Genomic DNA, 111,082 nt, shown 5'->3' on the forward strand with positions numbered 1-111,082 from the left:
CAGAGGCTCGATGATCCGCCATTCCGCCTCACTCAGATCGAACCGCGACATGCCAAGCTCCCGTCCAGCAGGGAACTTGAATCAGATCCCAGCCCGTCGCGTCCAGCAGTTTGGGTTCAGGACCTAGCGCGGATCGCGGGCGGCTGGCAACGGCCGGAAGCGCGAATCCGCTCGACAGACAACGCGCCGGAGCCGTCGCCGCGGGCACAGCCGGGCGGAAACGGCTCTAGGGCCGCGGCATCAGCCCGCTGACGCCGCTCGCCTGCTCGAGCGTGGCGAGCGCGAGCAGCGCCGCCTGGCGCGCCTGGTTCGCCGCCACTCGCGTCGCGTTCCGCGTGCGCAGCGCGTCCAGCACCTCGATCAGCGAGCGCCCGCCGGCGAGGTAGGCGCGCTCGGCGATGGCGTAGGCCTCCTCGGCCCGGCGCAGCGCGCCGCTGTCGTAGAGCGCGCGCAGCGCGCGCGCCTGCTCCCAGGCCGCCCAGGCGGTCGCGACGTCCGCGCGCGCGGCGAGCAGTGCGGCGCGCGCCTGCGCCTCGGCCTGCGCCTGCTGCGCGGCGGCGACGCCGATGTTCCCCTCGACGATGCGGGCGGTGAAGATCGGGATGGAGACGGACAGGCCGAGCTGGTCGCTCGCCGTCGCCATGCCGGTCAGGTCCTGCGGCAGGCGGCTGCGGGTGAGGCTGCCGTTGAGCGTGACGTCCCGCGCCCGCCCCGCCTCGGCGAGCGCGCGGTTCGCCGCCGCGGCCGCGGCGCTGCGCAGCGCCATGACGACATCGGGCCGGCGCTCCGCCGCCTCCGCAAGCTGCTCGCGCGTCACGCCCGCCTCGGCGCTCACGTCGAGCCGGCCGCGCGGCACGATCGCCACCGGCGCGAGCGTGCCGGCGCGCGGCGCCCGCACGGGAACGGCCGGCGGCACGCCGGGCGCCGCCGCCGCGTCCTCGGCGAGCAGCGCCGCAAGCGCCGCTGCGGCGGCGGCGTAGTTCTGGGCCGCCGCGGCGGCCTCGGCCTCGAAGGCCGGCCGGCTCGCCTGGAAGCGGACCAGGTCGCCCTCCGGGATCTGGCCCGCCTGCACCTGCCGGCGCAGCAGCGCCTCGGTGCGGTCGAGCGAGGCGCGGTTCGACAGCGCCACGTCCAGGTTCGCGCGCGCCAGCAGCGCGTTCAGGAACGCCTGGCGCAACTGGAACACTTGGCCGCGCACGGTCTCGAGCACCTGCGCCTCGGCGACGCCGATCTGCTCGTCGGCGAAGCGGGTGCGCAGCTCGCGCTTGCCGCCGCGCTCGACGACGACGGAGAGGCCAAGGGTGATGTTGTTCGTGGGGGAGACGAGCCGCCAGCCGGAGAACCGGCCGCCGAACTCGCTCACCTGGCCGGCCGTGTTGCCGACGCTGACCTGCGGCGGCGGCGGGCTGGCGGCGACGAGACGCTGCGCGCGCGCCGCGTCCACGCCGCGGCGCGCGGCGACGAGGGCGAGGTTGCGCTCGACCAGGAGGCGCTCGGCCTCGTCGAGTGTCACCTCGCGCGGACGGGCGGCAGGCGCGGGAAGCGTCGCCGGTGCCGCCGCTCCCGGCGCGGCCGCTCCCGCCGGCTGCCCGGCGGCCGGTCCGGCGACGGAAAGCATCGCCGCAGCCACGCACAGTGCCCTGCGCGGCGCCGCCGCCACGGCGCGCCGCGCCGACAGGGCGGCGCTCACGCCGGGACCCCCGACGGCCGGCTTCCGGCTGCGGCATCGTCCTCCTCCGCCGCCTCGTTCGCCGCGCGCGGGCGGGAGAGCAGGTCCACCAGCGCCGGCAGCACCAGCAGGATGAACATCGGCACCAGCCCGATGCCGCCGACCACGACGATGGCGAGCGGCTTCTGCACGTCCGCGCCGATGCCCGAGGCCATCGCCATCGGCAGCAGGCCGCAGAACGAGGCGAAGCAGGTCATCATCACGGGGCGCAGCCGGTCCATGCCGGCGCGCCGCAGGGCATCGCTCCAGCCCAGGCTCTCCTGCTCGCGCAACTGGGCGAAGTAGGACAGGAAGATGATCGCCTCCATCACCGTGATGCCGAACAGGGCGAGGAATCCGATCGCCGCCGGCACGCTGAAGTGCAGCTCCGCCGCCCAGAGCGCGAGGATGCCCCCGACGAGCGACAGCGGCAGCATGCCGAGCACGATCAGGGTCTCGCGCAACCGCCCGAAGGAGACGTAGAGCAGCACGGCGATCAGCCCGAGCGCCACCGGCACGATCCGCGTCAGCCGCCGGATCGCGTCCTGGAGGTTGCGGAACTCGCCCACCCATTCGAGGCGGTAGCCCGGCGGCAGATCCACGTGCGCCGCCACGCGCTGCTGCGCCTCGCCCACCGCCCCGGCGGGGTCGCGGCCGCGGATCGAGAAGCGGACCGGGATGTAGCGCGACGCCTCCTCCCGGTAGATGTAGGAGGGGCCGGTGACGAGCCGCACCTCGGCCACGTCGCGCAGCACCGCGCCGTCCGGGCCGCCGACCGGCATGCGCTCGATGGCCTCGATGCTGCTGCGGTAGTCGGCGGCGAGGCGCACGATGATCGGGAAGTTGCGGTCGGCGCCCGCCTCGTAGACCCGGCCCGCCTCCTGCCCGCCGATCGCGGCGGCGATCTGGGTGGTGACGTCGGAGACGGTCAGCCCGTAGCGCGCGGCGCGGGCGCGGTCCACGCGGATGGCGAGCGTCGGCTGGCCGAGGCTCTGCAGAACGGCGAGGTCCTCCACCCCGCGCACCTGCGCGACCTGGCGGCGCACCTGCTCGGCGATCCGGGTCAGCACGTCGAGGTCGGGGCCGATCACCTTCACCGCGTTGGCGCCCTTCACGCCGGAGGCGGCCTCCTGGACGTTGTCCGAGATCGTCTGCGAGAAGCTGAAGTCCACGCCGAAGAACTCGCGGCGCAGGCGGGCCTGCATCGCGGCGATCAGCCCGTCCTTGTCGCGCGCGGTGCGCCATTCCGCCTGCGGCCGCAGCGGGACGAAGAACTCGGCATTGAAGAACCCCGCGCTGTCGGTGCCGTCGTCCGGGCGCCCGTGCTGGCTCGTGACGGTGATGACCTCCGGGAACTCCATCACCGTGCGGCGGATGCGGTTGACCACCGGGTTGCTCTCCTCGAGGGAGATGGTGGCCGGCATGGTGGCGCGCAGCCAGATGCTCCCCTCCTCGAGCGTCGGCAGGAACTCCGCGCCGAGCCGGGTGAAGACGGTGAAGGCGACGGCCAGCAGGCTGCCGGCGATGCCGAGGACGACCCCGCGGTGGCGCATGCCGAACGCGTAGGCGTGGCGGTAGCCGAAGCGCAGCGCGCGCACGAGGAAGGTGTCGCGCTCGCGCGTGTTCTCGCCGAAGAGGGTCGCGGCGAGGGCGGGGGTGACGGTGAAGGTGGCGATCAGCGCGCCGACGATGGCGTAGGCGTAGGTCTTGGACATCGGGCCGAAGATCCGCCCCTCGATGCCGCCCAGGGTGAACAGCGGGATGAAGGCGGCGATGATGATCAGCGCCGAGAAGAAGATCGCCTTGTCCACCTCGCTCGCCGCGCGCAGCACGATGCGCAGCACCCCGCCCGGCCCCTCCTCGGCGTGCGCGTGCGGGTAGTGGCGGGCGCGGTGGCGGTGCTCGTGCAGGTGGCGGAAGATGTTCTCGACCATGATCACGGTCGCGTCCACCAGCAGGCCGAAGTCGAGGGCGCCGAGCGAGAGCAGGTTGGCGCTCTCGCCGCGCGCCAGCATCAGCAGGATGGCGAAGAAGAAGGCGAAGGGGATGGTCGCGGCGATCACCACCGCGCCGCGCAGGTCGCCGAGGAACAGGTACTGGATCACCAGGATCAGCAGCACCCCCTCGATGATGTTGTGCACCACCGTCCGGGTCGTGACCTTGACCAGGTCCTCGCGGTCGTAGAGCGGGACGATCCGCACCCCGGGCGGCAGCACGCCGCCGGCGTTGATCCGCTCCACCTCCCGCTGCACGCCGCGGATGGTGGGGATGGTCTGCTCGCCGCGGCGCATCAGCACCACGCCGAGCACCACGTCGTCGTCGGTCTCGTGCCCGGCGATGCCGAGGCGCGGCAGGTGGCCCACCTCGACCCGCGCCACGTCGGAGACCAGCACCGGGACACCCTCGCGCGAGCCGATGACGGTGTTGCGGATGTCGTCGAGGTCGCGGATCAGCCCGATTCCCTGCACCACGACCGATTGCGGGCCGACGTTCAGCGTCCCGGCGCCGACATTGGTGCTGGCGTTGCGCACCGCCTCCACCACGCGCGAGATCGGCAGGCCGTAGGCGGCCAGGCGCCGGAGGTCCACCTGCACCGTGTAGGCCTTCGTCGTGCCGCCGAAGGTCGTCACGTCGATCACCCCCGGCACGCGCTTGAACCGCCGGTCCAGCACCCAGTCGTTGAGCGTCTTGAGGTCGGTCAGCGAGAAGCCCGGCGGCCCGACCAGGCGGTAGCGCATGATCTCGCCGATCGGCGAGGAGGGCGAGATGCCGGGCTGCACCCCGTCCGGCAGGCCGGAGAGCTGGCCGAGCCGGTTCAGCACCTGCTGCAGCGCCTCCTGGTAGGTGTAGGCGAAGGTGAACTGCACCCGCACGTCCGAGAGGCCGAAGAGGCTCGTCGAGCGCACCGTCGTCACGTTCGGCAGTCCGGCCATCGCCACCTCGATGGGGATGGTGATGTAGCGCTCGATCTCCTCCGCGCTCTGGCCCGGGTTCTGGGTGATGACGACGACGGTGGGCGGCACCGGGTCCGGGTAGGCCTCGATGTTGAGCTGGCGGAATCCGACGAAGCCCGCGAGCAGGAACAGGCCGAACAGCAGCAGCACGAGCGGCCGCCGTGTCAGGGCGAGGGCGACGATGTGGCGCATGGCGGAGCGGGCCCGGGATCTCGGAGCGCTTCAGCGGGGGCCTCGGCCGGCCGTCGCGACGGGGCCGGACGGCCCCTTCTCAGTCCACCTGCGCGGCGCGGTCGATGAACAGGGCGCCGCCGGTCACGATGCGCTCGCCCGCGGCGAGGCCCTCCGTCACCTCCCACAGGGAGCCGGAGCGCATGCCGAGGACGACGGGCCGGTAGGCGAAGCTCTGCCCGTCGGGCAGCGCGACCCAGACGCCGGTCTCGGCCCCGCGGTGGATCACCGCGCCCGCGGGCACGGCGGGGCTCTCGCGCGGCTCGCCGAGGACGATGCGGAAGCTCGCGAACATCTCCGGCTTGAGCAGCCCGTCGGGATCCCGCACCTCCGCCCGCACGGCGAGGCGGCGCGTGTTCGGGTCGATCGCCGCCCCGACGGAGGTGATGCGGGCGGAGAAGCGCCGGTCGGGCAGCGCGTTGACCGTCACCTCCACCTCCTGGCCGACGCGCACCAGCGGCGCGTCCATCTCGCGCACGGCGGCGACGAGCCACATGGTCGAGAGGTCGGCGATGACGTAGGCGGGGTCGCCGGCGCCGCCGGTCAGCCACTGCCCCGGCCCGATCCGGCGCTGCACCACGGTGCCGCCGATCGGCGCCGTGACCGCCACGACCGCGTCCACCCGCCGCGTCGCCTCGACCGCGGCGACCTGCTCCGGCGAGCGGCCGAGCACGCGCATCCGGTCGCGCGCCGCGGCGAGCGCCGTCTCCGCCACGCGCAGATCGGCCGCGGCGTTGGCGGCGTCGGCCTGGGCCTGCTCCCAGTCGCGCCGGGCGGCGGCGCGGGCCTGGAACAGCTCGCGCTGGCGCTGCTCGTTGCGGCGGGCGAGGTCGAGCGTGGTGCGCGCCTTGGCCACCGCGTCCACCGCGGCCAGCAGGTCGTTGGAGGCCTGCACCAGGTCGGTGGTCTCGATCTCGAACAGCGGCGTGCCCGCCGCGACGGTCTGGCCGATCGCGGCGAGGAGCCGCACGACCCGGCCGGAATACGGCGAGAAGACCGGGGTGGACCGGTCCTCGTTGTAGGCGATGCGTCCTTCCGCGACGCGCTCGTCGCGGAAGTCGTGCAGCGCGACCGGCGCGATGCGCAGGCTGCGGACCTCGCTCTCGCTCAGCCGGAACGCGCCCGGCTGCCCGCCCGGCGGCGGCTGGGGCGTGGCCGTCGCCGTCTGGGTCGGCCGGGACACCGCCCGGTCCTGCCACCCGAGATAGCCGACCGCCGCCGCGCCGGTCGCCAGGACCAGGGCAGCGAGGACCACGATCCAGCCGCGGGAGCGAAAGCGGCGACGCCGGTCCGGGAGCGCCGGGGAGGCCGGGGCCGCCGGCGGAACGACGCTTCCCTCGCCGGTCAGGGGGGTGCAGGCGGTGGCCTCGGCCGGCGCGGGCTGCGGAGACTCGATCAACGTCATGCAAACATCCGGTACGGACACGCAACCGCCCGCCCGGGCGCCCTGTGGGGGAGGGCCCGGCCGGGCAAGCCGTCACTCGGCGCCGTTCCTGCCCTGCCCCGCCTTACATCGCGCTTACATCGGCCTTTCGCTCCCGGTTAAACTTCGTTTATCTCGCTGCGGCGTCCGGGCGGGGGCGGCGGGCAATGTCAGGGCGAAGACCGCCCCGCCGCCTTCATTGTCCCGGATCTCCACCGCGCCGCCGTGCAGGGCCGCGATCTCGGACACGATCGAGAGGCCGATCCCGGCCCCGCCCCGGCGGCCGCGGTCGGCGCGCCAGAACCGCGCGAAGACCAGGGCGCGCTGGGCCTCCGGGATGCCCGGGCCGCGGTCGGCCACCTCGACCGTGGGAGGCGAGGCGCGCAGCCGCAGCTCCACCGCCGTGCCGGGAGGGGTGTGGGTGAGCGCATTCTCGAGCAGATTCCGCACCGCGCGGCCAAGCGCATCCGGATCGCCGCGCACCCAGACCGGACCGGGCTCGCCGCCCAGCGTGATCGAGCGCCCTGCCGCCGCCGCGGCCGGCGCCAGCGCCTGCGCCGTGGTAGCGCAGACCTGCGCGAGGTCGAACAGCCGGTCGGGCAGGCGCGGCGCGGCCTCGGCCGCCTCGAGGAGCTGCGCCACCAGCCGCGCCAGGCCGTCGAGATCGCGCCGCAGCCGCTCGGCAACGGCCCGGTCCTCCAGCAGGTCCACCTCGGTGGTCAGGATCGCCAGCGGCGTGCGCAGCTCGTGCGCCACGTCCTGGCTGAACCGGCGCTGCCGCGCGAAGGCCTCGTCCAGCCGGTCGAGCGCGGCGTTCACCGCCCGGATCAGCGGCCGCACTTCGGTCGGGATCCCGCGCTCGCCGATCCTGCGCGCCTCGCCCGGGCGGATCGCGGCGGCCTCCGCCGCCGCCCGACGCAGGGGGCGCAGCAGCAGCAGGGCGATGCCGAGGTTGGCGAGGAACAGCAGCGCCGCGCCTGCCACCAGCAGCGAGACCAATGGCCAGAAGACGGCCCGCGGCACGTCGTCGAGCACGGCGAAGACGCTCGTCATGTCCTGCGCCACCTGGAGCACCAGCGGCCCGTCGGGGGTCTGCACCGTGCGCGACAGGCCCCAGAGGTGGAGACCGCCGCCGTCCTGGACATCGAAGCTGGCCTCCTCCCGTCCCAGCAGGTCGTGCCGCGGCAGACCCGGCTGCGCGTGGACCGAGGCGACGAGCACCTCGCCCGCGGGGGTCAGGACGACGTAGCGGAAGCTGCTGCGCAGGCCGGCAAGCTGCGCCGCCGGCCCCGGCTGGGCCGGGGCGAGGCCGGCGAGGGCGCGGACCCCATCGGCGCGGAGCCGCTCGGTGAGCGGTTCGGCCATGGCCTGCAGGGTCACCTCGTGAATCGAGTGCACGGTGCCGACCAGCTCGCGATTCAGGAGCCAAGCGCCGAGCAGGATCGCCGCCGCGGCGATCGCCGCGAAGGTCGCGGTGAGCCGCCCGAGGAGAGAGCGTGGCGAGAGCCGCATGGCGCGCCTCCATACACGATGCGGCGAGGAACGTCCCGCGGCGCGCCCTCCTGCCCCACGGCACGCCGCGGGGCGCCCCCCCTGCGCATCCGTCCCGCCAGGCTCTATATGGCCTGACAGAGCCCGCGTCGCCCGCGGGTTCGGGCCCCGGCGCGGTGCAGGGCGGCGCCCTGCCGGGCTCGGGGCACGACTGGCAATCCTGGAAGATCCGATGCGCGCGCTGCTGGTCGAAGACAACGACCGCCTGGCCGGCCTCCTCGTCACCGGGCTGCGCCGGGCGGGATGGACGGCCGACGTGGTGGACAGCCTCGACGCCGCGATCGCCGCCTGCCGGACGCACCAGTTCGATGCGGTGCTGCTCGACCGCGGCCTGCCCGATGGCGACGGGCTCGACATGCTGCGCGCGCTGCGCGACGCGGCGCCGCCCCCGGCCATCCTGGTGCTGACCGCGCGCGGCGGACTGCCCGAGCGGGTCGAGGGGTTGAACCGCGGCGCCGATGACTATCTGGTCAAGCCGGTCGCATTGGAGGAACTGGTCGCCCGGCTGAACGCCGCGGTGCGGCGGATGCGGGGCGGCCGCCGTGGCCCGATCCTCGTCGGCCGGCTGGAATACGATCCGATCTCGCGCGCGGTGACGATCGGCGGCGTTCCCTTCGACCCGCCGCCGCGCGAGCGCCTGCTGCTCGAACACCTGTTGCAGGCCATGCCGCGCCCGCTGGGCAAGGAGGCGCTCGAGGAGCGGCTCGACAGCTTCGAGCGCGGCATCGGCAGCAACGCGGTCGAAGTCTATGTCCACCGCCTGCGCCGGCGGATGGAGGACATGCGGGCCGGGGTCTCGATCGAGACCGTGCGTGGCGTCGGCTACCGGCTGCGGGCGGTGGACTGACCGCCCCTCCGGCCGGCGGATGATGCCGGCACGGCGGGGACGGGCGATCGCCGCACGGCCATCCGGCGCCGCCGCCGGCGGGCACGCCGTCGGCGGATTGCGGCCTGGGGGCGACGGCCCTCCCGGTGCGTTGCGACCCGGTGCGGCAAAGGCGAGGATGCCCGCAATGCGGAAGCCATTCCACCAGGCGCGTGGACCAGCGGCGGACGATTCGGCGACGATCCGCGCCGCCCTCCGCGGCGTTCCGCCCGAGTGGATCCACCCGCCGGACCTCGACGCCGCGCGCGCCGCGCAGCGCGCCATGGCCGAGCGCGTCATCGCCGAGGACGCGCACGGCCCGGTCGCGCGCCTCGGCGGCGCCGACACCAGCGCCGAGCGCTTCGATCCCGAAGGGCGCGTCCACGCCGCGCTCGTCACGCTCGACGCCGCCACCCTCGCGCCGCTGGCCGAGGCCGGGGCGACCGGCATCGCCGCCTTCCCCTACATTCCCGGCTTCCTCGGCTTCCGCGAGGTGCCGACCCTGCTTGCCGCCTGGGCGCGGCTCGACCCCAGGCCCGATCTGGTGATGGTGGACGGGCACGGCGTGGCGCATCCGCGCGGCCTCGGCATCGCCTCGCATTTCGGCGTGCTGCTGGACGTGCCGACCATCGGCGTGGCGAAGTCCGTGCTGGTCGGCGCGCCGGAGGAGGAAGTCGGACCCGCGCCCGGCGCGCGGGCGAACCTGGTCTGGCGCGGCCGCGTCATCGGGGTGGCGCTGCGGACGCGGGCACGGGCCAGGCCGGTCTATGTCTCGGTCGGGCACCGCGTCTCGCTCGAGGGCGCGGTCGCCTGGGTGCTGCGCGCCTGCGCGGGGCGCGGCTATCGCCTGCCGGAGCCGACGCGGCTCGCGCACCGCGCCGCGAACCGGGTGCGGCGCGGCGAGCGGCCGGGCTGAGGGGCCGGCGCGCGGCAGGCACCGGCCGCCACCCGGGACGGGGGCGCGGCGACGCTGGCGCGAGACCGCCGCGCCGCGCTATCCAGCCTCCCATGCACCGGCTCTGGCTCGCCTTCGGCGCCCTGTTCGGCCTCGCCGCCGTCGCCCTCTCCGCCTGGGCGGCGCACGGGCTGGCGCAGCGGATCGGCGCGGCGCGGCTCGCCGCGGTGCAGAACGCGCTGACGATCCAGGGCTGGCACGCCCTGGCGCTGCTCGCCACCGGGCTGCTCGCCGAGGGGCGCGGCGGCGCGGTGAACCTTGCCGGCGCCGCGTTCGTGCTCGGCGTGCTGGTGTTCTGCGGCGCGGTCTACGGCGGGGCGTTCGGCGTGGCCGGCGTCGCGCGCTTCGCCCCCTATGGCGGCGCGATGCTGATGGCGGGGTGGGTGCTGCTCCTGGCCGCCGTCGTCCGGCGCTGACCCGCCGCGGCGGCTGCATGGGGAAGGCGCTGCCGGAGGGCATCGCCAGCGCCTGGCTGGCCGCCGAGGGGTTCGAGGCCGAGCTGGCCGAGGAGCTGGCGCGCACGGGGCGGCGCATCGCCGCCTGGCACGGCCGCCTCGCCCTCTCGCCCGATCCGCCCGGTGCGGCCGCCTGGGCGCTCGACGTGTGGACCGCGCCCCGGCTGGTCCCGGCGCCCTCGATCAAGGCCGCCGCGGCGGCGCTGCGCGCGCTGCAGCGCAACTGGTCGCTCTATTCCGCCGCGCACCATCGCCGCGCGGCGCTGATCGCGGCGGCGCTGCCGCCGGTGAAGGCGCGCCCGCTCGTGTTCCCGGAACCCGCCCCCACGGCGCCGCTCGGCGCCTTCACCCTGCTCGCGCCCGACCTGATGCTGGCCTCGCCGGCCAAGACCAGCCCCTTCGTCAACGGCGCGGTGCGCTTCGTCGAGGACCGCACCGGCCCGCCCTCGCGCGCCTATCTCAAGCTGTGGGAGGCGCTGACGCGGCTCGGGCGCCGGCCCTTGCCGGGCGAGACCTGCCTCGACCTCGGCGCGGCGCCGGGCGGGTGGAGCTGGGCGCTGGCGAAGCTCGGCGCGCGGGTGGTGGCGGTGGACAAGGCGCCGCTCGACCCGGCCGTGGCGGCGCTGCCGGAGGTGACGGTGCGGGCGGAGAGCGCCTTCGCGCTCGATCCGCGGCGCGAGCCGCCGGTGGACTGGCTGTTCAGCGACGTGGTCTGCTACCCGGCGCGGCTGCTCGCCCTGGTGCGGCGCTGGATCGCGGCGGGCAAGGCGCGGCACCTGGTCTGCACGGTGAAGTTCCAGGGACCGACGGACCACGCCATCGCCGCGGAATTCGCGGCCATCCCCGGCGCGGTGCTGTTCCACGGCGCGCACAACCGGCACGAGCTGACCTTCGCGCGCCTCGCCCCGGCCTGAGGAGGCTGGACGCGCCGGCGGCGGGCCGCGATACCATCCGCCCCTCTCCCCTCAGCCCCAGGACGCCCCCGATGCGCGCCGTCTTCGTGGATGCCACCCCCTCGCTCGGCGACGTGATGGAGCGGCTGCGCCGGCCCGACGACATCCCGGTCGCGATCCACCGCGACCCCGACATCCGGCCGGAGGATCTGCCCGCCCTGCTCGCCGGCGCCGAGATCGCGATCGACGACCACACCCAATTCCCGACCGGGATCGTGCGGCGGATGCCGGATCTCCGGCACATCGTCTTCCTCGGCACCGGCGCGCGCAGCTACATGAACCCGGAGGAGCTCGCCGCGCTCGGCGTGCAGGTGCACACCGTCAAGGGCTACGGCGACACCGCGGTGGCCGAGATGGCCTTCGCGCTGATGTGGGCCGCGGCGCGCGGCCTTGGCGAGATGCACCGCGCGGTCGTCGCCGGCGGCTGGCCGCGGCCGGAGGGACGGCAGCTCACCGGCAAGACCGCCGGGCTGATCGGGCTCGGCGGGATCGGGACGGAGATGGCGCGGCTCTGCGCCGGGATCGGCATGCGGGTGCTGGCCTGGAACCGCACGCCGAAGGCGCCGCCGCCGGGCGTGGCGATGACCGACCTCGACACGCTGCTCGGCGAGAGCGACGTCGTCTCGCTGCACCTGCTGCTCAACGACGAGACGCGCGGCTTCCTCTCGCGCGCGCGGATCGCGCGCATGCGGCCCGGGGCGATCCTGGTCAACACCGCGCGCGGCGCGCTGGTGGACGAGGCGGCGCTGGTCGAGGCGCTGGCCTCCGGGCGGCTCGGCGCCGCCGGGCTCGACGTGTTCGCGGAGGAGCCGCTGCCGCCCGGCCACCCGCTGACGCGCCTGCCGAACGTGGTGCTGGCGAGTCATGCCGCCTTCCGCACGCCGGAGGCGACGGACAACCTGATCGGCGCCGCGCTCGACCACTGCCGCCGCATCGCGCGGGAGGCGGCGGCGCGCTGAGGCGCCGCGGCCGGCCCGGCCGGGCGGCGATCCGCCTCGCGCCCGCCCCGGCCGCCTTGCGCGACACGCGTCGGTTGCGCTAGGGCGGGTCCGATGCATGCCCCCGCGCCGGCCGACGACCGGCCGCTCCCCGAGATCCCCACCGCCGAAATGGCGGAGGCGGCGCGCCAGTTGCGCCGCGCCTCCGTGCTCGTGGTCGGGGACGCGATGCTCGATCGCTACGTCTACGGCACGGTCGGCCGGGTCTCGCCCGAGGCGCCCGTGCCGGTGCTGACGGTGGAGCGCGAGGTGGCGATGCCGGGCGGCGCCGGCAACGTGGTGCGCAACCTCACCGCGCTCGGCGGGGCGGTCGCCTTCGTCTCGGTGGTGGGGGACGACCAGGCGGGGGCGGACCTCACCGGACTGATCGGCGGCCAGCCGGGGGTCGAGCCCTGGCTGCTGGTGCAGGGCGGGCGGGCGACGACCACCAAGACCCGCTTCATCGCCAACGGCCAGCACCTGCTCCGCACCGATCACGAGGTCGTCGGCCCGGTGCATCCGCGCCTCGCGGAGCGGCTGGTGCGCATCGCCTCCGACGCGGTGGCGGCGACGGCGGTGATGGCGCTCTCGGACTACGGCAAGGGGGTGCTGGCGGGGGACACGCCCCGCCAATTGATCGCCGCGGCGCGCGCCGCCGGCCGCAAGGTCGTGGTGGATCCGAAGGGGCGGGACTACGCCCGCTACGCCGGCGCCGACCTGATCACGCCGAACCGCGCCGAGCTGCGCGACGCCACCGGCATGCCGGTGGACAGCGAGGCCGCGATCGTCGCCGCCGCCGAGGCGCTGCGCGCCGCGCACGGCTTCGGCGCCGTCCTCGTCACGCGGAGCGAGGACGGGATGACGCTGCTGGACGAGGACGGCACGGTGCGCCACCTCCCGGCCGAGGCGGCGGAGGTGCACGACGTCTCCGGCGCCGGCGACACGGTGCTGGCGGTGGTCTCGGCCGGGCTCGCGGTCGGCCTGCCGCTGCCGGTGGCGGCGCGGCTCGCCAACATCGCCGCGGGCATCGTGGTCGGCAAGGTCGGCACCGCCGTGGCGCGCGAGGAGGAGATCCTGGAGGCGCTCTCCGCCGAGCGCGGGGCGCTGCGCAAGGTCGTCTCCCGTGCCGCCGCCGCCGAGCAGGTGGAGCGCTGGCGCCGGCGCGGCTGGCGCATCGGCTTCACCAACGGCTGCTTCGACCTGCTGCACCCGGGCCACGTGCACCTGCTGGAGCAGGCGCGGAGCTGGTGCGACCGGCTGGTGGTCGGCCTCAATTCCGACGCCAGCGTGAAGCGGCTGAAGGGCCCGGCGCGGCCGATCCAGGGCGAGGCGGCGCGCGCGGCGGTGCTCGCCTCGCTCGCCAGCGTCGACCTGGTGACGGTGTTCGACGAGGACACGCCGCTCGAGCTGATCCGCCAGCTGCGCCCGGACGTGCTGGTCAAGGGTGCGGACTACACGCTCGACCAGGTGGTGGGCGGGGACCTGGTGCAGGAATACGGCGGGCAGGTGAAGCTCGCCGAGCTGCTCCCGGGCCAGAGCACGACGGCGACGGTGGCGCGGATCCGGGGGTAGCGCGCCGGCATGCCCGGCATCCGCGTCAGCGACGCGATCGTCCTCGACGAATCGGAGGTGGAGGAGAGCTTCCTGCGCGCCTCCGGCCCCGGCGGGCAGAACGTGAACAAGCTGGAGACGGCGGTGCAGCTCCGCTTCGACGCGGCGCGCTCGCCCTCGCTGCCGGAGGCGGTGCGCGAGCGGCTGGCGCGGCTCGCCGGGCGGCGGATGACGCGCGAGGGCGTGCTGGTCATCACCGCGCGGCGCCACCGCACGCAGGAACGCAACCGCGCCGAGGCACTGGAGCGGCTGGCCGCGCTGATCCGGCAGGCGGCGGAGCCGCCGCCCCCGCCGCGCCGCCCGACCCGGCCGAGCCGCGCGGCGCGGCGGCGGCGGCTGGAGGCCAAGGCCCGGCGCGGCGCGCTCAAGCGGCTGCGCGCCGGCCGCGCGGCGGAGGAATAGGGCACCCGCCCCCTTCCCGCGCCGCCGCTTCGTGGCACACTCGCGCCGATCCGCGGGAGGGCCGGAAGCGTGAGCAGCAGCAACTACACCGTCGCCGACCTGGTGGCCGAGTTCCTGCACGCCTGCGGCGTGACCACCGCCTTCGGCATCGTCTCGGTGCACAACATCCCCATGCTCGACGCGATCGGCCGGCGCAACGCGATCCGCTTCGTCGCCCCGCGCGGCGAGATGGGCGGCGGGCACATGGCGGACGCCTACGCGCGCGTCTCGGGCGGACTCGGCGTGCTGATCACCTCGACCGGCCCGGGCGCGGCGAACGCGGTGCCGGCGCTGGTCGAGGCGCGCTTCGCCGGCTCGCCGCTGCTGCACATCACCGGCCAGACGCCGACCCGCTTCCTCGACCGCGACACGGGCTCGGTGCACGACGTGCCGGGGCAGACGGCGATGCTCGCGAGCGTCTGCAAGGCGGCCTACCGGGTGCGGGCGGCGGGGGAGGCCTTCGGCATCCTGACGCGCGCGGCGGCCGAGGCGCTCACCTCCCCGGCCGGGCCGGTGAGCGTCGAGATCCCGATCGACCTGCAGCGCGCCCCGATCGGGCGGCCGGCCGGGCTCGACCGCCTGAAGCTGCCGATCCCTGCGCCGCTGGCGCCGGACGAGGCGGCGCTGGACGAGGCAGCGGCGATCTTCGCCAAGGCGAAGCGGCCGATGGTCTGGCTCGGCAATGGCGCGAGGCACGCGCGGGCGCAGGCGATGATGCTGCTCGAGCTCGGCTTCGGCGCGGTGAATTCCTGGAACGGGCGCGGCATCGTGCCCGAGGACCACCCGATGACCTTCGGCGGGTTGAACGGCAACGGCGCGCCGCGCATCCAGGAATTCTACCAGACCGTGGACGCGATGCTGGTCGTCGGCTCGCGCCTGCGCGCGCACGAGACGGCGGAGCTGTCGGTGAAGCTGCCGCGGACGCTGGTGCACGCCGACATCGACCCCCGCGCCAACGGCCGCACCTACCCGAGCGCGCTGTTCGTGCACGGCGACGCGGCGCTGGTGATGGAGGGGCTGGCGCGGCGGCTGATGGGGCGCCTGGCGCCGGACCCGGCCTTCGCCGCGGAGTTCCGGGAGACGAAGCGGCGCGCGGTGGCGGAATACTGCGCGGGCCTCGGTCCCTATGCCGACTTCCCCTGGCAGCTGCGCCGGGCGATGCCGCGCGATGCGGTCTTCGTGCGCGACGTGACGATCAGCCACACCACCTGGGGCAATCGCATCTTCCCGGTGCTCGGCCCGCGCGATTCGGTGCATCCGGTGGGCGCCGCGATCGGGCCCGGCCTGCCGTTCGGCATCGGCGCCGCGCTCGCCGCGGCGCCGGAGGGGCGCAAGACGGTGGTGATGACGGGCGACGGCGGCTTCGCGGTGAACCTGGCGGAGCTGTGGACGGCGGCGCAGGAGCGGGCGGAGCTGGTCATCATCGTGATGAACGACCGCGGCTACGGGATCATCAAGGTGATCCAGAACGCGATGGCGGACGGGCGGCACTTCGCCGCCGACCCGGAGCTGCCGCGGCTCGAGCCGCTCGCCGCGCTGGCGGGGATGCCCTTCTTCCGCGTCGCCGAGGCCGCCGCCTTCGGCGCGACCGTGGCGCAGGCGCTCGCCGTCCGCGGCCCCGCCCTGGTCGAGGTGGACATGCAGGCGATCGGCGAGATCCCGCCCTATCCGCCCTACAGCACCATGGGCCTCTACGCGCGGGCCGCCAGGGGCGGCTGAGCGGGCGGACCGTGTTGCCGGTTTGCGGCCGGCCGGTTAGGGTCCGAAGCGAGGGAACGTACAGCGGCGCGCCGCGCCGAGGGAGGAGCCGGGGATGAAGCTCGGGACGGCGATCGCGGAGATCCTGAAGCGCGAGGGCGTGGAATGGATCGCCGGCTACCCGGTGAACCACATGCTGGAGCACGCGGCGGCGGCCGACATCCGCCCGGTCGTCGTGCGCCAGGAGCGCGTCGGCCTGCACATGGCCGACGCGCAGTCGCGCGTGACCTCCGGCCGCAAGCCCGGCGTGTTCGTGATGCAGCACGGCCCGGGCGCGGAGAACGCCATGGGCGGCGTGGCGCAGTGCTTCGCCGAGAGCGTGCCGGTGCTGGTGGTGCCGATGGGCTATCCGCGCCGCCTCGCGCACATCGAGCCGAACTTCAACTCCGTCGCCTCGATGCGGAGCTTCACCAAGTCGGCCGAGCCGATCACGCTGGCGGCCGAGGTGCCGAACATCCTGCGCCGCGCCTTCGCGCGGATGCGCAACGGCCGCGGCGGGCCGTGCCTGGTCGAGATCCCGAACGACATGTGGAACGAGGAGGTGCCGGAGCCGCTCGACTACCGGCCGGTGCCGCTGGCCCGTTACGCGCCGGACCCGCAGGACGTGGCGCGCGCCGCGGCGATGCTCGCCGCGGCGAAGCGGCCGGTGATCTACGCCGGCACCGGCGTGCACTGGGCGCGGGCCTGGCCGCAGCTTCGCGCGCTGGCGGAGCTGCTGGCCGCGCCGGTGACGACGAGCCTCGGCGGCAAGTCGAGCTTCCCGGAGGACCATCCGCTCGCGCTCGGCTCGGGCGGGCTCGCGGTGCCGGCGCCGGTGCCGCACTTCCTCAAGAACGCCGACCTGATCCTCGGCGTCGGCTGCAGCTTCACCACCACCAACTTCGGCATCGCCATGCCGGCGGGGAAGCGGATCATCCAGGCGACGCTCGACCCCAACCATCTCGGCAAGGACATCCCGATCGAGCTCGGCCTGGTGGGCGATGCGGCGCTGACGCTCGATATGCTGCTCGCCGAGCTGAAGGGGCGGATCAGGGAGAGGCGCGATCCCTCCAAGGTGGCGGCGGAGATCCAGGCGGTGCGCGAGCCCTGGCTCGCGGCGTGGCGGGCGAAGCGCGATTCCGATTCGGTGCCGCTCAATCCCTACCGGGTGCTGCGCGACCTGTGGAACACGGTCGACGTGGACAACACCATCATCACCCACGACGCCGGCTCGCCGCGCGACCAGCTCTCGCCCTTCTGGGTCAGCCGCACCCCGCTCTCCTACCTCGGATGGGGCAAGACGACGCAGCTCGGCTACGGGCTGGGGCTGGCGATGGGCGCGAAGCTCGCGGCGCCGGAGAAGCTCTGCATCAACGTCTGGGGCGACGCGGCGATCGGCTTCACGGGGATGGACTTCGAGACGGCGGTGCGCGAGCGCATCCCGATCATGTCCGTCCTCCTCAACAACTTCTCCATGGCGATCGAGCTGAAGGTGATGCCGATCAGCACCGAGAAGTACCGCGCGACCGACATCACCGGCGACTACGCGGCGATGGCGCGCGCCTTCGGCGGCTACGGCGAGCGAGTCGAGCGGCCGGAGGACATCGTGCCGGCGATCCGGCGCGGCATCCGCAAGACGCAGGAGGGCGTGCCGGTGCTGCTCGAGTTCATCACCTCGAAGGAGACGGAAGTCGCCCGGCCGGTCTGGTGAGGAGCGAAGGCGGTGGCGAGCGTCTCGATCCGTAACGTCCGCAAGAGCTTCGGCAGCACGGAGGTGCTGCACGGCGTGAGCGTGGAGATCGCGGACGGCGAGTTCGTGGTCCTGGTGGGTCCCTCGGGCTGCGGCAAGTCCACGCTGCTGCGCATGATCGCGGGGCTCGAGAACATCACCTCGGGCGAGATCGCGATCGGCGGGCGGGTCGTGAACAACGTCCCGCCCAAGGACCGCGACATCGCGATGGTATTCCAGAACTACGCGCTCTACCCGCACATGACGGTGCGGGACAACATGGCCTTCTCGCTGTCGCTCGCCAAGGCGCCGAAGCAGGTGATCGAGGCCGAGGTCGGCCGCGCGGCCCGCATCCTGGGGCTCGAGGGGCTGCTGCACCGCTATCCGCGCCAGCTCTCCGGCGGGCAGCGCCAGCGCGTGGCGATGGGGCGCGCGATCGTGCGCAACCCGCAGGTGTTCCTGTTCGACGAGCCGCTGTCCAACCTCGACGCCAAGCTGCGCGTGCAGATGCGCGCCGAGATCCGCGAGCTGCAGATGCGGCTCAACACCACCACCGTCTATGTCACGCACGACCAGATCGAGGCCATGACCATGGCCGACAAGATCGTGGTGATGAACAGCGGCCATGTGGAGCAGATCGGCCCGCCGCTCGAGCTGTACGACCGGCCGGCGAACCTGTTCGTCGCCGGCTTCATCGGCTCGCCGGCGATGAACATGATCGAGGGACGGGTCGAGGACGGCGCCTTCCGCTCGGCGGACGGCACGGCCTGGCCCCTGCCGCCGGCGAACGGCCAGGGCGGCGCGGCGCCCGCCGGGCCGATCATCTACGGCGTGCGGCCCGAGCACGTCCGCCTCGCCCCCGGCGAGGGCATCCCCGCCACCGTGCAGGTGGTCGAGCCCACCGGCTCGGAGACGCAGGTGCTGCTCCGCGTCGGCGGCGCCTCGCTCGTCGGCGCTTTCCGCGAGCGGATCGCCGCCCGGCCGGGCGAGGTACTGCCGGTGCTGCCGGACCCCGCGCTCGTGCACCTGTTCGACCGGGAGACCGGCCGGCGGCTCTAGACCATCACCCGCTAGGGAGGAACAAGCACATGGCCAACCGCTACACGAGGCGCGAGGCGATCGGCCTCGGCGCCGGCGCGCTCGCGGCGGCATTCGCGGGCGAGAGCCTCGCCCAGGCGATCCCGCGCCAGGACGTCCCGGCGCCGCGGCTGCCGATCGAGAGCGGCGCGCAGCTCCGCGTCATCCGCCCGGCGCGCTTCGTCGAGCCGGACGAGGTGATCTTCCGCGAGAACGCGCAGAAGTTCAGCCAGCAGTTCAACGTTCCGGTGCGGATCGACTTCGTCGGCTGGGAGGACATCCGCCCCCAGACCGCGGTGATGGCGAACACCGGCACCGGCGCCGACGTCGTGCTCGGCTGGGGCGACGACCCGCACATCTACGCCGACAAGCTGATCGAGCTGTCGGACGTCGCGGAATACCTCGGCCGCCGCTACGGCGGGTGGATGTTCCTGTCCGAGAAGTACGGCAAGCGCCACGGCACCAACAACTGGATCGGCATCCCCTTCGGCGGCACCACCGGCCCCATCGTCTATCGCATCTCGGCGGTGCGCGAGGCCGGGTTCCAGTCCATCCCCGACGACCTCGGCGAATTCCTGCGGCTGTGCCAGGCGCTCAAGCGCCTCAACAAGCCGGCCGGCTTCGCGCTCGGCAACGCGGTGGGCGACGGCAACGGCTTCGCCAACTGGATGACATGGGCGCACGGCGCCTATCTGGTGGACGAGGACGGCAAGGTCGCGATCAACAGCCGCGAGACGATCGAGGCGCTGCGCTACGTGAAGGAGCTCTACCAGACCTTCGTCCCGGGCACGCTCTCCTGGCTCGACCCGGCCAACAACCGGGCCTACGCGGCGCAGGAGTGCTGGCTGACGGCGAACGGTATCTCCCTCTACTACGCACTCAAGAACGATCCGAACACGCGCGCCATCGCCGAGGACACCGACCACGCGCCGCTGCCGCGCGGCCGCGTCAGCCAGCCGCCGCAATCGGCCACCATCCTCAACGCGATGGTGTTCCGCCACACGCGCTTCCCCAACGCCGCCAAGGCTTTCATCCAGTTCATGCTGGAGGCGGAGCAGTACGACCGCTGGCTGACCGGCTGCCTCGGCTACTGGTCGCACCCGCTCAGGGCCTACAGCCGGAGCGCGGTGTGGGACTCCGACCCCAAGCTCGGCCCCTACCGCGACGGCATGAACCATCCGTTCTGGAGCGGCTACAAGGGACCGATCACGGCGGCCTCGGGCACCGTGAACTCGGAGTACATCATGGTGCAGATGTACGCCTCGGTGGCCTCCGGCCAAGCAACACCGGAACAGGCGGCGCGGGAGGCCGAGCGCCGCGCCCGCCGCATCTACCGCTGAGCGTGCGGGGCGAGGCGCGCGCGGCGCGTCTCGCCCCGGCCGGGAGGATGGGATGTCCGTCACCGCCGCGCCGAGCTGGAGCCACACCCGCCCGCAGCCGGGCTGGCTCGCGCGCCTGTTCGACTGGAAGCCGTTCCTGATCGTCGTCTGCCTGCTGCCCGCGGTCGGGCTGCTGACGGTGTTCCTGACCTACCCCCTCGGCCTCGGCGTCTGGCTCGCCTTCACCGACACCAAGATCGGCCGCAGCGGGCGCTGGGTCGGGCTCGAGAACTTCGCGTACCTGATGGAGGACCCGACCTTCTGGTCGGCGGTGTTCTACAGCGTCTTCTACACCGCCGTCGCGACGGTCGGGAAGTTCGCCCTCGGGCTATGGCTGGCGCTGCTGCTCAACAACCACCTGCCGTTCAAGAGCCTGATCCGCGCCATCATCCTGATGCCCTGGATCGTGCCGACCGTGCTCTCGGCGATCGCCTTCTGGTGGATCTACGATCCCCAGTTCTCGATCATCTCCTACGTCTTCGTGGACGTGCTCGGCCTGCGCGAGCGCTACTTCGACTTCCTCGGCTCCACCTGGCCGGCGCGGTTCTCGCTGATCGCGGCCAACATCTGGCGCGGCATCCCGTTCGTGGCGATCTGCCTGCTAGCCGGGCTGCAGACCATCTCGCCCTCGCTCTACGAGGCGGCGCTGCTCGACGGCGCCACCCCCTGGCAGCGCTTCACGCGCATCACCGTGCCGCTGCTGATGCCGATCCTCGCCATCGTGATGACCTTCTCGATCATCTTCACCTTCACCGACTTCCAGCTCGTCTACGCCATCACCCGCGGCGGCCCCGTCAACTCGACGCACCTCATGGCCACCCTCGCCTTCCAGCGCGGCATCGCCGGGCAGGAGCTGGCGGAGGGCGCGGCGATCGCGGTCTCGATGATCCCCTTCCTCGTCTTCGCGACGCTGTTCAGCTACTTCGCGCTGGCGCGGCGCAAGTGGCAGCAGGGAGAGAGCAATGACTGACGCCCTCGCCGCCGCCTCGGGCGCGGACAGCGCCCGCGCCCCCACCGCCGACAAGCCGGAACTGCTGAGCTGGGACAGCCGGGCGCGGCGCGTGGTGGTGCTCTACCTGCCGCTCGCGGTTTTCGTCTTCGTCCTGCTCTTCCCCTTCTACTGGATGGCGGTGACGGCGTTCAAGCCGAACGCGGAGCTCTACGACTACAAGACCTACAACCCGTTCTGGATCCACTCGCCGACGCTCGACCACGTCCGCAAGCTGCTGTTCGAGACGGCCTATCCGCGCTGGCTGCTGACGACGATGACGGTGGCGGTCTGCGCCACGTTCCTCTCGCTGTTCGCCAGCGTGCTCGCCGCCTACGCGGTGCAGCGGCTGCGCTTCCGCGGCAGCACCTATGTCGGGCTCGCCATCTATCTCGCCTATCTCGTGCCGCCCTCGATCCTGTTCATCCCGCTGGCGACGATGGTGCACCAGCTCGGCCTGTTCGACAGCCCGCTGGCGCTGATCCTGACCTACCCCACCTTCCTCGTCCCGTTCTGCACCTGGCTGCTGATCGGCTACTTCAAGTCCATCCCCTACGAGCTCGAGGAGTGCGCGCTGATCGACGGCGCGACGCGGCTGCAGATCCTGCGCCGCATCACGCTGCCGCTCGCCGTGCCCGGCCTGATCTCGGCCGGCATCTTCTCCTTCACCCTGTCCTGGAACGAGTTCATCTACGCCCTCGCCTTCATCCAGAGCAGCGAGAACAAGACCGTTCCGGTCTCGATCCTGACCGAGCTGGTCTCGGGCGACGTGTACCAGTGGGGGGCGCTGATGGCGGGCTCGCTGCTGGGGTCGCTGCCGGTGGCGATCTTCTACTCCTTCTTCGTGGACTACTACGTCTCCTCCCTGACCGGCGCGGTGAAGGAGTGAGGACATGCGCATCGAGCGCTTCGAGGTCCTGCGCTGCGACGCCGGCTGGCGCACCTTCTCCTTCCTCAAGATGGCGAGCGCCGACGGCGTGATCGGCTGGTCGGAGTTCAACGAGAGCTTCGGCAGCCCCGGCCTCGGCCGCGTCATCGAGGAACTGGCTTCCGCCGTCGTCGGCATGGACCCGCGCGCCTCGGAGCTGGTCGTCGCCCGCCTGCACGTGCTGACGCGCCAGTCGCGCGGCGGCCTGATCCAGCAGGCGATCGCGGCGATCGAGAACGCGGTGCTCGACATCCGCGCCAAGGCGGCCGGAGTGCCGGTCTGTGCCCTGTTCGGCGGCCCGATCCGCACGCGCATCCCGCTCTACTGGTCGCACTTCGGCACCTACCGCGTCGGCGGGCGGCGCGGGGTCGAGCTGCCGCGCATCCGCACGCTCGACGAGCTTGCGCGGCACGCGGCGGAGGTGCGCTCGCTCGGCTTCCGCGCGCTCAAGACCAACATCCTGCGCATCGGCCCGGACGGCGCGCTCGGCCATTTCGCGCCCGGCTTCGGCCGCAGCCCGGGCTGGCCGGAGCTCAACTGGGACAACGCGCTGCTCGCCGAGCTGCGCGCCCAGCTCGCCGCGATCCGCGAGGCGGCGGGGCCGGAGATGGGCATCCACCTCGACCTCAACTTCCACTTCCGGACCGAGGGCTTCCTCCGCATGGCCGACGCGGTCGCGCCCTTCGGTCTGACGTGGCTCGAGATCGACACCCACGACCCGGGCGCGCTGGCCGACATCCGCCGCCGCGCCCCCTGCCCCATCGCCTCCTGCGAGACGCTGCACGGCCGCCGCGACTTCCGCCCCTATTTCGAGGCGCGCGCCGTGGACGTGCCGATCGTCGACGTGATCTGGAACGGCCTCGGCGAGAGCGTGAAGATCGCGGCGATGGCCGACGCATACGAGCTGAATTGCGCGCCGCACAATTTCTACGGGCATCTCTCCTCGGCGATCTCCGCGCATTTCTGCGCGGCGATCCCGAACTTCCGCGTGATGGAGATCGACGTGGATTCCGTCGCCTGGCGCGACGAGCTCGTCCTCGCGCCGCCGGTGATCGAGAACGGGGAGCTGGTGCTGCCCGCCGCGCCCGGCTGGGGCGTCGAGCCCGACGAGGCGGCGATCCGCGCGCGGCCGCCCGCGGGTTGACCCTCTCCCGCGCCACGGTCCGAGGCGCAGAGACGGCCTTGGCAGCAAGGTAGGGACACGGCGCATGCAGAGTGCGATCCCGGACGAGCCATCGCCACCGGACCGCGAGGGGGTTCGAGGCTTCCGCCTGCTGGGCCTGGTCCTGCTGCTGGCCGGTCTGGCATTGCACTGGCGCCTCGCGACCGGACCGACCGGCGTGGCCAGCGACGGTCGCCTGCGCGACACCGACGCCTATGTGCGCACGCTGCGCATCGAGGAGCTGCGGCGCACCGGCGACTGGTACGCGTCGGAGATCCCGCAGCTCAACGCACCCTACGGGCTGTCGCTGCACTGGACGCGGCCGCTCGACGTCCTGATCCTCGGCCCCGCCCTGGCGGCGGAACGCCTGGCCGGCGCCGATCCCCGCCGCGCCATCTTCTGGTCGGGGGCGCTCTCCGCGCCGGCGCTGCACCTCGCCGCAGCGTTCGCCGCCGCCTGGGCTGCCGCCGCGCTCTGGCCCGGAAGCGCCGCCTGGGTGGCCGCGCTCATGGTGCTGTCGTCCCCGCCGCTGCTGTTCGGCTACGGCAGGGCGGGGTTCACGGACCATCATATGCTGATCCTGCTCGCCGGCCTGCTGGGCCTCGGTGCCGCGCTGCGTGCGGCGCTGGCCCCGCGGGATCGGGCGCGCGCCGCGATCGGCGCCGGCCTTGCATTCGCGCTCGGCGTCTGGGTCTCTCCCGAGGCGCTGCTGGTCGCGGGGCCGGTGCTCGCGGCCTTCGGCATCGCCTGGCTGCTCGCCGCCGACGGCGCGCCTTTCGCCAGGCAGGGCCTGCGCATGGCGGGGGCGATGCTGGTCGGCCTCGCCGTCGCCGTGATCAGCGAGCACCCGCCTGCGCGCTGGCTCGCGGGCGAGTACGATAAGGTTTCCGTGCAGCACGTGCTGATGGCGACGCTCGCGGCGACGGCCTTCGGCGTCGCCGTGCGTCTCGGCATGCTGCATCGCACGTGGCGTCTGGCGGCCGGACTGGGTCTCGGGGGGGCAAGCCTGGCGATCCTGCTCGCGCTCTACCCCGGCGCGCTTTCCGCCTCCGTCTCGGAGGCCGATGCGGTCTTCGTGGCGCTGCTCCCGGCCATCAACGAGATGATGCCGCTGGCGCCGACGCGCGAGGGCGGGCTGCATGACCTCCTTTTCTGGGCCGGCGGCGCGGTTGCCGCGCTGCTCGTCCTGCCGGCGGTCCTGGCGCTCTGGGCGCGGGACGAGCGGCGCTGGCCCGCCGGGGCCGTGCTCGCCCTGCCTTTCGTCGCGACCTGTGCCGCGGCCCTGATGCATCGGCGCTTCGCGGTGGACCTCGCCGCGACCTCGTCCGTCGCCGGCGCCGGCCTGGTCTGGTTCGCCGAGCGTTGCCGCGGGCCCGTGCGGCGCCGCATTGCGGGTTGGCTCGCGATCGCGCTGGCCGTCGGTACGCCCTACCTCGCGCTTGCCCTGCCCCGCCCGCCGCAGGGAGATGCCGCGGGGCTGCACGGCAGCGCTTCCGCCGCGCTCGCGCGCTGGCTCGCAACCGAAGGGCCGGCGGGCGGCGCGCCCATCCCGGACGCGAACGGTCCGATCATCCTCACCGACGACCTGAGCATCACGCCGAAACTCGCCTACCGCACGCCATACCGCTACGTCGGCGCCCCCTACCATCGCGGCGGCGCGGCGGTCGCGGATACGATCGCCATGTTCGGCGCGCAGGACGAGGCGGCGGCGCGGGCGGTGCTCGATCGGCGCGGCATCGCCTACATCCTCGTCTCGCTGCCGACGCGCCCGGACAGCATCCTCGGACCGCTGCATCCGGAGAGCCTCGGAGCGCGGCTGCGCCGCCCCGGCGCCGCCGATGCGCCCGCCTGGCTGCGCCCGCTCGCGCTGCCCCCCGAGCTCGAGGGGACCTACCGCCTGTTCGCGGTGCTGCGGTGACGAGCCGCGCCGGGGCCGGCTTCAGCGCGCCGGCGCCCCGCCCATCAGGCGCAGATGCGCCTCGATCTCCGGCAGCGGACAGGGCGAATCGGGCGGAACCAGGGCGCGCCACGCCTCCACGCCGGGCAGGCGGCCCGGGTTGCGGCGGACGAGCTCGGTCTTGACGAACGGGCAGCCGGCCGGGCCGTACAGCACGCGCCAGAGGTGATGGGCCGGGTTGAGCGGCCGCGCGAGCAGCCGGGCGCGCAGCGCGGCCACGGCCTCGGCCTCCGGGAGGGCCGCGTACCGTTCGAGCGACGGCAGCGCCTCGATCAGGTAGGCGCGTTCCGCAGGGTCGGACAAGGCGCGCTCCAGCAACGCGGCATAGGAATAGACCGCCGCGACGCGATGCCCTCGCTGCCGCATCGCGCGCGCGAGACGCAACTCGCCGCGCTGGACTACGAGCCATTTCGACACGCTCAGGCGCAGTGCCGCGAGAAAGGCGGCGACGTCGGCGACAAGCGCGCGCCCGCGCGCCAGCACGAACCACGACTGCAGGTGCGGCCCGCCCTGGACGCTCTCCAGCAGCCCGAACAGTCCCGGCCCGGCCGTTCGCATCGCGGCCAGGACGGGATCGAGCGGCCGGATCGGTCCCAGAACGCTGTCGTTGACCAGAAGCAGTTCCTCGGCCTGCGGCCAGCGGGCCAGCGCCAGCGGCGCGACGTCCTTCCACGCGCCGAAGTCGAGACCGAAATTGCGCCGGTGCACCGCCAGCGCCACGCGCGCCCGCGCGGCCTGCCAGTCGCACTCGACGACGGCCGGCGCGTTGGAGATGAAGACGGTCTCGAAGCCCAGCCGGTCGTAGGTCTCGAGCTGACGCCGCACCATGGACGAAACGCGGCCATCTGGGCTGAAGTGCACGAACAGCGCCACCGACCGCCGCGCCGGATCGCTCCTCTCCCCCGCCTCGACGCGCAGCAACGCTTCCGGCCGGGAGCGCAGACGCATCACCGGATCGCGCACCGCCGCCCGCGCCACCTCGCCCAGGCGCTCCGCGACCCGCACCGCCAACCGCCCCGCCTTCTTCGCCAACTGCGGTCCCTGGTGCAGGCGCGGAAGGTCCGGTAGGCCGTGCAGGCAGCGCCGGAGCCCCGGCTCGGCTTCGGCAAGGTCGGTAAGGATCGGTTCCGCCATCGGGGAAACGGCGCCCCATCCGCCGGTCACGGTCCGGCGCACTGCCAGGGCTTCGTCCGCCGCGGAGGCCAGGCCAGGGTGCGCATGCTGTCTGCAAGGGAGAGATTGGGGTTCCAGAAAGGATCGTTGTCGAGCGCGGGCCCCCAGCGTCGGCGCATGTAGTCCGCCTCGCGGCGGAAGCGCCGCGCGTTCTCCCCCTCGAGGTCGAGCCCCCGCGAAGCCGATTCCCAATGGCGGAGGACGGCGAACGGCGTCCAGAGGTTGCGGTAGCCGCGCTCGCGGATCCGCAGGCAGAGGTCCACGTCGTTGAAGGCGACCGGCAGGTTCTCCTCGTCGAGGCCGCCCGCCTCCAGGAACACGCCGCGGCGCACCGCGAGGCAGGCGGCGGTCACGGCGGAAACGCTGCGGACGAGGGCAAGCTGCCCGAAGGGCCCCGGCGCGTCGCCCGCGGCGCCCACGAAATGGTGGCCCGCGACGCCCGAGGGCGTTTCGACTCCAAGCAGGAAGACGCCGCCGTGCTGCACACAGCCGTTCGGATAGAGCAGCTTGCAGCCCACCGCGCCGATCTCCGGCCGCACCGCGTGGGAGACCATCTCGCGCAGCCACCCCGGATCGATGACCTCGGTGTCGTTGTTGAGCAGCAGCAGCACCTCGCCGCGCGCCTCGGCGACGGCGCGGTTGTTCAGCCGCGCGTAGTTGAATGGCCCCGGCATCGGCAGGACCCGCACGCGCGGGTCGCGCGCCAGCGTGGCGAACAGCGTGTGCGTTGCTGCCTCCTCGCTGCCGTTGTCGGCGATCAGCACCTCGATCGGGCCGTAGTCGGTCCGGTGCAGCAGGCCTTCGAGACAGCGGCCGAGCAGATCCGCGCGGTCGCGCGTCGGAACGATGGCGGACACGAGGGGCGGCGGGTCCGGCAGCGGCCAGACCACACGCAGATACGCCGGAGCGAGCGGCGCCGACGTGACCTCGGCCCGCACGCCGCGCGCGGCGAGGCGCTCCGCAACCGCGCGGCGCGCGGCGTCCACGCAACGGGCCAAGTTCGCCTCGGAGAAGGAGGCGGGACCGGCGGCCCGGCGCCAGTGGTAAAGCACAGCCGGGATGTGGCGGACCCGCCTCGCCCCGCAGGCGGCGACGGCGCGCAGAACGAGGTCGTGGTCCTGGCTGCCCTCGAACCCCTCGCGCAGCCCGCCGATCGCCACCAGGAGGTCGCGCCGTAACACCGACAGATGATTGACGAAGTTCTGCCCAAGCAGCAGATCCGGGTCGAAGTCCGGCTTGAAGTAGGGACCGTTCCGCCGCCCCCTCGCGTCCACCTTGTCCTCGTCGCTGTAGATCAGCGCGGCGTCGGGGTGGGTGTTGATCGCGACGGCGACCTCGTAGAGCGCGCGCTCGGCGAGCAGGTCGTCGTGGTCCATCAGCGCCACCCACTCGCCGGTCGCCAGCGCGAGCGCGGTGTTGGTGGCGGCGGGGATGTGGCCGTTGGTCTCGCGACGGACCCAGCGGATCCGCGGGTCCGCGCGGGCCGCCTCCTCCAGCACGCGGGCGACGTGCGGCGAGGGCGAGGCGTCGTCGGCGACGCAGAGCTCCCAGTGCGGGTAGAGCTGCGCCCGGACCGAGGCGATCGCCTCGCGCAGGAACCGCTCCGGCGTCTCGAAGGCCGGCATCACCACGGAGATCAGCGGCCGGTGTGGCAGGCGCGCGACGTGCGCGCGGATCGCCGCGCGGTCGGCGTCCGAGAGCGTGTCGTGCTCGCGGATCCACTGCCGGTAGTCCGCGCCGATGCTGCGGGGCTGCAGCCAGGGCCAGAGCGGCCGCGCCAGGGGCAGGAGGCGGCGCTTGAGCCAGGGCCGACGGCGGACGAAGCCGCGCGCGGCGTTGACCACGTACCCGTGCAGGTCCCGGAGCGCATCGGCCGTTGCCATCGCCCGCGCCCTCAGTCCGCGCCGTAGAGCGCGCGCACGACCCGCGCCAGTCCCTCGCGCCAGTGCGGCAGCCGGACGCCGAAGACGCGCGCGAGCTTCGCGCAGTCCAGCCGGCCGTCCGCGGGCCGTGTCGCCCTGGTCGGGTACTCCACGGTGGCGATCGGCACCACCCGGGGGCGCGGCCCGCCGAAGGGTGCGGCCGCTTCGAAGATCGCCTCGGCGAAGCCGTGCCAGGTGGTCTCGCCCGCGCCGGCGGCGTGGAACACGCCGCGGTATTCGGGGCGCCAGCCGGTCTCGCGCAGGCGCGCGAGCACGGCCGCGATCGCCTCCGCGAGGTCGGGCGCGGCGGTCGGACAGCCGCGCTGGTCGGCGACCACGCGCAGCTCCGCGCGCCCCGCGCCGGCCGCGAGCATGGTGCGCACGAAATTCCGGCCCAGCGGCGCATGCACCCAGGCGGTGCGCAGCACGGTCACGCGCTCCGCCCGCGAGAGCGCCGCCCACTCCCCGGCGAGCTTGGTGCGGCCATAGGCGGACAGCGGGTTCGGCGCATCCTCCTCCGTGTAGGGCGCGCCCTTGCGCCCGTCGAAGACGTAGTCGGTGGAGAGGTGGATCAGCGGCACGCCCGCGCGCGCGCAGAGCGCGGCAAGGCGCGCGGGCCCGAGCGCGTTGGCGCAGAAGGCCTCCGCTTCCGCCTCCTCGGCGGCGTCCACGGCGGTCCAGGCGGCGCAGTTCACCACCGCCTCCGGCCGCGCCGCGGCGAAGGCGGCGGCGATGCTCTCCGGTTGCGCCAGCTCGAACTCCGGCTGGCCGACGAGGACCGGCTCGAAGCCGCGCGCCGGCAGCGCCGTCGCGAGCCCGGTGGCGACCTGGCCGCCGCGGCCGGTGACGAGGATCCGCCGCATCGCTCAGCCCGGATAGGTGAAGTACCGCGGCAGCTCGGCGAGCCGCGGTGCGGCGCGGTCCTTCTCCGACAGGATCGCCGCCTCCGCGCTCACCGGCCATGCGATGCCGAGGGCGGGGTCGTTCCACAGCAGGCCCGCATCCGCGGCACGGTCGTAGTAGGCATCCACCTTGTAGATCACCTCGGTGTCGGGCTCGAGGGTGCAGAAGCCGTGGGCGAAGCCGCGCGGGATCCAGATCTGACGCCAGTTCTCGGCGCTCAGCACCACCGCGACGTGGCGACCGAAGGTCGGCGAGCCGTGGCGGAGGTCCACCGCGACGTCGAGCACCGCGCCGCGCACCACGCGCACCAGCTTGCCCTGCGCCGCGGGCGGGATCTGGAAGTGCAGCCCGCGCACCACCCCGACCTGGCGCGAAAGGCTGTGGTTGTCCTGCACGAATTCCACGTCGAGCCCGAATTCCGCCAGCGCCTGCCGGCTGTACACCTCCGAGAAGAAGCCGCGCGCGTCGGCGTGGCGGCGCGGCTCGATCAGCAGCAGGTCGGGGATGGCGAGGCGCTCGACCTTCACGCGTGCCGTCCCTCGGCGAGGTCGAGGAGATAGGCGCCGTAGGCGGTCTTGCCGAGCGCGGCGGCGCGGACGCGCAGCGCGGCGGCGTCTATGAAGCCCATGCGGAAGGCGATCTCCTCCGGGCAGCCGACCTGCAGCCCCTGCCGCTCCTGCACGGTCTGCACGAACAGCGCCGCCTGCAGCAGCGAGGCCGGCGTGCCGGCGTCGAGCCAGGCGCAGCCGCGGCCGAGCCGCTCGGCGCGCAACGCGCCGAGCTCCAGGTAGACCCTGTTGAGGTCGGTGATCTCCAGCTCCCCGCGCGCCGAGGGCTGCAGCGCACACGCGAGCGCGGTGACGCGGCGGTCGTAGAAATAGAGGCCGATCACCGCCCAGTCGGACTTCGGATGGCGCGGCTTCTCCTCGAGCGAGAGCACGCGCCCGGCGGCGTCGAACTCGGCGACGCCGTAGCGCTCCGGGTCGGCGACGCGGTAGGCGAAGATCGTCGCCTCGCCCGCCGCGGCGCGCGCCGCAGCGGCGCGCAACTGGTCCGAGAGGCCGTGGCCGTAGATGATGTTGTCGCCGAGCGCCAGCGCGCAGGGCTCGCCCGCGATCCACTCTGCGCCGATGTGGAAGGCCTGGGCGATGCCCTCCGGCCGCGGCTGCTCGGCGTAGCTGAGGCGGATGCCGAACTGCGCGCCGTCGCCGAGCAGGCGGCGGAACTGCGGGAGGTCCTGCGGGGTGGAGATCACCAGGATGTCGCGGATGCCGGCCAGCATCAGCGTTCCCAGCGGGTAATAGACCATCGGCTTGTCGTAGACCGGCAGGAGCTGCTTGCTCGCGGCGAGCGTCATCGGGTGCAGGCGGGTGCCGGCGCCGCCGGCGAGCAGGATGCCCTTCATGCCGCGGTCGTCCCCAGGCGCTCCCCGGCGTAGCGGCGCTCGCGGATCGGCCGCCACCACGCCTCGTTGTCGAGGTACCAGCGCAGCGTCTCCTCGAGGCCGGTCTCGAAGTCCCGCCGCGCCTTCCAGCCCAGCGCCCGCTCCGCCGCGGAGGGGTCCATGGCGTAGCGGAAGTCGTGGCCGGGACGGTCCTTCACGAAGGTGATCAGCCGCTCGCGCGGGCCGGCCGGGTCCGGGCGCAGCCGGTCGAGCGTGGCGCAGATCGCCTTCACCACCTGCAGGTTGGTCCGCTCCTGCCGCGGGCCGAGGCAGTAGGTCTCGCCCGGGCGGCCGCGCGCGAGCGCCAGCACCAGTGCCTCCGCGTGATCCTCGACATGGATCCAGTCGCGGATGTTGGAGCCGTCGCCATAGACCGGGAGCGGCTTGCCCTCCAGCGCGTTGAGCGCGACCAGCGGGATCAGCTTCTCCGGGAACTGCCACGGCCCGTAGTTGTTGGTCGTGTTGGTGACGAGGGCGGGCAGGCCGTAGGTGTGATGCCAGGCCCGCACCAGATGGTCGGACGCCGCCTTCGAGGCCGAGTAGGGGCTGCGCGGGTCGTAGCGCGTGGTCTCGCGGAAGGGCGGGGCGTCGGCGCTCTCGAGCGAGCCGAACACCTCGTCGGTGGAGACGTGGTGGAAGCGGAACGCCGCCTTCCGCGCCGCGTCCAGCGACAGCCAGTGCTCCCGCGCCGCCTCGAGCAGGACCAGCGTGCCGACGACGTTGGTGCGGATAAACTCCGCCGGCCCGTCGATCGAGCGGTCCACGTGGCTCTCGGCGGCGAGGTGCATCACCGCGTCGGGGCGGTGCTGCGCGAACACCGCGCGCATCGCCGCGGCATCGCAGATGTCGGCGCGGACGTGCACGTGGCGCCGGTCGCGCAGCCAGGGGCCGAGCGCCTCGGGGCTCGCCGCGTAGGTGAGCTTGTCCACGTTGACGACGACGGCATCGGTCGTCGCCAGCAGGTGGCGCACGACGGCGGAGCCGATGAAACCCATGCCGCCGGTGACCAGGATGACCAACGACGCTGTTCTCCGTTCCCCTGCAACGCCGGTCCTGGCCGGGGAGGCCGGCGCCGGCCCGCCCCCCGCAACCGTCAGGCGGTCCTAGCCGCCGCCACCGCCCGTCGCAAGCGCCTCGTCCCGCCCCTTACCAACCGTTGATCCGTTCCCACACGGCAACCACCTCCTCGCCGCCCTCGACCAGGTGGTAGCGGTCGTATGCGGCGGCAGTGAGGCAGGCGTGGTTCGGCGCGATGCGCACCCGCGCCCCGACCGGCAGCCGCGCGAAGGGCAGCGGCCCGGATTCGCCGCGCACCTCGCCGTGCTCCTGGTGCGTGCGCGCGACGATGGCGTCGCCGAAGCTGCGGCGGCCGAGGCGGTCGAGCATCAGGCCGAAGCCGTAGTCGCGCGGCGCCGCCTGGGTGCTGCGGTCCTTCGAGAGCGCGAGCGCCCCGGCATCGAGCAGAACGGCGTTGCGCTCCGGCTTGCGCCCGATCACCGAGGCGAGGACGGTGAGCGCGATGTCCTCGGGCCCGTGGGTGCCGATCTGCATCTGGAACAGGTCGCCGAACATGTACACGCCCGCGCGCACCTCGGTCACGCCGGCGAGCGAACGCGCGTGCAGCGCGGTCGGCGTGGAGCCGAGCGAGACGATCTCGACGCGATGCCCCGCCGCGCGCAGGCGTTCGGCGGCCAGCACCACGCCGGCGCGCTCGGTCTCGGCGATCGCCTCCATCTCGCCGGGCGAGCGGCCGGCGTAGGAGTGCCCGGCATGGGCCAGCACGCCCGCAAGCCGCGGCCCGAGCCGGGCGGCGATGGCGACCAGCGCCTCCGACTCCGGCGCCACGCCGCCGCGTCCCTCGCCCACATCCACCTCGATCAGCGCGCGCACCGGGCCGGGATGGGCGGCGATGGCGGCGGCGGCGTCCGCATCGTCGGTGATGACCTTCACATCCGCCCCGGCGGCGTTCAGCGCCGCCACCGCGTCGAGTTTCGCCGGCGCGATGCCGACGGCGTAGATCTGGTCGCGCCAGCCCCCGGCCGCGAAGCAGCGCGCCTCGGCGAGCGTCGAGACGGTGATCGGGCCGCCCCCCGGCGCGGCCAGGGCGGCGACTTCCCGGCTCTTCGCGGTCTTGAGGTGCGGGCGCAGCGCGACCCCCGGATGACGCGCGATCGCCGCCGCCATCCGCGCCAGATTGCGCACGAGGATGACGCGGTCGAGGATCAGGGAGGGGGTGGGCAGGTCGTCGAGCGTCGTCATCGCGGGCTTCCCGTGCGGGCGGGCGGGGTCCAGGCGGTCTCGGGGTCGAGCGGCAGCACGGGGCGCGGCAGGCGCTTCCAGTCGAAGCGGGTGAGGATCGGGCTGGTCAGGCCGGGGCAGTCCACCTCGACCACCTGCTCGTGCCGGAAGAACTCGTCGAAGCCGCCGCGGAAATGGCCGCGCGACTTCACCACCACCGCGCGCGCGGCGCCGATGTCGAGGCCGAGATGCTCGAAGAACACCGGATCGGCGCATTGCGCGCGGCGCGAGACGACGACGACCGTGATGCCGCCGATCTGCAGCGCCGCGGTCGGGCCGAGGTCAACCGCCGTGTTGGCGTAGATGCCACGCCGCCCCGTCACCTGGCCGTCGGAGAGTGCGCGCACCTCCGCCTCCGCCGCGAAGGGCCGGCTGAACGGGTCGTCCGCGGCGAGCGTGCCCTGCGGGCGGTTGAACCGCGCCGTGAAGCGCGCGCCGCGGCCGAGGCGGTGCGCCTCCGCGGCGAGCAGCGGGTCGTGGATGATGCCGACCAGGCAGTCGCGCACGTCCGCCTTGTGGAACGCCTCCAGGATGTACATCGTGTTCCCGCGCGCGCCGCCGCCGGGATTGTCGGCGACATCGGCGAAGGCGAGCGGCACCGGGCTTTCCTTCGCCAGTCGCACCGCCTCCGCAAGCGGCGTGAGATGCGCCACGAAACGGTGCCGGCGCTCCCAGGCGGCGAGGGCCAGCTCGTCCGCCAGTGCCTCCGCCGCCTCCGCCTCGGTCGCGGTGACGATGATCGCCATGCCGTTGAAGGGGGTGTCGCCATAGGCGAAGCCGCCCATGACCGAGACGTTGAGGATGCGCGGATCGCCCGCCTGCCGCTCCTGGCCGAGGTTGATGACCTCGGCGTAGGGTCCCTGCGCGGTCAGCATGCTGACCGTCGGCGCCACGATCGGCAGGCGGCGGAAGGCGCGGTGCGTGCGCAGGCCGCGCATCAGGCGGCGCAGGTGCCGCGCGCTCTCGGCGCCGCGCTCGAACAGATCGAGATGCGGGTTGGTGCGGTAGCCGACGAAGACGTCGCACAGCGCCACCATCCGCTCGGAGACGTTGGCGTGCAGGTCGTAGCTGCACACCACCGGCACCTCCGGCCCGAGGATGTCGCGGATCAGCGCCTGCAGCGTGCCCTCGGGGTCGTCGTCGTCCTCGGTGAGGCCGGCGCCGTGCAGAACGCAGTAGACGCCGTCCACCTCCCCGCGCAGCGCCTCCAGGCCGCGGCGCCAGATCGCCATCATCCCGGCGAAGACGGAACCGCGCACCGGGCCGTTCGGCTCGGCCATGGCGAGCAGGATCGGGCGCGGCCGCCACGGCCCGGCGGCGTCCATGGCGGCGACGAAGCCCGGCATCTCGGCGAGCATGCGCGGCGCGGCCGCGCGGGCGTCGGCGAGCATCGCCTCGCCCTCGAACCAGCGGTGCGCGAAGTCCTCGCTCTCCGCCGGCGGGGCGAAGCGGTTGCACTCGATCGAGAAGCCGAGCAGCGCGACGCGCGGACCGTTCACAGCGACACCCCCATCAGCTCGGCGATGCGCGGCGTGGCCTTGAGGCCCGAGCCCGTCAGCACCACCACCGTCGTCTCCTCGGCGCGGATCGTCCCGCTCGCCAGCAGCTTCGCGAACGCCGCCGCGGCCTGCGCCGAGGTCGGCTCGACATAGACGCCGCCGCGCGCCAGGTCGAGCGTCGCCGCGCCGATCTCCGCCTCGCCCAGCATCACCGCGCCGCCGCCGGTCTCGCGCAGCACCTGGAGCACCTCCGGCAGCCGGATCGGGCGGGCGATCGCCGTCCCCTCGGCGATCGTCGGCGCCGGCGCCGCCGCCGGCGCCCCGAGGAACGCGCGCGCGATCGGCGCGCAATTCTCCGGCTGCGCGGCGAAGATGCGCGGCGGACGGGCGATCTCGCCGGCGCGGCGCAGCTCCTCGAAGCCGATGCCGCAGCCGAGCACGTTCGAGCCCGCGCCGCAGGGGACGATCACGTTGTCCGGCGCACGGAAGCCGAGGTCCTCCCACAGCTCGTAGGCCAGCGTCTTGGTGCCGTGCAGGAAGAACGGATGCCAGTTGTGGCTGGCGTAGAAGATGCGCTCCGCCTGGCGCAGCGCCTCCTCCGCGCAGTCCTGGCGGCTGCCGGAGACCAGCTCGATCGCGGCGCCGCTCGCGCGCGCCTGCACGGTCTTGGCCGGGGAGGTGCCGGCCGGCACCAGGATCTTCGCCCGCATCCCCCCGGCCGCCGCGTAGGCCGCGACGGCGGCGCCCCCGTTGCCGGAGGAATCCTCCAGCACCTCCCTCACCCCCTGCGCGCGCAGCAGCGAGAGCATCACGCTGGCGCCGCGGTCCTTGAAGCTGCCGGTCGGCATGAACCACTCGCACTTCAGCAGCGCGGTGGCGCCGGCGATGCGGCGGGGGACCAGCGGCGTGCAGCCCTCGCCCAGGCTGATCGGGTCCTCCGGCGCGAAGGGCAGCGCCGCGGCGTAGCGCCAGAGCGAGCGCCGCTCGCGCCGGATCGCGTCGCGCCTCAGGCCGGGCAGCGGCGTCAGCAGCAGCGGCGCCCGGTCGTCGCCGCACCAGCGCGGCGGTTCGAGCGGCCAGGTGCGGCCGGTGCGGGGATCGAGATAGGCGACAGGCTGGGTCATGGCGCCGGCAAGGTCGCTTGCCGCGCCCGCCCCGGCAAGTCCATGCTTCCCCGCCATGACCGAATCCGAAACCGCCGTCGCCCGGCTCGCCGCGGACCTGGTCCGAATCGACAGCCGCTCCTTCGTCTCCAACCTCCCCGTCGCCGAGCGGATCGAGGCCGAACTCGCCGGCTTCGAGATCGAGCGGCTCGACTACACCGACACCCGCGGCGTGAGGAAGCGCGCCCTCGTCGCCCATCGCGGCCCGGCCGGGGGCTACGCCCTCTCGGGCCACATGGACACCGTGCCGGACACCGGCTGGCAGGAGGACCCCTTCTCCGCCCGCATCGACGAGCAGGGCTTCCTGCACGGCCTCGGCAGCGCCGACATGAAGGGCCAGGTCGCCGCCGCCATCCTCGCCGCCAGGGCGGCCGACAAGGACACCCCCGTCACCCTGCTGCTGACCACCGACGAGGAGACCACCAAGCAGGGCGCGCGCCTGATCGCGCAGTCCTCCGCCCTCGCCCGCTCCCTCGGCCTCCTCGGCATCGTCGTCGCCGAGCCGACCCGGCTCGCCCCGGTGCGCGGCCACCGCTCGCACGTCAACTTCATCGTCGAGGCCGAGGGGGTGCAGGCCCATTCCGCCCTCGGCACGGGGGTGAACGCCAACTGGCAGCTCATCCCCTTCCTCACCGAGATGCGCGCCCTCCACGAGCGCCTGCGCAGCGACCCCGCCCTGCAGGATCCCGCCTACGATCCGCCCTTCTCCGACTTCAACCTGGTCCTCGACAACCACGGCACGGCGCTGAACGTCACGGTCGCCCGGGCCACCGCCGCCATCAAGTACCGCTACAGCCGCTCGGTGGACCCGGCGCCGGTCGTCGAGGCGGTGCGCGCGGCGGCCGCCCGCGCCGGCTTGCGCCTCTCCGAGCAGCGCGAGGGCCCGCCGCCCGAGCTGCCCGAGGACCATCCGCTGGTCCGGCTCGCGGTCCAGCTCACCAACCAGCGCGCCCGCACCGTCCCCTACGGCACGGACGCCTGCGAGCTGCAGGCGATCGCCCCCTGCGTCGTGCTCGGCCCGGAATCCTCGGACACCATCCACACGCCGCACGAGCGCGCGCGCATCGCCGATCTCGCCGCCGCGGTGCCGCTGTTCGGCCGGCTGCTCGCGGCGGGACGAGGCTGAGGGCCGGGGCCGGCCGCCTCAGCCGCTCCCCTCGCCCAGCAGGGCGTCGATCGCCCGCGCCAGCGCCACGTCCCGCTCCGACAGCCCGCCCGCGTCGTGGGTCGTCAGCGTGATCTCCACGCGGTTCCACACATTCGACCATTCGGGGTGGTGGTCGTGCCGCTCCGCCAGCAGGGCGACCCGGGCCATGAAGCCGAAGGCCTCGGAGAAGTCGCGGAAGCGGAAGGCGCGGCGGATGGCGTCGCGGTCCGCGAGCATCGCCCAGCCCGGCAGGACCCCGGGCAGGGCGGCGCGGGCGGCGGGATCGAGCGGGGCGATCGGCATGACGCGTTCCTCCTCCTCCTCGCGGACGGCTTGACGGAACGGCCGGCGCGGCGTCCGCTGGCGCCGTCATGCGCCATGGCACGCCCCCCACCGCCGAGGACATCGTGGAGATGGCGGAGCGCGCCCTCTCCGCCATCCCCGAGCCGCTGCGCCGGATGGTGCACGGCACCGCGATCGTGGTCGAGGAGGCCCCGGACGACGAGACCCTCGCCGAGATGGGCCTCGACAGCCCCTGGGAGCTCACCGGCCTCTACCGCGGCGTGCCGCTGACGCAGAAGAGCGTCTCCGACGTGCCGCACGCCCCGGACACGATCGTGCTCTACCGCGAGCCGATCCTGCTCGAGTGGATCGAGACCGGGGAGGACCTGTTCCGGCTGGTGCGCAACGTCCTGATCCACGAGATCGGCCACCACTTCGGCCTCTCGGACGAGGACATCGAGCGGCTCGAGCGCGAGGGATAGGGCGCGCCGCCGCCGGGGGCGGCGCGCTCCGGACGGGCCTGCGGCACGGCCGACGCGCCCCTGCGGCGGCGTGGGAGCGGCGGCGCGGCCATGGTCCCGGCGTTCGTGCCCCCTCTTCCCGACCCTTCCCCTCGCCCTCGGCGCGCCGATGGCCGGCCGGTCCGGGGCTGGCGGCCGCGCCTTGGCCACGGCCGGAATTGCCGCCACGCCGGGGGTGGTCCGCCTGATCCGGTTCCGCATCTCGCCCCTGGATCTCGCCCCTGGCCGGCGTGAGCGGCGGCGCCGGGCGCGGCGCGGGGGGCAGCTGCGGCCTATTGCCCGGCCCCACCCCGGAACGGCGTCCGGCCTTGCGGTCGCGGATCGCGCCCGGCCGGCGGCGACGACCGAACGGTGGGGAGTGACCGCGGGCGGCCTGCCCGGCGCTGCCGCTCCGGCCTTGAGCCGGGGCGCGGAGGCGGCTAAGGCACCCCGCTCCCGGCCCTGCGCGCGATCGTGATCGCCCGCCGGCCGCCGGGCCGCCCCTCTGCTGCCACCGGAAGGTCGCCCGCGCATGTTCTCCCGCCTGTTCGGCTTCCTTTCCGCCGACATGGCCATCGACCTCGGCACGGCGAACACGCTGGTCTACGTCAAGGGCCGCGGCATCGTGCTGAACGAGCCCTCGGTCGTCGCCATCGCCGACCTGCGCGGCCGCAAGCAGGTGCTCGCGGTCGGCAACGAGGCCAAGCACATGCTCGGCCGCACCCCCGGCAACATCGCCGCCATCCGCCCGCTGCGCGACGGCGTCATCGCCGACTTCGAGGTGGCGGAGGAGATGATCAAGCACTTCATCCGCAAGGTGCACAACCGGCGCAGCTTCGCCTCGCCGCTGATCATCGTCTGCGTCCCCTCGGGCTCCACCGCGGTGGAGCGCCGCGCCATCCAGGAGAGCGCCGAGAGCGCCGGGGCGCGCAAGGTGCTGCTGATCGAGGAGCCGATGGCCGCCGCGATCGGCGCCGGCCTCCCCGTGACCGAGCCCTCCGGCAGCATGGTCGTGGACATCGGCGGCGGCACCACCGAGGTCGCGGTGATCTCGCTCGGCGGGATCGTCTATGCGCGCAGCGTGCGCGTCGGCGGCGACAAGATGGACGAGGCGATCATCAGCTACATCCGCCGCCACCACAACCTGCTGATCGGCGAGAGCACGGCGGAGCGGATCAAGATGGAGATCGCCTCGGCCGCCCCGCCCGAGGACGGCGGCGAGGGCGCGCTCACCGAGGTGAAGGGCCGCGACCTGATGAACGGCGTGCCGCGCGAGGTCCTGGTCAGCCAGCGCCAGATCGCCGAGAGCCTTGCCGAGCCGGTCAGCCACATCGTCGAGGCGGTGAAGGTGGCGCTGGAGAACACCCCGCCCGAGCTCGCCGCGGACATCGTGGACAAGGGCATCGTGCTGACCGGGGGCGGGGCGCTGCTCAACCGGCTCGACCAGGTGCTGCGCGACGCGACCGGCCTGCCGGTGACGGTCGCGGAGCAGCCCCTCTCCTGCGTGGCGCTCGGCACCGGCCGGGCGCTCGAGGAGATGAAGCGGCTGCGGCACGTGCTAACGTCCATGTACTGAGGATCGGCGAGGCTGGGTCCGGCCGGCGGCGAGCTGCCGGCCGGCGAAGGGGGGACCGGACCGAACCGTGTTGCGTCTCAGCATCCCGCTGCGGCAGGCACTGGCCCGGCTGTCCCTGCCGGTTCTGGTCGCCATGGCCTTCGGGACCATGCTGCTCGGCAAGGCAGACACGCTGCTGGCCGAGCGGGCGCGGGTCGCGCTGGCCGACGTCCTGGCCCCACTCTGGGCGGCGCTGGCCGAGCCGCTGCGCGCGGCGCGGAACGCCGTGGAGGAGGCCCGGGCGCTGCTCGCGCTGCGCGAGGAGAACGCCCGGCTGCGCGAGGAGAACGAGCGCCTGCGCCGCTGGCACGCCGCGGCGCTCGCCCTCGAGGCCGAGAACGCCCTGCTGCGCCGCCAGCTCGACGTCATCCCGGAGCCCGCGCCGCGCTTCGTCACCGCGCGCGCGGTGGCCGACGGCGGCGGCGTCTATGCCCGGGCCGTGCTGGTCGCCACGCGGCCCGGCCACGCCATCCGCAAGGGCCAGGTGGCGCTCGACGACCGCGGCCTCGTCGGCCGGGTGACCGAGGTCGGGGCGCGGTCGGCCCGCGTGCTGCTCGTCACCGACATCAACAGCCGCATCCCGGTGGCCCTGGAGGGCAGCCGGGCGCGGGCGCTGATGATCGGCACCAACGGCCCGCGGCCGCGCCTCGCCTACTGGCCGCAGGGGACCCCGCCGGCGGAGGGCGAGCGGGTCGTCACCAACGGCGAGGGCAACCTGTTCCCCGGCGGCCTGCCGGTCGGCGTGGTCCGCTGGTCCGGCGCCGGCGTGCCCGAGGTCGAGCTGTTCGCCCGGCTCGACCGGCTGGACTTCGTGCGGCTGTTCGACCTCGGCCCCGAGGGCATCCTGCCGCCCGAGGCCGTGGCCCGTCCGGGTGCGGTGCGCCTCGGGGCGGCGCGGCGATGACCCGGTCCGGCCCTCCCGGCGGCGTCGCGCCGGCGCGCCCCGCGCCGCCGGGACGGAAGGAGCCGCCCCCCGGGCTGCTGCACCGGCTCGACGCCCTGGGCCGCGCCACCCTGCCCGGCGCGGCGACGGCGCTGCTGATGGTCCTGGCCGCCGCGCCGGCCGGGCCGCCGGGCGCGGTGGCGGCGGTCTGCCTGCCCGCGGTGTTCTTCTGGTCGGTGTTCCGTCCGGCGGTCATGCCCGCCCCCCTGGTGTTCGTCCTGGGTCTGCTGCAGGACCTGCTCGGCCTCGCGCCGCTCGGCGCCGGCGTGCTCACGCTGCTGCTCGCGCACGGCGCGGCGGTGCGCTGGCGGCGGGCGATCGCGCGGCAGGGCTTCGTGGTCGTGTGGACGCTCTACGGCGCGGTCGCGGCCGCGGCGATGGCGCTCGGCTGGATGCTGCAGCTCCTGCTGACGCTGCGCCTGCCGCCGGTCGTGCCGGCCTGGCACCTGTTCCTGCTCTCCACCGGGCTCTACCCCCTGCTCGCCTGGCCGATGGCCCGGCTCCACCAGGCGATGAGCCGGGCGGAGGCGGCCGCATGAGCGGCTCCCTCCGCGCCCCCGGGCTGCGCTGGCGCCGCGCCCTGCCCGGGCACGGCCTGGGGGGCGCCCTCGGCACCAGCGTCCGGCGCGAGGAGGAACGCCGCCGCGGCGTCTTCACCCGCCGCGCCCTGGCCCTTGGCGCCTTGCAGCTCGGCGCCTTCGGCTTCCTCGGCCACCGGCTCTGGCGGCTGCAGGTCGAGCAGGGCGAGCGCTACGCGACGCTCGCCGAGGAGAACCGCATCAGCGTGCGGCTGATCGCGCCGCCGCGGGGCCGGGTGCTGGACCGCGCGGGCCGCATCGTCGCCGGCAACCGGCTGAACTGGCGCGCCCTGCTGGTCGCCGAGCAGGCCGCCGACGTCGCCGCCACCCTCGACACCTTCTCGCGCATCGTCCCGCTCGCCGAGCACGAGCGCGCCCGCATCGAGCGCGAACTGCGCCGCCGCCGCCGCTTCGTCCCCGTGGTGGTGCGCGAATTCCTCGACTGGGAGGAGATGGCGCGGATCGAGCTCAACGCGCCCGACCTGCCCGGCATCAGCGTGGACGTGGGCACCACCCGGATCTATCCGGAGGGCGAGCACCTCGCCCACGTCGTCGGCTACGTCGCGCCGCCGAGCGAGGCCGACATCGGCGACGACCCGCTGCTCGAGCTGCCCGGCATCCGCGTCGGCCGCGCCGGCATCGAGCGCCACCACGACCGGGTCCTGCGCGGCCAGGCCGGCACGGTGCAGCTCGAGGTCAACGCGGTCGGCCGCGTCATCCGCGAGCTCGACCGGCGCGAGGGCGCCCCCGGCCAGGACGTGCAGATCACGATCGACGCCGAGCTGCAGAAGGCGATCCGGGCGAGGATCGAGGAGGGCACCACCGCCGTCCTGCTGGACGCGCGCAACGGGGAGGTGCTGGCGATGGCGACCAAGCCCTCCTTCGACCCCAACCTGTTCAACGCCGGCGTGCCGGCGGCGCTGTGGCGGCGGTGGACCGCCGCGCGCTCGACGCCGCTGATCAACAAGGCGACGAACGGCCTCTACGCGCCGGGCTCGACCTTCAAGATGGCCGTCGCGCTCGCCGCGCTCGAGGCCCGGGTCTGCACGCCCGGCGAGCGCGTGCACTGCCCGGGCCACATGGACCTCGGCAACACGCGCTTCCACTGCCACAAGCGCGGCGGCCACGGCGGCGTGGACCTGCGCGCGGCGCTCAAGTACTCCTGCGACGTCTATTTCTACGAGATGGCGCGGCGCCTCGGCATCGACCGCATCGCGGCGATGGCGCGGCGCCTCGGCCTCGGCGTGGACCTCGAGATCGAGCTGCCGGGCGCGCGCCGCGGCCTGGTGCCGACCCGGGCCTGGCGCGAGGCGCAGGGCAAGCCCTGGTCGCCGGGCGACACGGTGGTGCACGGCATCGGCCAGGGCTTCTACCAGCTCACGCCCCTCGCGCTCGCGACCTACACGGCGCGCCTCGCCACCGGGCGCGCGGTGCAGCCGCACCTGACGCGCGCGATCGGCGGCCGGCCGGTGCGCGGGTCGCGGCCCGAGGACTGGCCGGCGCTCGGCATCAGCGAGCGCGACCTGCGCCTGGTGCGGGAGGCCATGTGGGCGGTGGTGAACGAGGAGGGCGGCACGGCGCGCCTTTCCCGCCTGCCGTCCTGGGTCGGCGCGCAGATGGCGGGCAAGACCGGCACGACGCAGGTGCGGCGGGTGACGCGCGAGCAGCGCGAGCGCGGCTTCAACGTCAACCAGGTGCCGCGGGAGTGGCGGCCGCACGCCCTGTTCGTCGCCTTCGCGCCGCACGACGATCCGCTCTTCGCGGTCTCGGTCGTGGTCGAGCACGGCACCAGCGGCTCCGCCGCCGCGGCGCCGCTGGCGCGCGACATCCTCGTCGAGGCCTTCCAGCGCCTGCGGCCGCCGGCCGGCGGGGCGCCGCCCGCGGCGGGGGGACCGCGGGTGGCGGAGGCGCAGCCGCGATGACGGGCGCGTTCGAGCGCCGGCTGCTGGTCCGCGACCGCGGCGCCGCCGTGCTCGCCAAGCTGTGGCGCATCCCCTGGGGGTTCGTGCTGCTCCTCTGCCTGATCGCGGCGGTGGGCTACGCGGCGCTCTACTCGGCGGGCGGCGGCGCGCCCGAGCCCTACGCGCAGAAGCACGCGATCCGCTTCGGCTTCGGTCTGGTCCTGATGCTCGCGGTCGCGCTGGTGGACATCCGGATCATCGCGCGTCTCGCCTGGCCGGCCTATGCGGGCGGGGTCGCGCTGCTGGCCCTGGTGCTCGTGCACGGGACCGTGGGCAAGGGGGCGCAGCGGTGGATCGATGTCGGTCCGCTGCAGCTCCAGCCCTCCGAGCTGATGAAGATCCTGCTCGTGGCCGCACTGGCGGCGTGGTTCCGCCGGGCGAGCTGGGAGCGGGTCGGCAATCCGCTGTTCCTGGTCCCGCCCGCCCTGGCGGTGGCGGTGCCGGTGGCGCTGATCCTGAAGCAGCCCAACCTGGGCACGGCGCTGATCACGGCCGCGGTCGGCGCGGCGGTGTTCTGGGCCGCCGGCGTGCGCTGGTGGAAGTTCGCGCTCGGGCTGGGCGCCGTCGCGCTGGCCGCGCCGGTCGCCTACCACCATCTGCGCGACTACCAGAAGGCGCGGATCCAGACCTTCCTCGACCCGGAGAGCGACCCGCTCGGCGCCGGCTACAACATCATCCAGTCGAAGATCGCGCTCGGCTCGGGCGGGATGTGGGGCAAGGGGTTCCTGCAGGGCACGCAGGGGCACCTCAACTTCCTGCCGGAGAAGCAGACCGACTTCATCTTCACCATGCTGGCCGAGGAATTCGGCCTGGTCGGCTCGCTGACCGTGCTCGGGCTGATGCTGCTCGTGGTGGCGTTCTGCCACCTGGTGGCGCTGCGCTGCCGGCATCAGTTCGGGCGGCTGCTCGCGGTGGGGCTCGGCACGAACTATTTTCTTTACGTTTTCGTCAACGTCGCGATGGTGACGGGCTCCATTCCGGTGGGGGGCGTGCCGCTGCCGCTGATCTCGCATGGCGGCTCGGCGATGCTGACGGTCATGCTGGGCTTCGGGCTGCTGCTCTCGGCCTGGGTGCACCGGGACGCGGACCTGGGCCCGGCCCGGGAATGAGGGGGGCGGAAAGGCCCCCGGGTCCGGGAGATTTCGGGGTTGATTTGCCGGCGCGGGGCGTTATGTAGCCGGCCGCGCACCGGCGCGCCGCCGCGGCGGCGGCCGGTATGACCCGGCGGGCGCATAGCTCAGTTGGTAGAGCAGCTGACTCTTAATCAGCGGGTCCTAGGTTCGAATCCTAGTGCGCCCACCAGCGCCTGGCGGCGCGATCCGCGGTTTCGTCCGGCTCGGGGCTTCCGTGGGGCTTCGGCCTCAGCCTCGCCGCGCCATCCTCCGGCATGTTCCTGACCTAGCGGCAGGCGGGGACGTAGGCGCCGGGCGCGTCCTCCGGCGCCCCGGCGATCCCTGGCCTGCCGCGGCGCGGGCAACGCCTCGTCCCGGCTGCGGCACCGGCCACGGCGCCGCCGGTCCGGCCGCCTCCGCCTCCGGCAACGCGGTGATCCGGCCGGCGATGGCGGTGCCCGCGCGCCTGGCGCGCCACGGCGGTCGCCGGGATGCCGGGATGGCCTGACCCCGTCGCCGTCCGGACGTCCGCCTCAGACCGCGGCGCCTTCCAGCACTTCGTCCGGGATGCGCCGCGGCAGCCACTCGCCGCTCGGCGCCGCGCCGCCGAGGAAGCGGCCGTCCTCGACCACCACCTTGCCGCGCAGGATGGTCATGCAGGGCCAGGCGGCGACCTCGCGGCCCTCCCAGGGCGAGTAGTCGGTCTCGTGCAGCGTCTCGGCGCGCACGATGCGCCGCAGCGCGGGGTCGAGGATGGTGATGTCGGCGTCGCTCCCCGGCGCGATCGCCCCCTTGCGCGGGTAGAGCCCCATCACCTTCGCCGCGTTGGTCGAGACCAGGTCCACGAAGCACCGCAGCGGGTAGCCGCGCTTCGCCACCGCCTCGGTGTACATCACCGCGAGGCGCGGCTCGACGCCCGCATTGCCGCCGGTGGTGTCGTCGATCCGCCTGCCCTGCACCTTCACCGCGAGCGAGCAGCAGATCTCGTCCGTCGCCACCGAGCCGATCGCGCCGTCGCGCGTCCCGGCCCACAGCTCCTCCTGGTCCGCCTTCGACTTCAGCGACGGGTAGGTATGGTAGATCTGCCCGTTCGGGCGGCGATAGTCCTCGCTGCTGTAGAGCAGGTACTGGTGCAGCGTCTCGCCGTAGATCGGCAGGCCCTTCGCCTGCGCCTCGCGGATCGCGCGCACGCCGTTCGCCGCCGAGACGTGCATCATGTAGAGCGCCGTGCCCGGCACGTGCTCGGCGAGGCGGATGACGCGGCGGAAGGAGAGGTCCTCCGACAGCGTGTTGTGCACCTCCGCCATGTTCTCGAAGCCGACGCGCCCCTCGCGGATCAGCTTCGCGTACATGTGCATGACGATGTCGTTGTCCTCGGCGTGGATCACGCCGAGGCCGCGCGCGGCGGCCAGCACCTTGAACACCTCCCAGATGTCGCCGAAGTCCACCATGCGGCCGCGGCGGCTCGGGGTGATGTCGGTGGTGAAGATCTTCACCGTCGGCCACCCCGCGCGGATCGCCTCGCCGAGCTGGGCGGGGATGTCCGGCGGCAGGTCGCCCTCGACCATCACGTGGAAGGCGTAGTCGCAATGGCAGCCGTCCGCGGTCCATTCGGCGCGGCGCTTCTCGATCACGCCCTCGATGGTGCTGCCGTGGGTCCAGCGGACGAAGTCGATCATCGTGGTCGTGCCGCCGTGCAGCGCCGCGCGGCTGACCCGGTTGGGCCCCTCGGTGAGGCCCGCCGTGCCGTCCGGGTTGGGCAGGTGCCACAGGCAGTGCACGTGCGGATCAATTCCGCCCGGCATCACGATCTTGCCCATGGCGTCCACGAGCCGCGCGCCCTCCGGCACCGGGAAGCTCCCCGGCGCGGCCACCGCGACGATGCGCCCGCCGGCGATCGCCACGTCGGCCGGCCCGTCGCCCTGCGGGGTGACGACGCGATCGCCGCGGATGACGAGCTCGACCATGGCGCTTCCCCCTCCGTTGCGGAGGGCGGCATGGTCCTGCGGCCGCCGGTGCGGCGCAAGGGCTGGCGGGAGACGGCCCCGCGGCCGGAGCCCACTCCCTGGGCGTGCGAATGGCCGCGGCGGGCGACGCCGTCGCCGGATGCGTCCGGGCGGAAGGCGCCGAAGGCGGTGCCGGCGGTGTCGCGGAAGCCCGCGGCGGGGTCGGCCGCGGATCGCCCGCCTGGCGAAAAGCGGCGCGAGCGGGTTCAGGCCCGGCACCTGCCCGCAAGCCGTCCGCGAGGACGAGACGACGCCACCATGCAAGGGATCGCAATGGTCGGAGCGGCGGGATTTGAACCCACGACCCCCAGTCCCCCAGACTGATGCGCTACCAGGCTGCGCTACGCTCCGACCAGCGCCCGCGATCTAGCACCGGCCGCGCGCCGGCGCCAGTCCCGGGGGAGAGGGCGGCCGTTCACGCTTCGCTTCTGCCGCCGGCGCGCCCGCCGCCCCCCGCTGCCAGCGCGCGCAGGTCGCGCGCGATCGCCTCCAGCGCCTCCAGCGCCTCGCGCAGCGCCGCCGCGGCGGGGTCGGCCTGCGCGTAGAGCGACGCGGTGCCCCCATCGCCGAGCGGCAGCTCGCCATGCGTCTCGCTCCCGGCAGCCGGCCCGGGCACCGCGGCGCCTTCCAGCCCGCCCTCGCGCAGCAGCCGCTGCACGCCCTTGATCGTGTAGCCCTGCGTGTAGAGCAGGTCGCTGATCCGGCGCAGCAGCGCGATGTCCTCGGGCCGGTAGTAGCGGCGCCCGCCGCCGCGCTTGAGCGGCTTGAGCTGCGGGAACTTCGTCTCCCAGAAGCGCAGGACGTGCTGCGGAATGTGGAGGTCGTCCGACACCTCGCTGATGGTGCGGAACGCGGTCGGGGCCTTGCGCGGGCGCAGGGGGGGACCGCCGGCCCCGGCGGGGCGGCTCTCCTCGGGCGCGCCGTTCACGCGCCGCCGTCCCGGCCGGCCCGCGGCAGGGGCTGGCCGTTGATGCGCGCCTTGAGGACCTGGCTCGGGCGGAAGGTCAGGACGCGGCGCGGCAGGATCGGCACCTCGACGCCGGTCTTGGGGTTGCGGCCGATGCGCTGGCCCTTCTGGCGCACGCTGAAGGTGCCGAAGGCGGCGATCTTCACCGGCTCCCCGGCCTCGAGCGCGGCCGCGATGCGCTCCAGCACCGTCTCGAGCAAGGCGGCGCTCTCGTTGCGCGACAGTCCGACCTGGGCGTAGATCGCCTCGGCCAGATGCGCGCGGGTGACCGTGTTCATGCCCGAGCGATCCCTCGCAAGCCATTCAGCTTGCAAGAAAACCGGCATCCCCTCCGGTCGTCAACGGCGTTGCGGCTCCGTCCCGGATCGCGCCCGCCCGCTCGGGCACCGGGCAGGCCTGCGCCGTCACGTGCCCGGGCCGGTCGGGCCCGGGCTCGGCCCCGGAAGGTTCCGGCCGCCGGGGGGGCCGCCGAAGCGGCCGATGTTGCCGAACAGCTCCTGCAGCAGGGTCCGCTCGTTGCCGGGCACCGGCGTCTCGCGCCGGACGAAGGTGACCTGGCGCTGGTCTTCCGGGCCGAGCTCGCGGATCTCTCTCACCTTGCCGGAGTCGTCGAAGCGGATCGCCACCACCCGCTGCTCGCTCTGCGCGAGCTGGCGGCCCGGCCGCTGCCGGGTGACGGAGCTGATGTAGAACCACTCCCGGTCGTCGAAGGTGCTGCGCGCCGTCGGCGAGCCGAGCAGCGCCTGCACGTCCTGGCGCGTCTGCACCCCCGGCGTGATCTGGGCGAGGTCCTCCGGGTCCACGCGGTTGCCGCGCTGCACCGGAGGCGCTTCGAAGAAGGAACAGCCGGCGAGCAGGCCGAGGCTCAGCGCCGCCGCGGCGAGGGCGCCACGCGGACGGCGGGAGGCGGCGGCCGGGCACGGAACGGCGTTGACCGGGCGGGTGTGGCGGGCCATGTCAGCGCGATGCCACCGCCCCGCCGCGCCGTCAACCGGCGCGATGCGCGGGCGGGGAGCGACGCGCGCGATCGGGGCGCGGCCCGCCCGGCCGCCCGCATCCGGCCGGCCGAGACCCCGGCGCGACGCGCGGAGGAACGGGAGGAGCCTGCGGGACCGTGCCGCGCCGGATCGTCGAACGCCTCACCGCCCTGCTGGAGCGGCGCCGCCCGCACGAGCGGGCCGGCTTCGCGCTCTACGCCGCGGCGGTCGCGGCGGCGCGCGCGCCGGCGCTGTTCGGCCCCGGCTTCGCCGTGCCGGACACGCTCGACGGGCGCTTCGACCTGGTCGGGCTGCACGCCGCCCTGCTGATCCGCCGCCTGCGCACGGACCCCGACCCGCGCGGCCCGGCGCTCGCCCAGGCGGTGTTCGACGCGATGTTCTCCGACATGGACCAGACGCTGCGCGAGATGGGGGTCGGCGACCTCGCGGTGGGCAAGCGGGTGCGCCGGATGTGGGAGGCGTTCCACGGCCGCGCCCGCGCCTACGAGGCGGCGCTCGCGGCCGGCGACACGGCGGCGCTGGCGGCGGCCCTCGCCCGCAATGTCTGGCGCGGCGCCGCGCCCGGAACCGGCGCCGACGGGCGGCCGGCCGCGCCGGCGTGGCGCCTCGCCGCCTATGCGCGCGCCGCGGACGCGGCGCTGGCGCGCCAGCCGCTCGCGGCACTCGCCGCCGGCGAGGCCGTCTTCCCGCCCGCCCTCCTGCCCGCCGAGGGGGAGCCCTCCGATGCCGCTCCGGCCTGAATTCTCCCGCCCCGTGCGCGCCGACCGGATCAGCGCCGAGGGCCGCACCGAACGCCTCGTGGCAAGCCCGGCCGAACGCGCGGCGCTGGCGCGGCGCTTCGGGATCGAGGCGGTGGAGCGGCTCGAGGCCGAGGTCACGCTGCGGCCGGCGCCCGGCGGGCAGATCGCGGCGCGCGGCCGGCTGGTGGCGACGGTCGTGCAGGAATGCGTCGTCTCCTTCGCGCCGGTGACGCAGCGCGTGGAGGAGCGCGTGGACCTGCGCTTCGTCCCCGCCGAGGCCGCGGAGGCGCTGGGCGAGGAGGAGCCCGAGGCGCCCGACGTCGTGCCGATGGAGCCCGGCGGCGTGCTCGACCTCGGCGAGGCGCTGGCGCAGCAGCTCGCCCTCGCCCTCGATCCCTATCCGCGCGCCGAGGGCGCGACGCTGCCCCCCGACCTCCGCGCGCCCGGGGACGGGCCGGAGGCGGTGCCGCCGGCCGCGGGGGCACGCCCCTTCGCGGCGCTTGCCCGGCTGCGGCCGAAGCGGGACGAGGAATGAGCAGCAGGCGGCGGGACGACTCGGCATGCCCCGTCCTTGCGCCGTCCGGGGTGGGGTGGTAATGGCGGCCCCTCCCGAAAGAACCGGCTGACGTTGATTGAGAGAGGCCCGGCGCCATGGCCGTCCCGAAGAAGAAGGTCTCACCCTCCCGGCGCGGCATGCGTCGCAGCCATGAGGCCCTGTCGAAGCCGTCCTACCAGGAATGCCCGAATTGCGGCGAGCTGAAGCGGCCGCACCACGTCTGCCCCTCCTGCGGCCACTACCGGGGGCGTGAGGTGGCGCCCGCGGGCGACGCGCTGAAGTCCACCGTCCACACCTGACCGCGCGCCCCGCGCGCCGGACTGCCGCAGCCCCGTGTCGCCGCACAGCCGCCCAGGCCAGGCCAGCGCCGCCGCCGCCCCTGCCGCCGGACGCTTCGCGCTCGCGGTGGACGCGATGGGCGGCGACGGCGCGCCGGAGATGGTGCTCGACGGGCTCGAGCTCGCCGCCGAGCGGCACCCGGGGGCGCGCTTCCTGCTGGTGGGCGAGGAGTCCCGCGTCGGCCCCGCGCTGGCGCGGCGCCGGCGCGCCGCCGCGGCCTGCACCCTGCGCCACGCGCCCGAGGTGATCGGCGGCGAGATGAAGCCGACGCTGGCGCTGCGCATGCGCCACTCCTCGATGCGCGTCGCGATCGACGCGGTGGCCTCCGGCGAGGCGGCGGGCGTCGTCTCGGCCGGCAACACCGGGGCGCTGATGGCGCTCGCCAAGATCGTGGTGAAGACGCTGCCGGAGATAGACCGGCCGGCGCTCGCCGCGATCGGGCCCTCGGCGCGCGGCGACGTGGTGCTGCTCGACCTCGGCGCCAACGTGCAGTGCGACACGCGCAACCTGGTGGAGTTCGCGGTGATGGGCGACGCCTTCGCCCGCGCCGTGCTCGGCCTGACCGCGCCGACCATCGGCCTGCTCAACGTCGGCACCGAGGAGATGAAGGGCGACGAGCGGCTGCGCCAGGCCGCCGAGGTGCTGCGCGAGTCGCACATCGGCCCCAATTTCCGCGGCTTCGTCGAGGGCAACGACATCACCGCCGGCACCGTGGACGTGATCGTCACCGACGGCTTCACCGGCAACATCGCGCTCAAGACCGGCGAGGGCGCGCTGAAGCTGATGCGCGACCTGCTGCGCCAGGTGTTCACCTCCTCCGTGCCGGCGCGGCTCGGCTACCTGCTCGCGCGCCCCGCGCTCGACCGGCTGCGGGAGTGGATGGACCCGCGCCGCTACAACGGCGCGATCCTGCTCGGGCTGAACGGCGTCGTGGTGAAGAGCCACGGCGGCACCGACGCGCTCGGCTTCGCCCATGCCGTGGACGTCGCCATGGACATGGTGACGCACGGCTTCCAGGAACGGATCCGCGACGGTCTCGCCCGCCTCTCCCCGGCCGCCGCCCCTCCCCCCGCCGCGACACCGCCCCGCCTCGCCTCGGCCGGCGCCGGGCGCTGAGAGACGATCGCACCATGCCGACACGCGCGCTGATCGCAGGCTGCGGCGGCTACCTGCCGGAGCGGGTGGTCACCAACGACGAACTCGCCCGCCTGCACGGGCTCGACACCTCCGACGCCTGGATCGTCGAGCGCACCGGCATCCGCCGGCGCCACTTCGCCGCCGAGGGCGAGACCGCCTCCGACATGGGCGCCGCCGCGGCGCGCGCGGCGCTGGCCCAGGCCGGGGCGAGACCGGAGGAGGTGGAGGCGATCGTCGTCGCCACCTCCACCCCCGATTCCGGCTTCCCCAGCACGGCGGTGCGCATCCAGGCCAAGATCGGGGCGACGCGCGGCTTCGGCTTCGACCTCTCCGCCGCCTGCACCGGCTTCGTCTATGCGCTCGGCGTCGCCGACGCGATGATCCGCGCGGGACAGGTGCGCACGGCGCTGGTGGTCGGCACCGAGGTCTATTCGCGCATCCTCGACTGGACCGACCGCGGCACCTGCGTGCTGTTCGGCGACGGCGCCGGCGCGGTGCTGCTGCGCGCGGGCGACGGCCGCGGCACCCCTTCCGACCACGGCATCCTCTCGACCCACCTGCATTCGGACGGGCGCTTCGGCGACATCCTGCACATCGACGGCGGCCCCGGCTCCAACGCGAGACACGGCCTTTTGCGCATGGCCGGGCGCGAGGTGTTCCGCCACGCCGTCGTCAAGCTCGCCGCCGTGGTGGACGAGGCGCTCGCCGCCAACGGCCTCGGCCACAACGACGTCAACTGGCTGGTGCCGCACCAGGCGAACCGCCGCATCATCGAGGCGATGGCGAAGAAGCTCCACATGGAGCCCGACCGCGTGGTGCTGACCGTGGACCGCCACGCCAACACCTCCGCCGCCTCGATCCCGCTGGCGCTGGCCGAGGCGGTCGGCGACGGCCGCATCCGCCGCGGCGACCTGGTGCTGATGGAGGGGATCGGCGGCGGCCTGACCTGGGGCGCGGCGCTGGCGCGGTTCTGAGGCGCGGGCGGGCGCTCAGCCCGCCACCGCTTGGCGCACCCATTCGGCCCAGGCCAGGGTCCGCGCGTCCTCCCCCGCGGGCCCGACGATCTGCACGCCGAGCGGCAGCCCGCGCGGCCCGGTGCCGGCCGGCACCGTCACGCACGGCACGCCGAGCGCGGTCCACAGCGCGTTGAAGGCCGGATCGCCGGTCCAGCCGAGGCCCTCCGGCGCCTCGCCCGGCGCGCTCGGCGTCAGCACCGCATCGAACCCCTCGATCGCGCCCGGGAAGGCCGTGCGGGCGGCGGCGAAGGCGGCGCGGCCCTCGTCGAGCGCGGAAGGCGGCTGGGCGCGCGCCCAGTCCATCCGCTCGCGCAGCACCGCGGAGATCTGCGCGCGCGCCTCGGCCAGCTCCCAGGCGAGGGCCTGCGCCGTCTCCATGTTCATCACATGGCCGTGCCACTCCAGCGCGCGGGCGACGACGGGCGGCATCTCGCGCGGCTCCACCGCCGCCCCGGCGCGCCGGCAGGCCTCGGCCGCGCGCTCGAGCAGCGCGCGCGTCTCCGGCGCCGCGAGGCCGGCGGTCGGGCCGAGGCAGAGCGCGAGGCGCGGCGGGCGCGCCGGCTTCGCCTCCGGATCGCCGAGGTCGCGGCCGGTGATCGCCGCGACCGCGAGGGCGCAATCGGCGACGCTGCGCGCCATCACGCCGATGGTGTCGAGCGACTCGCTCATCACCTTCATCCCGGCGCGGTGGATCAGGCCGAAGCTCGGCTTGTAGCCGACGACGCCGCAGAAGGCCGCGGGGCGGATGATGCTGCCCGCGGTCTGGGTGCCGAAGGCGAGCGGGAAGAATCCCGCCGCCACGCCGGCCGCCGAGCCGGAGGAGGAGCCGCCCGGCGTGTGACGCGGGTTGCGGGGATTGGCGGTCGGCCCCGGGTGGCGGGTGGCGAACTCGGTGGTGACGGTCTTGCCGATGATCACCGCGCCGGCGCCGCGCGCCAGCGCCACCGCCGCCGCGTCGGCGCGCGGCCGGTGCCCGGCCCAGATCGGCGAGCCGTACTGCGAGGGCAGGTCGGCGGTGTCGATCACGTCCTTGACGCCGAAAGGCAGCCCGGCGAGCGGCCTGTCGGCGAGCCCGGCGCGGTCCGCCCGCTCCGCCGCGCGCCGCGCCGCGGCGGGATCGAGCCAGGCGAAGGCGCGGATTTCGGGCTCGCGCCGCGCGATGCGGTCGAGGCAGGCCTCCATCAGGGCGGCGGCGGAGAGGCGGCCGGCGCGGATGCGGCGCGCGGCCTCGGCGGCGGAGAGGTCGGCGGGATCGCTCATGACGCGAAGCCTGCGCCTTCGCGCGGGAAGGTCAAGCCGCGCGGTGCGCGCGTGCGCGCACGTCCCGGCCCGCGGCGCCGCGTCCGGCCGGCGGGGCGGGGCGCCCCCGGGCGGGCGGTGCCCTCGTTGCGTCCCCGCCCCCTGGCGCGGCGGCGGCCGGGGCGCCAGACTCGGGCGATGCCCGAGCCCATCCGAGTGGTCCGCGCGCCGCACGGCGCCCTGGCCTACGCGATCGCCCTGCCGCCCGAGCGCCTGCCGCCGGTGCCGCCGCGCGAGCTGCTGCGCGCCTGGGACGCGGCGCGGGAGGCGGCGACGGCGCGCCTGTGGGGCCCGCCGCGGATGCTCGTCTTCCACCGCGCGCCCGCCGCCGCTGGCGACGCACCGCCGGAGGGCGACGAGACCACCGAGATCGCCATCGCCGATCCCGACGCCCGCTGCTGGGCAGAGGCGATCGACCGGCTCGTCGGTCTCGACAGCCTCGGCGGACTGGCCCTCTGCCTGCGCCTGCTGGCCCTGGTCGAGGTCATGACCCGCGCCGCCTGGCTCGCCGACCTGTTCGACCTGGCGCCGGGCGGGCGCGGAATCGCGCTGCACCCCTCGCTTCTCGGCGCCGCCGCGCGGCTCCCGCTCGACGCCACGGCGCGGTTCGACGAGGCGGTGCTGGCGCGGCTATTGTCCCGCCCGTTGCCGCCGCGCCTCGGAGTCCCTGCCGCATGAGCCGAATCGCCGCCCTTCCCTTCCCCGGCCTCGTTCTCGCCGCCGCCATGGCCGTTGCCGCCTGCGCGCCCGCCGCGCCGGCGCCGCCGGTGTCGGTCTCCGGGCTGGTGCAGCCGACGCCGCGCGGCCCCGGCGCGGCGCCGGGCGGCGAGCGGGTCTCGCGCGACGCCCTGGTCGAGGCCTGCCGACGGGAGGCCGAGCGCGTGGTGCTGTACCGCGACCGCGGCCAGCAGATGCGCACCGACGAGGGCGAGAGCCGCGTCGGCGTGCAGGCCAACATCCCGACCCTGCGCGCCGAGACCGACCGGCTCGCCCAGCAGTTCGAGCGCGACCGCATGGTCGAGGAGTGCGTGCGCCGGCACGGCGGCGAGGACGGGCCGGGGCCGCAGGCCGGCGCCGCGCCCTCCGCGGCCGGAGCGGCCCCGGCGGCCCCGGCTCCCGCCCCGGCGTCCCGGCGGCCGCGGAGGAGCGGGTCCTGAGCGCCGCGCGGCCGCCATGGCCGCGCTCGGCTCCGCCCCGCGGTTCGCCGCTCTCACCCGCGCCCTGTCGCACCGCAACGCGCGGATCTTCTTCGCCGCCTCGCTGCTCTCCTGGACCGGGCTCTGGCTGCACCGCGTCGCGGTGATCTGGCTGGCCTGGGAGCTGACCGGCAGCGCCTCCTGGGTGGGGCTGGTGGCGTTCTGCGACCTGATCCCGGCCGTGGTGGTGAGTCCGCTCGCCGGCGCCATCGCCGACCGCGTGGACCGGATGCGGCTGACCATGGCGACGCAGCTCGGCATCGCCACGCAGGCGGCCTCGCTCGGCCTGCTCGCCGCGACCGGCCATCTCGGCATCGCCGCGCTGCTGGCCCTCGAGGTGGTCGGCGGCACGGCGCAGAGCTTCGCCCAGCCGGCGCGCCAGACTCTGGTGCCGGCGATCGTCCCGCCCGCCGACCTGCCTGCGGCGGTGGCGCTGAACAGCCTCTGCTTCAATGTCGCGCGCTTCGTCGGGCCGGCCGTGGCCGGGCCGCTGATCGCGCTCTACGGCCCGGCGCCGGCCGTCCTCCTCAACGCCTGCGCCTACGTGGTGGCGACGTTCACCATGCCGCTGCTCTCCGTCGCGCAGACGGAGCGGCGTGGGCACGCGGGCCGGGGCAGCCTGCTCGGCGACGTGGCGGCAGGGCTGCGCTACGCCGCGCGGCATCCGGGCCTCGGACCGATCCTCGCCCTCGCCGCGGCGGCCGCGCTGCTCGTGCGCGGGGTGCAGGAGATCCTGCCGCCCTATGTCGAGCGGCTGTTCGGCATGGGCGTCCAGGGGCTGGCGGTGCTGACCGGAGCCTTCGGCATCGGCGCCCTGGTCGCCGGCGTGCTGCTCGCCGCGCGCGGGCGCCTCGCCGGGACGACGCGCCTCTCCAACCTGGCGATCGCCGGGCAGGGCCTCGCCCTGACGGGGTTCGTGGCGACGGGATGGTTCCCGCTCGGCGTGCTCTGCGCGGGGCTGCTCGGCGCCGTCTCCTCGATGCACGGGATCGCCGTGCAGACCCTGGTGCAGAGCGCCTCCGACCCGGCGATGCGCGGGCGGATCCTCAGCCTGTGGGGGCTGATCGTGCGCGTCTTCCCGGCGCTCGGCGCGCTGGTGCTCGGCCTGCTGGGCGAGGCGTTCGGGCTGCGCTGGCCGACCATGGCGGCGGGGCTGCTGGCGATCGCGGTGTTCGCCCTCGGGATGATGCGGCTGCCGCGCATGGCGGCGGCGCTCGAGGACGGGTCCTCGCCGCGCGCCGCGGGAGACGGGAAATAGGGGGAAGCAGATGCTCGACGCCGCGATCGTCGGCATGGGCCGCTGGGGACGCACGCTGGTCGAGAGCGTGCAGGGGAGGAACGAGGCCGGTCTCCGCTTCGTCGCCGGATGCACCGGCCGGCCGGAGCGCGCGCGCGACTGGGCCGCGCGGCAGGGCATCCGGCTGCACGAGAGCTATGCGGCGGTGCTCGCCGACCCCTCGGTGCGGGCGGTCGTGCTCGCGACGCCGCACGGGCAGCACGCGGAGCAGGTGATCGCCGCGGCGCGGGCCGGCAAGCACGTCTTCGTCGAGAAGCCCTTCACCCTGAGCAGGGCGAGCGCCGAGGCCGCGGTCGCCGCCTGCCGCGAGGCCGGGGTGGTGCTCGCGCTCGGCCACAACCGGCGCTTCCTGCCCGCCATCGCCGAGATGCGCCGCCTCCTCGGCGAGGGGGCGCTCGGGCGCGTGCTGCACGCGGAGGGGAACATGAGCGGGCCGGGCGCGCTCGGCTACGCGCCGGACTCCTGGCGCAGCGACCGCGGCGAGAGCCCGCTCGGCGGCATGGGCGGAATGGGCATCCACATGGTGGACATGCTGATCCACCTGATGGGGCGCTTCGCCAGCGTGACCGTCGCCTCGGCGCGGCAGGTGCTGCCGAGCATCGACGACACGACGGCGATGCTCGCCCGCTTCGCCTCGGGCGCCACCTGCACCTTCGCCACGCTCGCCGCCGTGCCGCGGCACTGGCGCGTGACGCTGTTCGGCACCCGGGCGATTCTCGAGATGGACGGGCCGGAGCGTCTGCGCTTCACGCCGCTCGAGGGCGAGGGCTGGGTGCGCGACTTCCCGAGGACCGACCTCGAGCGCGCCGAGCTCGCGGCCTTCGCCGCCGCGGTTGCCGGCGGCCCGGCCTATCCGCTGCCGCTCGAGGAGGCGATCCACGGCGTCGCGGTGTTCGAGGCGATGATCGGCGCGGCGGCCTCCGGCGGGACGCACGCGGTGGCGTAGGCGCGGGCGCCGGGCCGCGTTCGCCGCCGTGGCGACGGCCGTGCACTCGCCACGGCCTGCGGCAGCGATTGCCGCCTGTCGTTCAAGGGCCGGCGCACGCGCCCGGCCGCTTCCGGCCGTCCGCGATCTGCTCTAGAAGCGGCGCGTGCCGCAACGGAGGAGACGCGCGCATGGCCAGGATCACCCGCCACAACTCCAACCCGATCCTCTCGACCGCGGTCGAGTACCACAATTTCGTCTTCCTCTCCGGCATCACCGCCGACGACCTGTCGCAGGACATCGCCGGGCAGACGCGGCAGGTCCTGGCCAAGATAGACGCGGCGCTGGAGGCGCAGGGCACGGACAAGACCCGCCTGCTCAGCGCCCAGATCTGGCTCAAGGACATCCGCGACCGCGAGGCAATGAACAAGGAGTGGATCGCCTGGCTGCCGCCGGGCGGCCAGCCGGCGCGCGCCTGCGTGCAGGCGAACATGGCCGATCCGCGGCATCTCGTGGAGATCATGATCGTCGCCTGCCGCTGACGTCGGCGCGTTCGCTCCGTTCGCCGGGGCGGCGGGACTCGTTCCCGCCGCCCCGGTTTCGTGTCTGCGCACTGTTGCAGCGGCGCCGCCACACTGTGGCGAGCCTCATTTCTGCCGCAAATCATAGGACCGTCGTCCGCGATCGGGCGAATATCCACAGGCGTTTCACGCAAATCACGCGACATTACGCCCGGTAACGCCGCGCCGGGTTGCCCGCGCCGCTCGGCCAAGGGTAACGCCGGTGCAGCGAGGCGCTCACGCCCTCGCGACAGGGTGGCAACAAAGGAAATCTCATGCGGACACCGCGCTTGGGGGCAGCGGCGGTCGTGCTGCTGGGCGCCGTGGCCGTTGCGGGCGGGGCCTCTCCCGCCGAAGCCCGCACGGACCGGCAGGGGACGGGGCGTCAGGGGACGATGATCGCGGCGCATGCGCAGCCGGACCAGGCTCCACGTCCGGCACGCCTGGCGATGGCGCGACGCGCGGCGATGCCGCCGGGTGTCGCCACGCCCGAGAGGCCGGCGCAGCGGGCAGCGGGCACCGGCGCGGCGCGCGGCGCCGCGGACGGCGCGGGGCGCGGCATCTCCTGCGTGCCCTATGTCCGCCAGATCACCGGCATGGAGATCTCCGGCAACGGCCGCGACTGGTGGCACAACGCCGCCGGCCTCTACGCCCGCGGCAGCGCGCCGGAGCCCGGCGCGGTGCTCGCCTTTCCCGCCTCGGGCGGGATGCACCTCGGCCACGTCGCGGTGGTGAGCCGCGTGCTCTCCGCGCGCGAGGTGCTGGTGGACCACGCCAACTGGGCCGGTCCGGGCATCCGCCGCGGCACGGTGATGCGCGGCGTCAGCGTGGTGGACGTCTCGCCCGGCAACGACTGGACGCAGGTGCGCGTGCAGGTCGGCTGGACCGGCGGCACCTACGGGCGCGTCTATCCGACCTACGGATTCATCTACAACCGCCCCGACCCAGCGGGCGGCATCATGCTGGCGGGGCGCAGCCGCGGGCCGCGCCTCCTCGGCACGGCGACGGCGGCACCGGCGGGGGCAGAGGCCTTCCCCGCGAGCCGGGGGGGCGGCGTGTCACCCTGGATCGAGCTGGCGGAGCAGCCGGCGGCGCCGAGCGCCTCGCCGCATGCGCGCCGGCACCTCGACCTCTCGATCCGCGTGCTCGAGACGGCGGCGCGCTGAACGGCCCGGGCGGGCGGCGGCCGGCGCCGTTCCGCGGCGCCGCCTTCAGGCCGCCGCCTGCGCCATCATCTCCCGGCTGCGGTCCCAGAGGTTGGGCACGAAGGCGTTGGTGTAGCCGGAGACGAAGCGCGTCCGCTTCCCCGTCGCCGGATCGAACACGCTGCGCGTCACCGCGCCGATATTGGCGCCGTAGGCGTGGATGCTGATGCTCGGCCGGTCGGCGAGCGCGTTCCGCACCGCGTGGATGTCGGAGAAGCTCGGGCTGACGGCGGCCACCGCGCCGGGGCGCAGGTGGTCCACCCGGCCCGGCCGCATCGGCCCCTCGCCGGAAGGGTCGGGCAGCATCTCGGTCGAGATCTCCTCGCCGCGCAGCATGCCGATCAGGCCCCAGACCGTGTGGTCGTGGACCGGCGTGCTCTGTCCCGGCCCCCAGACGAAGCAGACGACCGAGAAGCGTTCGAGCGGGTCGCAGTGCAGCAGGACCTGGCGGTAGGTCGGCCCGGGCTGGGCGCATTCCTCCGGCAGCCAGTCGTCGCGCGCGACCAGGGCGGCGAGCAGGTCGCGGCCCTCGGCGAGCCAGCGCGCCTCCGGAACCCGGGCATCGGCGAGCCGGGTCATGGCCTGCACGAACTCGCGCAGCGGGGCGATGTCGGGCATGAGGCGATTCCTCCCTTCCTGCGTTCTCCCGTGGCAGGGCATGCTAGGACCGGGGCGCACGGGAGGAAACCGTCGCCCCGGCGCGGGCGGGGAGAAGTCCCGATGCAGGAGAGGGCGCGAACGGCCGGACCGGAACGCCTGATGCTCGCCCCGTCGGGCGAGATCCCGAACAACCCGCGCCTCCCGGTGCTGCTGCATCGCGGCGCGCTGCCGGCGGGCGGCGACCGCGCGGCGGCCGCGGAGGCGCTGTTCGCGCGGCACGGCTGGCCGCCCGCCTGGCGCGACGGCATCTACCGCCACCACCACTACCATCCGGAGGCGCACGAGGCGCTCGCGATCGCCGCCGGCCGGGTGCGGGTGCAGCTCGGCGGCGAGGGGGGGCCGGTGCTCGACCTCGCGGCGGGGGACGTGGTGGTGCTGCCGGCGGGCACCGGGCACCGCAACCTCGGCGCCAGCCCCGACCTGCTGGTGGTCGGCGCCTATCCGCCCGGGCAGCGGGTGCGCACCTTCGGCGGCCGCCCCGGCGAACGCGAAGAGGCGGCGCGCACCATCCCGCGCACGCCGGATCCGCCCTGCGATCCGGCGACCGGCGCCCCCTATCCGGTCGCGGACTGAGGCGCCGCCGCGCTCCGGGGGCCGGGCCTACGCCGCCTCGGCGGTCAGCACGATGCGGCCGACCACCTTGCCGTCGCGCAGGCGCATCAGCGCCTCGTTGGCCCTGGGCAGCGGCTCCCGCGTGATCGGGATCGGGGGCAGCTTGCCGGACTTGGCGATCTCCACCAGCGCGCGCAGCTCCTTCGGATTGCCGACATAGCTGCCCTGGATGGTCAGCGCCCGGATCGGCATCAGCGGCAGCGGGATCGTGAGCTCGCCGCCGAACAGGCCGACCTGCACCAGCTTGCCGCCCTTGCGCAGCGAATCGAAGGCGGCGCGGGCGGAGGCGGTGCCGTTCACCAGGTCGATGACCGCCGCCACCGGGCCGCCGCAGGCGGCGATGATGCGCTTCGCCGTGTCCTCGCCCTGCGCCAGCACGACGTCGGAGGCGCCCTCCTTCTTCGCCGCCTCCAGCTTCTCCGCGCTGACGTCCACCGAGACGATGCGCCGGTGCCCCATCGCGCGGAGGATGGCGATGGCGTTGAGGCCGAGCCCGCCGGCGCCGACCAGCACGATCGGCTCGTCCGGCGGCAGCGGCATCACCTTGTTGATGGCGCTGTACACCGTCACGCCCGAGCAGGCGTAGGTGGCGGCGAGCGCGGGATCGAGGCCCTCGATGTCGATCAGGTGGCGCGGCGCCGGCACCAGAACGTGCGTCGCGTAGCCGCCGTGCTGGTAGACGCCGAGCGAGCGCGGCTGGAGGCACATGTTGTCCTCCTCGGCCAGGCACTTGTCGCACTTGCCGCAGCCGACCCAGGGGAAGACGAGCTTGGTCTGGCCGACCCTGAGCCCCTTCCCCTCCGCCTCCGGCCCCCATTTCAGCACCCTGCCGACGATCTCGTGGCCCATCGCCAGCGGCAGGGTCACGCCGCGGTCGGCGAGGCGCATCTTGCCGCGGCTGCCGAGGTCGTACTCGCCCTCCCAGATGTGGATGTCGGAGTGGCAGACGCCGGCGTGGGTGACCTCCAGCAGCACCTGCTCGCCGACCGGCTCGGGGGTGGGGATCTCGATCTCCTTGAGCGGCTTTCCGCACTCGACGACGGCCCAGGCGCGCATCGGGCAACCCTCCTCAACGGAACCTCGGGCGCCATCGGAACGCCGCGGCGCGCCGAGGTCAATGGGCGATGGCCGGGCGAGTGCCCGGCGCCGGGGAGCAGCCGCGGCACCACCGGGGCGGATCGCGGCCGGCCGGGAATCGCCAAGGGCGCGAATCCGCGCGACAGACAACAGGCCGGAGCCGTCGCCGCGCGCACGGCCGGGCGGCAACGGCTCCAGGGGGCGGCGATGTCCTCACTCCGGGCGGATGTTGTTCTCCCGCACCACCTGGCCCCAGATCTCCATCTGCCGCTCGAGGAAGGCGCCGAACGCCTCGGGCGAGGAGGCCACCACGTCGATCCCCATCGGCCCGCTGAGCCGCGCCCGCACCTCCGGCACCGCGAGCGCCTCCTCGAGCGCGGCGTGGAAGCGGCGGACGATCCCCTCCGGCGTGCGCGCCGGGGCGAGCATCCCCCACCAGGCGAGCGCGTCTATCCCCGGCACGCCGGATTCCGCCACCGTCGGCAGATCGGGGAGGTTCGGCGAGCGCCGCGCGCCGGTCTGCGCCAGCGGGCGCAGCGTGGTGCCGACCTGTCCGCCGAGCCCGGCATTGGTCGCCATCGCCAGGTCGAGCTCGCCCGCCGCCGCCGCCGTGCTCATCGGCCCGCCGCCGCGATAGGGCACGTGCACGAGGCGGAAGCCGCCCTGCTTCTGCATCAGCGTCATGGTCAGATGGGCGAGGCTACCGACGCCGACCGTGCCGTAGGTGATGGTGTCGGGCCGCGCCTTCGCCGCGGCGATCGCCTCGGCGAGGCTGCGCCAGGGGCGCGCGACGTGCGCCGCGATCAGCATCGGCGCGGTGCCGACCAGCATCACCGGCGCGAAATCGGCACGCGCGTCGAAGCCGAGACTGGGAATGATGAACTGGTTGACCGCGTGGGTGTCGAACACCAGGCCGAAGGTCTGCCCGTCCGGCGCCGCCCGCGCCAGCGCCGCGGTGCCGAGCGCGCCCGAGGCGCCGCTGCGGTTCTCCACCACGATCGGCGTGCCGAGCGCGCGCTGCAGGTGCGGCTGCAGCAGCCGGAGAATGGTGTCCACGCTGCCGCCCGGCGGGAAGGGCGCGATCAGGCGGACCGGTCCGCTCGGCCAGGCCGTCCCCTGGGCGCGCGCGGCGGAGGGGGCGGCGGCGCCGAGCAGCGCGGCGCCGGGCAGAAGGCGGAAGAGGACGCGTCGTGTCGGGGTCATGGCGAGGCTCCGGGCGCGGGCGGCCGGCCGGGCGAGGCCCGCCGATCCCGCCGCGCGGCGTTATGGGCCAGGGCGCGCGCCGCGCCCAGCCCCGCGCAGGCGGCGCGGCGACGGCCGCCGGCGGCGCCGGCACGTCCCGCCGGTCAGAAGGGCCTGCCGCCGCTCCCGCTCGGGGCCGCGGCGCGGGCGGCGACGAGGGCGCGGCGAATCTCCTGCTCCGCCTTCTCCAGCTCCTTGTTGGCCGCGGCGCGCTGCGCCTGCGCCTCCTGCGCGATGCGCAGGGAATCCTCGATCGTCGCAACCAGGGCGGCATTCGCCTTCTTCACCGCCTCGATGTCGAACACGCCGCGCTCGAGCTGGGTGCGCGCCTCGACGTTGCCCTGGCGCAGCCGCTCCGCGTTGGCGGTCAGCAGCTCGTTCGTCAGGTCCGTCGCCTCCTTGAGCGTCCGCCCCGCCTCGCGCATGCGCTGGATCGCCAGCGCCTGGGCGAGCTGCTGGCGCCACAGCGGCACGGTGTTGACGATGACGGACTGGATCTTCGCCGCCAGCGCCTTGTCGTTCTCCTGGATCAGCCGGATCGAGGGCAGCGCCTGCATCGCCACCTGGCGCGTGAGCTTGAGGTCGTGGATGCGCCGCTCCAGCTCGTCGCGCGCGGCGCGGAGGTCGCGCAGGCGCTGCGCCGCGACCGCGTCGCCGCTCGCCACCTGCTGCGTCACCTCGGGGATCGCCTCGCGGTCCACGCGGGCGAGGGCGAGCTCGCCCGCGGCGATGTGGTCGCCGAGGGCGTGGAACCATTCGAGCGTCGCGGCATAGAGCCGGTCGAGCTTCACCACGTCCTCGAGCAGCCGTGTGCGGTGGACGTCGAGACGGTCGCCGATCGCCTCGACCTGGGCGCGGATGTCCTCGTAGCGCTGGGCGATGCGCGCGACCTCGGCGCCGGTGCGGCCGAACAGCCGGGCGAAGAAGCTGGGCCGCTCGGCGAGCCTGGTCACGTCGAAGCCGCGCAGCGTGGCGAGGAGGTTGGAGAGCGTCTCCCCCGCCTCCCCCGCGTCGCGGTTGCGCGCGCCCTCCAGCATGGCGTCGGCGGCGGCGGAGGCGCGGTTCTGCACCTCGGCGCCGAAGCGGAGGATCGACTCCGGGTTCATGATGTCGAGCCGCGCCGCCAGCGCCTCGATCTCCGGCCGCCGCTCGGGCGGGACCGGCGCCGCCGCCTCGGCGGCGACCGCGGCGGCGGTGGCGTCGCGCACCGCGGCGGCGTTCGCATCGAGCGCCACCTGGGCGAGCGTGGCCGCCGTGTCGCTGCCGGGGCGGCCCTGCGGACCGGGGGTGGTCGTCTTCGCCTCGCTCATCCGTATCCCTCCTGGCGCAGGCGGTCGGAGAGGACCCGCACCTGCACTTCGAGCGCCTCGGTCTCCTCGCGGCGCAGGTGCTCGCGCAGCTCCTGCGCCGTGCGCTCGAGCTCCGCGAGCAGCGCCGGCAGCGTGTCCGGCGGGGTGGCGCCCGCCTCCAGGCGCCGGGTGATGCGCTCCAGCCCGTCCAGATGGACGTTCAGGAAGCGGCGGGCCAGGGGCAGGCGGTCGGGGCGCTGCGCCAGGTCGTCCAGCACGCCGGCCATGGCGCCGGCCACGCCCTGGAGGCGCCGGTCGGACAGGCGCGCCGCCGCGGCCCGGATGCGGGCGAGGCGCGCACGCGCCTCGGCGATCGCGGCCGGTTCGGCGGGAGGCTCGGGCGGCGGCAGGAGCGGCTCGGCCTCGACGAAGGCGCCGTCGTAGAGGAGGCGCGTGCCGAGCCAGGCGCCGCCGCCGAGCAGCAGGGCGGTCAGCGCCGGCATGCCGGCGGCAAGGCCGGCGGTGAGGCCCGCTGCCGCCCCCATGATCACCGCCGCGCGGTTGGTGTCGCCGCGCCGTCCCCGCCGCAGCATCGCGACGGCGAGCCATGGCAGGCCGATGCCGAGCAGCGTGCCGACCAGGTGCCTGGGATCGTGCCCGAGGATCAGCTCCAGCGGCACGTCGAGCCAGAGCGGCGCGGAGAAGCCGGGCAGCAGCAGCCCGCGCCAGAGGGTGCGCTGGCGGCGGAACTGCTCACCGAGCCAGCCGCCGTCGAGGCCGCCTGGCACGGCAGGAGAGGGACGGGGCGGCTCGGGCATCAATGGAACAGCGCAATCACGCTGGCGAGCCAGAGGGTCAGGCCCAGCAGGCCGATGCCCCAGGCACGGCGCAGGGGAACGGGAAAGCCGCCGAGCAGCACGGAACGATCCCGGGCCGCGGTCCGTCCGTCGCGCGGGGCGTCGTTGCGCGGGGCGTCGTTGCGCGAAGCCATGGCACATCCTTAGATCGGGCGCCGGGCGCGCGGATCAACCGGCGCGCCGATGACGGGAACGGGGACGCATGAGCGAGGCGGCAGGACCGGCGGAGCGCGTGGCGCTGGTGGGGGCGGGCCTGATCGGCCGCGCCTGGGCGATCGTCTTCGCGCGCGCCGGGCTGCCGGTGGCGCTGTGGGATCCGGTGCCGGGCGTGGCCGAGGCGGCGCTCGGCACGATCGGCGAACGTCTGGCCGACCTGCGCGCCGCCGGCTTGGTCGCGGAGGCGCCGGAGGCGATCGCGGCCCGGATCGCCGTGGCGCCCAGCCTGGAGGCGGCGGTCGCGGGCGCCGCGCACGTGCAGGAGCAGGGGCCGGAACGGGTGGAGGTGAAGCGCGCAACCTTCGCGCGTCTGGACGCGCTCTGTCCGCCGGACGTGGTGCTGGCGAGCTCGACCTCCGGCATCCCGGCGAGCGGCTTCACCGAGGGGCTCGCCGGCCGCGCGCGCTGCCTCGTCGCCCACCCGGTGAACCCGCCCTACCTGGTGCCGCTGGTGGAGCTGGTCGGCGCGCCCTGGACCGACCCGGCGGCGGTGGCGCGCACGCGGGCGCTGATGGAGCGCGTGGGGCAGGTGCCGGTGACGGCGTTCAGGGAGACGCGCGGCTTCGTCCTCAACCGCCTGCAGGCAGCGCTGGTGGCGGAGGCGTTCCGGCTGGTGCGCGACGGCGTGATGAGCGTCGAGGACGTGGATCGCTGCGTGAAGGACGGGCTCGGCCTGCGCTGGTCCTTCATGGGGCCGTTCGAGACCATCGACCTGAACGCGCCGGGCGGCGTGGCGGACTACGTGGCGCGGTTCGGGGCGCTGATGGGCGGGATCACGCAGGAGCAGACGCCCTACGACTACGACGCGCCGACGGTCGCGCGCGTCGCGGCGGCCCGCCGCGCGGCGCTGCCCCCGGAGCGGATCGCGGAGCGCAGCGCCTGGCGCGACCGGCGGCTGATGGCGCTGCTGGCGCACAAGCGGGGGCAGGCCGGATAGAGCGGATCGCGGACGGCGGGAAACGGCCGGGAGCCCGAATCCGCTCGACGGAGGACGAGTCGGAGCCGTTCCCGCGGGCACCGCCGAGCGGAAACGGCTCCAGGGCGACCGGCGCCCCGCGGCCGTTCCGGCGGCCCGGCGGGGCGCGGTCCGGCGCAAGGAGGATGCCATGCAGGAAGAGCCTTTGGCGGAGCGCCCGGCGCGGGATCCCCGCCGCGCGCGCATCCTCGACGCCGCGATGGAGGTCGCCGCGGCCACGGGCTGGTACGACCTCCGCCTGCACCTCGTCGCGGAGCGGCTCGGCCTGCCGCTCGCCGCGATCCACGCCGAGTTCCGCGACGCCGACGCGATCGCCAACGCCTGGTTCGCGCGCGCGCTCGAGGCGATGCTTGCCGAGCCGATGCCGGGCTTCACGGCGCTGCCACCGAGCGAGCGGATGCGCATCGTGCTGCTGCGCTGGTTCGACGCGCAGGCGGCGCACCGGCGCGTGGTGGCCTCGATGCTGCGCGCCAAGCTGCATCCCTCGCACCCGCACCATTGGGTGCCGCTGCCCTTCGACCTGTCGCGGCTGATGCACTGGGCGCTGGAGGCGGCGCGGCTCGACGCGCGCGGCCTCTCCCGACAGGCGGAGGAGGTCGGGCTGACGCTCGTGTTCCTGGGCGCGCTCGCGCTCTGGCTGCGCGACGAGAGCCCGGGGCAGGCGCGGACGCGCGCCTTCCTCGCGCGCAGCCTCGGCTGGCTCGACCGGCTGCCGCGGCGGGCGGGCTAGCGCCGTTCCGCGCGCGGGTCGAACGCGTCGCGCAGCCCGTCGCCGACCAGGTTGAAGGACAGCACGACGAGGAAGATCGCCGCGCCCGGGAAGATCGCGAGCCAGGGCGCGCTCTCCAGGAAGCGCTGCGCGCTGTTTAGCATGCTGCCCCAGGACGGCGCCGGCGGCTGCTGGCCGAGGCCGAGGAAGGAGAGCGCGGCCTCGGCGATGATCGCCTCGGCGATGGCGAGGGTGGACTGCACGAGCAGCGGCGGGACGATGTTCGGCAGCACGTGCAGCGCCGCGATGCGCCAGGGCGGGTTGCCGAGGGCGCGCGCGGCCTCCACCCAGTCGGTGGCCTTCGCGTCCAGCGCCATGCCGCGGGCGAGGCGCACGAAGACCGGGCTGAAGGTGATGGCGATGGCGAGCATCGCGTTCTCCAGCGCCGGGCCGAGGAAGGCGGCGAGCGCGATCGCCAGGATCAGGAACGGAACGGAGAGCATCGCATCCGCGATGCGCGACAGCACGGCATCGAGGACGCCGCCGGCGAAGCCCGCGACCAGGCCGATCGGCACGCCGATGGCGGCGGCGAACAGTACCGAGACGACGCCGGCCATCAGGCTCGCCCGCGCGCCCCAGACGACGCGGGAGAGCACGTCGCGCCCGTTCTCGTCGGTGCCGAACCAGTGCGCCGCCGAGGGCGCCTTGCGGATCGCGGTCCAGGAGGTGGCGAGCGGGTCGTAGGGCGCGACCCAGGGCGCGGCCAGCGCCACGGTCACGAACACGACGATCACCAGGAACCCGAACAGCGCGATGCGATGGCGCAGGAAGCGGCGCAGCGCGCGCCGCCCGGGGCTCTCGCCGCGCTCGGCCGGCGCGGGGGCGGCGGCCGTGGCGCTCATGCGTGGCGCAGCCTCGGGTTGATCGCCATGTAGAGCAGGTCGGCGACCAGGCTGAGCAGCACGAAGATCAGCGCGGTCGTCAGTACCACCCCCTGCACCACCGGATAGTCGCGGTTGAACACGGCATCCACCACCAGCTTGCCGAAGCCCGGGATGGTGAAGATCTGCTCGGTCAGCACGGCGCCGGCGAGCAGCCGGCCGAACTCGATGGTGCCGAGGGTGACGACCGGGATCAGCGCGTTGCGCAGCGCGTGCTTCCAGACGACGACGCGCTCCGGCAGTCCCTTGGCGCGGGCGGTGCGGACGTAGTCCTGGGCGAGCGCCGTCAGCATCGCGGCGCGGGTGTGGCGCATCAGCACCCCGGCGACGTTGGTGCCGAGGACGAAGGCCGGCATGATCGTCGTCGCGACGGACTGCCGGAAGTCCTCGGTCGGCGGCACGTAGCCCGAGGGCGGCAGCCAGCCGAGCTCGACGCTGACCAGAAGGATCAGCATGATCCCGAGCCAGAAATTCGGCGTCGAGATGCCGAACAGCGCGACCGCGTTCGCCAGCCAGTCCGCCGGCCGGTCGCGCCGCACCGCGGAGAGGATGCCCGCCGGCACGCCGATCAGCGCGCCGATCAGGAAGGCCATGGTGGCGAGCTGCGCGGTGACGGGCAGCTTCTGCAGGATCAGCTCCGCCACCGGCATGCGGATGCGCCAGGAGAAGCCGAAATCGCCGCGCAGCACGTCGCCGAGCCAGTGGAGGTACTGCTCGTGGAGCGGCCGGTCGAGCCGGAGCTCGGCGCGGATCTGCGCCAGCACCTGCGGATCCCCCCGCTCCTCTCCCGCGAGAATGAGGGCCGGGTCACCGGGCATGAGCTGCTGCAGCCCGAAGATCAGGAACGAGAGGATCAGCAGCGTCGGCACCACCTGCCCGAGCCGGCGCGCGAGCCAGACCCACATCGGCGCGCTAGTTCAGCCGCAGGTCCTGCACCCGGATCAGGCCGTCCGGGACGGGGCGATAACCGGTCAGGCGCGCCGAGTGCGCCATGATGTTCTTGCGGTGCCAGAGGAAGATCCGCGGCCGGTCCTGGCGCACCAGGATCTGCAGGATCTGCTCGTAGAGCGCCTTGCGCCGCTCCTGGTCGAGCTCCGCCCGCGCCGCGTTCAGCAGGCGGTCCACCTCCGGGTTGGAGTAGCGCCCGTCGTTGTTGCCGCCGCCGGTGACGAAGAAGGAGTAGATGTTGCCGTCCGGGTCCACGCGCCCCGACCAGCCGACCAGCCACAGCTCGAACTCGCCCCGCTGCGCCGCCTGCAGGCCGGAGGCGAACTCGATCGCGCGCAGCCGGATGTCGAAGCCCGCCTCTCCGGCCATCGCCTGGATCACCTCGCCGACCTGGCGCAGATCCGGATTGTTCGGCACCAGGAGCTCGACCGGGAGCGGCGCCGCGACACCCGCCTCGCGCAGCAGGGCGCGGGCGCGCGCGACGTCGCGCGGCTCCGGCCGCAGCGTGGCGACGTGGTAGGGATTGGCCGGCGGCAGGGGCTGCACGGTCGGCGTGTACATGCCCTCATAGACCACCTGCACGATCGCCTGGCGGTCGAGCGCGAGCTCGAGCGCGTGGCGCACGCGCGGGTCGCGGCCGAGCGGGGTGTCGGCGCGCGGGCCGTTGCCGACATTGATCTGCAGGCTCTGCCAGCCGAGCTCGTCCACCGCCACGGCGCGCAGCCGCCGGTCGCGCTGGATCGCGCGCAGGTCGTCCGGTTCCATGCGCTCGCCGAACTCGACCGCGCCGGACTGCAGGTTGGCGAGCCGCACCGTGTTGTCCGGGATCGGCAGGTAGGTGATGCGGTTCAGGTGGATGCGGCCGGCGTCCCAGTATTCGGGGAAGCGCTCGACCACGATGCGCTCCTGGGCGACGCGCTCGACGAAGCGGAAGGGGCCGGCGCAGACCGGGCGGGTGCCGAAGTTGCGCCCCGCCGCCTCGGCGGCCTTCGGCGAGACGACCATGCCGGCGCGGTCGGTGAGCTGCGAGAGGAACGCCGCCGAGGGCTGGCGCAGGCGGATGCGCACGGTGCGCGGGTCCACCACCTCCACCGCCTCCATGTCGTTGATCTCGCTGCGGCGGAAGCTGCCCTGCATGGTCAGGTGGCGCATCAGGGAGTAGCGCACCGCCTCGGCGTCCATTGCCTCGCCGTCGTGGAAGCGGACGCCCTCGCGCAGCGTGATGACCAGCGTCCGCGGGTCCTCCCAGCGGTGCGCGGTGGCGAGCTGGGGGACGATCTGCAGCCGCTCGTCGATGTCGAACAGCTTGTCGCACAGCGCCGCATAGACGATGCGGCCGACATAGGTGCGCGACAGGGTGGGGTCGAGGATGTCCGGGTCCTCGCGCAGCGCGATGCGCAGGTGCTGCTGCTGCGGTTGCGCCTCGGCCGTGCCGGAGAGCAGCGCGGCGGAGAGCGCCAGCGCGGCGGCGATCGTCGTCCTCATGCGGAAGCTCCCGACGGTTCCTGGTGTGCCTCGGCCGTGGCGGCCGCAGGCGCCTGCTGCGGCGGGCCGGCCCGGAAGAAGGATTGCAGGCGGCGCAGCCTTTCGCCACCGGGATCCGCCTCGGCCGGCGCGGCGGCGGGCGGCAGACGGTCCTGGAGGTGGCAGGCGGCGCGGTGGACGATCCCGCCGGCGAGCTCCGGCTCCGCCTCGCGGCAGAGCGTCTCGGCGAAGGGGCAGCGGGTGTGGAACCGGCAGCCGGGAGGCGGGGCGATCGGGCTCGGCACGTCGCCCTCGATCGGCGGCGCCCCCGCCCGCCCCTGCCCCGGCACGGCGGCGAGCAGCGCCCGCGTGTAGGGATGGCGCGGCGCGGCGAAGACCGCCTCGGCCGGCCCCTCCTCGACGATGCGGCCGAGATACATCACGGCGACGCGATCGGCGATGTGGCGCACCACCGCGAGGTCGTGGCTGATCAGCACGAAGGTCAGGCCGAGGTCGCGGATCAGGTCCTGCAGCAGGTTGATCACCTGCGCCTGTACCGAGACGTCGAGCGCGGAGACCGGCTCGTCGCCGACGACGAGCCGCGGGCCGGAGGCGAGCGCGCGGGCGATGGCGATGCGCTGGCGCTGGCCGCCGGAGAACTCGTGCGGCCAGCGCCGCGCGTGCTCCGGCCTGAGGCCGACGCGCCGGAGCAGCTCCGCCACCCGCTCGCGCTCGCGCGCGCGGGGGACGATGCGGTGCAGGCGCAGCGGCTCGGCCACCGCGTCCTCCACCGTCATGTGCGGGTCGAGGCTGGCGAAGGGGTCCTGGAAGATGAGCTGCATGTCGCGCCGCCGCGCGCGCAGCGCGCGGGGGGAGAGCGCGCCGAGGTCCTCGCCGGCGAAGCGCACCGCCCCGGCGTCGGGCTCGATCAGCCGCAGCGCCAGGCGGCCGAGGGTGGACTTGCCGCAGCCGCTCTCGCCGACGATGGCGAGCACCGAGCCCTCCGCCACCGCGAGCGAGACGCCGTCCACCGCGCGCACCGCGCCGCGGCGGCGCCCCAGCGCGTCGCGCACCGGGAAGTGCTTCACCACGCCGTCGAGCTCGAGCAGCGGGGCCGCGGCGCTCACGCGGCGGCCTCCAGGACGCTCTCGAGCGGCGCGCGCCAGCAGGCGCTGGCGTGGCCCGGCGCCACCTCGGCGAGCGGCGGGGCCTCCTCGGCGCAGCGCGCGATGCGGAACGGGCAGCGCGGGGCGAAGCGGCAACCGGGGGGCGGGCGCGCCATGTCGGGGACGGCGCCCTCGATGCTCGCCAGCCGCCCGCCGGCGGCGCGGCCGAGCCGCGGCGCGGCGCCGAGCAGCCCGACCGTGTAGGGGTGCTGCGGCAGGGCGAACAGCGCCGCGGCGGGCGCGCGCTCCGCGATGCGGCCGGCATACATAACCACGACCTCGTCGGCGTGGTCGGCGACGACGCCGAGGTCGTGGGTGATCAGCACCACTGCAGTGCCGGTCTCGCGCTTCAGCTCGTCGATCAGCGCGAGGATCTGCGCCTGCACGGTGACGTCGAGCGCGGTGGTCGGCTCGTCGGCGAGCAGCAGGCGCGGGCGGCAGGCGAGCGCCATCGCGATCATCACCCGCTGGCGCATCCCGCCCGAGAGCTGGTGCGGATACTGGCGCGCCCGCCGCGCCGCATCCGGGATGCGCACATGCGCGAGCATCTCGACCGCGCGGGCGAAGGCCTCGCGGCGCGAAAGGCCCTGGTGCAGGCGGAGCGCCTCCGCCACCTGCTCGCCGGCGGTGAAGGCGGGGTTGAGGCTGGTCATCGGCTCCTGGAAGACCATCGCCATCTCGGCGCCGCGCAGCCTGCGCCGCTCCTCGGGCGGCAGGGTCGCGATCTCGCGCCCGGCGAGGCGGATCGAGCCGGAGACGCGGACGTGGGGCGGCAGCAGGCCCATGATCGCCAGCGCGGTGACCGACTTGCCGCAGCCGCTCTCGCCGACGATGGCGAGGGTGCGGCCCGGGGCGACGGCGAAGGAGACGCCGTCCACCGCGCGCAGCGGGCCGCGATCGGTGAGGAACTCGGCCGCGAGGCCGCGCACCTCGAGGGCCGGGGGCGCGCTCACGGCGCCTCCGCCCCGGCGGCGGCGATCGCCGCCTCGATCACCGCGCGGTCGAAGACGCCGGGATGGTCGCGTCCCGGGAGGAAGCGCCGGAAGTGCACGAAGCGGCGCTGCGCCACCGCGTGCAGGCGGCGCAGCTCGGCGATCGGGTCCGGATGGTCGTCCGCGCGGAGGTCGAGATCGGGATAGGGATCCTCGCTCGCCACCTGCAGTGCGGCCGATTGCCGGCCGCGCCGGTCGCCGCCCGCCGCCTCGCCGGCCTCGAGCGCGGCGAGCAGGCGCTCGGCGAGCGGCGCGCCGGCGGTGGCGAGGAAGGCGTCGCGCGTCGCCGCGAGCACCTCCGGCCCCGTCAGCATGTTGCCGGCGATGGAGAAATTCTCCCCGGCGAGATGCCCGGCCCAGCCGACGCAGGCCGCGCCGGTGTGGCGGGCGCTGCGCCCGTCCCAGGCGAGAAGGTGGAATTGCCGCGTCGCGCGGCCGGCGTCGGCGGCGGTGAGGGCGGCGACGACCGCCTCCGGCGCCTCGCCGGCGCGCAGCCGGGCCATGCCCTCGAGGGCGTAGATCGGGTTGACCAGCGCCTGGGTGGCGAGGGCGCCGACGCGCCCCTCCGCCCGCGGGCAGAGCGCGCCGACCGCGAAGAAGCGCGTCGCGACCGCGACGCCGAGGGCTCCGGAATCGGGATCACGCGCGAGGATGGACCAGGTCATGCCTTTCCATTCCACCGCCCGCGGCGGCGGGCTGCCAAGGGCCAAATGCGGCCTGGCGCGGCGGCGCCGGCGGGCCGGCGCCCCGCGGGCGCGGATCCCGCCCGGGCTAGAGCCTGACCCGCAGCAGGCTGGCGATCTCGCCCACGATCCCGCGGCGGAAGGCGAGCACGCAGGCGACGAAGATCGCGCCCTGGATGACCGTCACCCAGGCGCCCATCTCGGCCAGGTAGTTCTGCATGGTGACGACCACCGCCGCGCCGATCACCGGGCCGAACACGGTGCCGAGGCCGCCGACCAGGGTCATCAGCACCACCTCGCCCGACATGGACCAGTGCACGTCGGTCAGGGTGGCGATGCCGAACACCAGCGCCTTGGTGGCGCCCGCGACGCCGGCCAGGGTGGCCGAGAGGATGAAGGCCACCAGCTTGTAGTCGTCCGAACGGTAGCCGAGCGAGATGGCGCGCGGCTCGTTCTCGCGGATCGCCTTAATCACCTGGCCGAAGGGCGAGTGGACGATGCGGTGGATCAGCAGGAATCCGGCGAGGAAGATGGCGGCGACGAACCAGTACATCGCCATGTCGTCCTGCATCCCGATCGCGCCGAGCAGGCGGCCGCGCGGGATCTGCTGGATGCCGTCCTCGCCCCCGGTGAAGGGTGCCTGGACGCAGAAGAAGTAGACCATCTGCGCCAGCGCCAGGGTGATCATGGCGAAGTAGATGCCCGAGCGGCGGATGGCGAGCCAGCCGAAGGCCGCGCCGAGCCCTCCCGCCACCGCCGCGCCGGCGATGACGGCGAGCTCCGGCGTCAGTCCCCAGACCTTCGCCGCGTGGCCGGCGATGTAGCCGCCCATGCCGAAATAGGCGGCATGGCCGAAGGAGAGCAGGCCGACATAGCCGATCAGCAGGTTGAAGGCGCAGGCGAACAGGGCGAAGCAGAGCAGCTTCATCAGGAACACGGGGTAGAGCCAGAACGGGCTCACCACCAGGAAGGCGACCAGCACGGCGAGCGCGCCGAGCTGGGCGCGGGTGAAGGCGAACGGCCCCCGGTCCGCCTCCGGGACCGGGATCGGGCGGTCGAGAGCCGCCGGGACGGCGCCGGCGCCGGCGGGGGTGGCAACGGGGGTGTCGGGCGACATGGTTCAGGCCCTTCCGAACAGGCCGGCGGGACGTGCGAGCAGCACGATCGCCATGATGACGAAGATCACCGTGGCCGAGGCCTCCGGCCAGAACACCTTGGTCAGCCCCTCGATCAGGCCGAGGGTGAAGCCGGTGATCACCGAGCCGAGGATCGAGCCCATCCCGCCGATGACGACGACGGCGAAGACCACGATGATCAGGTTGGTCCCCATCTGCGGATTGACCGAGTAGATCGGCGCCGCGAGCACGCCGGCGAGCGCCGCGAGCGCGACGCCGCCGCCGTAGGTGAGCGTGACCATGCGCGGCACGTTCACTCCGAAGGCCTGCACCAGCGGCGCGTTCTCGGTCGCGGCGCGGAGGTAGGCGCCGAGCCGAGTCTTCTCGATCACCAGCCAGGTGGCGAGGCAGAAGAACAGGGCGGCGACCACGACCCAGCCGCGATAGACCGGCATGAACATGAAGCCGAGGTCCCACGCCCCCTGGAGCTCGCTCGGGATGCGGTAGGGCAGGCCGGAGGAGCCGTAATAGTTGCGGAACACCCCCTCGATCACCAGGGCGAGGCCGAAGGTGAGAAGCAGGCCGTAGAGGTGATCGAGCTTGTAGAGGCGGCTGATGAACAGCTTCTCGAGCACCATACCGAAGGCGCCGATGGCGAGCGGCGCGATCAGCATCGCCCACCAGTAGCCGAGGCCGAGGTAGTTGAGCAGCATCCAGGCCGCGAAGGCGCCCATCATGAACAGGGCGCCGTGCGTCATGTTGACGATGTTGAGCAGCCCGAAGATCACCGCGAGGCCGAGCGACAGCATCGCGTAGAAGGCGCCGTTGATCAGGCCGAGGAGGAGCTGTCCGAACAGGAGCGGTGCGGGGATGCCGAAGATCTCGTCCATGAGCGGTGTCTTCCGGGGTCTCGGTCAGCCGCGAAGGAAGGCGCAGCCGCCTTCGTTGAGCGGGCGGAACGCCTCCTCGCCGGGCGTGGTGGCGACCAGCCTGTAGTAGTCCCAGGGGCCGGAGGATTCGGCCGGCGCCTTCACCTGGAACAGATAGGCCGGGTGCAGCTTGCGGCCGTCCTCGCGGATGCGGCCCGGGCCGAAGGCGTCGTCGTCGGTCGGCATCGCCTTCATGCGCTGCACCACCTCGAGCCCGGAGGCCTTGGCGCGCTCCGCGCCGAGGTCGGCCACCGCCTTCAGGTAGTGCAGCGTGGCTCCGTAGCAGCCGGCCGGCACCATGGCAGGCGGGCGGTTCTGGTTGTGCGGGCGGATGCGGGCGGTGAAAGCGCGGGTGCGGTCGTTGAGGTCCCAGTAGAAGCTCTCGGTCAGCAGCAGGCCCTGTCCCTGCTCCAGCCCGAGCGCGTGGATGTCGATCACGCCCATCAGCAGCGCGGCGAAGCGCATGCTGCGGTGCAGGCCGAACTCGCGCGCCGCCTTGATGGTGTTGACGGTGTCGGTGCTGGCGTTCGCCATGCCGAGCACCTTGGCCCGGCTCGCCTGCGCCTGCACGACGAAGGCCGAGAAGTCGGTGGTCTGCGGGAAGGGATAGCGCACCGCGCCGAGCACCCGCCCGCCGGCGGCGCGGACGAAGTTCGCCGTGTCGCGCTCGAGCGCGTGGCCGAAGGCGTAGTCGGCGGTGATGAAGAACCAAGTGTCGCCGCCGGTTCGGGTGATCGCCCCGCCGGTGCCCTTGGCGAGCATGTAGGTGTCGTAGGTCCAGTGGACGGTGTTCGGGCCGCACTGCGCCCCGGTGAGGTCGGAGGTGGCGGCCCCGGAGTTGAGGAACACCTTGTTCTTCTCGCGCGCGATCCCGGCGATCGCGAGCGCCACCGAGGAGGTCGGCACGTCAACGATCGCGTCCACCCCCTGGTCGAACCACTGCCGCGCCAGGTTGGCGCCGACATCGGGCTTGTTCTGGTGGTCGGCCGCGAGCACCTCGATGGCGAAGCCGCGGTTGCGGAACTCCGCCGCCGCCTGCTGGGTGCAGACGACGCTGCCCGGGCCCGTCGTGTCGCGGTAGGGGCCGGACATGTCGGTCAGCACGCCGATGCGGATCGTAGGGGTCGCCTGCGCGCGCCCCGGCCGCGCCGGCAGGGCCGCCGCCGCGGCGCCGGCGGCGGCGAGAAGACCGCGCCGTGCCAGTCCGGTCATTCTTGCTTGCCTCCCTGTGGACGCGGCACCCCCGGCGCCTCCCTACCGCCCGGCTCAGCTCCGCACCAGCGGGCAGCCGCCCTCGGCGAGCGGGCGGAACGCCTCCTCCGCCGGCGTGGTCTGCAGGAGCTTGAGGTAGTCCCACGGGCCGCGGCTCTCCTCCGGCTTCTTCACCTCGAACAGGAAGGAAGGGATGATGCGCCGCCCGTCGGGGCGGATGCGGCCGGTGCCGAAGGCGTCGTCCTCCGTCGGCATCGCCTTCATGCGGTTGATCACCTCCACCCCCGAGGCCTTGGCCTGCGCCACCCCCATGTCCGCCACCGCCTTGAGGTAGTGCAGCACGGCGGAGTAGTTGCCCGCGGTGACCATGTTCGGCGGCTGGTTGTTGGTAAGCCGCCCGCGCACGCGCTGGGTGAAGGCGCGGGTGCGGTCGTTGAGGTCCCAGTAGAAGCTCTCGGTCATGACCAGCCCCTGCGCCGTCTGCAGGCCGAGCGCGTGGACGTCGTCCACGAACATCAGCAGCGCCGCGAGCTTGACCCCGCGCCGCGTCAGGCCGAACTCCGCCGCCTGCTTGATGCAGTTGGTGGTGTCCTGACCGGCGTTGGCGAGGCCGATCACCTTGGCGCGGCTCGCCTGCGCCTGCAGCAGGAAGGAGGAGAAGTCGGTCGTCCCCGGGAAGGGCGTGCGCACGCCGCCCAGGATGCGCCCGCCGGCGGCGCGGACGAAGTTGCTGGTGTCGCGCTCGAGCGCGTGGCCGAAGGCGTAGTCGGCGGTGATGAAGAACCAGGTGTCGCCGCCCGCCCGCACCGTGGCGCCGCCGGTGGACTTCGCCAGCATGTAGGTGTCGTACACCCAGTGGCAGGTCGTCGGCGCGCACTGCGCGCCGGTGAGGTCGGAGGTGGCGGAGCCGACGTTGATGTAGGCCTTGTTGCGCTCGCGGCAGACCTGGTTCACCGCCAGCCCGACCGAGGAGGTCGGCACGTCGAGGATCATGTCCACGCCGTCGCGGTCGATCCACTGCCGCGCGATGTTGGAGCCGACGTCGGGCTTGTTCTGGTGGTCGGCGGCCAGCACCTCGACGTTGAAGCCGCGGTTGCCGAACTCCTCGGCCGCCGCCCTGGCCAGCGCCACGCCGTTGACCCCTCCGATGTAGCTGTAGAGGCCGGACTGGTCGTTCAGCACGCCGATCCGGATGGTGTTCGCGGCCTGCGCGCGCGCAAGGCGCGGCGCGGCCTGCATGAAGGCGGCGCCGACGGCGACGCTGGCGACCAGCTTGCGGCGGGTGAGGGTCATGGGTGCCTCCTTGCGATCGGGGGACAGGCGGCACGCCGGCGCGCGCCGCCCGCCGCGTCCTTGCCTAGCTCCGCACCAGCGGGCAGCCGCCCTCGGCGAGCGGGCGGAACGCCTCCTCCGCCGGCGTGGTCTGCACCAGCTTGAGGTAGTCCCACGGGCCGCGGCTCTCCTCCGGCTTCTTCACCTCGAACAGGAAGGAGGGGATGATGCGCCGCCCGTCGGGACGGATGCGGCCGGTGCCGAAGGCGTCGTCCTCCGTCGGCATCGCCTTCATGCGGTTGACGAGCTCGAGGCCGGAGGCCTTGGCCTGCGCCACCCCCATGTCCGCCACCGCCTTGAGGAAGTGCAGGGTGGCCGAGTAGCAGCCGGCATGGATCATGTTCGGGTAGTTGTTCGGGGTGCGCGGCAGGACGCGGCGCGTGAAGGCGCGGGTGCGGTCGTTGAGGTCCCAGTAGAAGGTCTCGGTGCAGGTCAGGCCCTGCGCCGTCCTGAGCCCCATGCCGTGCACGTCGTTGATGAACAGCAGCAGCGAGGCAAGCCGGATGCCGCGCCGGGTCAGGCCGAACTCCGCCGCCTGCTTGACGCAGTTCTGGGTGTCCGAGCCGGCGTTGGCGAGCCCGATCACCTTCGCCCCGCTGGACTGCGCCTGCAGCAGGAAGGAGGAGAAGTCGGTGGTGCCGGGGAAGGGCGTGCGCACCGCCCCCAGCACCCGCCCGCCGCTCGCCCGCACGAAGTTCATGGTGTCGCGCTCGAGCGCGTGGCCGAAGGCGTAGTCGGCGGTGATGAAGAACCAGGTGTCGCCGCCCGCCTTCACCATCGCCCCGCCGTTCGACTTGGCGAGCATCCAGGTGTCGTAGGCCCAGTGGATGGTGGTCGGCGCGCAGGCCGGCCCGGTGAGATCGGCGGTCGCCGAGCCGACGTTGATGTACGCCTTGCCCTTCTCCCGCGCGATCTGGTTGACGGCGAGCCCGACCGAGGAGGTCGGCACGTCGAGGATCAGGTCCACGCCCTGGTCGTACCACTGCCGCGCGATGTTGGAGCCGACGTCGGGCTTGTTCTGGTGGTCGGCCTGGATCACCTCGATGTTGAAGCCGCGGTTGCCGAATTCCGCCACCGCCTGCTGCGTGCAGGCGACCGAGGTCGGACCGGTGTTGTCGCGATACATGCCCGACATGTCGGTCAGCACGCCGATCCGGATGGTGTTCGCGGCCTGGGCGCGCGCGAGGCGCGGCAGGGAGGTGACCGCGCCGGCGGCGGCGCCCGAGGCGATCAGTGTGCGGCGACCCAGAGTCATCTTGTACGTCTCTCTCCTGATGTTCGGTCCGCGGGGCCGGAGTGCGGCCCGGCCCGCGCTCCCTGCCGTTCGCTGCGTCAGCTCCGCACCAGCGGGCAGCCGCCCTCGGCGAGCGGGCGGAACGCCTCCTCCGCCGGCACGGTCTGCAGCAGCTTGTAGTAGTCCCACGGGCCGCGGCTCTCCTCCGGCTTCTTCACCTCGAACAGGTAGGCCGGGTGCAGCTTGCGGCCGTCCTCGCGGATGCGGCCCGGGCCGAAGGCGTCGTCGTCGGTCGGCATCGCCTTCATCCGCGCGATCACGGCGGCGCCGTCGGCCTTCGCCGCGGCAACGCCCATCTGCTGCACCGTCTTCAGGTAGTGCAGCGTCGCCGAATAGCAGCCCGCCTGCACCATCGTCGGCGGGGCGTTGTTCGGCATGTGCGGCCGCACGCGCTGCGTCAGCGCGCGGGTGCGGTCGTTGAGGTCCCAGTAGAAGGTCTCGGTCAGCACCAGCCCCTGCGCCGTCTGCAGGCCGAGCGCGTGGATGTCGGAGAGGAAGACCAGCAGCCCCGCGAGCTTCACCCCGCGCCGGGTCAGGCCGAACTCCGCCGCCTGCTTGATGCAGTTGATGGTGTCGCCGCCGGCGTTGGCGAGCCCGATCACCTTGGCGCGGCTCGCCTGCGCCTGCACCAGGAACGAGGAGAAGTCGGTGGTGCCGGGGAAGGGCGTGCGCACCGCCCCCAGCACCCGCCCGCCGGCCCGGCGCACGAACTCCGCCGTGTCGCGCTCGAGCGCGTGGCCGAAGGCGTAGTCGGCGGTGATGAAGAACCAGGTGTCGCCGCCCGCCCGCACCATCGCCCCGCCGGTGCCCTTGGCGAGCATGTAGGTGTCGTAGGTCCAGTGGATCGTGTTGGGCGAGCAGGCAGGGCCGGTGAGGTCGGAGGTGGCGGCGGTGCTGTTGAGATAGACCTTGTTCTTCTCGCGCACGACGCCGTTCACGGCGAGCGCCACCGAGGAGGTGGGCACGTCCATGATGACGTCCACCCCGTCGCGGTCGATCCACTGCCGGACGATGTTGGAGCCGACGTCGGGCTTGTTCTGGTGGTCGGCCTGCACCACCTCGACGGCGAAGCCCTGGGCGCCGAACTCCTGGACCGCCTGGCGGACGCAGACGGTCGAGCCCGGCCCGGCAAGGTCGCGATAGAGGCCGGACTGGTCGTTCAGCACCCCGATCTTGATCGTATTCGCCGCCTGGGCGCGCACGCGGCGGCCGGGCAGCGCGGCAGCGAGCGGCGCCGCGGCGGCTCCCGCCAGTAGGCTGCGGCGATCAAGGGTCATCGCACTCTCCTTCCGTTCCGGCCGGCCGGACCGGGGGCCGCCGGCCGAGGCTGGTGTTATGCCTCAACTCCGCACCAGCGGGCAGCCGCCCTCGGCGAGCGGGCGGAACGCCTCCTCCGCCGGCACGGTCTGCAGCAGCTTATAGTAGTCGAAGAGCCCGCGGCTCTCCTCCGGCTTCTTCACCTCGAACAGATAGGCCGGGTGCAGCTTGCGGCCGTCCTCGCGGATGCGGCCCGGGCCGAAGGCGTCGTCGTCGGTCGGCATCGCCTTCATGCGCTGCACCACCGCGCGCCCGTCCGCCTTCGCCGCCGCCACCCCCATGTCCGCCACCGCCTTGAGGTAGTGCAGCACCGCCGAATAGTCGCCCGCCTGCGCCATGCCGAGCGGCACCTGCCCCGCCGCCGCCCGCGCCCGGCGCGCGAAGGCGCGGGTGCGGTCGTTGAGGTCCCAGTAGAAGGTCTCGGAGCAGATCAGCCCCTGCGCGGTGTTCAGGCCGAGGGCGTGCACGTCGGGCAGGAACATCAGCATCGAGGCGAGCTTCACCCCGCGCCGGGTCAGGCCGAACTCCGCCGCCTGCTTGATGCAGTTGATGGTGTCGGTGCCGGCGTTGGCGAGCCCGATCACCTTCGCCCCGCTGGACTGCGCCTGCAACAGGAAGGAGGAGAAGTCGGTGGTGCCGGGGAAGGGCGTGCGCACGCCGCCGAGCACCCGTCCGCCGGCGGCGCGCACGAAGTTCGCCGTGTCGCGCTCGAGCGCATGGCCGAAGGCGTAGTCGGCGGTGATGAAGAACCAGGTGTCGCCGCCCGCCTTCACCATCGCCCCGCCGGTGGACCTGCCGAGCATCCAGGTGTCGTACACCCAGTGGACGGTGTTCGGCGTGCAGGCGCGGCCGGTCAGGTCCGCGGTCGCGGTCGAGGTCGCGATCCCCACCTTGTTCTTCTCGCGCGTCAGTTCCCACAGCGCGAGCGCGACCGAGGAGGCGGCCATGTTGAGGATCATGTCCACGCCGTCGCGGTCGAACCACTGCCGGGCGATGTTCAGGGCCACGTCCGGCTTGTTCTGGTGGTCGGCGAAGACGACCTCGACCTGGAAGCCATGGGCGCCGAATTCCTGCGCCCCGAGCCGCGCGCAGGCGACCGAGACCGGGCCGTTGATGTCCCGATAGGGCCCGGACATGTCGGTCAGCACCCCGATCTTGATCGTGTTCGCCGCCTGGGCGCGGGCCCGCCGCCCCGGCAGCGCCGCAGCCGTCGCCGCCGCCCCGAGCAACGCCCTCCTTGCGATAGCCATCTCCGCGTTCCCTCCCTCTCGCGTCGCTGGGCGCTGGCTGTCGTTCCTCCCGGCGCGCGCGCCCTCTCAGACGCCGAGATACTCGTGCAGCCGCTCCATCGAGGCTCCGAGCTGGTCGTTCGGCACCATGTCCACTACCCGCCCGTTCTCCATCACGTAGTGCCGGTCGGCCACGGTCTGGGCGAAGCGGAAGTTCTGCTCGACCAGCAGCACGGTGAAGCCGCGCGCCTTGATCTCGCGGATGGTGCGGCCGATCTGCTGGACGATGACCGGGGCGAGGCCCTCGGTCGGCTCGTCGAGCAGCAGGAGCTTCGCCCCGGTGCGCAGGATGCGCGCGATCGCGAGCATCTGCTGCTCGCCGCCCGAGAGCTTGGTGCCCTGGCTGCGCGCCCGTTCCTTCAGGTTCGGGAACATGGCGTAGATGGTGCCGAGGTCGAGCCCGCCCGGCTGCACCACGGGGGGCAGCAGCAGGTTCTCGGTGACGTCGAGCGAGGCGAAGATACCCCGCTCCTCCGGGCAGTAGGCGATGCCGCGCCGCGCGATCGCGTCCGAACGCTCGCGGACAAGCTCCTGGCCCTGGTAGCGGATGCTGCCCGAGCGCCGGGGAACCAGCCCCATGATGGCGCGCAGCGTGGTCGTCTTGCCGGCGCCGTTGCGGCCGAGCAGCGTCACCACCTCGCCGTCCTGCACGTCGAGCGAGACCCCGTGCAGCACGTGGCTCTCGCCGTACCAGGCCTCGAGGTCGCGGATCTCAAGCATGCGCGGGCGCCTCCGTGCCGAGATAGGCGGCGATGACCTCGGGATTGCGGCTGACCGAGGCGTAGTCGCCCTCCGCGAGCACCCGCCCGCGGGTCAGCACGGTGATGGTGTCGCACAGGCCCTGCACGACGCGCAGGTTGTGCTCGACCAGCAGCACCGTCCGCCCCGCCGCGACGCGCCTGATCAGCGCCACCACCCGGTCCACGTCCTCGTGCGCCATGCCCGCCGTCGGCTCGTCGAGCAGCATCATCACCGGGTCGAGCGCGAGCGTGGTCGCGATCTCGAGCGCGCGCTTGCGCCCGTAGGGCAGCTCGCCCGCGGTCAGTCCCTCGTAGCCCGCGAGGCCGACGTCCTCGAGCAGCTCGCAGGCGCGCCGGTCGTAGGCACGGAGCAGCGTCTCGGAGCGCCAGAAGTCGAAGCTGCCGCCGCGCTGGCGCTGCAGCGCCAGGCGGACGTTCTCGAGTACGGTCAGGTGCGGGAACACCGCCGAGATCTGGAAGCTCCGCACGAGGCCGAGTCGCGCCACCTCGGCCGGCTTCATGCCGGTGATGTCGCGCCCGTCGTAGCGGATGGTCCCGCGCGTCGGCTGGAGGAATTTGGTGAGCAGGTTGAAGCAGGTGGTCTTGCCGGCGCCGTTGGGGCCGATGAGACCATGGATGGTGCCGCGCCGGACCCGCAGGGAGACGTCGCTCACGGCGACGAAGCCGCGGAACTCCTTGGTCAGCCCCTCCGTTTCCAGGATTGTGTCGGACAAGCCCCTAACGCTCCCTCCTTGGCCCTCGGCCGGCCGCTTCCGGGCCGCGTGGTCGCGTAGGTATGGACACAGGCCGCGCGCCTTGCAAGGCACCCCTGCAACGCATGCGCGGCACCGCGCCGCCGCACGCCCGCGCGGGCACCTGCCCGGCCGGCGGGCGCCGTCAGCCATCCGGGATGCGGTCCGTCCGCCCCGGCGAGGGCGGGCGGACGGGGCGGGGGCGCCGTTCCTTCAGGCCTGCGCCGGGGTCGCCGTCAGCTCCTCCGGCGCCACCTCGCGCTCGGTCACCTTGGCCAGATCGAGCATGAAGTCCACGACCTTCTCCTCGAAGATCGGCGCGCGCAGGCCCTCCGCCGCCTGCGGGTTGCGGCGGAAGAACTCCATCACCTGCTGCTCCTGCCCCGGGTAACGCGCCGCCTCCTGGCGCATGGCGCGGGCCAGCTCCTCCGGCGTGACCTGGATGTTGTTGACCCGGCCGATCTCGGAGAGCAGCAGGCCGAGGCGGATGCGGCGCTCGGCGATGGCGCGGTACTCGGCGCGCAGCGTCGCTTCGTCCTTGCCCCGGTCGTCCTCGTCGAGCCGTCCGGCCTTGAGGTCGGCCTCGACGCGCTGCCAGATCTGGGCGAACTCGGCCTCCACCAGGCCCTCCGGCACCGGGAAGCTCGCCTGCTCGGCGAGCTTGTCGAGCAGCACGCGCTTGACGCGCAGGCGCGAGAGCGCGTCGTACTCCGCCTGGATCTGCTTGCGCACGAACTCCCGCAGCGCGGCGAGGTCGTCGAAGCCGAGCTTCTTCGCCAGCGCGTCGTCCACCGGCGGCACCACCGGGCGCTTGAGCGCCTTCGCCGTCACCTCGAACCGCGCCTCCTTGCCGGCGAGGTCCGCCATCCCGTAGTCGGCCGGGAAGGTGACGGTGACCGTGCGGGTCTCGCCCGGGACGATGCCCTCGAGCTGCTCGGTGAAGCCGGGGATGAAGCCGCTGCCGCCGATCTCGATCGGCATGTCGGTGGCGGAGCCGCCCGGGAAGGGCTCCCACGCCTCCGGCCCGTCGCCTTCGGCGCCCTCCTTGCGGCGCCGCCCCGTGAATTCGCAGATCACCACGTCGCCCTTGGCGGCGGGCCGCGCCTTGGGCACGTCCTCGAGGGTGCGGTTGCGCTCGGCGATCGCGGCCAGCGCCTTCTCCACCTGCTCCTCGGTCGGGCTGGCCTTCAGGCGCTCGAGCGTGATGCCGCCGAAGTCCGGCATCGGCACCTCGGGCATCACCTCGACGTCCATGCGGAACTCGAGGTCCTGGCCCTCGCCGCCGGCCTTCAGCTCGACCTTGGGCTGCAGCGCCGGGCGCAGGCCGCGGTCGCTGATCACCTGGCGGATGGCGTCGCCGACCGACTGCTCCAGCACCTCGCTCATCACCGCGGCGCCGTAGCGCTGGCGGACGATGCCCGCGGGCACCTTGCCGGGGCGGAAGCCCGGGATGCGCAGGTCCTTGGCCAGCGCGGCGAGGCGCTTGTCCCGCTGCGCGGCGATCTCGCCGGCCGGAACCACCACCGTATAGGCCCGCTTCAGTCCCGCGGACTCGAGCTCGGTCACCTGCATCGTCGGAGAATCCACCCTTGCCTCGCGCGCCGGGGGAGCGCGCGTCGCGCCGGATCGCGGCCGGCCGGTGGTGCGGGCGGAGGGATTTGAACCCCCACGGCTTGCGCCACCGGAACCTAAATCCGGCGTGTCTGCCAGTTCCACCACGCCCGCCCGCCGCGCCGTCGGCCGCCCGGCCGACCCCGTCCGGCGGCAGTCGTGAAGGAGCCCGTGTAGCGCGGCCGGGCCGGAGGCGGAAGGGGCCGGACGCTCCCGCCCCGCCGGTTCCCGTCGCTCAGGCGCTCCCGAGCAGCGCCTGGGCGCAGGCGTCGAGGATCGCCTCCACGTCGAGACCGTACGCCCGGTAGAGGTCCGGGATGTCGCCGGCCTGGCCGAACCGGTCCACGCCGAGCGGCACCACCCGCTGCCCGCGCACCGCGCCGAGCCAGGCGTGCGCTGCCGGATGCCCGTCCAGCACCGTCACCAGCGCGCCCCCCGGCGCGAGCGGGGCGAGCAGCGCCTCGACATGGCTCGGCGGCACGCCGCGCTCGCCCGCGCGCGCCCGCCGCCGCGCGGCGAGCCAGCCCGCGTGCAGCCGGTCGGGCGAGGTGATGGCGAGCAGACCGGCGCCGGGCTCGTCCTCGCGCAGCTGGGCGAAGGCCTCCATCGCCTCCGGCGCGACCGGACCCTGGTAGGCGATGGCGATGCGCGCGCCCGGCGCCGGCGGCACCACCCAGTGCGCGCCGGCGATCACCGCGGCGGGGTCGAGCCGCCGCTCCGGCTGGGAGAGCGGCCGGGTCGAGAGCCGGAGCCAGACCGCGGAGCCGTCCGGCCGCTGCATGTGCTCGAACGCCCAGCGCATCAGGATCGCGAGCTCGTCCGCGTGCGCCGGCTCGAAGCTCGCGAGCCGGTCCTGCGCCATGCCGAGGAGCGGCGTGTTGACGCTCTGGTGCTGCCCGCCCTCGGGCGCGAGGGTGAGGCCGGAGGGGGTGCTCACCAGCAGGAAGCGCGCATCCTGGTAGCAGCCGTAGATCAGCGCATCGAGGCCGCGGTTGACGAACGGGTCGTACACCGTGCCGACGGGCAGCAGCCGCGCCCCGTAGAGGCTGTGCGAGAGCCCGAGCGCGGCGAGCACCAGGAACAGGTTCTGCTCGGCGATGCCGAGCTCGATGTGCTGGCCCGCGGGCGACATGCCCCAGCGCTGGGCGGAGGCGAGCTTGGCGTCGCGGAACACGTCGTTCTTGGTGTGCCGGTCGAAGATGCCGCGCCGGTTCACCCAGGGGCCGAGATTGGTCGAGACCGTGACGTCCGGGCTGGTGGTGACGATGCGCGCGGCGAGCGCGGCGAGCTCGCCCTGCCCGCGCCCGATCTCGGCCAGGATGTCGCCGAACGCCGCCTGGGTGGAGAGCTTCCGCCCCGGCGCCGCCTTCGGCACCGGCAGCGCCGCGGGCACCGGCACGGCGGGCGCCGAGAGCGCTCGGCCCTCCGGCGCGAGGGGCCGGGCGAAGGGCACGGCGGCGAGGAAGGCGCGCAGCTCCTCCTCCGGCACGTCGAGGCCCTCGAACGGGTCCCATTCGTGGCCGTCGCGGATGTTCATGCTGCGCTTGAACTCGGCCATCTGCTCCGGCGTCATCAGGCCGGCGTGATTGTCCTTGTGGCCGGCGAAGGGCAGGCCCATGCCCTTGATGGTGTAGGCGATGAAGCAGGTGGGCTGGTCCGAGGCCGCGGCCTGGGCGTGGAAGGCCTCGAGCAGCGTCTCGATGTCGTGCCCGCCGAGATTGGTCATCAGGGCGTGCAGCTCCGCGTCCGAGAGCGGATCGATGATCGCCCGCACGCCCTCCGCCCGGCCGAGATCGGCGAGCAGCGCGTTGCGCCAGGCGGCGCCGCCCTGGAAGGTGAGCGCGGCGTAGAGGCTGTTCGGGCACTCGTCGATCCAGCGCCGGAGCGCCTCGCCCCCCGGGCGCGCGAAGGCGGCCCGCAGGCGCCGGCCGTACTTCAGCGTGACGACGTTCCAGCCCATGTCGCGGAACAGGCCCTCGATGCGGCCGAACAGGCGGTCGGGCACGACGGAATCGAGGCTCTGGCGGTTGTAGTCCACCACCCACCAGAGGTTGCGCACGTCGTGCTTCCAGCCCTCGAGCAGGGCCTCGTAGATGTTGCCCTCGTCGAGCTCGGCGTCGCCGACCACGGCGACGTGCCGTCCCGCGGGGATGTCGGGCCGCGCGAGGCCGTGCAGGCGGACGTAGTCCTGCACCAGGCTGCCGAAGGTGGTCATGGCGACACCGAGGCCGACCGAGCCGGTGGAGAAGTCCACCTCCGGCCCGTCCTTGACGCGCGAGGGATAGGGCTGGATGCCGCCGAACTGCCGCAGGGTGGCGAGCCGCTCCCGCGTCTGCCGCCCGAGCAGGTAGTTCACGGCGTGGAACACCGGCCCGGCGTGCGGCTTCACCGCCACCCGGTCCTGCGGCCGCAGCACCTCGAAGTAGAGCGCGGCCAGGATCGAGATCACCGAGGCGCAGGAGGCCTGATGGCCGCCCACCTTGAGCCCGTCGCGGTTGGGGCGGACGTGGTTCGCGTGGTGGATCATCCAGGCGGAGAGCCAGAGCAGCTTGCGCTCGAGCGCGCGCAGGGCGCGCAGGCGGCCGGCGTCCTCGCCCGGCGTCCCGGCCGGCGCCGGCCTGCGCTGCGCAACGACGGTCATGCGATGTCCTCCACCTCCGGCGCGGGGGATGCCCGGCGAAGCGCGCCCATCATAGCGGCCCGCGCGCGGCGGCGGGAACGGACGCGCGGCGGCCGCTTCCCCCTGCCGCGCCGCGCCCTGGCCCCGGCGGCCTCAGCCCCAGCCCCGCGCCAGGCGCCTCAGCGCCGTCGCCGCCGGGCGCTTGCCCTCGCCCACGTAGTCCTCGTGGTAGTCCTCGATCTTCGCCGGGTCGTAGAGGTAGTTGACCATCAGCCCGGCGCTCTCGCGCAGGCCCTTCTCGGAGACGTCGGCCTTCCAGTTGATCCGCTCGATGCGCGCGCCGTTGGAGAGGTGGAAGTGCGCCACCGGGTCGCGCGCGCGCTTTGGGTCGCGCGGGTCGCTCTCGGCGAGCAGGTAGCGGGCGCAGAGGCGGGTCAGCACCGGCTCCAGCACCTTCGCCAGCGCCTCGTCGCGGTGCCAGCCGCGGCGCGCGAGCAGGCGGCGCAGCGCCTGCGCGCCCCCGGACGGCGGCATCGTGCCGGCGGGCGCGGCCCCCGGCCCTGCCGCCGCCCCCTCCGGCGCCGGCAGGGCGGGCGGCGGCGGCGCCGCCGCGAGCAGCGCCTCCGCCTCGGCCTCGGAGAGCAGCCTCGGGTCCTCGGCGAGCGCGTGCTCGAGCCAGCGGCAGAAGCCCGGGATCGGCGAGAGCGTCGCGAAGGTCTTGAGGTTGCGGAACTCGGCGCCGAGCAGCGCGACGACGCGCTTGATGAGGAAATTGCCGAAGGAGATTCCGGCGAGGCCGCGCTGGCAGTTGTTGATCGAGTAGAAGATCGCGGTGTCGGCCTCGCGCGGATCGAGCAGGGGCGCCTTCTCGTCGAGCAGGCGCTGCACGCTTCCCGCCATGCCCTCGACGAGGGCCACCTCGACGAAGATCAGCGGCTCGTCCGGCATGCGCGGATGGAAGAAGGCGTAGCAGCGCCGGTCGGAGTCGAGCCGGTTCTTGAGGTCGCGCCAGGTGCGGATGCGGTGCACCGCCTCGTAGCCGACCAGCTTCTCGAGCAGCGAGGCCGGCGAGGACCAGTCGATGCGCCGCAGGTCGAGGAAGCCGACGTCGAACCAGCTGGCGAGCAGCGACTTGAGGTCGGCCTCCAGCGCCGCGAGCAGCGGGTCGCCGTTGGCCGCGCGCAGCAGATGGGCGCGCAGGTTGACCAGGAACTTCACCCCGTCCGGGATGGTGGTGAACTGCGTCAGGAGGCGCAGGCGCGGCGGCTCCAGCGCGCGGCGGAGCTGGGCCTGCGCGGCGGAGCGCTCGGCCCGGTCGCGCGCCGCCTGGACGCGCTCGATGGCACGCGCCACCATCTCCGGATCGGAGTCAAAGCCGGCGAGCGCGCGCAGGAAGGCAAGGCGCCCGGCCTCGTCGGCGGCGAGGTATTCCTGGGCCAGCCGGGCGGCGCGGTTGCGCGCCGAGACCTCGCCGCCGCGCCCGTCGAGGCAGGCGCGCATCTGCGCCTCGATCCCCTCCTCGGCGCCGCCCGCCACCGCCGAGGCCATGTCGCGCCAGAGGCTGGCGACACGCCGCAGCGCCCGGTCGAACAGGCCGATCTGCTCGGGCTGGGAAGTCGGGATGGCGATGTCCGACATGCGGCCCCTCACGCTGATCGTCGTCCTCACCGGATGTAACCTAGCGCAACGCGGCGTGAAGGACAGGCGCCGTCCACGGCGGACAGCGCCGCCGGCAGGAAGTTGATGAGGTCCTCCGCGATCAGGCCCTGCGGTTGCTGCAACGCAGCGGCGCCCTGCAGCCACGCCCCGGCGCAGGCCGCCTCGAACGGCGCCATGCCGCGGGCGAGCAGCGCGCCGATGATGCCGGCCAGCACGTCGCCGCTGCCCGCCGTGGCGAGGGAAGACGGGGCATTGGCGTTGATCGCGACCCGCCCGTCCGGGGCGGCGATCACCGTGTCCGGCCCCTTGAGCAGCACCGCCGCGCCGGTCAGCGCGGCGGCGCGGCGCGCGGCGGCGGGCTTGTCGCCGCCGACCGGGCCGAAGACGCGGGCGTACTCCCCCTCATGCGGGGTGAGGACGGCGGCGCCGCGCAGCGCCTCGGGTGCGTCCGCGCACGCGGTGATCGCCCCGGCATCGGCCAGCACCTGGCGCCCCCCGGCCGCGAGGAGCCGGCGCAGCGCGGCGCGGGTGGCCGGCTCCGGGGCGAGGCCGGGGCCGATCACCCAGGCGCGGCGCCGCGCATCGGCGAGCAGCGCGGCGAGCGGCTCCTCGGTGACGATCGTGCCCGGCTCGCCGGCGCGGCAGGCGGCGGCCGAGGCGGCGTCCGGCGCGGCGATCGTCACCAGCCCCGCGCCCGCCCGCCGCGCCGCGCCGGCGACCAGCCGCGCGGCGCCGGTCATCGCCGGCCCGCCGACGACGGTGAGGTGGCCACGCGCGTATTTGTGCACCGCGGCCCCATGCTCCGGCAGCCGCCAGAGCGCGCCCGGGAGGTTGACGAAGCTGCGCGGCGCGACCGCGGCGAGCACCGCGGCGGGCAGGCCGATGTCGGCGAGCAGCGTCTCGCCGCAGAGGATGCGCCCGGGCAGCAGCAGGTGCCCGGGCTTGAGCCGGAAGAAGGTGACGGTGAGCGCGGCCTGCGGCGCGACGCCGCGCACCTGCCCGGTCGCGCCGTCCACGCCCGAGGGCACGTCCACCGCGAGCACCGCGCGGCCGGCGCAGGCGGCGAGCGTCGCCGCCACGACTCCCTCCACCGGCCGGGCCAGGCCGGCGCCGAACACCGCGTCGATGACCAGCGCGGCGCGCGCCACCGCCTCGGGCCCGAACGGCACCGTCGGTCCGCGCCAGCGCGCCGCCGCCGCCGCCGCGTCGGAGCCGGCGCGCGGCGGGGCGAGCGCGGCCACCGCGACCGGCCAGCCGGCTTGCTCCAAAAGCCGCGCCGCGACATAGCCGTCGCCGCCGTTGTTGCCGGGCCCGGCCAGCACCACGGTCGGGCCGGGCCGGAAGCGGCGCAGGGCGGCGCGGGCGACCGCGCGCCCGGCCGCCTCCATCAGCGCGAGGCCGGACACGCCGCCGGCGATCGCCAGCGCGTCGGCGCGCGCCATCTCCTCCGGCGTCAGCAGCTCGGGCGGGAGCGACGGCGCCGGGACGGCCGGATCGCTCCCGGCGGCGCCGATCGGGGGGACGGAACGACGGGTCACGGCTCAGCCTCCTGGCGGCCGCGGCGGCCGCGCGGGCGAGGCGCCTCCCGGCCGGCCGCGCCTCCCGCCGGCCCCTGCCCTACTGCGGCTGCACCCCGGCGGCGCGGAGGATCGCCGTGTAGCGCTCCACCCCTTCGCGCACCAGCGCCATCACCTGCTCCGGCGTGTCATAGCCGTCACGCGGCGTGACGCCCGCCATCTCGCGCAGCTTGTCGGCGTTCTGCCGGATCGCCTGGCGGAAGGCGGCGCCGAGGCTGGCGAGGACCGGCGCGGGCGTGCCGGCGGGGGCGAGGATGGGGAAGAACTCCTCGTGGATCAGCCGCGGCAGGCCGGCTTCCGGCGCCGAAGGCACGTCGGGCAGCACCGGGCTGCGGGTCTCGGCCAGCACTGCGAGCGCGCGCAGGCCGCCGCCGCGGATCTGGCCGATCGAGGAGGCCATGGTCGGGGTGCCGAACTGCGACTCGCCGCTCACCAGCGCCGCCACGCCGGGCCCGCCGCCGCGGTAGTGCACGATCTCGACCTCGACCCCGGTGAGGCTGCGGAACAGCTCGCCCGCCACATGCACGCCGCTGCCGAGGCCGGCGGAGGCGAAGTTGTAGCGCCCCGGATTGGCCCGCAGCAGGGCCACCAGCTCCTGCGCGGTCTGCACCGGCAGGCGCGGATTGACCGCCAGCACGTGCGGCGAGAAGCCGGCCACCGCCACGCCCGCGAAGTCGTTCACCGCGTCGTAGGGCATGCGCGCGACGATCGCCGGGACCGTGGCGTGGGCGCTGTTGATCAGCACCGTGTGGCCATCGGCCGGCGAGCGCGCGACATGTTCGGCGCCGACCATGCTGCCGGCGCCCGCCCGGTTCTCCACCACCAGCGGCTGGCCGAGGGCCTGGCTCACCGATTCGGTCAGGATCCGGCCCACGATGTCGTTCGAGCCGCCGGGCGCGAAGGGAACGATCAGGCGGACGGGACGCGTCGGCCGCCAGGCGGGGGCGCTCTGCGCGCGTACCACCGCCGGGGCGAGGCCGGCGGCGAGGGCAAGGGCGAGGGCTTGGCGGCGATGCGGCATGCGGGCGTCTCCTTGGCTGTTGGGTGCGCCGCGCTGGCGCCGCGCGGGGACCGGCGCGCAGCACGTCGTTGCCGCCCCCATGCTTAGCCCGATCCGCCGCCGGCGCCAGACCCGGCGTGGATCGCCGGCGCCTGCCGCGCTATCAGGGCGGCTCGGGGCGGCGCGGCCGCCGCCCGGCGCCGTCGCCGCGGCCGGGGGCGGGGGAGCGGCGCCGCAAAGGGGCACGGGCATTCCGCATGGCCTTCGTGGTGGCGGTGGCACAGCGCAAGGGCGGAGCGGGGAAGTCCACCGTCGCGGCGACGCTCGCCACCGCGCTCGCGGCGGCGGGGGCGCGCGTGGCGCTGCTCGACACCGATCCGCAGGGCACGCTCGCCCGCTGGCATGCCGAGCGGTGCCGGGCGCAGGGCGGGCGCGGCGCGCCGCACCCGCTGGTCTTCGACGCCCCGGCGGGCTGGCGGGTCGGCGGCGCGCTGGACCGGCTGCGCCGGGGCGCAGGCGCCGAGGTCGTGCTGCTCGACACCCCGCCGCACGACGACACGGACGCCCGGCTCGCGATCCGCAACGCGGACCTGGTGCTGGTGCCGCTGCAGCCCTCGCCGGCCGACCTCTGGGCGACCGAGGCGACGCTGGGGCTGGCGGCGGCCGAGCGGCGGCCGGTGCGGCTGGTGCTGAACCGCGTCCCGGCGGCCGGCCGGCTCGCGCCGCAGATCGCGGCCGAGATCGCCCGGCGCGGGCTGCCGCTGCTCGAGACGACGCTCGGCAACCGCAGCGCCTATGCCAGCGCCTTCGCTTGGGGCCTCGGGGTGGTGGAGGCGGCGCCGCGCAGCGTCGCGGCGGAGGAGGCGCGCCGGCTGGCTGCGGCGGTCGCGGCGCTCGGAGGAGGGTGAAGAGAGGTGGGGAATCTGCTCTACGCCCTGCACGTGCTGGGGGCGGTGCTCTGGGTGGGCGGCATGGCCTTCGCGATCCTCGCGCTCGCGCCCTCGCTCGCGGCGGTCGAGGCGCCGCAGCAGCGGCTGGCGCTGCTCTGCGGCGTGTTCCGGCGGTTCTTCCTCCTCGTCTGGCATGCCATGCCGGCGGTGCTGCTCAGCGGCTGGGCGCTGCTGTTCGTCTGGTATGGCGGGTTCCGCGGCGCGGGCTGGCATGTGCACCTGATGCACCTGACCGGCCTGGTGATGGGCGCGGTCTATCTGACGATCGCCCTCGGGCCGTGGCGCGAGATGCGCGCCGCGCTGGCGGCGGGCGAGACCGCGGCCGCCGCCGGCGCGGCCGGGCGCATCCGGCAGCTCGTGACGCTCAACCTCGCGCTCGGGCTGCTCACGGTGGCGGTGGCGGCATGGGGACGGTTCGGCGGATGACGCCCCCCCGCGCGCTGCCCGAGGACATCGAGATCATCGAGGACGCGGCGCCGGAATTCGAGGACGTGGCGGCGATCCAGCGCGGACTTCACGCCTTCAACCAGGAGATGGGCGGCCCCTACGACCGCGAGCCGGTGACGCTGCTGGTGCGCGACGCGGAGGGCAGGACCGTCGGCGGGCTGCTCGGCCTCACCTTCTGGGGCTGGCTGTTCATCGACTGGCTGTGGCTCGCGCGCGAGCGGCGGGGCCAGGGGATCGGCGCCGAGCTGCTGCGCCGCGCCGAGGCGATCGCGCGTGCGCGCGGCTGCACCAACGCCTACACCGACACCTTCAGCTTCCAGGCCCCCGGCTTCTGGGAGCGCTGCGGCTACGTGGAGTTCGGCCGGCTGGAGGGCATGCCGGCCGGGCACGCCCGGATCTGGTTCCGCAAGGCGCTGTAGCGGGCGGGGCGGCCGGCCGCACCCTCCCCGCTCGGCATGCCGCGCCCGTTCCGGGCGATCGCCCGCCGCGCGCTTCGTCGCTCGCGCGAGGGCGGGGCGCAGCATTCGTGCGGCAACGGGACGATGCGGTGCCGTGCTGCCGACCGCCGTTCCGGATGAACGCTCATGTCGGCGCCACGCCGGCCGAGGCCGGCCCCGCCTGTCGAAGCCGGGTCCGGCGCAGCGCACGCCACGCGACCGCCGCAAATGCGGCGAGCACGAGCGGAGACAGCATCCAACCACGGCTGCCGAACCACGCGGAGACCGCCGGCCAGAGCCACGCGAGCGCCGTGATGGGCCCAATCCGCCACCCCCAGTGCGCGAGAACCACCGCGACCGCGGCCCCGAGCGCAACGAGGTCGTAAGTATAGGCGTAGGGCGTCGCCAGGAACGCTAGCGGGACGCAGAGCGCCATGCGCAGCGCCGGGTCTGCATCCGGCATCCGCCATGCCCGGACGGCAAGGACCACGGCGCAGGCCGTCACGATCCCCTGCGTCGCGTGCGCTGCCTCCAGACCAAAGCCGAGCGAGCGCGCCATGAAGAACACGCTCACGCCGTTGACCAGGTGCCCGCTCGGCCAGGGGGCCTCCATCACCGCCATCATCAAGGGGCGGGTGCGAATCCAGAACAGCGTCCAGACCTGGGGGCCGAAGGCAACCGTCGCCGCGGCGGCGAGCGCGATCGCGACGGCCCCGGCCACCATGAACGCGCGCCAGGCGCGGCCCGCGAGGTAGACCACCGGCAGCAGCAGCCCGAGCTGCGGCTTGAGCGTGAGCAGGCCGGCGCCGATCCCCGCAGCGACCGGCCGCGCCTGCGGCAGCAGCAGGGCGGCGCAAAGCAGCGCGGCGGTCAGCGCCCCGTTCTGCCCAAAGACGATGTTCTGCACCATCGCCGGGCTCAGCGTCGCCACGGCGGCGACGGCGGGCGAAAGCCCCGCGCGCCAGAGCACGACGAACAGCACGACGGCCGTGCCCGCCGTCCACAACAGATAGGCCGGGATCACAGGCAGCAGCGAGAACGGGACGCCGAGGAACAGCATCGCCGGCGGGTAGCTCCACTCGCTGTCCTCGTAGCGGGGGGAGAAGGCCGTTCGCAGCCAAGCACGGTAGGATTCCTCGTCGAACAGCGCGACGAGGTTTCCGGCGCGTGCGAGCACGCCACCGGCCCAGAGGTTCGCGAAGTCCACGACGGGAAGCTTCCGCGTGACGACCGAGATGCCGTCAGCCTCGACCGAGGACCATATCCTGGCCAGCAGAACCAATCCTGGCGCCAGAGCGGCACCGAGGAAAACGAGAGTGATGAGGCGACGGGACAAGGCGTGATCTGCGGGCATGGCCGGCGAGATTGCCGGCCGGACCAGCACGCGCCTAGCCCCTCCCGCGCATCGCCCGCGCGCCGGCGCGCATCCCGCCCCCGTCCTCGATCACGCGTGGCAGCATCGCGAACCCCTCACCCGCGCACGCCCCAGCCCCTTCGCTGCCGCGCGCTGGTCCTCGGGCTGGCAGTCTGCCGGCCGGGATCGCCGCCCTGATCGAATCAACGGCGCATCACTCTGCCGCGCCGCACTCTGGCGCGCGCGCAAGGCCGCACATCCGGCACAGGCGCCGCCTTCACCCGAGGTTCCCCGGTTTCGCCACCACCTGGGACAGCGTCACCTCCCGGTGCCAGATGTAGAGGCCGGAGCCGATCAGCACGGCGATCCCGGCCGCGTCCCACGGATCGGGCAGCTCGCCCCAGAGCACGGCGCCCATCGCCACCGTCCAGACGATGGCGGAGTACTCGAAGGGCGCGAGCAGCGTGCTCTCGCCGGTGCGGTAGGCGTTGGTCATCATCACCTGCGCCAGCGCCGAGACCAGGCCGACGCCGGCTAGCAGCAGCCATTGCCCGGGCGTCGGCCACACCCAGACCGGGATCGCCGCCACCGCCGCGGCCAGCGAGGACCCGATCGCGAACCACAGCACGATCGTCACCCCCTGCTCGCCCGCCTCGCCCATGCGCCGGATGGTGATCATGGCGAGCGCCCAGCCCACCGCGCCGAGCAGCACCGCGCCGGCCGCGAACAGGTCGAGCGACGCCGCGCCTTCCGCGCCGGGCCGCACGATCAGCAGCACGCCGAGGAAGCCCACCGCCACCGCCGCGCTGCGCCGCCACCCGACCCGCTCGCCGAGCAGCGGCACGGACAGCATGGCGAGGAACAGCGGCATGGTGAAGCCGAGCGCCGAGACCACCGCGAAGGGGAGGTGCGCGAGGCCGTAGAAGCTGCCGAACATGCCGAGCAGCCCGAACAGGGTGCGCGCCGCATGGCTCAGCGGATGGGAGGTGCGCAGCGCGGCGAGGCCGCCATGACGGAGCATCAGCGGCAGCAGGGCCGGGATCGCGAAGGCGTTGCGGAAGAACACCACCTCGGCGAGCGGCACCGTCCCGCCGAGCGCCTTCACGCAGGCCCCGGCGAGCGAGAAGGCGGCGGCCGCGGCGAGCACGAGCAGGATCGCGCGGGCGCGGGCCCGGCGCAGAACCTCGGGCACGAGGGCACCGGGCGGGCGCGGAGGGGACGGGGAGGCGGACATGGACGGGCGCTGCCGCCGAGGCTACGGTCGGCGCCGCATGAAGGCCAGACACCCGAAGGCGCCCCCCCTTCCCGCCTATCCCGGGCTGCGCGTCGTCTCCGACGAGATCGTCTGGAACGGCCGCTTCCCGCTGCAGCTCGTGCGCTTCCACCATCGCCGCTTCGACGGGCGCGAGAGCGGCCTGCGCACCTGGGAGCTGTGGCGCCGCGGCCCCGCCGTCGCCGTGCTGCCCTACGACCCCGGCGCGGACCGCGTGGCGCTGATCGAGCAGTTCCGCCTGCCCGCCCTCGCTGCCGGGCTCGACCCGGTGATGACCGAGTGCGCCGCGGGCTTCGTGGACCCGGGCGAGACGCCGGAGGCGGCGGCGCGGCGCGAGGCGATGGAGGAGACGGGCCTCGCCCCGGCGCGCCTCGAGCGCATGGGCCGCTGGATCCTGAGCCAGGGCGGCTGCGACGAGACCATCACCTGCTTCTGCGCCTGCCTGCCGCTGCCCGAGCCGGGCGCCGCGGCGCATCACGGCCTGACAGAGGAACACGAGGACATCCGGCTCAAGATCCTGGCCGCCGAGGAGGCCTTCGCCATGCTCGACGACAACCGCATCGCCAACGCCACGGCGGCGCTGGCGCTGTTCTGGCTGCGCACCCACCGCGACCGGCTGCGCCGCGAATGGGCATGAGGACGATGGCGACCGAGGCGATCTTCCGCGCCGATCCCCGCGCGCGCGCGTGCGCCGCCCGCGTGCTCGCCGCGGGGCCGGAGGGCGTGGTGCTCGACCGCACCGTGTTCTATGCGCAGGGCGGCGGGCAGCCCGGCGATGTCGGCGTGCTGCGCTGGGACGGCGGCGAGATGGCCGTGGCCAACGCCGTGAAGGGGCCGGAGGAGACGATCCTGCACCTGCCGGCGCCCGGCGCCCTCCTGCCGCCGGTCGGCGCCGAGGTGACGGCCGCGATCGACTGGGCGCGGCGGCACCGGCTGATGCGCATGCACACGACGCTGCACCTGCTCTGCAGCCTGATCCCGGGCGCCGGCGTGACCGGGGGGCAGGTCGGCCCGGACCGCTCGCGGCTCGACTTCGACCTGCCCGACCCCCCGGCGAAGGAGTGGCTCACCGAGCGCCTGAACGCGCTGATCGCCGCCGACCATCCGGTCGGCGAGCGGTGGATCGAGGAGGCGGAGCTGGATGCGAACCCGGGCCTCGTGCGCACGCTCTCGGTCAAGCCGCCGCGGGGGACGGGACGGGTGCGGCTGGTGCGGATCGGGCCGGAGGCGGCGCCGGTGGACCTGCAGCCCTGCGGCGGGACGCATGTGCGCTCCACCGCCGAGATCGGCCGGGTCGAGGTGACGAAGCTGGAGAGCAAGGGCCGGCAGAACCGCCGCGTCTATGTCGTGCTGGCCGGGGAGGGATGAGGGCGATGGAGGATCTCGTCTCGACGGCGTGGCTGGCGACAGAGCTGGGCAGGCCCGACCTGGTGGTGTTCGACTGCACCAAGTACCTGCCGAACGAGCCGCTCGACGGCCAGGCGGAGTTCCTCCGGGCCCACATCCCGGGGGCGCGCTACTTCGACATCGACCTGTTCGCCGATCCCGACACCGACCTGCCGCACATGGTCCCGACGCCGGGGCGCTTCGCGCGGCTCGCCGGCGCCGCCGGGATCGCGAACGCCTCGCGCGTCGTGTTCTACGACCAGAAGGGCCTCGCCAGCGCCGCGCGCGGCTGGTGGCTGATGCGGCTGTTCGGCCACGAGCGGGTGGCGGTGCTCGACGGCGGCCTGCCGAAGTGGCGCGCCGAGGGCCGCCCGGTCGAGAGCGGCGAGCCCGCGCCGCCGCGGCCTGCGGCCTTCGTGCCCGATTTCCGCGCCGACCGGCTCGCCGGCATCGGCGACGTCAAGCGCGTGGTGCGCGAGGGCGGCGCGGTGATCCTGGATGCGCGGGCGAAGGGGCGCTTCGACGGCACGGCGCCGGAGATCCGCCCCGGCGTCGCCTCCGGCCACATGCCGGGCGCGCGCAACCTGCCCTACACCGAGCTGCTCAACCCGGACCAGACGATGAAGGACCCGGCGGCGCTGCGCGCGCTCTTCGCCGCGCGCGGCGTGGACGGGACCGCGCCGGTGATCACCTCCTGCGGCTCCGGCGTCACCGCCTGCATCCTGACGCTCGGCTTGGTGCGCGCGGGGCTGCCGGAGGGCGCGGTGTACGACGGCTCCTGGACCGAGTGGGGCAGCCGCCCCGAGACCCCGAAGGCGACGAACCCCTGATGCCCGACGACAGCGCCCGGACCGGCCGGCGGCCCGCCGAGGGCGGCCACGGCTTCGCCACCCGCATGTCGCATGCCGGCCGCGCCGGCACGCGCGTGCACGGCTTCGTCAACCCGGCGGTGCACCGCGGCTCCACCGTGCTCGCGCCGAGCTGCGCGGCGCGGCGGGAGTTCGCGAAGCGCCGCTTCGACCAGTTCCTCACCTACGGCACCCAGGGCGGCCCGACGCACTATGCGCTCGAGGACGTCGTCGCCGAGATCGAGGGCGGCACGCGCTCGCTGATCGTGAGCACCGGGCTTGCCGCCATCGCCGTGCCGCTGCTCGCCTATCTCAAGGCCGGCGACCACTGCCTGATGCCGGACAGCGTGTACGGGCCGGCGCGCGCCCTCGCCGACGGGCTGATGCGGGGCTGGGACATCGAGACCACCTTCTACGACCCGACGGTGGACGAAGCGGGGATGCGCGCGCTGATCCGCCCCAACACCCGCGTCGTCTACGTGGAAAGCCCGGGCAGCCACACCTTCGAGGTGCAGGACGTCCCGGCCATCGCCCGCGCCGCGCACGCCGCCGGGGCGAAGGTGCTGATGGACAACACCTGGGGCATCCACCACTTCCGGCCCTTCGCGCACGGCGTGGACGTCTCGATCCAGGCGCTCACGAAGTACGTCGGCGGGCACTCGGACCTCCTGCTCGGCGCGGTCACGGTCAACAGCGAGGAGGACTGGCGCGCGGTGCGCGGCGCCGCCTCGCAGCTCGGCCAGTATGCCTCTCCGGACGACGTGTGGCTGGCGCTGCGCGGCGTGCGGACCCTGGCGGTCAGGCTGAAGCAGCAGGAGCGGAGCGGGCTCGAGGTGGCGCGCTGGTTCGAATCCCGGCCCGAGGTGCTGCGCGTGCTGCACCCCGCGCTCCCCTCCCACCCGCAGCACGCGCTGTTCAAGCGCGACTTCACCGGCGCCTGCAGCCTGTTCGGCGTGGTGTTCCAGCCGCGCTACAGCGAGGCCGACCTGTGCCGCATGATCGACGGCCTCGCGCTGTTCGGCATCGGCGCGAGCTGGGGCGGGTTCGAGAGCCTCGCGATCCCGACCACCGGCTCCATCACGCGCACGGCAACGAGCGCCGATCTCGGCGGCCCCGCGGCCCGCTTCCACATCGGCCTCGAGGACCCGGCGGACCTGATCGCCGATCTCGAGCGCGGGCTTGCGCTTCTCGAGGCGCGCTGAGTGCGCCCCGCGCTTCCCGCCGGCGCCTGGCCGATCCTGCTCGGCGCGGCGCTGATGATGAGCCTCGCGATGGGGCTGCGGCAGAGCCTCGGCCTGTTCATGCCGCCCGCGGTGCGCGATCTCGGCATCGCGGTCAGCGAGTTCACGCTGGCGATCGCGGTGCAGAACCTGGTGTGGGGCTTCGGGCAGCCGGTCGCCGGCGCGCTCGCGCAGCGCCACGGCTTCCGCCCGGTGCTGCTCGCCGGCGGCGCGTTCTACGCCGCGGGCTTCGTCGTGCTGGCGCGCGCCGGCGGGACGGCGGCGGTGATGACCGGCGCGGGCGTGCTGATCGGCCTCGCCCTCGCCTGCACCGCCGCGGCGATGGGCATGGCGGTGGCGGCGCGGGCCGTGCCGGCGGCGGTGCGCAGCACGGTGCTCGGGCTCGTCTCGGCGGCGGGGTCGCTCGGCGCGCTGTTCTCGGCGCCGATCGGGCAGGCGCTGTCCGACGCCTTCGGCTGGCGCGCCGGGGTGCTGGGCTTCGCGGCGCTGGCGCTGCTCATGCTGCCCGCGGCCTGGGCCGCCGGGCGGGTGGACCGGATGCCGGTGCAGCGCCTGGCGGGCGAGGCCGGCAGCGCGGGCGACGCGCTGCGCCTCGCCCTGCGGCACGGACCGTTCGCGGTGATGGCGGGGGCCTACTTCATCTGCGGGCTGCAGCTCGTCTTCCTGACGACGCACCTGCCCTCCTACCTCGTGCTCTGCGGCATGGACCCGATGCTCGGGGCGCAGGCGCTGGCGGCGATCGGCGGCTTCAACGTGCTCGGCAGCCTGTTCTTCGGCTGGGCCGGCGGGCGCTGGTCCAAGCCCGGGCTGCTCGGCGGGATCTATCTCGCGCGCTCGCTGGTGCTCGCCTGGTACTTCGCGACGCCGCCGACGCCGGGCTCCACGCTCGTCTTCGCGGCGGTGATGGGCTTCCTGTGGCTCGGCGTGGCGCCGCTGATCGCGGGCGCGGTGGTCGAGATGTTCGGGCTGCGCTGGCAGGCGATGATCCAGGGCGTGGCCTTCACCAGCCACCAGCTCGGCAGCTTCCTCGGCGCCTTCGGCGGCGGGCTGCTGTTCGATGCGCTCGGGTCCTACGACCTCGCCTGGAGGCTCGGGGTCGGCATGGGGATCGTGGCGGGGACCGCGCAGATCCTGGGGGCGTTCCCGCCGCGCTGGCCGGGGGCGCGGCGCGCCGCGCCAGGCTGAGCCCGGGCGCGGCGCGGAGACGGCCTCGCGCTCAGGCGGCGCCGGCGCAGGCGGGGCAGCGCCCCTCGATCTCGACCGTCGCGCGCAGGGCCGTGAAGCCGGCCCGGGAGGCCGCCGCGGCGACGGCGCGGGCCACGGCGTCGTCGGTCAGCTCGTGCGTTGCGCCGCAGCCGCGGCAGATCAGGAACTGGTGCGGGTGGTCGTGGGCGCCGTCGCAGGCGCAGTCGGCGGGGTGGCCCTCGGCCTCGCGGCAGCCGACGAAGGCGTTCAGGCGCTCCACCTTGTGGATCAGCCCCTGCTCCAGCAGGAAATCGAGCGCGCGATAGACGGTCGGCGGCGCCGCGCCGGGACGCTCGGCCTTCAGCCGGTCGAGCAGCGCGTAGGCGCCGACCGGCTGGCGGGCCTCCAGCACGAGGCGCAGCACCTGGCGGCGCAGCTCGGTCAACTGGGTGCCGCGCCGGGCGCAGGCCGCTGCGGCCCGGTCCAGCGCCGCCTCCACGGCCGCCCCCGTCGCCGCTCCGCCCAGGCCGCCCCTGTCCATCCCGCGAGGTCCTCCGCGATCGTCCGTCGCGGCAGTATATAGGGGCATGAGCGAAATCGCGCCCGTCGCCGATGCGACCGCCCGCGCCCGGCTGCTCGATGCCGTGCGCTTCGACGCCCGCGGCCTCGTCCCCGTCGTGGCCCAGCAGCACGACACGGGGGAGGTGCTGATGCTGGCCTGGATGAACCGCGCCGCCCTCGCCGAGACGCTGGCGACGGGCCGCGTGACCTACTACTCGCGCTCGCGCGACGCGCTGTGGCGCAAGGGCGAGACCAGCGGGCAGGTCCAGCGCCTGGTGGACCTGCGGCTCGACTGCGACGGCGACGCCCTGCTCGCGCTGGTGGACCAGCAGGGGGTCGCCTGCCACACCGGGCGGCGGAGCTGCTTCTCCTGGGCGCTGCGCGAGGGCGCCGTGCGGTCGGTCGCCGAACCCCTGGTTGATCCGAAGACACTCTACGACCGGTGACACGGACGGCCGCAGGCGGCGGGGCCGGCGCGGAACGGCGCGCGGCCTGCGGGCCTTTCATCGGCTCCCCTCCCTCCCTATGCATCGGCCCATGACGAGCACCGCCTCCGCCCCCCTCCGATTCGAGCTGCTGCGCGGCGCGGCGCTCACGCCCTGGCTCGGCCAGGCGGCGCGGCTGCGGATCGCGGTGTTCCGCGAATGGCCCTATCTCTATGACGGGGACGAGGAGTACGAGCGCCGCTACCTCGCCACCTACGCGGCGAGCCCGGGGGCGGCGATGGTCCTCGCCATCGCGCCGGGCGAGGAGGTGGTCGGCGTCTCCACCTGCCAGCCGATGACCGAGGCCGCTGAGCCGGTGCGCACGGCCTTCGAGCGGCGCGGCCTGGACCCGCGGCGCTTCTGCTACTTCGGCGAGTCGGTGCTGCTGCCCGCCTGGCGCGGGCGCGGCGCCGGCGTGCGCTTCTTCGAGATGCGCGAGGCCTATGCGCGGGACACGCTCGGCCTCGACTACGCCGCCTTCTGCGCGGTGCAGCGCGACCCGGACGACCCGCGCCGGCCGAAGGACTACGTGCCGCTCGACGCCTTCTGGCGCCGGCGAGGCTACACCTTCTATCCCGACCTGCGCTGCGTCTTCCACTGGCGCGAGATCGGGCAGACGGAGGAGACGCCGCACGAGCTCGCCTTCTGGATCAAGCCGCTGGCCGAGGGGGTGCCCCTGCCGTGACCGCCGCTCCGCTGCGCCTCGGCCTGCTGCAGTACCCGATCGAGCGGCCGGCGAGCGTCGGCGCCTGGGCGGCGAAGCTCGACCGCTGGCTGGCCGCGGGCCGCGCCGGGGGGGCGGGGCTGCTGGTGCTGCCCGAATACGCCTGCGTCGAGCTGGGCGCGTCCCTCTCCGGCCGGGACGTGCCCGACGAGGCGGCCGAGCTCGCGGCGACGGTCGCGGCCGCGGAGGAGATCCTCGACGCGATGCGGGAGGCGGCGCGCCGCCACGCCGTCTGGCTGCTGCCCGGCTCGCTGCCGGTGCGCGACGGACGCTCCGGCCGCATCGTCAACCGGGCGCCGCTGATCACGCCGGACGGGCGCCTCGCGCACCAGGAGAAGCGCATGATGACGCGCTTCGAAGCCGAGCGCTGGGGCGTCTCCCCCGGCGCCTGCCCGGCGGTGTTCGAGACGCCGTGGGGGCTGGTCGGCGTCTCGATCTGCTACGACGTGGAGTTCCCGAAGCACGTCCGCACCCAGGTCGAGGCGGGCGCCTGGCTCATCCTCGCCCCGAGCTGCACGGACTCGATGCACGGCTTCAACCGCGTGCGGCTCGCCGCGCAGGCGCGCGCGCTGGAGAACCAGTGCTACGTCGCGATCGCGCCGACGGTGGGCGAGGCGCCGTGGTCGGCGGCGCTCGACCGCAACCGCGGCTTCGCCGCGGTGTTCGGCCCGGTGGACCGCGGCTTCCCGGAGGACGGGGTGCTGGCGCGCGGGCCGCTCGACATGCCGGGCTGGGTGTTCTGCGACCTCGACCCGGCGCGGCTCGAGGAGGCGCGCGAGCACGGGGCGGTGCGCAACCACCGCGACTGGCCGCACGAGCACTACGCGGCGCCCCCGCGCGCCGCGTTCCGATGAGCCTCGTCTACCTGGTCGCCGGCGAGGCTTCGGGCGACGCGCTGGGGGCGCGGCTGATCGCGGCGCTGCGCGCGCGGCGGCCCGACCTCGCCTTCGCCGGCATCGGCGGGGAGCGCATGGCGGCGCAAGGCGTCGCCTCGCTGTTCCCGATGCGCGAGCTGGCGCTGATGGGGCTCCTCGAGGTGCTGCCGAACCTGCGCCGACTCGCGCGCCGGCTGCGCGAGGCGGCGGCGGACATCGCGGCGCGCCGGCCGGCGGTGGTGGTGACGATCGACTCGCCCGGCTTCGCGATGCGCCTCGCCGCGCGGGTGAAGCCGCTCGGCATCCCGCTGGTGCACTACGTCGCGCCGCAGGTCTGGGCCTGGCGCCCGGGCCGCGTGGCCCAGATCCGCGAGCGGGTGGACCGTATCCTCGCGCTGCTGCCGTTCGAGCTGCCGTTCTTCGAGGCCGCCAGCATCCCGGTGACCTTCGTCGGCCATCCGGTGCTGGAGAGCGGCGCCGATGCCGGCGACGCCGCCCGCTTCCGCGCCCGGCACGGGATCGCGCCGGAGGAGCGCGTGGTGGTGGCGATGCCGGGCAGCCGGCGGATGGAGGCGGCCCGGCTGCTGCCGGTGTTCGGCGAGGCGCTCCGCCTCGCCGCCCGGCGGGCGCCGGGGCTGCGCCCGGTGGTGCCGGTGGCGGGCGTGGTGGAGGGCATGGTGCGCGCCGCCGCGGCCGCCTGGCCGGTGGCGCCGGTGCTGGTCGCGACGCCGGAGGACAAGCACGACGCTTTCGCCGCCGCCGCGGCGGGGCTGATCAAGAGCGGCACCTCCTCGCTGGAGATGGCGGTGGCAGGGGTGCCGCACGTGGTGGCCTACCGCGTCAACCCGGTGACGGCGGCGATCGTGCGGCGGCTGGTGCGGGTGCCGTATGCGTCGCTGGTGAATCTGCTGAACGAGGCGCCGGTCGTCACCGAGCACCTGCAGGAGGATTGCACGCCGCCGGCGCTGGCGGAGAGCCTGGTGCGGCTGCTGCGCGATCCGGCAGCGGCGGCGGCGCAGCGCGCGGGCTTCGCCGCGGCGCTCGCGCGGTTGCGCCCGCCGCAGGGCCGGCCGAGCGAGGCGGCGGCGGCGGCGGTGCTCGAGGCGATGGCGCGGCGGGAGGCGGCGGCATGACGCGGCCGGAGGAGGCGGCGGCGCGGGCGGAGATCGTGCGGCTCGCCCGGGCGCTCGACGCGGCGGGGATGATGCCGTCGAAGTCGGGCAACCTCTCCTGCCGCACCGGCGACGGCGGGATGCTGATCACCCCCTCCGGCCTGCCCTATGCGGCGATGCGGCCGGAGGATCTGGTGCGGCTCGGGCCGGACGGGCAGGTGCGGGCGGGCGGACGGCCCTCCTCGGAGTGGCGGCTGCACCAGGCGATCTACCGCGCCCGGCCGGAGGTCGCGGCGGTGGTGCACACGCACAGCCCGAAGGCCACCGCGCTGTCCTGCGCGCGGCGCGGCATCCCGGCCTTCCACTACATGGTCGCCCTGGCCGGCGGGAGCGACATCCGCTGCGGCGACTACGCCACCTTCGGCACGGCGGCGCTGGCCGAGGCGACGCTGCGCGCGCTGGAGGGACGGCGCGCGGCGCTGCTCGCCAACCACGGGGTGGTGGCGGTCGGGGCGAGTCTCGCCGCCGCCTACACCCTGGCGCTCGAGGTCGAGAACCTGGCGGGGCAGTATCTCGCGCTGCTCGCCGCGGGGCTCGCGCCCGTCCTGCTGGACGAGGCGGAGATGGCGCGGGTGCTGGAGCGGTTCGCGGACTACAAGCGGCTCGGCTAGGGCCGTTTCCGCCCGGCCGTGCCCGCGGCGGCGGCCCTGGCGCGTTGCCTGTCGCGCCGATCCCCGCTTCCGGCTGCTTCCCGCCGTCCGCGATCGGCGCTAGGGCGGGCCGAGCAGGCCCGAGGCTTCCGCCTTCGCCCGGCTCGCCGCGATCGCCTCCAGCACCCGGAGCCCCGCTTCGAGCGCCCGCCGTCCCGCCGCCCCGTCCACGACGACCGGCGCGCCGTCGAGGCAGCTCGCGACGAAGGCGCGCAGCTCGGCCTCCAGCGAGTCGTGGTCCTGCCAGGTGTGCGTCTCGATGCCGAATTCCGGCATCGCCGGGATCGCCTCCCCGGCGCCCCTGCGGACCACGTGCAGGCTGCGGGCGAGGAAGTCGGCGTTCAGGTAGCCGCGCGTGCCGAACACCCGCAGCTTGCGCTCCATGCGCAGGCTCACCCGGCTCGCCGTGATCGTCGCCGCCGCGCCGTCGGCGAAGCGCAGCCGGGCGTTGGCGATGTCGGTGTGCGGGGACACCACCGGCGCGCCGATCGCGTCCACCGATTCGAGCGCGCTCCCGACCAGGACCAGCGCCAGGTCGAGGTCGTGGATCATCAGGTCGAGGACGACCGGGATGTCGAGACTGCGCGGGCGGAACGGCGCGATGCGGACCGCCTCCAGGTAGAGCGGGCGGCCGATCCATTCGCGCAGCACGCCGCCCCCGCCGCCGGGGTCGGCGCCGCAGAGCCACTGCAGCGCGGCCGAGAACCGTTCCAGATGGCCGACCTGCAGCACCAGGCCCCGCGCGCGCGCCAGGGCGATCAGTGCGTCGGCCTCCGCTACGGTGGCGGCGATCGGCTTCTCCACCAGCACGTGCCGGCCGGCGGCGAGGGCGCTGCCGGCAAGCTCGGCGTGGAACCGCGTCGGTGCCGCCACGACCAGCGCGTCGGAGGCGGCGATCAGCGCCGCGGCGGATTCCAGGGCTGGCGCGCCGGTCTCGGCCGCGACCGCGGCGGCGCGCGCCGGGTTCGTGTCGAACACGCCGGAAAGCCGCGCGCGCGGCACCGCGGAGGCGAGCTTGAGCGCATGGAAGCGGCCGAAATGGCCCACGCCGAGCACGCCGACGGAGAGCATCCCCATGCCGGCCGATCCCTCGATGAGGGGGCCTTCCTAGCAGCCCGGGCGCCAGGGTTGCATCCCCCCGGCCCGGCTGCCAGATAGCCGCCTGGCCGCCAAGAGCCCGGGGAGTCGCTTCGCCCGATGATGCATTTCGCGCGCTGGAAGACCGCCGCGATCCTGGCCGTCCTGGTCCTCGGCGTGCTGCTCTGCGTGCCGAACCTGATCCCGCGCGCGGCCTTCCCCGACTGGCTCCCGGCGCGCCAGATCCACCTCGGCCTCGACCTGCGGGGCGGGTCCTACCTGCTGCTCGAGGTGGATACGAGCGCGATCGTGCGCGAGCGGCTGGCCGCGCTGGAGGACGCGGTGCGCACCGGCGCGGCGCGCGCCAGCCCGCGCATCCTCTACACCGGGCTCGCCGCGAACGTCGCGGAGCGGCGCGTGACGGTGCGCCCCTCGGACCCGGCGCGCGCCCAGGACCTCGCCCGCATCCTGCGCGAGGCGGCGGTGCCGGTCCCGATCGGCGGCGGGGCGACGCAGCCCGACATCACCGTCGAGGTCCTGCCCGACGGCACCGTCGCGGCCACGCTCTCCGAGGCCGGCCTGCGCGCGCGGGCGGGCGCCGCCGTCGAGCAGTCGCTCGAGATCGTGCGCCGGCGCATCGACGAGAGCGGCCTCGTCGAGGCGCTCGTCGCCCGGCAGGGGGCGAACCGCATCCTGGTCCAGCTCCCCGGCGTCGAGGATCCGAACCGGATCAAGGAGCTGCTCGGCAGGACCGCGCGGATGACCTTCCACCTGCTGGACGAGAGCGCCGACCTCACGCGCCCGACGCCGCCGCCCGGGGTGCTGTTCCTGCCCGGCGAGCGCCCGGGCGAGCGCTACGCGGTGCGGCGGCAGGTCGCGGTGGACGGGGCGAACCTCACCGATGCGCGGCCGGCGCAGGATCCGCGCACCGGCGAATGGGTGGTCAATTTCCAGTTCGACAGCGTCGGCGCCCGCCGCTTCGCCGACGTCACGCGCCAGAACGTCGGCCGCCCCTTCGCCATCGTGCTCGACGACAAGGTGATCTCCGCTCCGGTGATCCGCGAGCCGATCACCGGCGGGCGCGGGCAGATCAGCGGCAACTTCAACGCCCGCACCGCGAACGACCTCGCGGTGCTGCTGCGCGCCGGCGCGCTGCCCGCGCCGCTGACGGTGGTGGAGGAGCGCACCGTCGGGCCGGAGCTCGGGGCGGACGCGATCCGCGCCGGCATCTACGCGATGGCGGCCGGGACGGCCTTCGTGTTCCTCTACATGGGGCTCGCCTACGGGCTGCTCGGCTGGTTCGCGAACGTCGCGCTGGTGTTCAACATCATCCTGATGATCGCGGTGCTGTCGCTGCTGGAGGCGACGCTGACACTGCCGGGCATCGCGGGCATCGTGCTCACCCTCGGCACCGCGCTCGACGCCAACATCCTGATCAACGAGCGCATCCGCGAGGAGGTGAAGAACGGCCGCACGCCGATCGCGGCGCTGGAGGCCGGGTTCACGAAGGCGTCGGGGACGATCACCGACTCGAACCTGACCAACCTGTTCGCGATGATCTGCCTCTACATCTTCGGCTCGGGGCCGGTGAAGGGCTTCGCGGTCACGGTCGGGATCGGCACGATCATCCAGATGTGGACCGCGACCACGCTGGTCCGGCTGATGGTGGCCCACTGGTACCGCCGGACGCGGCCGAAGGAGCTCCCGGTGATCGAGAAGCCCGGCGCCCCGCTGCTCGAGCGGCTGCGCCGGCCGATGTTCCGCCTCGTGCCCGACGTGACGAACATCCCCTTCATGCGCGGCGCGCGGGCCGGTCTCCTCGCCTCGGCGCTCCTCTCCACCGCCTCGGTCGTGCTCGCCTTCTATCCCGGGCTGGAGAAGGGGATCGACTTCAAGGGCGGCATCGAGATGGAGGTGCGCACGCCGCGGCCCGTGGACATCGGCGTGGTGCGGACCGCGACCGCCGGCCTCGGCCTCGGCGACGTGACCGTGCAGCAGTTCGGCGATCCCAGCACCTTCGCCCTGCGCCTCCCCGCCCAGGGCGACGAGGCCGGCACCCAGCGCGCCGTGAGCGCGGTGCGCGACGCGCTCGAGCGGGCGGTGCCGGGCACCCGCATCCTGCGCACCGAGGCGGTGGGCAACCGCGTCTCCGGCGAGCTGTTCCGCGGCGGGCTGATCGCGCTCGGCCTCAGCATGCTGGTGATGCTGGTCTACATCTGGTTCCGCTTCGAATGGCAGTTCGGAATCGCCGCGATCGCCACCCTGATCCTCGACACCACCAAGACGGTCGGCTTCATGGCACTGACCTCGCTGCTCGGCTTCGGCATCGAGTTCAACCTCACCACCGTGGCGGCGATCCTCACCGTGATCGGCTTCTCGGCCAACGACAAGGTGGTGGTGTTCGACCGGATGCGGGAGAACCTGCGCCGCTACAAGCAGATGCCGCTGCAGCAGCTGGTGGACCTCTCGATCAACGAGACGCTGAACCGCTCGCTCGGCACCTCGATGACGCTGCTGCTCTCGGCGGTGCCGCTCGCGCTGTTCGGCGGCGAGACGCTCTCGGGTTTCGCCTGGGTGATGCTGTTCGGCATCGTGGTCAGCGCCAGCTCGTCGGTGTTCATCGCCGCACCGATCGTGCTGTTCACCGGCCGGCAGGCGCTGCGGCCCGGCAGCGGCGGGAGCGGCGAGGCGGAGAAGGCGGCGACGGCGCGCGCCGCCAAGGCGTGACATGGCACGCGCGGCCGAGCCGCATCGGCCGCCGCCGCGGCAGGGTCGCCGCACGGTCCTCGGCGGCGGCGCGGCGGGCGCCGCCCTGCTGCTCGCCGCGCCGGCGCTCGCGGTCCGCCCGGTCGCCCTGACGCTGCTGGTCGGCGCCCGTCCAGGCAGCCCTGCGGACCGCTGGGCGCGCGGCTTCGCGCCCTTCCTCGAGCGCCACTGGCCGCGCAGCAGCGTCGCGCTGCGGAACCTGCCCGGCGAGGGCGGCCTCGCCGCCGCCCGCGCGCTGGCCGAGACGGTCCCGGCGGACGGACGGACCTTCGGCGTCGTCTCCACGCCGGCGCTGATCGCCCGCTGCATCGAGCGTGCCGAGGAGGCGCTGCTGGCGCGCCTCGATCTCGTCGCCGCGGTGGCCGAGGAGCCGGTGGTGCTGGTCGCGGGCGCGGCCGGCGCCGCCTCCGGCGACGCCGCGGCGGAACTCGCGGCGCTGCGCGCTCCGGAGGCGCACGGGCGGCTGCTCGGCACGCCGCCGCCGGGCGGGGCGGCGGAGCTGGCCGCGGCGATGCTCTCGGCGGGCGCCCTGCCGCTGCAGCGCCTCGCCTTCCCGAATGCGGCCGCGGCGCGCAGCGCGGCGATCGCCGGCAACGTCGCCGCGGCGCTGCTGCCGCTTCCGGATGCGATGGCGGCGCTGCGCGAGGGCAGGCTGCTCGGCATCGCCATCGCGCGCGCGCACCGCCATGCCTCGCTGGCCGAGGTTCCGACCTTCGCCGAGGCGGGCCTGCCGCCGCTCCGCCTCGCCAACCATCGCGGCCTCGCGGCGCCGCGCGGCACGCCGGAGGAGCGGCTGGCCGCGCTCGCGGCGGCGCTCGGCGCCCTGGTGGCGGATCCGGAATTCGTCGCCCAGGCCGAGGCGGACGGCTACGAGCCGCGGCTTCTCCCGAACGCCCGTTGGGCGGCGGCGATCGCCGAGCTGACCGCCACGCTGCGCCGGCGCTGGGACCAGGAGCCCTGGACCGCCCGCGAGGGCTGACCCGCCCCCCGCCGCGGCTCACCCGCCCGCGTAGCAGCGCCGGTAGAGGGCGACGATCTCCTCCGCATCGGGCACGCGCGGGTTGTTCGCCGGACTGCCGGAGGCGAGGGCCTGCTCGGCCATCCTCGGCAGCAATTCGTTCCACCGCGCCTCCTCGATGCCGTAGGCGCGCGGCGTCGGCACCTCGAGGTCGCGATTGAGCGCGCGCAGCTCCTCGAGCAGCTTCGCCGCCGCCGACTGGTCGCCCTCGGCGGCGGAGGCGACGCCCATCGCCCGCGCCGCCTCGGCGTAGCGCGGCAGCGCGGCCGGCAGCGAGTACTCGGTGACGACGGGCAGCAGCATGGCGTTGGAGAGGCCGTGCGGGACGTGGAAATGCGCCCCGATCGGGCGCGACATGCCGTGCACCAGCGCCACCGAGGCGTTCGAGAAGGCGAGGCCGGCGAGCGTGGCGCCGAGCATCATCGCCTCGCGCGCTCGGGCGTTGCCCGGTTCGCGATAGACGGCGCGCAGATGGGGCGCGATCAGGCGCATGGCGCGCAGCGCGTACTGGTCGGCCTCCGGGTTCGCGCGCCGCGAGACGAAGGCCTCCAGCGCATGGGTCAGGCTGTCGATGCCGGTGTCCGCGGTGGTGCGCGGCGGGACCGAGAAGGTGAGCTCGTAGTCCACGACGGCCGCGAGCGGCAGCGCGCCGAGGCCCGCGATCAGCATCTTCTCGTCGCGCCCGGTGTCGGTGATGACGGTGAAGCGCGTCACCTCGGAGCCGGTGCCGGCGGTGGTCGGCACGCAGATCACCGGCAGCGCGGCGCGGTTGGCCTGGGCCGGGACCTTGAACGCGCGGATGTGGGTCCCGGCGGGCGCGGCGGCGAGGATCGCCATCGCCTTTGCCGTGTCCATCGGGCTGCCCCCGCCGAAGCCGATCAGACAGTCGAAGTCGCCGGCGCGCAGCCTCGCCACCCCGGCCTCGACGACCGTGTCGGTCGGGTCGGAGACCGTCTCGGAGAACACGGCCGCCTGGATGCCGGCGGCGCGCAGCGGGGCGAGGAGGCGCTCGACCGTGCCGGAGGAGGCCATCCAGGGATCGGTCACGACCAGCGGGCGCGACAGGCCGAACTGGGCGAGCACCTCCGCCACCCGTGCGACGGCGCCGCCGCCGATCATCAGGAGGCGCGGCGAGACGAGCGAGACGACCATGGCGCGATCCTCCGGGCCGGGCTCAGGGATGCGCAGACTAGGGGCGCCGGCGGGCCGCCGCCACCCCCGGCGCCGCGGCGCGGGCGGGCCGCCGCGCCCCCTCCCCCGCGGCGGACGTCACTGCCGCCAGTCCGGCCCCTGGCCCTCGATCAGCCGCAGCGCCGCCTGCCAGACCCTCTCGCAATGGGCGAGATCGTCCAGCGCCTCGCACTGCGCCGCGGTGCGCTCGCACACCTCCGGCGGCGGCAGGATCAGCTCCGCCCCGCCGGCCATCGCCGCGAGCTGCGCCTGGCAGGCGCGCTCCAGGGTGTAGATCAGGCGGAAGGCCTCGGGGACGGTGCGCCCGCACACCAGCAGGCCGTGGTTGCGCAGGATCATCGCCCGGTGCGGGCCGAGATCGGCAACCAGCCGCTCCCGCTCGCCGAGCTCGAGCGCGACGCCCTCGTAGTCGTGATAGGCGAGCCGGCCGTGGAAGGCGAGCGCGTGCTGGCTGACCGGCAGCAGCCCGCGCTTCTGCGCCGAGACCGCGATGCCGGCGACGGTGTGGGTGTGGACGACGCAGATCGCGTCCTCGCGCGCCCCGTGCACCGCCGAGTGGATGGTGAAGCCCGCCGCGTTCACCGGGCGCGGGCCCGGATCGGGCTCCCGCACTCTCCCCTCCAGGTCGATCCGCACCAGGTCGGAGGCGCGCATCTCGTGGAACAGCACGCCGTAGCGGTTGAGGAGGAAGTGGCGCTCCGGCCCCGGCAGGCGCACGCTGATGTGGGTGTAGATCAGGTCGGTCATGCGGAAATGCGCGACCAGCCGGTAGAGGGCGGCGAGGTCGCAGCGGATGCGCCACTCCTCGGCGCCGGCGCCGCGCGGCGGGGCGGCGGGAGGGGATGCGGCCGGGGTGGCCATCGGCGGGGCTCCCTCGAGGGGCGCGATGGTCCCGCCACGGGCAGGGCGGCGTCAACATCGGAACCGGAACCCGCGGCCCCCCGCACGGCGCGGCCGGGCAACGGCGGCTTTCTTCCCCGCGATCGCGGCGGCGCCCGGCACCGCGCCACCCTCCCCGGCGGTGTCCGGGGCGGCCGCGATGACGGGGCGGACCGGGGGCACGATCCGCCCGCCCGGCCGGCCCGGCGACCTCTTGTGCGCCGCCGGCGCGGGCGGAATGCTCCCCGTCCTGCCGGCCCGGAGCCTCGCGCGCCGCCATGGCGAACCCTCCCCCGCCCTTCGCCCCGGACTTCAAGACCCGTCCCTACTGGTGGGAGGACGCGGCCCCCCCGAGCGCCGCGCCGCGCTGCCCGACCGGGCCGAGGTGGCGATCGTCGGCGGCGGCTATGCCGGCCTGTCGG

General features: G+C 74.5%; 102 protein-coding genes, 3 tRNA genes and 1 pseudogene (1 of these 106 cut by a window edge). 53 read left to right on the plus strand and 53 right to left on the minus strand.

Annotated elements, in window-relative coordinates; genetic code table 11:
• Positions 1 to 226 precede the first annotated feature (226 nt).
• The 4 genes from K1J50_RS03515 to K1J50_RS03530 all read right to left on the minus strand — a co-directional run bounded on the left by K1J50_RS03515 (position 227) and on the right by K1J50_RS03530 (position 7,828).
• Positions 227 to 1,513, minus strand: a complete 1,287-nt coding sequence (locus tag K1J50_RS03515) for a TolC family protein (RefSeq protein WP_220116057.1) — start codon at positions 1,511 to 1,513, stop codon at positions 227 to 229.
• A gap of 173 nt (positions 1,514 to 1,686) precedes the next feature.
• On the minus strand, positions 1,687 to 4,854 hold the full coding sequence (locus tag K1J50_RS03520; RefSeq protein ID WP_220116058.1) for an efflux RND transporter permease subunit: 3,168 nt from the start codon (positions 4,852 to 4,854) through the stop codon (positions 1,687 to 1,689).
• Positions 4,855 to 4,933: 79 nt separating this feature from the next.
• Complete coding sequence (locus K1J50_RS03525; RefSeq protein WP_220116059.1) at positions 4,934 to 6,148, minus strand: efflux RND transporter periplasmic adaptor subunit; 1,215 nt, start codon at positions 6,146 to 6,148, stop codon at positions 4,934 to 4,936.
• Between the two features lie 264 nt (positions 6,149 to 6,412).
• Positions 6,413 to 7,828 carry a sensor histidine kinase gene (locus K1J50_RS03530; RefSeq protein ID WP_220116060.1) on the minus strand — a complete coding sequence of 472 codons (1,416 nt, stop codon included), beginning with the start codon at positions 7,826 to 7,828 and terminating at the stop codon, positions 6,413 to 6,415.
• A 211-nt stretch (positions 7,829 to 8,039) separates the two neighbouring features.
• Between K1J50_RS03530 and K1J50_RS03535 the strand changes: the two genes are divergently transcribed.
• From K1J50_RS03535 to K1J50_RS03605, 15 genes and pseudogenes are all read left to right on the plus strand, one after another.
• Positions 8,040 to 8,714, plus strand: coding sequence for a response regulator transcription factor (locus K1J50_RS03535; protein WP_220116061.1), 675 nt, complete (start codon positions 8,040 to 8,042; stop codon positions 8,712 to 8,714).
• Between the two features lie 166 nt (positions 8,715 to 8,880).
• Positions 8,881 to 9,648, plus strand: coding sequence for a deoxyribonuclease V (gene nfi / locus K1J50_RS03540; protein WP_220116062.1), 768 nt, complete (start codon positions 8,881 to 8,883; stop codon positions 9,646 to 9,648).
• A 92-nt stretch (positions 9,649 to 9,740) separates the two neighbouring features.
• Entirely contained in the window at positions 9,741 to 10,103 is a 363-nt protein-coding gene (locus K1J50_RS03545; protein ID WP_220116063.1) for a DUF423 domain-containing protein, read from the plus strand.
• A gap of 17 nt (positions 10,104 to 10,120) precedes the next feature.
• Positions 10,121 to 11,056: an SAM-dependent methyltransferase gene (locus K1J50_RS03550; protein ID WP_220116064.1), complete on the plus strand. Its 936-nt coding sequence runs from the start codon at positions 10,121 to 10,123 to the stop codon at positions 11,054 to 11,056.
• Positions 11,057 to 11,127: 71 nt separating this feature from the next.
• Positions 11,128 to 12,054 (plus strand): NAD(P)-dependent oxidoreductase, encoded by a 927-nt coding sequence (locus K1J50_RS03555; protein ID WP_220116065.1) that lies wholly within the window; start codon positions 11,128 to 11,130, stop codon positions 12,052 to 12,054.
• A 150-nt stretch (positions 12,055 to 12,204) separates the two neighbouring features.
• Entirely contained in the window at positions 12,205 to 13,644 is a 1,440-nt protein-coding gene (gene rfaE1, locus K1J50_RS03560; RefSeq protein WP_220116171.1) for a D-glycero-beta-D-manno-heptose-7-phosphate kinase, read from the plus strand.
• Positions 13,645 to 13,653: 9 nt separating this feature from the next.
• Entirely contained in the window at positions 13,654 to 14,085 is a 432-nt protein-coding gene (gene arfB, locus K1J50_RS03565; protein ID WP_220116066.1) for an alternative ribosome rescue aminoacyl-tRNA hydrolase ArfB, read from the plus strand.
• A gap of 69 nt (positions 14,086 to 14,154) precedes the next feature.
• Positions 14,155 to 15,843, plus strand: a complete 1,689-nt coding sequence (locus K1J50_RS03570) for a thiamine pyrophosphate-binding protein (protein WP_220116067.1) — start codon at positions 14,155 to 14,157, stop codon at positions 15,841 to 15,843.
• 85 nt (positions 15,844 to 15,928) lie between these two features.
• Positions 15,929 to 17,572, plus strand: a pseudogene (locus tag K1J50_RS03575) (thiamine pyrophosphate-requiring protein); the annotation flags it as partial.
• Between the two features lie 12 nt (positions 17,573 to 17,584).
• The gene (locus K1J50_RS03580) at positions 17,585 to 18,649 is read left to right on the plus strand and encodes an ABC transporter ATP-binding protein (protein ID WP_220116069.1); all 1,065 of its coding nucleotides are present in this window, start codon (positions 17,585 to 17,587) and stop codon (positions 18,647 to 18,649) included.
• A gap of 29 nt (positions 18,650 to 18,678) precedes the next feature.
• Positions 18,679 to 20,007 carry an ABC transporter substrate-binding protein gene (locus K1J50_RS03585; RefSeq protein ID WP_220116070.1) on the plus strand — a complete coding sequence of 443 codons (1,329 nt, stop codon included), beginning with the start codon at positions 18,679 to 18,681 and terminating at the stop codon, positions 20,005 to 20,007.
• A gap of 52 nt (positions 20,008 to 20,059) precedes the next feature.
• The gene (locus tag K1J50_RS03590) at positions 20,060 to 21,016 is read left to right on the plus strand and encodes a carbohydrate ABC transporter permease (RefSeq protein ID WP_220116071.1); all 957 of its coding nucleotides are present in this window, start codon (positions 20,060 to 20,062) and stop codon (positions 21,014 to 21,016) included.
• Positions 21,009 to 21,923 (plus strand): carbohydrate ABC transporter permease, encoded by a 915-nt coding sequence (locus K1J50_RS03595; protein ID WP_220116072.1) that lies wholly within the window; start codon positions 21,009 to 21,011, stop codon positions 21,921 to 21,923. The genes K1J50_RS03590 and K1J50_RS03595 overlap by 8 nt, the downstream gene beginning before the upstream one ends.
• Positions 21,924 to 21,927: 4 nt before the next feature.
• Positions 21,928 to 23,106 carry a mandelate racemase/muconate lactonizing enzyme family protein gene (locus tag K1J50_RS03600; RefSeq protein ID WP_220116073.1) on the plus strand — a complete coding sequence of 393 codons (1,179 nt, stop codon included), beginning with the start codon at positions 21,928 to 21,930 and terminating at the stop codon, positions 23,104 to 23,106.
• Between the two features lie 64 nt (positions 23,107 to 23,170).
• Positions 23,171 to 25,042, plus strand: a complete 1,872-nt coding sequence (locus K1J50_RS03605) for a hypothetical protein (protein ID WP_220116074.1) — start codon at positions 23,171 to 23,173, stop codon at positions 25,040 to 25,042.
• 21 nt (positions 25,043 to 25,063) lie between these two features.
• Here the strand turns inward: K1J50_RS03605 and K1J50_RS03610 are convergent, their stop codons facing one another.
• The 9 genes from K1J50_RS03610 to K1J50_RS03650 all read right to left on the minus strand — a co-directional run bounded on the left by K1J50_RS03610 (position 25,064) and on the right by K1J50_RS03650 (position 35,444).
• Positions 25,064 to 26,215: a hypothetical protein gene (locus K1J50_RS03610; protein WP_220116075.1), complete on the minus strand. Its 1,152-nt coding sequence runs from the start codon at positions 26,213 to 26,215 to the stop codon at positions 25,064 to 25,066.
• Positions 26,216 to 26,241: 26 nt separating this feature from the next.
• Positions 26,242 to 28,137: a glycosyltransferase family 2 protein gene (locus K1J50_RS03615; protein WP_220116076.1), complete on the minus strand. Its 1,896-nt coding sequence runs from the start codon at positions 28,135 to 28,137 to the stop codon at positions 26,242 to 26,244.
• An 11-nt stretch (positions 28,138 to 28,148) separates the two neighbouring features.
• Complete coding sequence (gene rfbD, locus K1J50_RS03620) at positions 28,149 to 29,039, minus strand: dTDP-4-dehydrorhamnose reductase (RefSeq protein ID WP_220116077.1); 891 nt, start codon at positions 29,037 to 29,039, stop codon at positions 28,149 to 28,151.
• A gap of 3 nt (positions 29,040 to 29,042) precedes the next feature.
• The gene (gene rfbC / locus K1J50_RS03625) at positions 29,043 to 29,606 is read right to left on the minus strand and encodes a dTDP-4-dehydrorhamnose 3,5-epimerase (RefSeq protein ID WP_220116078.1); all 564 of its coding nucleotides are present in this window, start codon (positions 29,604 to 29,606) and stop codon (positions 29,043 to 29,045) included.
• Entirely contained in the window at positions 29,603 to 30,484 is an 882-nt protein-coding gene (rfbA, locus tag K1J50_RS03630) for a glucose-1-phosphate thymidylyltransferase RfbA (protein WP_220116079.1), read from the minus strand. Before rfbA ends, rfbC begins: the two co-directional genes overlap by 4 nt.
• Positions 30,481 to 31,542, minus strand: coding sequence for a dTDP-glucose 4,6-dehydratase (rfbB, locus tag K1J50_RS03635; protein ID WP_220116080.1), 1,062 nt, complete (start codon positions 31,540 to 31,542; stop codon positions 30,481 to 30,483). The genes rfbA and rfbB overlap by 4 nt, the downstream gene beginning before the upstream one ends.
• Positions 31,543 to 31,669: 127 nt before the next feature.
• A complete protein-coding gene (locus tag K1J50_RS03640) occupies positions 31,670 to 32,782 on the minus strand; it encodes an alanine racemase (protein WP_220116081.1) in 1,113 nt (370 codons plus the stop codon).
• Positions 32,779 to 34,320 (minus strand): M81 family metallopeptidase, encoded by a 1,542-nt coding sequence (locus K1J50_RS03645; RefSeq protein ID WP_220116082.1) that lies wholly within the window; start codon positions 34,318 to 34,320, stop codon positions 32,779 to 32,781. The genes K1J50_RS03640 and K1J50_RS03645 overlap by 4 nt, the downstream gene beginning before the upstream one ends.
• Positions 34,317 to 35,444 (minus strand): pyridoxal-phosphate dependent enzyme, encoded by a 1,128-nt coding sequence (locus K1J50_RS03650; RefSeq protein ID WP_220116083.1) that lies wholly within the window; start codon positions 35,442 to 35,444, stop codon positions 34,317 to 34,319. Before K1J50_RS03650 ends, K1J50_RS03645 begins: the two co-directional genes overlap by 4 nt.
• A 55-nt stretch (positions 35,445 to 35,499) precedes the next feature.
• On the opposite strand from K1J50_RS03650, the gene K1J50_RS03655 reads away from it, so the two are divergent.
• Positions 35,500 to 36,609, plus strand: a complete 1,110-nt coding sequence (locus K1J50_RS03655) for a M20/M25/M40 family metallo-hydrolase (protein WP_220116084.1) — start codon at positions 35,500 to 35,502, stop codon at positions 36,607 to 36,609.
• A gap of 18 nt (positions 36,610 to 36,627) precedes the next feature.
• Here K1J50_RS03655 and K1J50_RS03660 read toward each other — a convergent pair whose 3' ends face one another.
• A complete protein-coding gene (locus tag K1J50_RS03660; RefSeq protein WP_220116085.1) occupies positions 36,628 to 36,933 on the minus strand; it encodes a 4a-hydroxytetrahydrobiopterin dehydratase in 306 nt (101 codons plus the stop codon).
• 68 nt (positions 36,934 to 37,001) lie between these two features.
• Between K1J50_RS03660 and K1J50_RS03665 the strand changes: the two genes are divergently transcribed.
• The 7 genes from K1J50_RS03665 to K1J50_RS03695 all read left to right on the plus strand — a co-directional run bounded on the left by K1J50_RS03665 (position 37,002) and on the right by K1J50_RS03695 (position 43,811).
• Positions 37,002 to 37,394, plus strand: a complete 393-nt coding sequence (locus tag K1J50_RS03665) for a metallopeptidase family protein (RefSeq protein ID WP_220116086.1) — start codon at positions 37,002 to 37,004, stop codon at positions 37,392 to 37,394.
• 550 nt (positions 37,395 to 37,944) lie between these two features.
• Entirely contained in the window at positions 37,945 to 38,988 is a 1,044-nt protein-coding gene (locus tag K1J50_RS03670) for a rod shape-determining protein (protein ID WP_220116087.1), read from the plus strand.
• Positions 38,989 to 39,055: 67 nt separating this feature from the next.
• Positions 39,056 to 39,931, plus strand: coding sequence for a rod shape-determining protein MreC (mreC, locus tag K1J50_RS03675; protein WP_220116088.1), 876 nt, complete (start codon positions 39,056 to 39,058; stop codon positions 39,929 to 39,931).
• Positions 39,928 to 40,509 (plus strand): rod shape-determining protein MreD, encoded by a 582-nt coding sequence (locus K1J50_RS03680; RefSeq protein ID WP_220116089.1) that lies wholly within the window; start codon positions 39,928 to 39,930, stop codon positions 40,507 to 40,509. The genes mreC and K1J50_RS03680 overlap by 4 nt, the downstream gene beginning before the upstream one ends.
• Complete coding sequence (gene mrdA, locus K1J50_RS03685; protein WP_220116090.1) at positions 40,506 to 42,470, plus strand: penicillin-binding protein 2; 1,965 nt, start codon at positions 40,506 to 40,508, stop codon at positions 42,468 to 42,470. Before K1J50_RS03680 ends, mrdA begins: the two co-directional genes overlap by 4 nt.
• Positions 42,467 to 43,618 (plus strand): rod shape-determining protein RodA, encoded by a 1,152-nt coding sequence (gene rodA, locus K1J50_RS03690; protein WP_220116091.1) that lies wholly within the window; start codon positions 42,467 to 42,469, stop codon positions 43,616 to 43,618. The genes mrdA and rodA overlap by 4 nt, the downstream gene beginning before the upstream one ends.
• A gap of 117 nt (positions 43,619 to 43,735) precedes the next feature.
• Positions 43,736 to 43,811, plus strand: a tRNA-Lys gene (locus K1J50_RS03695).
• A gap of 343 nt (positions 43,812 to 44,154) precedes the next feature.
• Here K1J50_RS03695 and K1J50_RS03700 read toward each other — a convergent pair.
• The 5 genes from K1J50_RS03700 to K1J50_RS03720 all read right to left on the minus strand — a co-directional run bounded on the left by K1J50_RS03700 (position 44,155) and on the right by K1J50_RS03720 (position 47,550).
• The gene (locus tag K1J50_RS03700; RefSeq protein WP_220116092.1) at positions 44,155 to 45,588 is read right to left on the minus strand and encodes an amidohydrolase family protein; all 1,434 of its coding nucleotides are present in this window, start codon (positions 45,586 to 45,588) and stop codon (positions 44,155 to 44,157) included.
• A 313-nt stretch (positions 45,589 to 45,901) separates the two neighbouring features.
• A tRNA-Pro gene (locus K1J50_RS03705) sits at positions 45,902 to 45,978 on the minus strand.
• Between the two features lie 64 nt (positions 45,979 to 46,042).
• The gene (locus tag K1J50_RS03710; RefSeq protein ID WP_220116093.1) at positions 46,043 to 46,555 is read right to left on the minus strand and encodes a MerR family transcriptional regulator; all 513 of its coding nucleotides are present in this window, start codon (positions 46,553 to 46,555) and stop codon (positions 46,043 to 46,045) included.
• The gene (locus K1J50_RS03715; protein ID WP_220116094.1) at positions 46,552 to 46,872 is read right to left on the minus strand and encodes an integration host factor subunit alpha; all 321 of its coding nucleotides are present in this window, start codon (positions 46,870 to 46,872) and stop codon (positions 46,552 to 46,554) included. The genes K1J50_RS03710 and K1J50_RS03715 overlap by 4 nt, the downstream gene beginning before the upstream one ends.
• Positions 46,873 to 46,998: 126 nt before the next feature.
• A complete protein-coding gene (locus K1J50_RS03720) occupies positions 46,999 to 47,550 on the minus strand; it encodes an outer membrane protein assembly factor BamE (protein WP_220116095.1) in 552 nt (183 codons plus the stop codon).
• 158 nt (positions 47,551 to 47,708) lie between these two features.
• On the opposite strand from K1J50_RS03720, the gene K1J50_RS03725 reads away from it, so the two are divergent.
• The 5 genes from K1J50_RS03725 (at position 47,709) to K1J50_RS03745 (ending at position 51,338) form a co-directional block, all read left to right on the plus strand.
• On the plus strand, positions 47,709 to 48,332 hold the full coding sequence (locus K1J50_RS03725; protein WP_369413513.1) for a ubiquinol-cytochrome C chaperone family protein: 624 nt from the start codon (positions 47,709 to 47,711) through the stop codon (positions 48,330 to 48,332).
• The gene (locus tag K1J50_RS03730; protein ID WP_220116096.1) at positions 48,316 to 48,867 is read left to right on the plus strand and encodes a YceD family protein; all 552 of its coding nucleotides are present in this window, start codon (positions 48,316 to 48,318) and stop codon (positions 48,865 to 48,867) included. Before K1J50_RS03725 ends, K1J50_RS03730 begins: the two co-directional genes overlap by 17 nt.
• A gap of 116 nt (positions 48,868 to 48,983) precedes the next feature.
• Complete coding sequence (rpmF, locus tag K1J50_RS03735; protein ID WP_220116097.1) at positions 48,984 to 49,187, plus strand: 50S ribosomal protein L32; 204 nt, start codon at positions 48,984 to 48,986, stop codon at positions 49,185 to 49,187.
• A gap of 115 nt (positions 49,188 to 49,302) precedes the next feature.
• Entirely contained in the window at positions 49,303 to 50,343 is a 1,041-nt protein-coding gene (gene plsX / locus K1J50_RS03740) for a phosphate acyltransferase PlsX (protein ID WP_220116173.1), read from the plus strand.
• 14 nt (positions 50,344 to 50,357) lie between these two features.
• Positions 50,358 to 51,338 (plus strand): beta-ketoacyl-ACP synthase III, encoded by a 981-nt coding sequence (locus tag K1J50_RS03745; RefSeq protein ID WP_220116098.1) that lies wholly within the window; start codon positions 50,358 to 50,360, stop codon positions 51,336 to 51,338.
• Between the two features lie 15 nt (positions 51,339 to 51,353).
• On the opposite strand, the gene K1J50_RS03750 is transcribed toward K1J50_RS03745, so the two are convergent.
• Positions 51,354 to 52,640 (minus strand): amidase, encoded by a 1,287-nt coding sequence (locus K1J50_RS03750; protein WP_220116099.1) that lies wholly within the window; start codon positions 52,638 to 52,640, stop codon positions 51,354 to 51,356.
• A 177-nt stretch (positions 52,641 to 52,817) separates the two neighbouring features.
• On the opposite strand from K1J50_RS03750, the gene K1J50_RS03755 reads away from it, so the two are divergent.
• From K1J50_RS03755 to K1J50_RS03780, 6 genes are all read left to right on the plus strand, one after another.
• Entirely contained in the window at positions 52,818 to 53,357 is a 540-nt protein-coding gene (locus K1J50_RS03755) for a hypothetical protein (protein WP_255574891.1), read from the plus strand.
• A complete protein-coding gene (locus K1J50_RS03760; protein ID WP_220116100.1) occupies positions 53,354 to 53,836 on the plus strand; it encodes a hypothetical protein in 483 nt (160 codons plus the stop codon). Before K1J50_RS03755 ends, K1J50_RS03760 begins: the two co-directional genes overlap by 4 nt.
• 16 nt (positions 53,837 to 53,852) lie before the next feature.
• Complete coding sequence (locus K1J50_RS03765; protein ID WP_220116101.1) at positions 53,853 to 55,133, plus strand: MFS transporter; 1,281 nt, start codon at positions 53,853 to 53,855, stop codon at positions 55,131 to 55,133.
• Positions 55,134 to 55,143: 10 nt separating this feature from the next.
• Positions 55,144 to 56,118, plus strand: a complete 975-nt coding sequence (locus tag K1J50_RS03770) for a Gfo/Idh/MocA family protein (RefSeq protein ID WP_220116102.1) — start codon at positions 55,144 to 55,146, stop codon at positions 56,116 to 56,118.
• A gap of 170 nt (positions 56,119 to 56,288) precedes the next feature.
• Positions 56,289 to 56,639, plus strand: a complete 351-nt coding sequence (locus K1J50_RS03775) for a RidA family protein (RefSeq protein WP_220116103.1) — start codon at positions 56,289 to 56,291, stop codon at positions 56,637 to 56,639.
• A 467-nt stretch (positions 56,640 to 57,106) separates the two neighbouring features.
• A complete protein-coding gene (locus tag K1J50_RS03780; RefSeq protein WP_255574892.1) occupies positions 57,107 to 57,823 on the plus strand; it encodes a CHAP domain-containing protein in 717 nt (238 codons plus the stop codon).
• A 45-nt stretch (positions 57,824 to 57,868) separates the two neighbouring features.
• Here the strand turns inward: K1J50_RS03780 and K1J50_RS03785 are convergent, their stop codons facing one another.
• Positions 57,869 to 58,480: a cysteine dioxygenase family protein gene (locus tag K1J50_RS03785; RefSeq protein ID WP_220116105.1), complete on the minus strand. Its 612-nt coding sequence runs from the start codon at positions 58,478 to 58,480 to the stop codon at positions 57,869 to 57,871.
• 141 nt (positions 58,481 to 58,621) lie between these two features.
• Between K1J50_RS03785 and K1J50_RS03790 the strand changes: the two genes are divergently transcribed.
• On the plus strand, positions 58,622 to 59,095 hold the full coding sequence (locus K1J50_RS03790; protein WP_255574893.1) for a cupin domain-containing protein: 474 nt from the start codon (positions 58,622 to 58,624) through the stop codon (positions 59,093 to 59,095).
• 27 nt (positions 59,096 to 59,122) lie between these two features.
• On the opposite strand, the gene K1J50_RS03795 is transcribed toward K1J50_RS03790, so the two are convergent.
• From K1J50_RS03795 to K1J50_RS03815, 5 genes are all read right to left on the minus strand, one after another.
• Positions 59,123 to 60,190 carry an alcohol dehydrogenase gene (locus tag K1J50_RS03795; RefSeq protein WP_220116107.1) on the minus strand — a complete coding sequence of 356 codons (1,068 nt, stop codon included), beginning with the start codon at positions 60,188 to 60,190 and terminating at the stop codon, positions 59,123 to 59,125.
• 234 nt (positions 60,191 to 60,424) lie between these two features.
• Complete coding sequence (locus tag K1J50_RS03800) at positions 60,425 to 61,414, minus strand: tripartite tricarboxylate transporter substrate-binding protein (protein WP_220116108.1); 990 nt, start codon at positions 61,412 to 61,414, stop codon at positions 60,425 to 60,427.
• A gap of 143 nt (positions 61,415 to 61,557) precedes the next feature.
• Positions 61,558 to 62,763 (minus strand): toxic anion resistance protein, encoded by a 1,206-nt coding sequence (locus tag K1J50_RS03805; RefSeq protein WP_220116109.1) that lies wholly within the window; start codon positions 62,761 to 62,763, stop codon positions 61,558 to 61,560.
• Positions 62,760 to 63,560 (minus strand): 5-bromo-4-chloroindolyl phosphate hydrolysis family protein, encoded by an 801-nt coding sequence (locus tag K1J50_RS03810; RefSeq protein WP_220116110.1) that lies wholly within the window; start codon positions 63,558 to 63,560, stop codon positions 62,760 to 62,762. The genes K1J50_RS03805 and K1J50_RS03810 overlap by 4 nt, the downstream gene beginning before the upstream one ends.
• The gene (locus K1J50_RS03815; protein WP_220116111.1) at positions 63,560 to 63,733 is read right to left on the minus strand and encodes a hypothetical protein; all 174 of its coding nucleotides are present in this window, start codon (positions 63,731 to 63,733) and stop codon (positions 63,560 to 63,562) included. Before K1J50_RS03815 ends, K1J50_RS03810 begins: the two co-directional genes overlap by 1 nt.
• A 68-nt stretch (positions 63,734 to 63,801) precedes the next feature.
• On the opposite strand from K1J50_RS03815, the gene K1J50_RS03820 reads away from it, so the two are divergent.
• Positions 63,802 to 64,752 carry a 3-hydroxyacyl-CoA dehydrogenase gene (locus K1J50_RS03820; RefSeq protein WP_220116112.1) on the plus strand — a complete coding sequence of 317 codons (951 nt, stop codon included), beginning with the start codon at positions 63,802 to 63,804 and terminating at the stop codon, positions 64,750 to 64,752.
• A 169-nt stretch (positions 64,753 to 64,921) separates the two neighbouring features.
• Positions 64,922 to 65,521: a TetR family transcriptional regulator gene (locus K1J50_RS03825; protein ID WP_220116113.1), complete on the plus strand. Its 600-nt coding sequence runs from the start codon at positions 64,922 to 64,924 to the stop codon at positions 65,519 to 65,521.
• Here K1J50_RS03825 and K1J50_RS03830 read toward each other — a convergent pair.
• The 21 genes from K1J50_RS03830 to K1J50_RS03930 form a co-directional block, all read right to left on the minus strand.
• On the minus strand, positions 65,518 to 66,402 hold the full coding sequence (locus tag K1J50_RS03830; RefSeq protein WP_220116114.1) for an ABC transporter permease: 885 nt from the start codon (positions 66,400 to 66,402) through the stop codon (positions 65,518 to 65,520). The genes K1J50_RS03825 and K1J50_RS03830 overlap by 4 nt on opposite strands.
• A complete protein-coding gene (locus tag K1J50_RS03835) occupies positions 66,399 to 67,346 on the minus strand; it encodes an ABC transporter permease (RefSeq protein ID WP_220116115.1) in 948 nt (315 codons plus the stop codon). Before K1J50_RS03835 ends, K1J50_RS03830 begins: the two co-directional genes overlap by 4 nt.
• 7 nt (positions 67,347 to 67,353) lie before the next feature.
• Positions 67,354 to 68,874: an ABC transporter substrate-binding protein gene (locus K1J50_RS03840; protein ID WP_220116116.1), complete on the minus strand. Its 1,521-nt coding sequence runs from the start codon at positions 68,872 to 68,874 to the stop codon at positions 67,354 to 67,356.
• Complete coding sequence (locus K1J50_RS03845; protein ID WP_220116117.1) at positions 68,871 to 69,980, minus strand: ABC transporter ATP-binding protein; 1,110 nt, start codon at positions 69,978 to 69,980, stop codon at positions 68,871 to 68,873. The genes K1J50_RS03840 and K1J50_RS03845 overlap by 4 nt, the downstream gene beginning before the upstream one ends.
• Positions 69,977 to 70,972 carry an ABC transporter ATP-binding protein gene (locus tag K1J50_RS03850; protein WP_220116118.1) on the minus strand — a complete coding sequence of 332 codons (996 nt, stop codon included), beginning with the start codon at positions 70,970 to 70,972 and terminating at the stop codon, positions 69,977 to 69,979. The genes K1J50_RS03845 and K1J50_RS03850 overlap by 4 nt, the downstream gene beginning before the upstream one ends.
• A complete protein-coding gene (locus tag K1J50_RS03855) occupies positions 70,969 to 71,676 on the minus strand; it encodes a DUF1028 domain-containing protein (protein WP_220116119.1) in 708 nt (235 codons plus the stop codon). The genes K1J50_RS03850 and K1J50_RS03855 overlap by 4 nt, the downstream gene beginning before the upstream one ends.
• Positions 71,677 to 71,782: 106 nt before the next feature.
• Positions 71,783 to 72,811 (minus strand): branched-chain amino acid ABC transporter permease, encoded by a 1,029-nt coding sequence (locus tag K1J50_RS03860; protein ID WP_220116120.1) that lies wholly within the window; start codon positions 72,809 to 72,811, stop codon positions 71,783 to 71,785.
• Positions 72,812 to 72,814: 3 nt separating this feature from the next.
• A complete protein-coding gene (locus K1J50_RS03865; RefSeq protein ID WP_220116121.1) occupies positions 72,815 to 73,699 on the minus strand; it encodes a branched-chain amino acid ABC transporter permease in 885 nt (294 codons plus the stop codon).
• A 24-nt stretch (positions 73,700 to 73,723) separates the two neighbouring features.
• Positions 73,724 to 74,950: an ABC transporter substrate-binding protein gene (locus tag K1J50_RS03870; protein WP_220116122.1), complete on the minus strand. Its 1,227-nt coding sequence runs from the start codon at positions 74,948 to 74,950 to the stop codon at positions 73,724 to 73,726.
• A 54-nt stretch (positions 74,951 to 75,004) separates the two neighbouring features.
• Positions 75,005 to 76,243, minus strand: a complete 1,239-nt coding sequence (locus K1J50_RS03875) for an ABC transporter substrate-binding protein (protein WP_220116123.1) — start codon at positions 76,241 to 76,243, stop codon at positions 75,005 to 75,007.
• A gap of 64 nt (positions 76,244 to 76,307) precedes the next feature.
• Positions 76,308 to 77,537 carry an ABC transporter substrate-binding protein gene (locus K1J50_RS03880; protein ID WP_220116124.1) on the minus strand — a complete coding sequence of 410 codons (1,230 nt, stop codon included), beginning with the start codon at positions 77,535 to 77,537 and terminating at the stop codon, positions 76,308 to 76,310.
• Positions 77,538 to 77,614: 77 nt separating this feature from the next.
• Positions 77,615 to 78,853, minus strand: coding sequence for an ABC transporter substrate-binding protein (locus K1J50_RS03885; protein ID WP_220116125.1), 1,239 nt, complete (start codon positions 78,851 to 78,853; stop codon positions 77,615 to 77,617).
• 63 nt (positions 78,854 to 78,916) lie between these two features.
• Positions 78,917 to 80,143: an ABC transporter substrate-binding protein gene (locus K1J50_RS03890; RefSeq protein ID WP_220116126.1), complete on the minus strand. Its 1,227-nt coding sequence runs from the start codon at positions 80,141 to 80,143 to the stop codon at positions 78,917 to 78,919.
• A 66-nt stretch (positions 80,144 to 80,209) separates the two neighbouring features.
• A complete protein-coding gene (locus K1J50_RS03895; protein ID WP_220116127.1) occupies positions 80,210 to 80,902 on the minus strand; it encodes an ABC transporter ATP-binding protein in 693 nt (230 codons plus the stop codon).
• A complete protein-coding gene (locus K1J50_RS03900) occupies positions 80,895 to 81,656 on the minus strand; it encodes an ABC transporter ATP-binding protein (protein WP_220116128.1) in 762 nt (253 codons plus the stop codon). Before K1J50_RS03900 ends, K1J50_RS03895 begins: the two co-directional genes overlap by 8 nt.
• Before the next feature lie 231 nt (positions 81,657 to 81,887).
• Positions 81,888 to 83,246, minus strand: a complete 1,359-nt coding sequence (tig, locus tag K1J50_RS03905; RefSeq protein WP_220116129.1) for a trigger factor — start codon at positions 83,244 to 83,246, stop codon at positions 81,888 to 81,890.
• Positions 83,247 to 83,314: 68 nt separating this feature from the next.
• A tRNA-Leu gene (locus K1J50_RS03910) sits at positions 83,315 to 83,399 on the minus strand.
• Positions 83,400 to 83,520: 121 nt separating this feature from the next.
• Positions 83,521 to 85,926 (minus strand): 1-deoxy-D-xylulose-5-phosphate synthase N-terminal domain-containing protein, encoded by a 2,406-nt coding sequence (locus tag K1J50_RS03915; protein ID WP_220116130.1) that lies wholly within the window; start codon positions 85,924 to 85,926, stop codon positions 83,521 to 83,523.
• Between the two features lie 132 nt (positions 85,927 to 86,058).
• Positions 86,059 to 87,573 (minus strand): malonyl-CoA decarboxylase, encoded by a 1,515-nt coding sequence (locus tag K1J50_RS03920; RefSeq protein WP_369413515.1) that lies wholly within the window; start codon positions 87,571 to 87,573, stop codon positions 86,059 to 86,061.
• Complete coding sequence (locus K1J50_RS03925) at positions 87,570 to 89,078, minus strand: NAD(P)H-hydrate dehydratase (RefSeq protein ID WP_408869360.1); 1,509 nt, start codon at positions 89,076 to 89,078, stop codon at positions 87,570 to 87,572. Before K1J50_RS03925 ends, K1J50_RS03920 begins: the two co-directional genes overlap by 4 nt.
• A gap of 103 nt (positions 89,079 to 89,181) precedes the next feature.
• Positions 89,182 to 90,162: a Bug family tripartite tricarboxylate transporter substrate binding protein gene (locus tag K1J50_RS03930; RefSeq protein ID WP_220116131.1), complete on the minus strand. Its 981-nt coding sequence runs from the start codon at positions 90,160 to 90,162 to the stop codon at positions 89,182 to 89,184.
• Positions 90,163 to 90,398: 236 nt separating this feature from the next.
• Here K1J50_RS03930 and parA point away from each other — a divergent pair, with 236 nt between their 5' ends.
• The 3 genes from parA to K1J50_RS03945 are packed head-to-tail and all read left to right on the plus strand — an operon-like array spanning position 90,399 to position 91,957.
• Complete coding sequence (gene parA / locus K1J50_RS03935; protein ID WP_220116132.1) at positions 90,399 to 91,049, plus strand: ParA family partition ATPase; 651 nt, start codon at positions 90,399 to 90,401, stop codon at positions 91,047 to 91,049.
• 6 nt (positions 91,050 to 91,055) lie between these two features.
• Complete coding sequence (locus K1J50_RS03940) at positions 91,056 to 91,517, plus strand: CopD family protein (RefSeq protein WP_369413517.1); 462 nt, start codon at positions 91,056 to 91,058, stop codon at positions 91,515 to 91,517.
• Entirely contained in the window at positions 91,514 to 91,957 is a 444-nt protein-coding gene (locus K1J50_RS03945; protein WP_220116133.1) for a GNAT family N-acetyltransferase, read from the plus strand. Before K1J50_RS03940 ends, K1J50_RS03945 begins: the two co-directional genes overlap by 4 nt.
• A gap of 163 nt (positions 91,958 to 92,120) precedes the next feature.
• Here K1J50_RS03945 and K1J50_RS03950 read toward each other — a convergent pair whose 3' ends face one another.
• The gene (locus K1J50_RS03950) at positions 92,121 to 93,359 is read right to left on the minus strand and encodes a glycosyltransferase family 87 protein (RefSeq protein WP_220116134.1); all 1,239 of its coding nucleotides are present in this window, start codon (positions 93,357 to 93,359) and stop codon (positions 92,121 to 92,123) included.
• A gap of 247 nt (positions 93,360 to 93,606) precedes the next feature.
• Positions 93,607 to 94,563, minus strand: a complete 957-nt coding sequence (locus K1J50_RS03955; RefSeq protein WP_220116135.1) for a DMT family transporter — start codon at positions 94,561 to 94,563, stop codon at positions 93,607 to 93,609.
• 37 nt (positions 94,564 to 94,600) lie between these two features.
• Here K1J50_RS03955 and K1J50_RS03960 point away from each other — a divergent pair, with 37 nt between their 5' ends.
• The 5 genes from K1J50_RS03960 to K1J50_RS03980 are packed head-to-tail and all read left to right on the plus strand — an operon-like array spanning position 94,601 to position 99,262.
• Positions 94,601 to 95,239, plus strand: coding sequence for an NUDIX domain-containing protein (locus K1J50_RS03960; RefSeq protein ID WP_220116136.1), 639 nt, complete (start codon positions 94,601 to 94,603; stop codon positions 95,237 to 95,239).
• Positions 95,236 to 95,970, plus strand: coding sequence for an alanyl-tRNA editing protein (locus K1J50_RS03965; RefSeq protein ID WP_220116137.1), 735 nt, complete (start codon positions 95,236 to 95,238; stop codon positions 95,968 to 95,970). Before K1J50_RS03960 ends, K1J50_RS03965 begins: the two co-directional genes overlap by 4 nt.
• Positions 95,971 to 95,975: 5 nt before the next feature.
• Entirely contained in the window at positions 95,976 to 96,818 is an 843-nt protein-coding gene (locus K1J50_RS03970; protein ID WP_220116138.1) for a sulfurtransferase, read from the plus strand.
• Positions 96,818 to 98,038: a cystathionine beta-lyase gene (gene metC, locus K1J50_RS03975; RefSeq protein ID WP_220116139.1), complete on the plus strand. Its 1,221-nt coding sequence runs from the start codon at positions 96,818 to 96,820 to the stop codon at positions 98,036 to 98,038. Before K1J50_RS03970 ends, metC begins: the two co-directional genes overlap by 1 nt.
• Entirely contained in the window at positions 98,039 to 99,262 is a 1,224-nt protein-coding gene (locus K1J50_RS03980; protein ID WP_220116140.1) for an MFS transporter, read from the plus strand.
• Positions 99,263 to 99,293: 31 nt separating this feature from the next.
• Here K1J50_RS03980 and K1J50_RS03985 read toward each other — a convergent pair whose 3' ends face one another.
• Positions 99,294 to 99,803 (minus strand): Fur family transcriptional regulator, encoded by a 510-nt coding sequence (locus K1J50_RS03985; protein WP_220116141.1) that lies wholly within the window; start codon positions 99,801 to 99,803, stop codon positions 99,294 to 99,296.
• 46 nt (positions 99,804 to 99,849) lie between these two features.
• Here K1J50_RS03985 and hisI point away from each other — a divergent pair, with 46 nt between their 5' ends.
• The 5 genes from hisI (at position 99,850) to K1J50_RS04010 (ending at position 103,690) form a co-directional block, all read left to right on the plus strand.
• Positions 99,850 to 100,269, plus strand: a complete 420-nt coding sequence (hisI, locus tag K1J50_RS03990; protein ID WP_220116142.1) for a phosphoribosyl-AMP cyclohydrolase — start codon at positions 99,850 to 99,852, stop codon at positions 100,267 to 100,269.
• Positions 100,270 to 100,360: 91 nt separating this feature from the next.
• The gene (locus K1J50_RS03995) at positions 100,361 to 100,993 is read left to right on the plus strand and encodes a GNAT family N-acetyltransferase (protein ID WP_255574896.1); all 633 of its coding nucleotides are present in this window, start codon (positions 100,361 to 100,363) and stop codon (positions 100,991 to 100,993) included.
• A complete protein-coding gene (locus tag K1J50_RS04000; RefSeq protein WP_369413518.1) occupies positions 100,990 to 101,886 on the plus strand; it encodes a carbon-nitrogen hydrolase family protein in 897 nt (298 codons plus the stop codon). Before K1J50_RS03995 ends, K1J50_RS04000 begins: the two co-directional genes overlap by 4 nt.
• The gene (gene lpxB, locus K1J50_RS04005) at positions 101,883 to 103,040 is read left to right on the plus strand and encodes a lipid-A-disaccharide synthase (RefSeq protein ID WP_220116143.1); all 1,158 of its coding nucleotides are present in this window, start codon (positions 101,883 to 101,885) and stop codon (positions 103,038 to 103,040) included. Before K1J50_RS04000 ends, lpxB begins: the two co-directional genes overlap by 4 nt.
• Positions 103,037 to 103,690, plus strand: coding sequence for a class II aldolase/adducin family protein (locus K1J50_RS04010; protein WP_220116144.1), 654 nt, complete (start codon positions 103,037 to 103,039; stop codon positions 103,688 to 103,690). Before lpxB ends, K1J50_RS04010 begins: the two co-directional genes overlap by 4 nt.
• Positions 103,691 to 103,789: 99 nt before the next feature.
• Here K1J50_RS04010 and K1J50_RS04015 read toward each other — a convergent pair whose 3' ends face one another.
• Entirely contained in the window at positions 103,790 to 104,806 is a 1,017-nt protein-coding gene (locus K1J50_RS04015; protein ID WP_220116145.1) for a Gfo/Idh/MocA family protein, read from the minus strand.
• A 120-nt stretch (positions 104,807 to 104,926) separates the two neighbouring features.
• On the opposite strand from K1J50_RS04015, the gene secD reads away from it, so the two are divergent.
• Positions 104,927 to 107,533 (plus strand): protein translocase subunit SecD, encoded by a 2,607-nt coding sequence (gene secD / locus K1J50_RS04020; protein ID WP_220116146.1) that lies wholly within the window; start codon positions 104,927 to 104,929, stop codon positions 107,531 to 107,533.
• Between the two features lies 1 nt (position 107,534).
• Complete coding sequence (locus tag K1J50_RS04025) at positions 107,535 to 108,551, plus strand: tripartite tricarboxylate transporter substrate-binding protein (RefSeq protein WP_220116147.1); 1,017 nt, start codon at positions 107,535 to 107,537, stop codon at positions 108,549 to 108,551.
• A gap of 18 nt (positions 108,552 to 108,569) precedes the next feature.
• Here K1J50_RS04025 and K1J50_RS04030 read toward each other — a convergent pair whose 3' ends face one another.
• On the minus strand, positions 108,570 to 109,742 hold the full coding sequence (locus K1J50_RS04030; protein ID WP_220116148.1) for an iron-containing alcohol dehydrogenase: 1,173 nt from the start codon (positions 109,740 to 109,742) through the stop codon (positions 108,570 to 108,572).
• Between the two features lie 117 nt (positions 109,743 to 109,859).
• Positions 109,860 to 110,642: a class II aldolase/adducin family protein gene (locus K1J50_RS04035; RefSeq protein ID WP_220116149.1), complete on the minus strand. Its 783-nt coding sequence runs from the start codon at positions 110,640 to 110,642 to the stop codon at positions 109,860 to 109,862.
• A 349-nt stretch (positions 110,643 to 110,991) separates the two neighbouring features.
• On the opposite strand from K1J50_RS04035, the gene K1J50_RS04040 reads away from it, so the two are divergent.
• Positions 110,992 to 111,082 carry the beginning of an NAD(P)/FAD-dependent oxidoreductase gene (locus K1J50_RS04040; RefSeq protein WP_369413519.1) on the plus strand. 878 nt of this gene lie beyond the right edge of the window, so the window shows 91 of its 969 coding nt (coding positions 1-91); it begins with the start codon at positions 110,992 to 110,994; the stop codon falls past the right edge of the window.

The organism is Caldovatus aquaticus (genome assembly GCF_019458025.1).
GTDB lineage: Bacteria > Pseudomonadota > Alphaproteobacteria > Acetobacterales > Acetobacteraceae > Caldovatus > Caldovatus aquaticus.

Bases quoted from the DNA above. Each gene is read 5' to 3' on its own strand.
- K1J50_RS03520 (WP_220116058.1), bottom strand. From the start codon at position 4,854: ATGCGCCACATCGTCGCCCTCGCCCTGACACGGCGGCCGCTCGTGCTG.
- K1J50_RS03530 (WP_220116060.1), bottom strand. From the start codon at position 7,828: ATGCGGCTCTCGCCACGCTCTCTCCTCGGGCGGCTCACCGCGACCTTC.
- K1J50_RS03535 (WP_220116061.1), top strand. From the start codon at position 8,040: ATGCGCGCGCTGCTGGTCGAAGACAACGACCGCCTGGCCGGCCTCCTC.
- nfi (WP_220116062.1), top strand. From the start codon at position 8,881: ATGCGGAAGCCATTCCACCAGGCGCGTGGACCAGCGGCGGACGATTCG.
- K1J50_RS03545 (WP_220116063.1), top strand. From the start codon at position 9,741: ATGCACCGGCTCTGGCTCGCCTTCGGCGCCCTGTTCGGCCTCGCCGCC.
- K1J50_RS03550 (WP_220116064.1), top strand. From the start codon at position 10,121: ATGGGGAAGGCGCTGCCGGAGGGCATCGCCAGCGCCTGGCTGGCCGCC.
- K1J50_RS03555 (WP_220116065.1), top strand. From the start codon at position 11,128: ATGCGCGCCGTCTTCGTGGATGCCACCCCCTCGCTCGGCGACGTGATG.
- rfaE1 (WP_220116171.1), top strand. From the start codon at position 12,205: ATGGCGGAGGCGGCGCGCCAGTTGCGCCGCGCCTCCGTGCTCGTGGTC.
- arfB (WP_220116066.1), top strand. From the start codon at position 13,654: ATGCCCGGCATCCGCGTCAGCGACGCGATCGTCCTCGACGAATCGGAG.
- K1J50_RS03585 (WP_220116070.1), top strand. From the start codon at position 18,679: ATGGCCAACCGCTACACGAGGCGCGAGGCGATCGGCCTCGGCGCCGGC.
- K1J50_RS03590 (WP_220116071.1), top strand. From the start codon at position 20,060: ATGTCCGTCACCGCCGCGCCGAGCTGGAGCCACACCCGCCCGCAGCCG.
- K1J50_RS03595 (WP_220116072.1), top strand. From the start codon at position 21,009: ATGACTGACGCCCTCGCCGCCGCCTCGGGCGCGGACAGCGCCCGCGCC.
- K1J50_RS03600 (WP_220116073.1), top strand. From the start codon at position 21,928: ATGCGCATCGAGCGCTTCGAGGTCCTGCGCTGCGACGCCGGCTGGCGC.
- K1J50_RS03605 (WP_220116074.1), top strand. From the start codon at position 23,171: ATGCAGAGTGCGATCCCGGACGAGCCATCGCCACCGGACCGCGAGGGG.
- K1J50_RS03610 (WP_220116075.1), bottom strand. From the start codon at position 26,215: ATGGCGGAACCGATCCTTACCGACCTTGCCGAAGCCGAGCCGGGGCTC.
- K1J50_RS03615 (WP_220116076.1), bottom strand. From the start codon at position 28,137: ATGGCAACGGCCGATGCGCTCCGGGACCTGCACGGGTACGTGGTCAAC.
- rfbD (WP_220116077.1), bottom strand. From the start codon at position 29,039: ATGCGGCGGATCCTCGTCACCGGCCGCGGCGGCCAGGTCGCCACCGGG.
- rfbA (WP_220116079.1), bottom strand. From the start codon at position 30,484: ATGAAGGGCATCCTGCTCGCCGGCGGCGCCGGCACCCGCCTGCACCCG.
- K1J50_RS03640 (WP_220116081.1), bottom strand. From the start codon at position 32,782: ATGACGACGCTCGACGACCTGCCCACCCCCTCCCTGATCCTCGACCGC.
- K1J50_RS03650 (WP_220116083.1), bottom strand. From the start codon at position 35,444: ATGACCCAGCCTGTCGCCTATCTCGATCCCCGCACCGGCCGCACCTGG.
- K1J50_RS03655 (WP_220116084.1), top strand. From the start codon at position 35,500: ATGACCGAATCCGAAACCGCCGTCGCCCGGCTCGCCGCGGACCTGGTC.
- K1J50_RS03660 (WP_220116085.1), bottom strand. From the start codon at position 36,933: ATGCCGATCGCCCCGCTCGATCCCGCCGCCCGCGCCGCCCTGCCCGGG.
- K1J50_RS03665 (WP_220116086.1), top strand. From the start codon at position 37,002: ATGCGCCATGGCACGCCCCCCACCGCCGAGGACATCGTGGAGATGGCG.
- K1J50_RS03670 (WP_220116087.1), top strand. From the start codon at position 37,945: ATGTTCTCCCGCCTGTTCGGCTTCCTTTCCGCCGACATGGCCATCGAC.
- K1J50_RS03680 (WP_220116089.1), top strand. From the start codon at position 39,928: ATGACCCGGTCCGGCCCTCCCGGCGGCGTCGCGCCGGCGCGCCCCGCG.
- mrdA (WP_220116090.1), top strand. From the start codon at position 40,506: ATGAGCGGCTCCCTCCGCGCCCCCGGGCTGCGCTGGCGCCGCGCCCTG.
- rodA (WP_220116091.1), top strand. From the start codon at position 42,467: ATGACGGGCGCGTTCGAGCGCCGGCTGCTGGTCCGCGACCGCGGCGCC.
- K1J50_RS03700 (WP_220116092.1), bottom strand. From the start codon at position 45,588: ATGGTCGAGCTCGTCATCCGCGGCGATCGCGTCGTCACCCCGCAGGGC.
- K1J50_RS03715 (WP_220116094.1), bottom strand. From the start codon at position 46,872: ATGAACACGGTCACCCGCGCGCATCTGGCCGAGGCGATCTACGCCCAG.
- K1J50_RS03720 (WP_220116095.1), bottom strand. From the start codon at position 47,550: ATGGCCCGCCACACCCGCCCGGTCAACGCCGTTCCGTGCCCGGCCGCC.
- K1J50_RS03730 (WP_220116096.1), top strand. From the start codon at position 48,316: ATGCCGCTCCGGCCTGAATTCTCCCGCCCCGTGCGCGCCGACCGGATC.
- rpmF (WP_220116097.1), top strand. From the start codon at position 48,984: ATGGCCGTCCCGAAGAAGAAGGTCTCACCCTCCCGGCGCGGCATGCGT.
- plsX (WP_220116173.1), top strand. From the start codon at position 49,303: ATGGGCGGCGACGGCGCGCCGGAGATGGTGCTCGACGGGCTCGAGCTC.
- K1J50_RS03745 (WP_220116098.1), top strand. From the start codon at position 50,358: ATGCCGACACGCGCGCTGATCGCAGGCTGCGGCGGCTACCTGCCGGAG.
- K1J50_RS03750 (WP_220116099.1), bottom strand. From the start codon at position 52,640: ATGAGCGATCCCGCCGACCTCTCCGCCGCCGAGGCCGCGCGCCGCATC.
- K1J50_RS03755 (WP_255574891.1), top strand. From the start codon at position 52,818: ATGCCCGAGCCCATCCGAGTGGTCCGCGCGCCGCACGGCGCCCTGGCC.
- K1J50_RS03760 (WP_220116100.1), top strand. From the start codon at position 53,354: ATGAGCCGAATCGCCGCCCTTCCCTTCCCCGGCCTCGTTCTCGCCGCC.
- K1J50_RS03765 (WP_220116101.1), top strand. From the start codon at position 53,853: ATGGCCGCGCTCGGCTCCGCCCCGCGGTTCGCCGCTCTCACCCGCGCC.
- K1J50_RS03770 (WP_220116102.1), top strand. From the start codon at position 55,144: ATGCTCGACGCCGCGATCGTCGGCATGGGCCGCTGGGGACGCACGCTG.
- K1J50_RS03775 (WP_220116103.1), top strand. From the start codon at position 56,289: ATGGCCAGGATCACCCGCCACAACTCCAACCCGATCCTCTCGACCGCG.
- K1J50_RS03780 (WP_255574892.1), top strand. From the start codon at position 57,107: ATGGCGCGACGCGCGGCGATGCCGCCGGGTGTCGCCACGCCCGAGAGG.
- K1J50_RS03785 (WP_220116105.1), bottom strand. From the start codon at position 58,480: ATGCCCGACATCGCCCCGCTGCGCGAGTTCGTGCAGGCCATGACCCGG.
- K1J50_RS03790 (WP_255574893.1), top strand. From the start codon at position 58,622: ATGCTCGCCCCGTCGGGCGAGATCCCGAACAACCCGCGCCTCCCGGTG.
- K1J50_RS03795 (WP_220116107.1), bottom strand. From the start codon at position 60,190: ATGCGCGCCTGGGCCGTCGTCGAGTGCGGAAAGCCGCTCAAGGAGATC.
- K1J50_RS03800 (WP_220116108.1), bottom strand. From the start codon at position 61,414: ATGACCCCGACACGACGCGTCCTCTTCCGCCTTCTGCCCGGCGCCGCG.
- K1J50_RS03805 (WP_220116109.1), bottom strand. From the start codon at position 62,763: ATGAGCGAGGCGAAGACGACCACCCCCGGTCCGCAGGGCCGCCCCGGC.
- K1J50_RS03810 (WP_220116110.1), bottom strand. From the start codon at position 63,560: ATGCCCGAGCCGCCCCGTCCCTCTCCTGCCGTGCCAGGCGGCCTCGAC.
- K1J50_RS03815 (WP_220116111.1), bottom strand. From the start codon at position 63,733: ATGGCTTCGCGCAACGACGCCCCGCGCAACGACGCCCCGCGCGACGGA.
- K1J50_RS03820 (WP_220116112.1), top strand. From the start codon at position 63,802: ATGAGCGAGGCGGCAGGACCGGCGGAGCGCGTGGCGCTGGTGGGGGCG.
- K1J50_RS03825 (WP_220116113.1), top strand. From the start codon at position 64,922: ATGCAGGAAGAGCCTTTGGCGGAGCGCCCGGCGCGGGATCCCCGCCGC.
- K1J50_RS03830 (WP_220116114.1), bottom strand. From the start codon at position 66,402: ATGAGCGCCACGGCCGCCGCCCCCGCGCCGGCCGAGCGCGGCGAGAGC.
- K1J50_RS03835 (WP_220116115.1), bottom strand. From the start codon at position 67,346: ATGTGGGTCTGGCTCGCGCGCCGGCTCGGGCAGGTGGTGCCGACGCTG.
- K1J50_RS03840 (WP_220116116.1), bottom strand. From the start codon at position 68,874: ATGAGGACGACGATCGCCGCCGCGCTGGCGCTCTCCGCCGCGCTGCTC.
- K1J50_RS03855 (WP_220116119.1), bottom strand. From the start codon at position 71,676: ATGACCTGGTCCATCCTCGCGCGTGATCCCGATTCCGGAGCCCTCGGC.
- K1J50_RS03860 (WP_220116120.1), bottom strand. From the start codon at position 72,811: ATGTCGCCCGACACCCCCGTTGCCACCCCCGCCGGCGCCGGCGCCGTC.
- K1J50_RS03865 (WP_220116121.1), bottom strand. From the start codon at position 73,699: ATGGACGAGATCTTCGGCATCCCCGCACCGCTCCTGTTCGGACAGCTC.
- K1J50_RS03870 (WP_220116122.1), bottom strand. From the start codon at position 74,950: ATGACCGGACTGGCACGGCGCGGTCTTCTCGCCGCCGCCGGCGCCGCG.
- K1J50_RS03875 (WP_220116123.1), bottom strand. From the start codon at position 76,243: ATGACCCTCACCCGCCGCAAGCTGGTCGCCAGCGTCGCCGTCGGCGCC.
- K1J50_RS03880 (WP_220116124.1), bottom strand. From the start codon at position 77,537: ATGACTCTGGGTCGCCGCACACTGATCGCCTCGGGCGCCGCCGCCGGC.
- K1J50_RS03885 (WP_220116125.1), bottom strand. From the start codon at position 78,853: ATGACCCTTGATCGCCGCAGCCTACTGGCGGGAGCCGCCGCGGCGCCG.
- K1J50_RS03890 (WP_220116126.1), bottom strand. From the start codon at position 80,143: ATGGCTATCGCAAGGAGGGCGTTGCTCGGGGCGGCGGCGACGGCTGCG.
- K1J50_RS03895 (WP_220116127.1), bottom strand. From the start codon at position 80,902: ATGCTTGAGATCCGCGACCTCGAGGCCTGGTACGGCGAGAGCCACGTG.
- tig (WP_220116129.1), bottom strand. From the start codon at position 83,246: ATGCAGGTGACCGAGCTCGAGTCCGCGGGACTGAAGCGGGCCTATACG.
- K1J50_RS03915 (WP_220116130.1), bottom strand. From the start codon at position 85,926: ATGACCGTCGTTGCGCAGCGCAGGCCGGCGCCGGCCGGGACGCCGGGC.
- K1J50_RS03930 (WP_220116131.1), bottom strand. From the start codon at position 90,162: ATGCCGCATCGCCGCCAAGCCCTCGCCCTTGCCCTCGCCGCCGGCCTC.
- parA (WP_220116132.1), top strand. From the start codon at position 90,399: ATGGCCTTCGTGGTGGCGGTGGCACAGCGCAAGGGCGGAGCGGGGAAG.
- K1J50_RS03945 (WP_220116133.1), top strand. From the start codon at position 91,514: ATGACGCCCCCCCGCGCGCTGCCCGAGGACATCGAGATCATCGAGGAC.
- K1J50_RS03955 (WP_220116135.1), bottom strand. From the start codon at position 94,563: ATGTCCGCCTCCCCGTCCCCTCCGCGCCCGCCCGGTGCCCTCGTGCCC.
- K1J50_RS03960 (WP_220116136.1), top strand. From the start codon at position 94,601: ATGAAGGCCAGACACCCGAAGGCGCCCCCCCTTCCCGCCTATCCCGGG.
- K1J50_RS03965 (WP_220116137.1), top strand. From the start codon at position 95,236: ATGAGGACGATGGCGACCGAGGCGATCTTCCGCGCCGATCCCCGCGCG.
- K1J50_RS03970 (WP_220116138.1), top strand. From the start codon at position 95,976: ATGGAGGATCTCGTCTCGACGGCGTGGCTGGCGACAGAGCTGGGCAGG.
- metC (WP_220116139.1), top strand. From the start codon at position 96,818: ATGCCCGACGACAGCGCCCGGACCGGCCGGCGGCCCGCCGAGGGCGGC.
- K1J50_RS03985 (WP_220116141.1), bottom strand. From the start codon at position 99,803: ATGGACAGGGGCGGCCTGGGCGGAGCGGCGACGGGGGCGGCCGTGGAG.
- hisI (WP_220116142.1), top strand. From the start codon at position 99,850: ATGAGCGAAATCGCGCCCGTCGCCGATGCGACCGCCCGCGCCCGGCTG.
- K1J50_RS03995 (WP_255574896.1), top strand. From the start codon at position 100,361: ATGACGAGCACCGCCTCCGCCCCCCTCCGATTCGAGCTGCTGCGCGGC.
- lpxB (WP_220116143.1), top strand. From the start codon at position 101,883: ATGAGCCTCGTCTACCTGGTCGCCGGCGAGGCTTCGGGCGACGCGCTG.
- K1J50_RS04010 (WP_220116144.1), top strand. From the start codon at position 103,037: ATGACGCGGCCGGAGGAGGCGGCGGCGCGGGCGGAGATCGTGCGGCTC.
- K1J50_RS04015 (WP_220116145.1), bottom strand. From the start codon at position 104,806: ATGGGGATGCTCTCCGTCGGCGTGCTCGGCGTGGGCCATTTCGGCCGC.
- secD (WP_220116146.1), top strand. From the start codon at position 104,927: ATGATGCATTTCGCGCGCTGGAAGACCGCCGCGATCCTGGCCGTCCTG.
- K1J50_RS04025 (WP_220116147.1), top strand. From the start codon at position 107,535: ATGGCACGCGCGGCCGAGCCGCATCGGCCGCCGCCGCGGCAGGGTCGC.
- K1J50_RS04030 (WP_220116148.1), bottom strand. From the start codon at position 109,742: ATGGTCGTCTCGCTCGTCTCGCCGCGCCTCCTGATGATCGGCGGCGGC.
- K1J50_RS04035 (WP_220116149.1), bottom strand. From the start codon at position 110,642: ATGGCCACCCCGGCCGCATCCCCTCCCGCCGCCCCGCCGCGCGGCGCC.